This is a genomic window from Pseudomonas sp. GM79 (assembly GCF_000282495.1).
Classification (GTDB): domain Bacteria; phylum Pseudomonadota; class Gammaproteobacteria; order Pseudomonadales; family Pseudomonadaceae; genus Aquipseudomonas.
In genome coordinates this window covers 1-113,299 of the sequence record NZ_AKJE01000075.1, presented here as the reverse complement: position 1 = coordinate 113,299, position 113,299 = coordinate 1, and the positions used below count along the sequence as shown (strand labels likewise).

At 58.6% G+C, this 113,299-nt stretch carries 110 protein-coding genes and 2 pseudogenes (1 of these 112 cut by a window edge); 42 read left to right on the top strand and 70 right to left on the bottom strand.

Features of this window, described 5'->3' with window-relative positions:
* The 10 genes in view from PMI36_RS10460 to PMI36_RS10505 are tightly spaced (at most 32 nt apart) and all read right to left on the bottom strand, a layout consistent with a single transcriptional unit that may run on beyond the window.
* Nucleotides 1-261, bottom strand: partial view of a glycosyltransferase gene (locus tag PMI36_RS10460; protein WP_008073329.1) — the 5' end (the start) only. The gene continues 876 nt to the left of window position 1, outside the view; the window shows 261 of its 1,137 coding nt (coding positions 1-261); its start codon is at nt 259-261; the stop codon falls past the left edge of the window.
* Nucleotides 254-1,222 (bottom strand): glycosyltransferase, encoded by a 969-nt coding sequence (locus tag PMI36_RS10465; RefSeq protein ID WP_008073326.1) that lies wholly within the window; start codon nt 1,220-1,222, stop codon nt 254-256. Before PMI36_RS10465 ends, PMI36_RS10460 begins: the two co-directional genes overlap by 8 nt.
* Nucleotides 1,219-2,586, bottom strand: coding sequence for an O-antigen ligase family protein (locus PMI36_RS10470; RefSeq protein WP_008073325.1), 1,368 nt, complete (start codon nt 2,584-2,586; stop codon nt 1,219-1,221). The genes PMI36_RS10465 and PMI36_RS10470 overlap by 4 nt, the downstream gene beginning before the upstream one ends.
* A complete protein-coding gene (locus PMI36_RS10475; RefSeq protein ID WP_443216706.1) occupies nt 2,583-3,638 on the bottom strand; it encodes a glycosyltransferase family 4 protein in 1,056 nt (351 codons plus the stop codon). Before PMI36_RS10475 ends, PMI36_RS10470 begins: the two co-directional genes overlap by 4 nt.
* A 32-nt stretch (nt 3,639-3,670) precedes the next feature.
* A complete protein-coding gene (locus PMI36_RS10480; protein WP_008073323.1) occupies nt 3,671-5,266 on the bottom strand; it encodes a GumC family protein in 1,596 nt (531 codons plus the stop codon).
* Between the two features lie 17 nt (nt 5,267-5,283).
* The gene (locus PMI36_RS10485; protein ID WP_008073322.1) at nt 5,284-6,306 is read right to left on the bottom strand and encodes a polysaccharide biosynthesis/export family protein; all 1,023 of its coding nucleotides are present in this window, start codon (nt 6,304-6,306) and stop codon (nt 5,284-5,286) included.
* Nucleotides 6,307-6,328: 22 nt separating this feature from the next.
* Entirely contained in the window at nt 6,329-6,973 is a 645-nt protein-coding gene (locus PMI36_RS10490; protein ID WP_008073319.1) for a CpsD/CapB family tyrosine-protein kinase, read from the bottom strand.
* Complete coding sequence (locus tag PMI36_RS10495; RefSeq protein WP_008073318.1) at nt 6,974-7,720, bottom strand: sugar transferase; 747 nt, start codon at nt 7,718-7,720, stop codon at nt 6,974-6,976.
* On the bottom strand, nt 7,717-8,775 hold the full coding sequence (locus PMI36_RS10500) for an NAD-dependent epimerase (protein ID WP_008073317.1): 1,059 nt from the start codon (nt 8,773-8,775) through the stop codon (nt 7,717-7,719). The genes PMI36_RS10495 and PMI36_RS10500 overlap by 4 nt, the downstream gene beginning before the upstream one ends.
* A complete protein-coding gene (locus PMI36_RS10505; protein WP_008073316.1) occupies nt 8,772-10,124 on the bottom strand; it encodes a UDP-glucose dehydrogenase family protein in 1,353 nt (450 codons plus the stop codon). The genes PMI36_RS10500 and PMI36_RS10505 overlap by 4 nt, the downstream gene beginning before the upstream one ends.
* 380 nt (nt 10,125-10,504) lie before the next feature.
* On the opposite strand from PMI36_RS10505, the gene PMI36_RS10510 reads away from it, so the two are divergent.
* From PMI36_RS10510 to PMI36_RS10535, 7 genes are all read left to right on the top strand, one after another.
* The gene (locus PMI36_RS10510) at nt 10,505-12,202 is read left to right on the top strand and encodes a sulfatase-like hydrolase/transferase (RefSeq protein ID WP_008073315.1); all 1,698 of its coding nucleotides are present in this window, start codon (nt 10,505-10,507) and stop codon (nt 12,200-12,202) included.
* Between the two features lie 183 nt (nt 12,203-12,385).
* Nucleotides 12,386-13,054, top strand: a complete 669-nt coding sequence (locus tag PMI36_RS10515) for an ABC transporter ATP-binding protein (protein WP_008013141.1) — start codon at nt 12,386-12,388, stop codon at nt 13,052-13,054.
* A gap of 1 nt (nt 13,055) precedes the next feature.
* Entirely contained in the window at nt 13,056-15,527 is a 2,472-nt protein-coding gene (locus PMI36_RS10520; protein ID WP_008073314.1) for an ABC transporter permease, read from the top strand.
* The gene (locus PMI36_RS10525; RefSeq protein ID WP_008073313.1) at nt 15,517-16,590 is read left to right on the top strand and encodes a lipocalin-like domain-containing protein; all 1,074 of its coding nucleotides are present in this window, start codon (nt 15,517-15,519) and stop codon (nt 16,588-16,590) included. Before PMI36_RS10520 ends, PMI36_RS10525 begins: the two co-directional genes overlap by 11 nt.
* 166 nt (nt 16,591-16,756) lie before the next feature.
* Complete coding sequence (locus PMI36_RS10530; RefSeq protein ID WP_008073312.1) at nt 16,757-16,999, top strand: hypothetical protein; 243 nt, start codon at nt 16,757-16,759, stop codon at nt 16,997-16,999.
* Between the two features lie 10 nt (nt 17,000-17,009).
* Entirely contained in the window at nt 17,010-17,183 is a 174-nt protein-coding gene (locus PMI36_RS31730; protein WP_008073311.1) for a hypothetical protein, read from the top strand.
* Between the two features lie 86 nt (nt 17,184-17,269).
* The gene (locus tag PMI36_RS10535) at nt 17,270-17,854 is read left to right on the top strand and encodes a hypothetical protein (protein WP_008073309.1); all 585 of its coding nucleotides are present in this window, start codon (nt 17,270-17,272) and stop codon (nt 17,852-17,854) included.
* A 332-nt stretch (nt 17,855-18,186) separates the two neighbouring features.
* On the opposite strand, the gene PMI36_RS10540 is transcribed toward PMI36_RS10535, so the two are convergent.
* The 14 genes and pseudogenes from PMI36_RS10540 to PMI36_RS31500 all read right to left on the bottom strand — a co-directional run bounded on the left by PMI36_RS10540 (nt 18,187) and on the right by PMI36_RS31500 (nt 32,650).
* Nucleotides 18,187-18,453 (bottom strand): hypothetical protein, encoded by a 267-nt coding sequence (locus tag PMI36_RS10540; RefSeq protein ID WP_008073306.1) that lies wholly within the window; start codon nt 18,451-18,453, stop codon nt 18,187-18,189.
* Nucleotides 18,450-18,797: a DUF6124 family protein gene (locus PMI36_RS10545; RefSeq protein ID WP_008073299.1), complete on the bottom strand. Its 348-nt coding sequence runs from the start codon at nt 18,795-18,797 to the stop codon at nt 18,450-18,452. The genes PMI36_RS10540 and PMI36_RS10545 overlap by 4 nt, the downstream gene beginning before the upstream one ends.
* A gap of 307 nt (nt 18,798-19,104) precedes the next feature.
* Nucleotides 19,105-19,515: pseudogene (locus tag PMI36_RS30800) on the bottom strand (DUF2247 family protein); the annotation flags it as partial.
* 155 nt (nt 19,516-19,670) lie between these two features.
* The gene (locus PMI36_RS10550; protein ID WP_008073297.1) at nt 19,671-20,057 is read right to left on the bottom strand and encodes a hypothetical protein; all 387 of its coding nucleotides are present in this window, start codon (nt 20,055-20,057) and stop codon (nt 19,671-19,673) included.
* A gap of 853 nt (nt 20,058-20,910) precedes the next feature.
* Nucleotides 20,911-21,207, bottom strand: coding sequence for a hypothetical protein (locus PMI36_RS10555; RefSeq protein ID WP_008073289.1), 297 nt, complete (start codon nt 21,205-21,207; stop codon nt 20,911-20,913).
* 187 nt (nt 21,208-21,394) lie between these two features.
* Nucleotides 21,395-21,682: a barstar family protein gene (locus PMI36_RS10560; protein ID WP_008073288.1), complete on the bottom strand. Its 288-nt coding sequence runs from the start codon at nt 21,680-21,682 to the stop codon at nt 21,395-21,397.
* 144 nt (nt 21,683-21,826) lie between these two features.
* Nucleotides 21,827-22,216 carry a hypothetical protein gene (locus PMI36_RS10565; RefSeq protein WP_008073287.1) on the bottom strand — a complete coding sequence of 130 codons (390 nt, stop codon included), beginning with the start codon at nt 22,214-22,216 and terminating at the stop codon, nt 21,827-21,829.
* 297 nt (nt 22,217-22,513) lie between these two features.
* A complete protein-coding gene (locus tag PMI36_RS10570; RefSeq protein WP_008073286.1) occupies nt 22,514-22,945 on the bottom strand; it encodes a hypothetical protein in 432 nt (143 codons plus the stop codon).
* On the bottom strand, nt 22,942-27,729 hold the full coding sequence (locus PMI36_RS10575) for an RHS repeat-associated core domain-containing protein (protein WP_008073283.1): 4,788 nt from the start codon (nt 27,727-27,729) through the stop codon (nt 22,942-22,944). The genes PMI36_RS10570 and PMI36_RS10575 overlap by 4 nt, the downstream gene beginning before the upstream one ends.
* A complete protein-coding gene (locus tag PMI36_RS10580; RefSeq protein WP_008073281.1) occupies nt 27,729-28,466 on the bottom strand; it encodes a DUF4123 domain-containing protein in 738 nt (245 codons plus the stop codon). The genes PMI36_RS10575 and PMI36_RS10580 overlap by 1 nt, the downstream gene beginning before the upstream one ends.
* A gap of 24 nt (nt 28,467-28,490) precedes the next feature.
* Nucleotides 28,491-28,853 carry a protein regulator of cytokinesis family protein gene (locus PMI36_RS10585; RefSeq protein ID WP_238543582.1) on the bottom strand — a complete coding sequence of 121 codons (363 nt, stop codon included), beginning with the start codon at nt 28,851-28,853 and terminating at the stop codon, nt 28,491-28,493.
* A gap of 544 nt (nt 28,854-29,397) precedes the next feature.
* On the bottom strand, nt 29,398-31,704 hold the full coding sequence (gene tssI, locus PMI36_RS10590; RefSeq protein ID WP_008073274.1) for a type VI secretion system Vgr family protein: 2,307 nt from the start codon (nt 31,702-31,704) through the stop codon (nt 29,398-29,400).
* A 130-nt stretch (nt 31,705-31,834) separates the two neighbouring features.
* Entirely contained in the window at nt 31,835-32,350 is a 516-nt protein-coding gene (locus PMI36_RS10595) for an Hcp family type VI secretion system effector (protein ID WP_007900657.1), read from the bottom strand.
* Nucleotides 32,351-32,455: 105 nt separating this feature from the next.
* The gene (locus tag PMI36_RS31500; protein WP_157214962.1) at nt 32,456-32,650 is read right to left on the bottom strand and encodes a hypothetical protein; all 195 of its coding nucleotides are present in this window, start codon (nt 32,648-32,650) and stop codon (nt 32,456-32,458) included.
* A 101-nt stretch (nt 32,651-32,751) separates the two neighbouring features.
* On the opposite strand from PMI36_RS31500, the gene PMI36_RS10600 reads away from it, so the two are divergent.
* Nucleotides 32,752-33,429 (top strand): type 1 glutamine amidotransferase domain-containing protein, encoded by a 678-nt coding sequence (locus PMI36_RS10600; protein ID WP_008073273.1) that lies wholly within the window; start codon nt 32,752-32,754, stop codon nt 33,427-33,429.
* 407 nt (nt 33,430-33,836) lie between these two features.
* On the opposite strand, the gene hglS is transcribed toward PMI36_RS10600, so the two are convergent.
* From hglS to PMI36_RS10625, 5 genes are all read right to left on the bottom strand, one after another.
* Complete coding sequence (gene hglS, locus PMI36_RS10605; protein ID WP_008073271.1) at nt 33,837-35,228, bottom strand: 2-oxoadipate dioxygenase/decarboxylase HglS; 1,392 nt, start codon at nt 35,226-35,228, stop codon at nt 33,837-33,839.
* 129 nt (nt 35,229-35,357) lie between these two features.
* A complete protein-coding gene (gene glcF, locus PMI36_RS10610) occupies nt 35,358-36,575 on the bottom strand; it encodes a glycolate oxidase subunit GlcF (RefSeq protein WP_008073265.1) in 1,218 nt (405 codons plus the stop codon).
* A 1-nt stretch (nt 36,576) separates the two neighbouring features.
* Nucleotides 36,577-37,626 carry a glycolate oxidase subunit GlcE gene (gene glcE / locus PMI36_RS10615; RefSeq protein WP_008073264.1) on the bottom strand — a complete coding sequence of 350 codons (1,050 nt, stop codon included), beginning with the start codon at nt 37,624-37,626 and terminating at the stop codon, nt 36,577-36,579.
* Nucleotides 37,626-39,125 (bottom strand): glycolate oxidase subunit GlcD, encoded by a 1,500-nt coding sequence (glcD, locus tag PMI36_RS10620; RefSeq protein WP_008073263.1) that lies wholly within the window; start codon nt 39,123-39,125, stop codon nt 37,626-37,628. Before glcD ends, glcE begins: the two co-directional genes overlap by 1 nt.
* A gap of 52 nt (nt 39,126-39,177) precedes the next feature.
* Nucleotides 39,178-40,104 carry an alpha/beta fold hydrolase gene (locus tag PMI36_RS10625; RefSeq protein WP_008073262.1) on the bottom strand — a complete coding sequence of 309 codons (927 nt, stop codon included), beginning with the start codon at nt 40,102-40,104 and terminating at the stop codon, nt 39,178-39,180.
* 453 nt (nt 40,105-40,557) lie between these two features.
* Here PMI36_RS10625 and PMI36_RS10630 point away from each other — a divergent pair, with 453 nt between their 5' ends.
* Entirely contained in the window at nt 40,558-41,631 is a 1,074-nt protein-coding gene (locus PMI36_RS10630) for a diguanylate cyclase (protein ID WP_008073261.1), read from the top strand.
* A gap of 215 nt (nt 41,632-41,846) precedes the next feature.
* Nucleotides 41,847-43,088 (top strand): M20/M25/M40 family metallo-hydrolase, encoded by a 1,242-nt coding sequence (locus PMI36_RS10635; protein WP_008073260.1) that lies wholly within the window; start codon nt 41,847-41,849, stop codon nt 43,086-43,088.
* A gap of 230 nt (nt 43,089-43,318) precedes the next feature.
* Here PMI36_RS10635 and PMI36_RS10640 read toward each other — a convergent pair whose 3' ends face one another.
* The 8 genes from PMI36_RS10640 to PMI36_RS10675 form a co-directional block, all read right to left on the bottom strand.
* Nucleotides 43,319-44,188, bottom strand: coding sequence for an isocitrate lyase/PEP mutase family protein (locus PMI36_RS10640; protein ID WP_008073259.1), 870 nt, complete (start codon nt 44,186-44,188; stop codon nt 43,319-43,321).
* 227 nt (nt 44,189-44,415) lie between these two features.
* Nucleotides 44,416-45,450, bottom strand: coding sequence for an arginine N-succinyltransferase (gene astA / locus PMI36_RS10645; protein ID WP_008073258.1), 1,035 nt, complete (start codon nt 45,448-45,450; stop codon nt 44,416-44,418).
* A 61-nt stretch (nt 45,451-45,511) separates the two neighbouring features.
* Nucleotides 45,512-46,543 carry an arginine N-succinyltransferase gene (locus PMI36_RS10650; protein ID WP_008073257.1) on the bottom strand — a complete coding sequence of 344 codons (1,032 nt, stop codon included), beginning with the start codon at nt 46,541-46,543 and terminating at the stop codon, nt 45,512-45,514.
* Nucleotides 46,544-46,662: 119 nt separating this feature from the next.
* The gene (locus PMI36_RS10655; RefSeq protein WP_008073256.1) at nt 46,663-48,024 is read right to left on the bottom strand and encodes an APC family permease; all 1,362 of its coding nucleotides are present in this window, start codon (nt 48,022-48,024) and stop codon (nt 46,663-46,665) included.
* A 57-nt stretch (nt 48,025-48,081) separates the two neighbouring features.
* A complete protein-coding gene (locus PMI36_RS10660; RefSeq protein WP_008073255.1) occupies nt 48,082-48,834 on the bottom strand; it encodes an N-formylglutamate amidohydrolase in 753 nt (250 codons plus the stop codon).
* Nucleotides 48,818-50,149, bottom strand: a complete 1,332-nt coding sequence (locus PMI36_RS10665) for a glutamine synthetase family protein (protein ID WP_008073254.1) — start codon at nt 50,147-50,149, stop codon at nt 48,818-48,820. Before PMI36_RS10665 ends, PMI36_RS10660 begins: the two co-directional genes overlap by 17 nt.
* Entirely contained in the window at nt 50,146-50,790 is a 645-nt protein-coding gene (locus PMI36_RS10670) for an isochorismatase family cysteine hydrolase (protein WP_008073253.1), read from the bottom strand. Before PMI36_RS10670 ends, PMI36_RS10665 begins: the two co-directional genes overlap by 4 nt.
* A gap of 2 nt (nt 50,791-50,792) precedes the next feature.
* Nucleotides 50,793-51,647, bottom strand: a complete 855-nt coding sequence (locus PMI36_RS10675; protein ID WP_008073252.1) for a MurR/RpiR family transcriptional regulator — start codon at nt 51,645-51,647, stop codon at nt 50,793-50,795.
* A 502-nt stretch (nt 51,648-52,149) separates the two neighbouring features.
* On the opposite strand from PMI36_RS10675, the gene PMI36_RS10680 reads away from it, so the two are divergent.
* Nucleotides 52,150-52,722 carry a histidine phosphatase family protein gene (locus PMI36_RS10680; protein WP_008073251.1) on the top strand — a complete coding sequence of 191 codons (573 nt, stop codon included), beginning with the start codon at nt 52,150-52,152 and terminating at the stop codon, nt 52,720-52,722.
* Nucleotides 52,722-53,477 (top strand): precorrin-6A synthase (deacetylating), encoded by a 756-nt coding sequence (gene cobF / locus PMI36_RS10685; protein WP_008073250.1) that lies wholly within the window; start codon nt 52,722-52,724, stop codon nt 53,475-53,477. Before PMI36_RS10680 ends, cobF begins: the two co-directional genes overlap by 1 nt.
* A 136-nt stretch (nt 53,478-53,613) precedes the next feature.
* On the opposite strand, the gene ftrA is transcribed toward cobF, so the two are convergent.
* Nucleotides 53,614-54,588, bottom strand: coding sequence for a transcriptional regulator FtrA (gene ftrA, locus PMI36_RS10690; RefSeq protein ID WP_008073249.1), 975 nt, complete (start codon nt 54,586-54,588; stop codon nt 53,614-53,616).
* Between the two features lie 101 nt (nt 54,589-54,689).
* On the opposite strand from ftrA, the gene PMI36_RS10695 reads away from it, so the two are divergent.
* On the top strand, nt 54,690-55,124 hold the full coding sequence (locus tag PMI36_RS10695) for a rhodanese-like domain-containing protein (RefSeq protein WP_008073247.1): 435 nt from the start codon (nt 54,690-54,692) through the stop codon (nt 55,122-55,124).
* Nucleotides 55,125-55,240: 116 nt separating this feature from the next.
* Here the strand turns inward: PMI36_RS10695 and PMI36_RS10700 are convergent, their stop codons facing one another.
* Nucleotides 55,241-55,882: a type 1 glutamine amidotransferase gene (locus PMI36_RS10700; protein ID WP_008073246.1), complete on the bottom strand. Its 642-nt coding sequence runs from the start codon at nt 55,880-55,882 to the stop codon at nt 55,241-55,243.
* 322 nt (nt 55,883-56,204) lie between these two features.
* On the opposite strand from PMI36_RS10700, the gene PMI36_RS10705 reads away from it, so the two are divergent.
* Together PMI36_RS10705 and PMI36_RS10710 are read left to right on the top strand one after the other, a co-directional pair.
* Entirely contained in the window at nt 56,205-56,984 is a 780-nt protein-coding gene (locus PMI36_RS10705) for an ABC transporter substrate-binding protein (RefSeq protein ID WP_008073245.1), read from the top strand.
* A 334-nt stretch (nt 56,985-57,318) separates the two neighbouring features.
* Nucleotides 57,319-58,035: an alpha/beta hydrolase gene (locus tag PMI36_RS10710; RefSeq protein ID WP_008073244.1), complete on the top strand. Its 717-nt coding sequence runs from the start codon at nt 57,319-57,321 to the stop codon at nt 58,033-58,035.
* Nucleotides 58,036-58,046: 11 nt separating this feature from the next.
* On the opposite strand, the gene PMI36_RS10715 is transcribed toward PMI36_RS10710, so the two are convergent.
* The 6 genes from PMI36_RS10715 to PMI36_RS10740 form a co-directional block, all read right to left on the bottom strand.
* Nucleotides 58,047-58,634 (bottom strand): hypothetical protein, encoded by a 588-nt coding sequence (locus PMI36_RS10715; RefSeq protein WP_008073243.1) that lies wholly within the window; start codon nt 58,632-58,634, stop codon nt 58,047-58,049.
* Between the two features lie 137 nt (nt 58,635-58,771).
* The gene (locus PMI36_RS10720) at nt 58,772-60,574 is read right to left on the bottom strand and encodes a B12-binding domain-containing radical SAM protein (RefSeq protein WP_008073242.1); all 1,803 of its coding nucleotides are present in this window, start codon (nt 60,572-60,574) and stop codon (nt 58,772-58,774) included.
* A gap of 27 nt (nt 60,575-60,601) precedes the next feature.
* Nucleotides 60,602-61,516: an aromatic amino acid exporter YddG gene (gene yddG, locus PMI36_RS10725; RefSeq protein ID WP_008073241.1), complete on the bottom strand. Its 915-nt coding sequence runs from the start codon at nt 61,514-61,516 to the stop codon at nt 60,602-60,604.
* 103 nt (nt 61,517-61,619) lie between these two features.
* On the bottom strand, nt 61,620-62,396 hold the full coding sequence (locus PMI36_RS10730; protein WP_008073238.1) for a helix-turn-helix domain-containing protein: 777 nt from the start codon (nt 62,394-62,396) through the stop codon (nt 61,620-61,622).
* A 170-nt stretch (nt 62,397-62,566) separates the two neighbouring features.
* A complete protein-coding gene (locus tag PMI36_RS10735; protein ID WP_008073232.1) occupies nt 62,567-63,364 on the bottom strand; it encodes a hypothetical protein in 798 nt (265 codons plus the stop codon).
* Between the two features lie 201 nt (nt 63,365-63,565).
* Complete coding sequence (locus PMI36_RS10740) at nt 63,566-64,468, bottom strand: LysR family transcriptional regulator (RefSeq protein WP_008073230.1); 903 nt, start codon at nt 64,466-64,468, stop codon at nt 63,566-63,568.
* Between the two features lie 110 nt (nt 64,469-64,578).
* Here PMI36_RS10740 and PMI36_RS10745 point away from each other — a divergent pair, with 110 nt between their 5' ends.
* Nucleotides 64,579-65,181, top strand: coding sequence for an NADPH-dependent F420 reductase (locus PMI36_RS10745; RefSeq protein WP_008073229.1), 603 nt, complete (start codon nt 64,579-64,581; stop codon nt 65,179-65,181).
* A gap of 230 nt (nt 65,182-65,411) precedes the next feature.
* Here PMI36_RS10745 and PMI36_RS10750 read toward each other — a convergent pair whose 3' ends face one another.
* From PMI36_RS10750 to PMI36_RS10760, 3 genes are read right to left on the bottom strand one after another with little or no spacing between them, the layout of a single operon-like run.
* Nucleotides 65,412-66,593 carry an acetyl-CoA C-acetyltransferase gene (locus PMI36_RS10750; RefSeq protein ID WP_008073228.1) on the bottom strand — a complete coding sequence of 394 codons (1,182 nt, stop codon included), beginning with the start codon at nt 66,591-66,593 and terminating at the stop codon, nt 65,412-65,414.
* A gap of 11 nt (nt 66,594-66,604) precedes the next feature.
* Entirely contained in the window at nt 66,605-67,270 is a 666-nt protein-coding gene (locus tag PMI36_RS10755; RefSeq protein ID WP_007896015.1) for a CoA transferase subunit B, read from the bottom strand.
* Nucleotides 67,271-67,306: 36 nt separating this feature from the next.
* A complete protein-coding gene (locus PMI36_RS10760; protein WP_007896014.1) occupies nt 67,307-68,005 on the bottom strand; it encodes a CoA transferase subunit A in 699 nt (232 codons plus the stop codon).
* Nucleotides 68,006-68,248: 243 nt separating this feature from the next.
* On the opposite strand from PMI36_RS10760, the gene PMI36_RS10765 reads away from it, so the two are divergent.
* On the top strand, nt 68,249-69,148 hold the full coding sequence (locus PMI36_RS10765) for a LysR family transcriptional regulator (RefSeq protein WP_008073227.1): 900 nt from the start codon (nt 68,249-68,251) through the stop codon (nt 69,146-69,148).
* A 139-nt stretch (nt 69,149-69,287) separates the two neighbouring features.
* Here PMI36_RS10765 and PMI36_RS10770 read toward each other — a convergent pair whose 3' ends face one another.
* Nucleotides 69,288-70,334, bottom strand: a complete 1,047-nt coding sequence (locus PMI36_RS10770) for a class I SAM-dependent methyltransferase (RefSeq protein ID WP_032830528.1) — start codon at nt 70,332-70,334, stop codon at nt 69,288-69,290.
* A gap of 297 nt (nt 70,335-70,631) precedes the next feature.
* On the opposite strand from PMI36_RS10770, the gene PMI36_RS10775 reads away from it, so the two are divergent.
* Nucleotides 70,632-71,459: an HvfB family MNIO-type RiPP peptide maturase gene (locus PMI36_RS10775; RefSeq protein ID WP_008073218.1), complete on the top strand. Its 828-nt coding sequence runs from the start codon at nt 70,632-70,634 to the stop codon at nt 71,457-71,459.
* 3 nt (nt 71,460-71,462) lie between these two features.
* Complete coding sequence (locus tag PMI36_RS10780) at nt 71,463-72,221, top strand: HvfC family RiPP maturation protein (protein WP_008073217.1); 759 nt, start codon at nt 71,463-71,465, stop codon at nt 72,219-72,221.
* 138 nt (nt 72,222-72,359) lie between these two features.
* On the opposite strand, the gene PMI36_RS10785 is transcribed toward PMI36_RS10780, so the two are convergent.
* Nucleotides 72,360-73,670, bottom strand: a complete 1,311-nt coding sequence (locus PMI36_RS10785; protein ID WP_008073216.1) for an ATP-binding protein — start codon at nt 73,668-73,670, stop codon at nt 72,360-72,362.
* Nucleotides 73,667-74,407 (bottom strand): response regulator, encoded by a 741-nt coding sequence (locus PMI36_RS10790; RefSeq protein WP_008011892.1) that lies wholly within the window; start codon nt 74,405-74,407, stop codon nt 73,667-73,669. The genes PMI36_RS10785 and PMI36_RS10790 overlap by 4 nt, the downstream gene beginning before the upstream one ends.
* Before the next feature lie 487 nt (nt 74,408-74,894).
* Here PMI36_RS10790 and PMI36_RS10795 point away from each other — a divergent pair, with 487 nt between their 5' ends.
* From PMI36_RS10795 to PMI36_RS10815, 5 genes are all read left to right on the top strand, one after another.
* Nucleotides 74,895-75,158: a DUF2790 domain-containing protein gene (locus PMI36_RS10795; protein WP_008073215.1), complete on the top strand. Its 264-nt coding sequence runs from the start codon at nt 74,895-74,897 to the stop codon at nt 75,156-75,158.
* A gap of 48 nt (nt 75,159-75,206) precedes the next feature.
* Nucleotides 75,207-75,428, top strand: coding sequence for a hypothetical protein (locus PMI36_RS10800; RefSeq protein ID WP_008073214.1), 222 nt, complete (start codon nt 75,207-75,209; stop codon nt 75,426-75,428).
* Between the two features lie 170 nt (nt 75,429-75,598).
* Entirely contained in the window at nt 75,599-76,810 is a 1,212-nt protein-coding gene (locus tag PMI36_RS10805; protein WP_008073213.1) for a cytochrome c biogenesis protein DipZ, read from the top strand.
* A 188-nt stretch (nt 76,811-76,998) separates the two neighbouring features.
* Nucleotides 76,999-77,271 carry a DUF4242 domain-containing protein gene (locus PMI36_RS10810; protein WP_007896003.1) on the top strand — a complete coding sequence of 91 codons (273 nt, stop codon included), beginning with the start codon at nt 76,999-77,001 and terminating at the stop codon, nt 77,269-77,271.
* A gap of 37 nt (nt 77,272-77,308) precedes the next feature.
* Nucleotides 77,309-78,121, top strand: coding sequence for a class I SAM-dependent methyltransferase (locus PMI36_RS10815; RefSeq protein WP_008073212.1), 813 nt, complete (start codon nt 77,309-77,311; stop codon nt 78,119-78,121).
* A 145-nt stretch (nt 78,122-78,266) separates the two neighbouring features.
* Here PMI36_RS10815 and PMI36_RS10820 read toward each other — a convergent pair whose 3' ends face one another.
* The 4 genes from PMI36_RS10820 to PMI36_RS10835 all read right to left on the bottom strand — a co-directional run bounded on the left by PMI36_RS10820 (nt 78,267) and on the right by PMI36_RS10835 (nt 81,224).
* On the bottom strand, nt 78,267-79,193 hold the full coding sequence (locus tag PMI36_RS10820; RefSeq protein ID WP_008073210.1) for a universal stress protein: 927 nt from the start codon (nt 79,191-79,193) through the stop codon (nt 78,267-78,269).
* A 324-nt stretch (nt 79,194-79,517) separates the two neighbouring features.
* A complete protein-coding gene (locus tag PMI36_RS10825; RefSeq protein ID WP_008073208.1) occupies nt 79,518-79,904 on the bottom strand; it encodes a DUF488 domain-containing protein in 387 nt (128 codons plus the stop codon).
* A 10-nt stretch (nt 79,905-79,914) separates the two neighbouring features.
* Complete coding sequence (gene pcsA, locus PMI36_RS10830; protein ID WP_032830527.1) at nt 79,915-80,637, bottom strand: phosphatidylcholine synthase; 723 nt, start codon at nt 80,635-80,637, stop codon at nt 79,915-79,917.
* Nucleotides 80,638-80,852: 215 nt separating this feature from the next.
* On the bottom strand, nt 80,853-81,224 hold the full coding sequence (locus PMI36_RS10835) for a VOC family protein (protein WP_008073204.1): 372 nt from the start codon (nt 81,222-81,224) through the stop codon (nt 80,853-80,855).
* Between the two features lie 113 nt (nt 81,225-81,337).
* On the opposite strand from PMI36_RS10835, the gene PMI36_RS10840 reads away from it, so the two are divergent.
* Entirely contained in the window at nt 81,338-82,117 is a 780-nt protein-coding gene (locus PMI36_RS10840; RefSeq protein ID WP_032830524.1) for a tellurite resistance TerB family protein, read from the top strand.
* Between the two features lie 161 nt (nt 82,118-82,278).
* Here the strand turns inward: PMI36_RS10840 and PMI36_RS10845 are convergent, their stop codons facing one another.
* Nucleotides 82,279-82,728: a cupin domain-containing protein gene (locus PMI36_RS10845; RefSeq protein WP_008073201.1), complete on the bottom strand. Its 450-nt coding sequence runs from the start codon at nt 82,726-82,728 to the stop codon at nt 82,279-82,281.
* Nucleotides 82,729-82,908: 180 nt separating this feature from the next.
* Here PMI36_RS10845 and ligD point away from each other — a divergent pair, with 180 nt between their 5' ends.
* Nucleotides 82,909-85,533, top strand: coding sequence for a DNA ligase D (ligD, locus tag PMI36_RS10850; RefSeq protein WP_008073199.1), 2,625 nt, complete (start codon nt 82,909-82,911; stop codon nt 85,531-85,533).
* Nucleotides 85,534-85,576: 43 nt separating this feature from the next.
* Here the strand turns inward: ligD and PMI36_RS10855 are convergent, their stop codons facing one another.
* Together PMI36_RS10855 and PMI36_RS10860 are read right to left on the bottom strand one after the other, a co-directional pair.
* Nucleotides 85,577-85,858, bottom strand: coding sequence for a DUF3303 domain-containing protein (locus tag PMI36_RS10855; protein ID WP_008073197.1), 282 nt, complete (start codon nt 85,856-85,858; stop codon nt 85,577-85,579).
* A 212-nt stretch (nt 85,859-86,070) separates the two neighbouring features.
* Nucleotides 86,071-86,472 carry a hypothetical protein gene (locus tag PMI36_RS10860; protein WP_008073195.1) on the bottom strand — a complete coding sequence of 134 codons (402 nt, stop codon included), beginning with the start codon at nt 86,470-86,472 and terminating at the stop codon, nt 86,071-86,073.
* A gap of 313 nt (nt 86,473-86,785) precedes the next feature.
* Between PMI36_RS10860 and PMI36_RS10865 the strand changes: the two genes are divergently transcribed.
* Complete coding sequence (locus tag PMI36_RS10865; protein ID WP_008073192.1) at nt 86,786-87,658, top strand: DNA/RNA non-specific endonuclease; 873 nt, start codon at nt 86,786-86,788, stop codon at nt 87,656-87,658.
* A gap of 223 nt (nt 87,659-87,881) precedes the next feature.
* Here the strand turns inward: PMI36_RS10865 and PMI36_RS10870 are convergent, their stop codons facing one another.
* From PMI36_RS10870 to PMI36_RS10895, 6 genes are all read right to left on the bottom strand, one after another.
* Nucleotides 87,882-89,243: a hypothetical protein gene (locus PMI36_RS10870; RefSeq protein WP_008073191.1), complete on the bottom strand. Its 1,362-nt coding sequence runs from the start codon at nt 89,241-89,243 to the stop codon at nt 87,882-87,884.
* Nucleotides 89,244-89,817: 574 nt separating this feature from the next.
* Nucleotides 89,818-90,585, bottom strand: coding sequence for a phosphonate ABC transporter, permease protein PhnE (gene phnE, locus PMI36_RS10875; protein WP_008073190.1), 768 nt, complete (start codon nt 90,583-90,585; stop codon nt 89,818-89,820).
* Entirely contained in the window at nt 90,582-91,409 is an 828-nt protein-coding gene (gene phnE, locus PMI36_RS10880) for a phosphonate ABC transporter, permease protein PhnE (RefSeq protein WP_008073189.1), read from the bottom strand. The genes phnE (PMI36_RS10875) and phnE (PMI36_RS10880) overlap by 4 nt, the downstream gene beginning before the upstream one ends.
* A complete protein-coding gene (locus PMI36_RS10885; protein WP_008073187.1) occupies nt 91,403-92,200 on the bottom strand; it encodes a phosphonate ABC transporter ATP-binding protein in 798 nt (265 codons plus the stop codon). The genes phnE (PMI36_RS10880) and PMI36_RS10885 overlap by 7 nt, the downstream gene beginning before the upstream one ends.
* Nucleotides 92,197-93,048 carry a putative selenate ABC transporter substrate-binding protein gene (locus PMI36_RS10890; RefSeq protein WP_008073185.1) on the bottom strand — a complete coding sequence of 284 codons (852 nt, stop codon included), beginning with the start codon at nt 93,046-93,048 and terminating at the stop codon, nt 92,197-92,199. Before PMI36_RS10890 ends, PMI36_RS10885 begins: the two co-directional genes overlap by 4 nt.
* 301 nt (nt 93,049-93,349) lie before the next feature.
* Nucleotides 93,350-94,216 (bottom strand): LysR substrate-binding domain-containing protein, encoded by an 867-nt coding sequence (locus PMI36_RS10895; protein ID WP_008073183.1) that lies wholly within the window; start codon nt 94,214-94,216, stop codon nt 93,350-93,352.
* A gap of 134 nt (nt 94,217-94,350) precedes the next feature.
* On the opposite strand from PMI36_RS10895, the gene PMI36_RS10900 reads away from it, so the two are divergent.
* The 4 genes from PMI36_RS10900 to PMI36_RS10915 are packed head-to-tail and all read left to right on the top strand — an operon-like array spanning nt 94,351 to nt 98,572.
* The gene (locus PMI36_RS10900; protein WP_008073182.1) at nt 94,351-95,403 is read left to right on the top strand and encodes an agmatine deiminase family protein; all 1,053 of its coding nucleotides are present in this window, start codon (nt 94,351-94,353) and stop codon (nt 95,401-95,403) included.
* A gap of 4 nt (nt 95,404-95,407) precedes the next feature.
* Nucleotides 95,408-96,316 carry an N-carbamoylputrescine amidase gene (aguB, locus tag PMI36_RS10905; protein WP_007895956.1) on the top strand — a complete coding sequence of 303 codons (909 nt, stop codon included), beginning with the start codon at nt 95,408-95,410 and terminating at the stop codon, nt 96,314-96,316.
* 1 nt (nt 96,317) lies between these two features.
* Nucleotides 96,318-97,421, top strand: coding sequence for an extracellular solute-binding protein (locus PMI36_RS10910; protein WP_008073181.1), 1,104 nt, complete (start codon nt 96,318-96,320; stop codon nt 97,419-97,421).
* Between the two features lie 26 nt (nt 97,422-97,447).
* The gene (locus PMI36_RS10915) at nt 97,448-98,572 is read left to right on the top strand and encodes an agmatine deiminase family protein (RefSeq protein ID WP_008073180.1); all 1,125 of its coding nucleotides are present in this window, start codon (nt 97,448-97,450) and stop codon (nt 98,570-98,572) included.
* A 44-nt stretch (nt 98,573-98,616) separates the two neighbouring features.
* Here PMI36_RS10915 and PMI36_RS32085 read toward each other — a convergent pair.
* The 4 genes and pseudogenes from PMI36_RS32085 to PMI36_RS10930 form a co-directional block, all read right to left on the bottom strand.
* Nucleotides 98,617-98,724 (bottom strand): annotated as a pseudogene (locus PMI36_RS32085) (VOC family protein); the annotation flags it as partial.
* 115 nt (nt 98,725-98,839) lie between these two features.
* Nucleotides 98,840-99,325, bottom strand: coding sequence for a MaoC family dehydratase (locus PMI36_RS10920; protein WP_008073178.1), 486 nt, complete (start codon nt 99,323-99,325; stop codon nt 98,840-98,842).
* A 21-nt stretch (nt 99,326-99,346) separates the two neighbouring features.
* Nucleotides 99,347-100,189 (bottom strand): 3-methyl-2-oxobutanoate hydroxymethyltransferase, encoded by an 843-nt coding sequence (gene panB / locus PMI36_RS10925; RefSeq protein ID WP_008073176.1) that lies wholly within the window; start codon nt 100,187-100,189, stop codon nt 99,347-99,349.
* Between the two features lie 28 nt (nt 100,190-100,217).
* On the bottom strand, nt 100,218-100,835 hold the full coding sequence (locus tag PMI36_RS10930; protein ID WP_008073174.1) for a LysE family translocator: 618 nt from the start codon (nt 100,833-100,835) through the stop codon (nt 100,218-100,220).
* A gap of 188 nt (nt 100,836-101,023) precedes the next feature.
* Between PMI36_RS10930 and PMI36_RS10935 the strand changes: the two genes are divergently transcribed.
* On the top strand, nt 101,024-101,476 hold the full coding sequence (locus PMI36_RS10935; protein WP_008073172.1) for an Lrp/AsnC family transcriptional regulator: 453 nt from the start codon (nt 101,024-101,026) through the stop codon (nt 101,474-101,476).
* 50 nt (nt 101,477-101,526) lie between these two features.
* Here the strand turns inward: PMI36_RS10935 and PMI36_RS10940 are convergent, their stop codons facing one another.
* Nucleotides 101,527-101,748: a hypothetical protein gene (locus PMI36_RS10940; RefSeq protein ID WP_008073170.1), complete on the bottom strand. Its 222-nt coding sequence runs from the start codon at nt 101,746-101,748 to the stop codon at nt 101,527-101,529.
* A gap of 450 nt (nt 101,749-102,198) precedes the next feature.
* On the opposite strand from PMI36_RS10940, the gene PMI36_RS10945 reads away from it, so the two are divergent.
* The 10 genes from PMI36_RS10945 (at nt 102,199) to PMI36_RS10990 (ending at nt 112,617) form a co-directional block, all read left to right on the top strand.
* On the top strand, nt 102,199-102,912 hold the full coding sequence (locus PMI36_RS10945) for a GntR family transcriptional regulator (RefSeq protein ID WP_007895940.1): 714 nt from the start codon (nt 102,199-102,201) through the stop codon (nt 102,910-102,912).
* The gene (locus PMI36_RS10950) at nt 102,909-103,820 is read left to right on the top strand and encodes a dihydrodipicolinate synthase family protein (RefSeq protein ID WP_008011804.1); all 912 of its coding nucleotides are present in this window, start codon (nt 102,909-102,911) and stop codon (nt 103,818-103,820) included. Before PMI36_RS10945 ends, PMI36_RS10950 begins: the two co-directional genes overlap by 4 nt.
* A complete protein-coding gene (locus tag PMI36_RS10955; RefSeq protein ID WP_008073168.1) occupies nt 103,813-105,330 on the top strand; it encodes an aldehyde dehydrogenase in 1,518 nt (505 codons plus the stop codon). Before PMI36_RS10950 ends, PMI36_RS10955 begins: the two co-directional genes overlap by 8 nt.
* Entirely contained in the window at nt 105,327-106,673 is a 1,347-nt protein-coding gene (locus PMI36_RS10960; protein WP_008073166.1) for an NAD(P)/FAD-dependent oxidoreductase, read from the top strand. Before PMI36_RS10955 ends, PMI36_RS10960 begins: the two co-directional genes overlap by 4 nt.
* A gap of 72 nt (nt 106,674-106,745) precedes the next feature.
* Entirely contained in the window at nt 106,746-107,594 is an 849-nt protein-coding gene (locus tag PMI36_RS10965; protein ID WP_008073164.1) for a glycine betaine ABC transporter substrate-binding protein, read from the top strand.
* Between the two features lie 79 nt (nt 107,595-107,673).
* A complete protein-coding gene (locus PMI36_RS10970) occupies nt 107,674-108,792 on the top strand; it encodes a quaternary amine ABC transporter ATP-binding protein (RefSeq protein WP_008073159.1) in 1,119 nt (372 codons plus the stop codon).
* Complete coding sequence (locus tag PMI36_RS10975; protein ID WP_008073157.1) at nt 108,789-109,637, top strand: ABC transporter permease; 849 nt, start codon at nt 108,789-108,791, stop codon at nt 109,635-109,637. Before PMI36_RS10970 ends, PMI36_RS10975 begins: the two co-directional genes overlap by 4 nt.
* The gene (locus PMI36_RS10980) at nt 109,634-110,485 is read left to right on the top strand and encodes an ABC transporter permease (RefSeq protein ID WP_008073156.1); all 852 of its coding nucleotides are present in this window, start codon (nt 109,634-109,636) and stop codon (nt 110,483-110,485) included. The genes PMI36_RS10975 and PMI36_RS10980 overlap by 4 nt, the downstream gene beginning before the upstream one ends.
* A gap of 13 nt (nt 110,486-110,498) precedes the next feature.
* Nucleotides 110,499-111,497, top strand: a complete 999-nt coding sequence (locus PMI36_RS10985) for a 4-hydroxyproline epimerase (protein ID WP_008073155.1) — start codon at nt 110,499-110,501, stop codon at nt 111,495-111,497.
* Nucleotides 111,498-111,603: 106 nt separating this feature from the next.
* On the top strand, nt 111,604-112,617 hold the full coding sequence (locus PMI36_RS10990; protein WP_177319495.1) for a GlxA family transcriptional regulator: 1,014 nt from the start codon (nt 111,604-111,606) through the stop codon (nt 112,615-112,617).
* Nucleotides 112,618-112,726: 109 nt separating this feature from the next.
* Here PMI36_RS10990 and PMI36_RS10995 read toward each other — a convergent pair whose 3' ends face one another.
* Nucleotides 112,727-113,107, bottom strand: coding sequence for a RidA family protein (locus tag PMI36_RS10995; RefSeq protein ID WP_008073153.1), 381 nt, complete (start codon nt 113,105-113,107; stop codon nt 112,727-112,729).
* Nucleotides 113,108-113,299: the final 192 nt, after the last annotated feature.

Below are 113,299 nucleotides of genomic sequence, written 5' to 3'. Positions count from 1 at the left end.
GGTGTCGTCGGTGGAGCCGTCGCTGGCCAAAATGATGTGTAGCGAGCGCGCCTGATAATCCTGGGCGAGCAGGATGCGCAATTTCTCTTCGATATGCCGGGCTTCGTTGTGCGCGGCGATGATGATGCTCACGTTCATCGGTGGGGCTGGCGCATGACGCCGTGCGCGGAACAACGGCGCAATCAGCGTCAGCAGCAGCGGGTAGCCCAGCCAGGCATACACCGGCAATAGCAGGCACAGCCAGAAAATGAACTCAGCCACGGGCCGGCCTCCTGGCATTCCAGTGACACAGGCTCAAAATGAGCGCGGCACCGGCCAGGTGCAGGCGCACCCAGTGCAGCCCCCACAGTTGCAGCATCAGGCCTATGTCATGGTGTTTCAGGCTTTGGCGCAGGCTCAGCACCAGCGCTGGCAGGCTGGTGATGAGTACGATGAACAACGCCGCTTTGGGAAAACCATTGAGCAGGGCAGACAGAGCGATGAAATCCAGTGCCCAGACGCCCATTGAAAAGGCCGGGAATCGCAGCAAGCGCAGGCTCATCCCCTGGGTGCGCAGCAGTTGCAGGTGACTGCCCTGGCGCCACAACTCCTTGCCCATCCATTCGCGCCAACTGCCTTCGTAACCCCAATGCAAGGCGACGCTTTGATTGACCGCGAGCAATCGTGCACCGGCTTCACTCAGGCGCAAGGTGAACGCCTTGTCTTCGCCGGTGCGCAGGGTTTCGTCGAAGCCGCTGACCTTATCGAACCAGGTGCGGCGCATCAGCAGGTTGGCGCTAGGCAGCCATTGCACCGGGTGCAAGGCGTGAGTGGTCGGGCGGGCCATGCGGCGCTGCCAGGCCGTGGCAAACCACGGCGCCTCGACAGGAGTGTGCAAGTCCAGGGCAAGCACATCGGCCTGACCGCCGGACTCCAGTTCGAACAAGAGCGTCAGCCAGTCCCCGGGCATCTCGATATCGGCATCGATAAAGCCCAGCCATTCACCTGTCGCCACCGCCGCCCCGCGATTGCGCAGGGCGCCGATCAGCAAGCCGGGCAGCACCAGCACCTGCGCACCGAACTGGCGAGCGATGTGCGGTCCCTGATCGTCGGAGCCGTTATCGACCACAATCAACTCGCATTCCAGCCTGGCAGCCTCGACGGCTTTTTTCGCGGCGAGCAACGTACGGCCGATGTGTCGGGCTTCGTTGTACATCGGGATGACGAGGCTGATGCGGCTCATGCGCTGGCCTCCGTCGGCGGACGTTCTTCAGCCTTGAGGCGCAACACGAACGTCAGCGCGAGCATGATCCACAGGTATTTGTGATTCGGTGCGCTGAGGAACATCAAAAACAGCAGCAACGACACATAGCTCATGCTCAGGTGCGTGATCAGGTCGGCCTGTTCCCAATTTCGTCGCAGCATCCAGGCGTGACGGGCGCGGACCAGGTTGTACATCCCCAGGCCCAGCATGCCGACGAACAACAGGCCGGCGGGAATCCCCACTTCGCTGAAGATTTCCAGGTAAGTATTGTGCGCGCGGCGGTACAGGTCGCCGGGCTTGCGGTTGGCGGAAAACACTTTGGCGTAACCGGTGGTGGCGTAGTGCAGCGGGAAGGTGCCGGGGCCGGAACCGAGTAACGGGTGCTCTTGGATGATCTGGCTGCCGACCAGGATGTACGACGCGCGACGGCCCAGGGATTCGTCCTGGCTCTTGGCCCCGGCTTTCAAGATGCTCAAGGACTGGATGCGCGCGATGTAACCGGCCGGCATTGAATAAATGGCCAGCGGGATCACGATCGCAAGGCCAAGCATGGCAAAACCCAAGTGACGCGGACGGATGCGTGGCAACTGCGCGCGGTAGTGCCAGGCGCCGATCATCAAGCTGAGAAAAAGCACCACCAGCCCGGAACGGGAATCGGTCTTGGTCATGCCGCCCAGCAGCAAAATGCAGCAGCCGCCCCAGAACAATCGGTGCAACAGGTTCGGGCCGCGGATCACCAGCAGCAGCGCCAATGGCACAGCGAAGGCAATCAGCAGGGCAAACGAGTTCGGGTCTTCCAGCAGTCCTGCAGCGCGGCCCTGGTCCTGATACTTGGTGGAGAACATGGCCAGCGCGCTGGTCGCGCTGACGCTGAGGGTCACCAGCCGGGCGAACATATCGAGGTTCAACTCACGGCCAATCAGCAAGGTGATCACAAACAGCACCAGGCCGACGCTCAGGTCCCGCAGATGGCTCTGGGACATGTCCAGGTTATCGGTATTGATCATGCTCAACAGGTACAACACCATGAACCAGATCAGGAGGCGCCAGATGTTGCTGCGCAGGCGCTCGGACGGAATCTGGTGGATAGCCAGTTGCAACATCACGATCAGCGCCAGTGACGCACCGATGAATTTGGTACCCGATAGCGCGCTGCCCTTGAAGAAACCTTCGAACGGCACCAGCGCCGCGATGCCCAACAAACCCCAGGCAGGTTTTCGGTACAGCACCGCGACAGCCACCAGGCCCAGTACTGCGCCTGGCGCCAGATACGGATAAGGGCTGGCCAGCAAACCAAGGCAGACCAGGGCGAGCAGACTGACGATCGAGAGCGGAAAGATCACGCGCGTGCCTCCCGTGCAGTACGGATATAAAGCTGCGACCAGCGTTCGGCCAAGGCCTTCAGGTCGTAACGGTCCAATTGCGTACGTCTTGCGTTGTCGATCAATTCGCGAGCCAGGGCCGGCTCATTCAGCAGCATATCGATCTGCCGGGCGAGAGCGGTGGTGTCGGTGGGTGTCGCCAGCAGGCCGTTGTGCCGGTCCTCCAGCACATCGGGAATCCCGCCGACGCTGAACGCCACCACCGGCACTCCGGCCTGCATGGCCTCCAGCAAAATCATTGGCGTGCCCTCGGTACGCGAACTGATCACCAGCGCATCGAGTTGCTGCCACCACCGGTTCATGTCGGTTTGATAACCCGGCAAGGTGATGCGTTTGTGCAAGCCGGCAGCGGCAATCCGCGCCAGCAAGGTTTTCTGTTCCGGGCCGTCGCCGAGCATCACGGCGTCCAGTTGCGGGTGTTGCTGACAGAGCGGAATCAGGGCATCGAGAAACAGGTCCGGGCCTTTTTCATTGCTCAGCCGACCGACGTAACCCGCGAGCCAGCGCGGGTGTGTGGCAGTGTGAGGTAGCAGGCCGTTGGCCTTTGGCAGACCATTGGGAATCACTTGCAGTTTCTCCGTCCGGACACTGGCCTTGCGGTGCAGCACGGCGATGCTTTCGGCCACGCAAACCACGCGGTGCACCGACGCCGTGCGGCACAATTGCAAACTCAGCCAGCCATAAACGCGTTGCTTGCGACTGCGCGGGGTGAAACCGTGTTGGGTAATCACCAACGGCAAGTCCAACAACGTGGCGGCCACCCAGCCAAATAACAGACCCTTGAAATTGTGCGTGTTGATCAGCGGCTGTTCAGCCCGCCGCTGACGTAAATGACGCAGCAATTCCCTCAAGCCCGTGAAGCTGCGGCAGTCGACCCCAGCCCCACGAAATCGCGCGATCAGCGCTGGTGGCGCATCGAGAAACAGCACTTGGTGCCGCCCCGGCGTCGCCAGGCAATGATCCAGCAGCATCCGCTCAGCCCCATAGAAGCCGCCGCTGCTGATCAAATGCATGATCGGCAGAGCGCTGGCGCTGAGCGGCCCGTTCAATGGCGCACCCAATGCACGAAGCTATCCACGGTCCAGTTTTTGTGCGGATTGTTCGGCACGACGTCTTGCTCGTTAATCACCAACAACACCGGCAAGCCCAGTTCATGGGTGATTTGCGCTGGGTGTTTGAAGCGGTGATCGAAGAACTCACGCACGTAGACGAAGGCAATCGCCAGCAGTAGACCGGTCAGCATCCCGAACGGAATGATCAGCAGCGGTTTGGGGAACGCTGCATCGGTCGGTTCATACGGCGGGCTGAGTACCCGGGCGTTGGACATATCGTTGTCCAGCAAGCCGGCGGAGCTGCTTTCGGCAAAGCGTTGGGCATAGGTGGAGAACGCCGCGTGCAGGGCATTGATCTCGGTGTCCATTTGCGCCAGTTTGCTTTGAGCCACTTGCAACTGATGGATGCGCTCCTTGAAGTCGGCGATGCGCGCGGTTTTCTGCTTGATCACCGAGGTGACAATCGCCAGGTCGTTGGTGCGCTCCTGAATCCGGTTGCTGACGATTTTCAGGAACTGCTGACGGGTGCGGGAAATCTGCTCACGGGTCAACAGCATGGGTTCACTGCCCGGCTGGAAGATCGCCAGGTCGTTCATGTAGCGGCTGACCTGAGTGGTCAGTTGCTCACCGAGCTGCCTGATCTCCCGGTCTTCGAAGGCAATGTTGTCCACCGTGGTGGTGAAGGTGAAGGGGAAGGTGTAGTCGCTGAGCCGGGACGTATTGGTGGCAGACGTCAGGGCGGTTTTCAGGTAATCGAGCCAGCGCTGGCTTTGCAACAGGCGATCCTGATACAGGTTCAGGGCCTGTTCCTCGGTGTTGATGGCATTGAGGCGGAAGGTGATTTCTTCCTTCGGATCGGATGAAGCCACGCCTTCGAGCAACGCCAGCCGCGTGCCCTCCAGGCCATCGAGACGCACCTGATACTGCTTCTTCTTGGTTTCGTAGAAGCTCTGCGGCAGGTCGATCGATTGCAGTTCCTGACGGCTGGCCAGGTAGTTTTGCAGCAGCGCCGCGACAAACCGGGTGCCCTGGGCGGGATCGCCAAAGCTGTAGACAATTGAGATCACGTTGGAACCCGGCAGGGTTTCGATTTTCAGGTTATCGACGGCCTCTTGGGTGTAGGTATCCAGGGCGGTGTCCCGAACCGGATCGGTCTCAAGCCCGAATGCATCGCGCACCGGATTGACCACGTATTCACGCAAGGGGGTGGTCACAAAACGCTTGATCGGTTCGGTCACCAGTTTGCTGAAGATCCCGGGGTTGGGCGCGTACTCGCCTTTGGCCCGCAGGTCGCTGATGGTCTGACGGATCAGGGCCGGGGAACGCAGGATATTGCTCTCGGTTTCCATGTCCGCCAGTGACGGTGGAATGAACGAGGCATCACTTTGGGTCAGGGACGTGGTGGCGTCTCCCTGGGAGAGTTTTTTGGATTGCACGATCACCTGCGCGGTGATGTCGAAGCTCTGTTTGAGCATCAGCGGCAAGATCAGGGCGATCACTGCAAAGATCAGGAAGACTCGTTTCACCAACTGCTTGTTGGCGAAGAAAATCCTGAAGAACTCATGCAGGTAGTTTTCCTTTGGGTTCATGGTCGGTCACCTGAGCGTTAGTTGTCGCTGTCTTTGTTATCGACGCGGTAGCCGAAGGTGAAGCCCACCCCCTGGAACAACACCACGTCCGCCAGTTGCCGTGCGAGCTCACCGGCGCTGGCCAGTTTGGTCTTGGGCACGTAGAGCATGTCGTCCGGTTGCAGGTAAGCAATCTGTGACGCGTCACCGGACAAGGCTTTTTCCACGTCGTAGTGCACGGCCTGCACCTGGTTGCCGTTGCGGCGCATGATCACCACCGAATCGAGCCGCGCCTTGACGCTAGTGCCACGTGCCAGGGTCAGCGCTTCAAGTACCGAGACCGGCCGGCGAATCGGGTAGGAGCCCGGTTGCGCGACTTCACCCAGCACATAGATTTCGTTGCCCGAGGTGGATTTGAGCATGACGTCGACTGTCATCCGCCCCGGCAATTGCGCATAGCGTTGATTGAGGAACGTTTCCAGTTGGTTGACCGTCATGCCTTGCAGCGGCACGGAGCCGATTTCCGGGAAACTCGCATAGCCGTCGTTGCCCACAACGATCTCCCGGCTCAAGCCGGTAGCGGGGTGGTTCAGGGAGCTCCTGAGGTTCTGCTCGTTGCTCAGCGGGCTGGTGACCAGCACGGTCAGCTGGTTGCGGTTGGGCTGAAACAGGGCTTTACGGTTATAGACACGCTGGATTTCCTCCCGGGCTTGGACCGACGTCAGCCCGCCGATTTTCACCGCGGTGTTGGCTCCTGGCAGTTCGATGGTGCCATCGGGCAGCACCAGTTGCGTGCCGTTGAGCTGGCTGGCCGCGGTGAAGTTCAGGGCGACCTGGTCACCGGGTTGAATCCGATAAGCCTGCGAGCCGCTGGTGCTGATGTGAAAGATCACATCCAGCACATCCTTGGGCCGCAGGGTCTGTTCGACCTTGGGCATGTCGGTGGCTTGGGCATTGGCCGGCTCGGCCGTGAGGATCTGCACCGGCATATGCTGGGTTTCACTGGTGCTGGAGCAACCTGCAAGCGGCAGCAACAGCAGGAGAAGCATTTTGGCGTTCATGGCGACATCCTTTCTGCGGTGGCTACAGGTTTTTGTAGAGCCATTTGGGCATGTAGTACTTGCGCCGGTTGAAGACGCTGCCCACCAGTTTTGCGCCGGCCTGGGTCAGGCGCTGGACCGCGGCCTGGGACACTTCCCAGCGCGTGTCTTCGGCGCGCACCACCATGATCACGCCGTCCGCCAAGGTGCTGATGACCAGGGTGTCGGCGGCCGAATACACCGCGTCGCCGTCGATCACCACGAAGCGATAGCGATCGCCCAACTGGTTGAGCAACGGGGCCAGCTGTTCGGTCGTCAGGTGCTCGGCGCCGCGGATGTGCCGCCCGTTCGGCAGGATGTGGAAGGGCAGGCTGGAAACATTCACCAGGCAGTCCTGCAGCAGCGGCGGTGAGTCGTTGAACAGCAGGTCTCGAAAGCCGCGTTCTTTGGTCAGCCCCAGCTGTTGCGTGAGGTTGCCCTCCGACTGGCTGGCGTCGACCAGCAGCACTTGGCCGCTGCTCATTGACGCCAGTTGGCTGGCCAGCGCCAGGGCGCTGGTGGTGGTGCCGGCGCCTGGATTGGCAGCGGTCAGGAAGAGGATCCGCAGATCCAGGTCGAGCACGGTCGAGGTCAGGTTGGACTCGCTCGGGCTGGCGATGGTCAGGCTTTTGTTCGATGAACCGTCCATTTAACTCGCTCCGTGGCCGCTGAATACTTTGAAGGGGGTTTTCAACAGGATCTTCAGATCAAGCAAGAGGCTCTGCTCGGCGATGTAGCTGAGGTCCAACTCAACGCGCTGGTCGAAGTCGATATTGCTGCGCCCGGATATCTGCCACAGGCCGGTCATGCCGGGGTAGATGCTCAGGCGTGCAAGGTGGCTGTCCTTGTAGCGATAAGCGTTGAACGAGGTCGGTCGGGGACCAACCAAACGCATGTCGCCGCTGACCACATTGATCAGGTTGGGCAACTCATCAAGGCTGCTGCGCCGCAGGAAGCTACCGATAGGGGTAATCCGCGGATCGTTGTCGATCTTGAAATCGATGGCATCGGCGCCGTGCTTGTTCAGATGCCGCAAGGATTCCTTGAGCTCTTCGGCATTGGTCACCATGGTGCGGAACTTGTACATGCCGAACAGGCGGCCGCGGTAACCGGTGCGCTTCTGCACGAACATCACCGGCCCCGGGCTGCTGAACTTGATCACCAGCGCCAGGCCCAGCAGCACAGGGGACAGCAGCAGCAGAATCACCAGCGCGCCAAGGCATGCAACCACTCGGTTGGTGCGCGACAGCGTCCAGGGCCGACCACCGTCACGGCCGGTCATCCAGCCGCGGCCCTGCATGTGGATCGCCGTGTCCAGGCGCATTCGGTGTTCGGGGTCCAGGCGTTTGTCACGCAGCATGTGATTGAGCAACACGCCTTTTTCATGTCCAGTCATAGAGTCCTCCGCTGAAGCCCTGGCGCGAGTGGCGAGTGGGCGTTGCGCAGTGGGTAGTAGTCACGGAACCAGGCGATGAATCGTCCGAGTCCTTCATCCAGCTCGATCCGTGGCTGGAAACCGGTGGCCTGGGCCAGATCGCTGGCATCGGCGCAGGTGTTGAGCACGTCGCCCGGCTGCAGGGGCAGCAACTCGACGAGGGCTTTTTGTCCGAGGTGTTTTTCCAGCAGCGCCAGGTAGTCCTTGAGCTCCACTGGCTGTTGTCCGCCAATGTTGTAAATGCGCCATGGCGCCATGCTGCTGGCCGGGTCCGGTTGTTCGCGGTTCCAGTCCGGTGCTGGTTGGGGGGCGCGCTCGATCAGACGGGCGATGCTCTCGATGATGTCGTCGATGTAGGTGAAATCACGCTGGTGCTGGCCGTAGTTGAACAGCTTCAGCGGCTGCCCTTCGGCAATCGCCCGGGCGAACTGGATCGGCGACATGTCTGGCCGGCCCCAAGGCCCGTAAACGGTGAAAAAACGCAAACCGGTGCAGGGAATGCCGAACAGATGGCTGTAGCTATGAGCCATCAGTTCGTTGGCTTTTTTGGTCGCGGCGTACAGCGACAACGGGTGGTCAACGCCGTCCTTGACCGAGTAAGGCGTGTGCTGGTTGGCGCCATACACCGAACTGGACGAGGCATAGATCAAATGTTTGACCGGGTGGTGGCGACAGCTTTCGAGAATGTTCAGGAACCCGCTCAGATTGCTGTCGACGTAGGCCCGGGGATTTTCCAGGGAGTAACGCACCCCGGCCTGGGCCGCGAGGTGAATCACCACCTCCGGTTGTTCAGCGACAAACAGTGCGTCGAGGGCCGTGGCGTCGGCCACATCGACTTTCGCGAGCTGGAAATCGCCGACTTGCTTGCGCACCCAATCCACGCGGTCGTGTTTGAGTTGCGGGTCGTAGAAGTCGTTGAAATTATCCAGGCCGCATACCTCATGCCCGTCGCGCAACAGCCGCAACAGGCAATGGGCGCCAATGAAACCGGCCGCTCCGGTGACGAGTATTTTCATGGCCGTGGCGCCTCGGGAACGATGTGCCGAAGCCCGATACCGCTGTAGTGCAAACCGGCCGCCGCTACGTGCTCCGGGTTGTAAAGATTGCGCCCGTCGACAATCACCCGCGCGCGCAATTTACTCGCCAGCAGATCGAAGTCGACCACGCGGAAGTTCTTCCACTCGGTGCAGATCACCAGCGCGTCGGCATCTTCCAGGGTGTCGTCGCGGGTGGCGCACAGGTGCAGGTCATTGCGGTAGCCGTAAATGCGCCGGCACTCGGACATGGCTTCCGGGTCGTAAGCCTGCACGCTCGCACCTTCGGCCCACAGCGCCTCCATCAGATAACGGCTGGGCGCTTCGCGCATGTCATCGGTATTGGGCTTGAAGGCCAGGCCCCAAATCGCGATGGACTTGCCGACCAGGCCATCGGGAAACAGCGCCTGCAGTTTGCTGAAGAGGATGTGCCGTTGGCTGTCATTCACATCGGTGACGCTACGCAGCAGGCGCAATGACATGCCGTGATGTTCGGCGGTGTGCAGCAGAGCTCGCAGGTCTTTAGGAAAGCACGAGCCGCCGAAACCGCAGCCGGGGTAGATGAAGTGGTAACCGATGCGCGGGTCCGAGCCGATGCCTTTGCGCACCGCTTCAATGTCGGCCCCCAGCAACTCGGTGAGGTTGGCCAGTTCGTTCATGAAACTGATGCGGGTGGCGAGCATTGCGTTAGCGGCGTACTTGGTCAGCTCGGCGCTGCGGTTGTCCATGAACATGAGCTTTTCGCGGTTGCGGCAGAACGGTGCATAGAGTTCGCTCAACTGGTTGCGCGCTTCATCGTCATTGGTGCCGACAATGATCCGGTCCGGGCGCATGCAATCGGCCAGGGCGCTGCCTTCCTTGAGAAACTCCGGGTTGGACACCACCCGTACGTTCAACGCTTGTTTGCCACGGCGTTGCAGTTCTTCGTCGGCAGCGCTCGCCACTTGGTCCGCGGTGCCCACCGGAACGGTGGACTTGATGATCAGGGTGCGATCGGACTCCATGAAACTGGCGATTTGCCGAGCGACATTCAGCACATGGCTGAGGTCGGCGGAACCGTCTTCATCGGCGGGAGTGCCCACCGCGATGAAAATCAGCTCCGCGTGTTCGACCGCGTCACTGGCCTGGGTGGAGAAGAGCAGGCGACCGGCCTTGATGTTGTCTTCCAGTGTGCTGGACAGTCCCGGTTCGCTGATCGGGGGCACGGCTTGTTGCAGTTGCTTGATCTTGTTGAGGTCAATGTCGACGCACAGCACACGATGTCCGACGTCGGCCAATGCCGCGGCTTGTATCAGACCGACGTAACCCGTACCAAATACGCTCACGTCCATATTGGCGTGCCTCGTAAAACGGTGGATGTAACTGAAGTGAGACTGTCAAAAGGGGTATAGCCTAGCCATGGGAAAGCGAGTCAGCAAAATGACGGGTAGCGCGACCGGGAAAACCCCGGTTTCACGGGCTTTTTGCCATCAAGTGCTTGCCGCTGCTGGATTTACTGCGGTTTTGAGGGGTTTCTGAGGGTTTTGACAAAACGATAAACGGTCGTAGGGCTTGAAACACAAGGGTTACAGACGCTTGAGTGTGTCAGATTCGAGGCAACGTTTTTTTGACGCTTTGGGGAAAAAACCGGTATTTCTTGCGCTTCGAAGGCTCGGTGCTAGTGTCAGAAAATGGCCGACCATCCATTGGCCACGGAGGTGCTGTAATCACCATGATCCGTTACCTCAAGGAACTGTTGCTGGTTCTGTATTTACTCAAGAATTACGACTACTACCTCGATCGCCTTGACGCGCTGGGCATCGGTTTTCCTATGCTGCTGTATGGCGCAATGTTCGTCGTGCTGACAGTGGCATTGTTCATGACCGCGTACATCCGTCAGACGCTGATCCGTCATCTGTTCGCGTTGGTGATGTCTGGCTCGGCGGTGTTCTTCGACGTCTATACGCAAGTGACTGCCGGTTACATGACCTACAGCAGTTTTGTGTCGCTGGTGTATTCCGGTGGGTTCATTCAAGAGGCCGCGTACCAGTACCGCGATGCAATCATCAGCGCGATGTTCAGTGGTTTGTTGCTGCTGTTCGGTCTCGGGCTCAAGCCGCGTCGACGGGCGCCATTACCGGGTGCACTGTTGGTGGCGGCGCCAGTGTTCGGGGTACTGATGCTCAGCACCGTGCTGTTCATGCGGGCCGGCGAGGGTGCCCGTGGCTTGCCGATCATGTACACACCCTTGGCCTATCTGAATCTGTTCACTTATGAAGCGCTGCACAACACCGTCGGCCCGCGTGAGCCAGTGAGCCTGCCGCGCATCGATCAGCCGGTGGGGCATGACATTGTGCTGATCATCGACGAGAGCATTTCCGGCAACTACCTGGACATCAACACGCCGTTCGGTGTGCACAGCAATCTCAAGGAGCCGCGCCCGGGCGTGGACATCTTCAATTATGGCTACGCGGCGTCCATCGCCAATTGCAGCGCCGACACCAATGTCACCCTGCGCTACGGTGGCACCCGCGCCGACTACATGCGGATCAACAGCACATTGCCGTCGATCTGGCAGTACGCCAAAAAAGCCGGGCTGCGCACCGTTTACATCGACTCCCAGCGCACCGGCGGCAACTTGCAGAACCTGATGAACGCTGCCGAGCAAAAGGACATCGACGAGTTCGTGCAATTCGACCGCACCAGCGTGCGTGACCGCGACATGGCAGCGGCGGCCAAGCTGATCGAGCTGCTCAACGACGGTAAGCCGCAGCTGGTAGTGATCAACAAGGTCGGTGCGCATTTTCCGGTACACGACAAGTACCCGGATGCGTTTATGGCTTACCGCCCGACATTGCCCCGTGGGCAGTTTGTCGAGGTGGCGGACACGGGCACACGCGATGGTTTCAACGGTCAGCCGGATGATTGGTTGCTGTACCGCAACGCCTATAAAAATACCGTGCTGTGGAATGTCGGCGAGTTCTTCGCACGGGTGTTTGCTCAGGCGGATCTGAGCCATGCGCTGCTGATCTACACCTCTGATCACGGGCAGGATCTCCACGAGCGCGGTAACCCGGGGCTCAATACGCACTGCGGTGATGATCCGGTGGAGGAGGAAGGGTTGGTGCCGTTGGTGGTGATTTCGGGCAGCGGTTTGCAGACCCTGGACTGGCAGGCGCAATTGCCGGCCAACAAGGATCGCTCCAGTCACTACAACATCTTCCCGACGTTACTGCAGGTGATGGGTTATGACCTGGCGGGGATTGAGGCGGTGTATGGCAAACCGCTAAGTGTGCAGACGGGGGACGATTTCACCTTTAACTATCGTTTCAATGCACGGTTGGGGGCCAAGCCGGAGTGGAAGCACATTGATCTGAACAGCATTGTGACGCCGGGGCGGGTGGTGCCGAGTGTGGCGGTGGGGCAGTGAGGTGGTTTGTTGGCTGAGCGGGCCCCTTCGCGAGCAAGCCCGCTCCCACATTTGACCGATGTGCCCACAGATTCTGCGTACACCGACGATCCCTGTGGGAGCGGGCTTGCTCGCGAAGAACGATAACGCGGTCCTGCTGCCGTCCGCTATCCTAGGCCCACTGCCTTCAATGAGTCTCCCCCCATGCTTTCGGTCCAGGGCGTCTTCAAAAGCTACGCCACCCCCCAAGGCCCGCTGCCGGTATTGCAAGGCGTCGACCTCACGTTGAAACCCGGCAGCAGCCTGGCGCTGATGGGTGAGTCGGGCAGTGGCAAGAGCACCTTGCTGCACCTGATCGCCGGGCTGGACAAGGTCGACCGCGGCAGCATCCGCAGCGGCGAACATCGGCTGGAGCAGATGAACGAAAGCCAATTGGCGAACTGGCGGCGGACCGAAATCGGTCTGGTGTTCCAGCAGTTCAACCTGATCGGCAGTTTGCGCGTTGAAGACAATCTGGCGTTTCAGGCGCGGCTGGCCGGGCGCCACGATCCACGTTGGCAGGCGCATCTGGTGCAACGTCTTGGGTTGGGAGATTTGCTGCGGCGCTATCCGGAGCAACTGTCTGGTGGGCAACAGCAACGGGTCGCCTTAGGTCGCGCCCTGGCATCGCAACCCAAACTGCTGCTGGCCGACGAGCCCACCGGCAGCCTTGATGAAGCCACCAGCGATGAGGTGTTGAAGTTGTTGCTGGAACTGCTCGACGACAGCCCGACAACTTTGTTGATGGTCACTCACAGCCCACGGGTCGCCGCGCGGCTGGCAGACAAAGTGGTGCTGCACGGTGGCCGTCTGGCTGGCGCGGACGAGCGCTGAAGTGCGGGTTTTTCGTGAGACGCTGCGGGCGCTGCTTAGCCATTGGCGACAGCACCCGGTGCAATTTTTCAGTGTGCTGACCGGGCTCTGGCTCGCCACCAGCCTGCTGACTGGCGTGCAAGCGCTGAACAGCCAGGCGCGAGAAAGCTACGCCCGGGCCAGTCAACTGATCGGCGGCGAACCGCAAGCCAGTCTCACGGCACTCGGCGGTGGGGTGTTTTCCCAGCAAGTGTTTGTCGATCTGCGTCGTGCGGGTTGGCCGGTATCACCCGTATTGCAAGGCCGGGTGACGCTCAATGGCCATGAAGACCAGCGCTTGCAGTTAATGGGCATTGAGCCGGTGTCGCTGCCGGCTGGTTCCGCAGTGGCCGGGCGGTCGTTGCCGATCGAGCAGATCGTCGAGTTTTTCACCCCGCCGGGCAGCACCTGGATTTCACCGCAGACTTTACAGGCGTTGGGCTTGCGCGAAGGTGAAACCCCGGTAGCCCAGAGTGGAGTCACCTTGCCGCCGCTGCGTGCCCAGACCGACATGGCGCCCGGTGTGTTGCTGGTGGACATCGGCTTCGCCCAACAGATTCTGCAATTGCCCGATCAATTGTCACGGCTGCTGCTGCCCAAGGATTTCACCGCGACCCTGCCTGATGAGCTCAAGGGCCAACTCCAGTTCAAAAGCAGCGGCGAAGAAAACAACCTCGCGCGCCTGACCGAGAGCTTCCACCTGAACCTCGATGCCTTGGGTTTTCTGTCGTTCGTGGTCGGCCTGTTCATCGTTCACGCGGCGATCGGCCTGGCGCTGGAGCAACGCCGAAGCTTGCTCAGAACCCTGCGCGCCTGCGGGGTCAGTGCCCGCATGTTGATTGCCTGCCTTGCCGTCGAGCTGGGTGCTCTGGCGCTGATTGGTGGTATCGCCGGCGTCGTCAGCGGCTACCTGCTGGCCGGCGTGCTGTTGCCGGATGTGGCCGCCAGCCTGCGCGGTTTGTACGGCGCCGAAGTGCCGGGGCAGCTGAACCTCAGTCCGCTGTGGTGGTTCAGCGGTATCGGCCTGAGCCTGTTCGGCGCTTTGCTGGCCGGCGCCAACAGTTTGCTACGGGCGGCGCGGTTACCGTTGTTGGCGCTGGCCAATCCGCAAGCCTGGCATCAGGCCCACGCGCGCTGGTTGCGGCGCCAAGGTTGGGTCGCCGCCATGGCTGCGGTGATCGCGTTATTGGCATTAAGCTTCGGCGACAGCCTGAGCAGTGGCTTCGTGTTGATGGCCGCGTTGTTGATCGGCGCCGCACTGGCCTTGCCGGTGGTGTTGAACAGCGTGCTCAACTGGGTGCTTGGGCGCAGTCGTTCGGTGCTCGGCCAATGGTTTCTCGCCGACTGCCGCCAGCAACTGCCGGCCCTGAGCCTGGCCTTGATGGCGCTGTTGTTGGCGCTGGCGGCAAACATCGGCGCCGGCAGCATGACCGCCGGTTTCCGTCAGACCTTCAGCAACTGGCTCGAACAACGGTTGACCGCCGAGCTGTACCTCAATCCGCAAAATCCCGCCCAGGCTCGAGAACTGCACACCTGGCTCAAACAACAACCCCAAGTCACCGCAGTGCTACCGAACTGGCAGGTATCGATCCAGTTACAGGGCTGGCCGGCGGACGTCTTTGGCGTGATCGAGCACCCGACTTATCGTCAGCACTGGCCGCTGCTGGAAGCCTTGGGTGACAACCCTTGGGAGCGACTGGCCAAGGACGACGCGCTGATGCTCAGCGAACAATTGGCCCGACGGTTGAAGGTACGGCTCGGTGATCATCTGACGATCGCCACGCCGAATGGTCCATGGTCGCCGCGGATCGTCGGGATCTACGCCGACTACGGCAATCCCAAGGGGCATCTGCTGGTCAACATTAATCATCTGCTGCGCGGCTGGCCGCAGTTGACGCCTAACCGTTTCAACCTGCGCATCGAACCGGCATCGATCCCTGGGTTCCTGACCGCGCTGCAAGCACGCTTCGCCCTGGACGACAGCCGTATCGTCGATCAGGTCCGGCTCAAGGGCTGGTCCACGCAAGTGTTCGAACGCACCTTCGCCGCCACCGCCGCGCTCAACAGCCTGACGCTGTGCGTCGCGGGCGTGGCGCTGTTCATCAGCCTGCTGACCCAGAGCCAAAGCCGCCTTGGGCAACTTGCACCGCTGTGGGCGTTGGGCGTAACCCGTCGACAACTGATGCTGCTGAATCTCGGGCAAACCTGGTTGCTGGCGGTACTGACGCTGGTGCTGGCGTTGCCCTTGGGTATCGCATTGGCGTGGTGCCTGGACACGGTGATCAACGTTCAGGCCTTCGGCTGGCGTTTGCCGTTGCGGGTATTTCCGTTGCAACTGTTGCAGTTGATGGGCCTGGCATTGCTCGCCACGTTGCTCGCATCCGCATGGCCGTTGTACTCGCTGTATCGCACGCAACCGGCGGATCTGCTGAGGACGTTTGCTCATGAAGATTAAGGTCGGCGTGTTGCTACTGGCCGCGCTGCTGAATGGATGCGACAACACACCTGCGCCGGAAAAAGGCTTCGCCGGCCTTGGCCATCAGGCCGCCGCATTTACCCCGGTGGTGCCCGGCCGGGTATTCAGCTTCCCGGCGGATCACGGCCCCCACGATGGTTTTCGCATCGAATGGTGGTACGTCACCGCCAACCTCAAGGACGATCAGGGCCAGGAATTCGGCGCGCAATGGACGCTGTTTCGCAGTGCCTTGAAAGCGACCCCCGAGCAACCCGGCTGGAGCAATCAGACCATCTGGCTGGGCCATGCGGCCGTGACTTCCGCCACGGTGCACCATGCCGCCGAACGCTACGCCCGAGGCGGCGTCGGCCAGGCTGGCGTGAGCCTGACGCCGTTCAAGGCATGGATCGACGATTGGCATTTCAGCAGTCAGGCTTCCGATGAAAACCCGCTGGCGGACCTGCAACTCAGCGCTCGCGACAAGGCTTTCAGCTACCAATTGCGACTGACCTCCACACGCCCACTGGTGCTTCAGGGCGACAAAGGCTTCAGCCAGAAATCCGAACAAGGCCAGGCTTCGTATTACTACAGCCAACCGTTTTTCCAGGCCAGTGGCACATTGGAAATCGATGGCAAAACCTACACGGTCAGCGGCCCGGCCTGGCTCGACCGCGAGTGGAGCAGCCAACCCCTGACCGCCAACCAGACCGGCTGGGACTGGTTCTCCCTGCACCTGGACAGCGGCGAACAGGTCATGCTCTATCGCATGCGGCAAAAGGAAGGCGCGCCATACCTCACCGGCACCTGGATCGACGCTCAAGGGCAGACGCAGTTATTGCACGCCGACGACATCAGCCTCACCCCTCAGGAGAAGACCAATGTCGCTGGCCGCTCGATGCCTGTGAGCTGGTCGATCAAGATACCCGCCAAGCACCTCGAAATCACCATCAACGCCCTCAACCCCAAGGCCTGGATGGACTTGCGCATTCCCTATTGGGAAGGACCGGTGCGGTTGAGCGGCAGCCATCGCGGGCAGGGCTATCTGGAGATGACCGGGTATTAAGATCAAAAGAGGGTTATGCGTATGCCGCAATGACGCGGGTGTACTCGGTCGGTGTAGGAGCTGCCGAAGGCTGCGATCTTTTGATCCTGCTCCTAATGCGTCCAATCCACAGGAACTCCCAGAGACCTCCATCTCTCTACCGTAATAATACCGGCAGGAGCCCGCCATGAGCGACGACCTCAAACCGCCCACCCTTGCCACATGGCAGCGGCTGTTCGACGACAAAGCCTACTGGCAGCAATCCCCCGACGCGCATTACAGCGAATTGCTGCGCATCGCCGACGATCTGCTGGGGCAGGGCGCCATCGACCTCGCTCAATGGCAGATCCTCAAGACCAAGGCCGATCAATCCCACAAAGACTCGCCCGCCGTGAACGTCGCCCATGAAGTCGACGATCCTGAAGCCTGAGGACATCCCCATGAATCGCAAACCGACCAGTCCCTCGGAAAACCCCGACGAACCCCGGCCACCAGGCGAAGTCGAGCGCGACAACGACGCCCTGCGTCCCACCGACCCGACCCGGCGCAAGGAAAGCGGCAAGGGCACAGACAGCGGAGAATCCACCGCGCAAGAAACAGCGGAAACTCCCTGATCAGCGTCTATGCTCATCGGCACAGACGGCGCCGAACCTGGATAGAGAGCTGTCTGCTGCCATCCATCACAGGGAAAGTATCGCTTATGAAGCTCAACGCACTGACAAAAGCCATCACCCTCGCCACGCTCCTGTCCACCGCCAGCCTCAGCGCCATTGCCGCAGACATCCCGCTGTCCGCCGTCATGGAAGCTGATCAGGTCGTCACCAAAGTCCTGGCGGTCGACGCCGCCAAACACCAGGTCGTCCTTGAAGGCGCGGAAGGTCGGCAGGTCCATGTACAACTCAGCGACAAGGCGAAAAACCTCGGCAAACTGAAAGTCGGTGACCAGGTCAACGTCGAAGTCATCCGCTCGATCGCGGCCTACCTCGACACCGACATCGACAAAGGCTTGCCAGGCTCCATCGAACATACCGGCGAAATCCGCGCCACCAAAGACAACCCCAACCCCGGCGGCGAAGCCTTCCGTCAGGTACAGGTCCAACTGAAAATCACCCACATCGACCTGAAGAAAAACCAGGTCACCTTCCAGAACCCGGCCGGCCAATCAAAAACCGTCAACGTCGAAAGGCCTGAAGTCCAGGCGAAATTGAAAGATCTGAAAGTTGGGCAGAGCGTTGTGGTGACCTATACCGATGTGCTGAAAGTCACCAGCCAGCATCCAAGCTGATCATTACTTGTACCTATTGATTGTTCTTGTATAGAAAGTTGTATAAGAACAATCAGTTTTAATGGTCGAACTGGTGAGTTTTAAAAGTTTGTATCTGGTTTTTTAGCAAAAACTTGAGAAATATTACGTGCATAAATTTCATGTTTATACCGAGGACATATCCGCCAAATTCTATTAAAATCCTTCCCGTTCGCCCGGTGTCAGGGCTCTTTACCGGTGCATGGATTGCCAGGCCATTACACTGGGCGAACACCTCCTCTGGAACGCAATGTTTAAAAGTTTCGGACATAAAAAATGGGCGACCTTGAAGTCGCCCATTTTTATTGGCTGGGTTAAAGCTGCGCCCGCAACCGTCGCCCGATAACATCCAACAGATCACAACCGTCCCGCAACGGGATTACCGACACCCGCGCAAACTCTCGCAACAACGCAGCATCACCACCAAACGCCTCGCTCAGGGACAGCGCTTCCAACAGTTGAGTGACACTGTGAATGCGATATGCCGCCGTGTCATGCAACACGTCAATAGGCGCTTCGGTGTCGATCAGCAGGGAAGGGATCGTGCAGTCGATGCCGGTAATCGGCATGTATCGAGTCATGGTTGAACCTCCTGAGCATCGGACGCCCCACCCGGTGGATCGAGGTTGTCCAGCGCCCGGTTTACCAACAATTCACCCAGCACGGCCAATTGCTGAATCGATAACGCCAGGCTGCGGTGCGAGCCTTCGAGCTCGCAGGCAAAGTCGGTCGTCAGCACGTTGAGCGAGGCGAGGGTTTCGCAGGCGTGGCTTAGCAGGGTTTCGGTGTCGATGTTGGGGAGGAGGGTGAAAACGTGGCTGATGGGGTCGGGATTTTTTGGGTCGCGGAGGCGGGCACTGATGGTGCGTTGGGTTGCTTGGCTGAGTTGATTGGGGTCGAAGAAGTCGGGTGGAAATTTTTTCATCGTGAAGCTCCTGAATTAATGGAGCCGCAAAGCGGCATTTGCATGCCTTGATCGTGTTCGGCCTGTCAAAACCGGTCGCTGAGGTTGCAGCGGCTGGGGGAGGTTATCTGGGGAGGGAGGGGGTGTACAAGTTCATGGGGGGCGATGGGGGTTGTGGGAAATGTCCGATGCTTTTGTCAGGCGTCCCGATGGGCTGAAAAATTGAGTCAGATTTGGTTTTAAGTGAACTCGGGTTTTTTATCGTTCATATAAACTGAGGGTCCACAAAGTAGTGGAGATTTAAGAGCAAAAGGGGACACCCATTGTCCTAAATGGATCTATTCTGTTGTTCGAAAGAGTCTTTATAAGCTGATAATACAGTTTTCCAATTTTCAAATAGCCGTCCTTCGGATCCTTCTGGGAGAGGCATGTATCTAACTAAAGAAGCAATTTCTTCTGGATAATTGAAGTCTGCGTACAGTTCTTCCGCTATTTCAAGCGGATCGTCATGGTTTTCTTGATGCTCAAATAAAAAAGAGAGTAATAAAAAGATCCAAGGTTTGGTGGTGTCTGTTGCTGGTGAGAGGTCCTTGTTTGCCAGTGAATGGAGTAAGTCGTTTGCCAAATAATTTTCTTGAGGTAGCAAGGAGGCGAGTTCAATGGCTTCTTGTGAAGATTTTTCTGTTAGGGTTTTACAAGCGTATTCCGATACGCCTTTTTCATCTATAAAGCCATGCTCAAATCCATATAGAAGCTCTTTTCAATTTAACCACGGAGTTTTTTTGTATATAAAATAGCCGTCAAACGAAAGATTTTTCATTTTTGTATCTACTTGCAAAAAAAAGGGGCGGATTTATTTTCATGTGCATAGAAAATAAATCTGTCCACTTTTCTCTAAATATGTGTAGGGTGTAGGGAGGTTTCTTTTGCACTTATGTCAACAAACATTGGTAATGGATAGTGTGCTTGATTTAATGAGATTAGAGCTATTGAGTCGCCGATTCTCAATGCCCCACAGCCATCGTCTTCGCTAGAAATCAGCTCGGCCGTAATGTGAAGCTTCCCGGAGTGAAAGTAGATCGATGGTGCATGCTTAATTGATGGGGCTATATTTTCATTCCAAAAAAAATCGTCATCAATGTTTATCTCTACATCATATGTCAGACCTTCTTTGATTTCAGGGGCGGCAAAAAGTGATGAGCCGACTCCATAAGGTGTAGAGAACTCCACGTAGGTGCCGAGAGCAGTGGAGTCGATGATGCGTAGTATAGTTACCTTCATCTACTTAGTTCCTAGCGGAACGCGGACGACGGTATTGTCGACATTCATGACATTATTTATTAAATCGAGTGTCCAGGTTTCTTCATGGTAATGATGCTTGTTTGGCTTGCTGTTCATTTCATGAGCTCCGTACCGAATACTTCTTTTTCCGTCAGCAGAAACCAACCGATCATTATCGGGAAGCCCCGTACGTGGATGGATATTAGTATATGGACCCTCACCCAAGAAATCATGCCACTTCCCAGCGGCATCCTGTGGTTTTACTGGTTTGCTCGTGCAAAAAAGGGGACAGATTTATTTTCATGTGCATAGAAAATAAATCTGTCCCCTTTTCTCTTCTTTTGTACTGTTGTCAGGTATTTGATCCACAATATTATTGGTGTCGGGGACAGACCACATTTTCTTGCGAAGCTCTAGGAAAGGGAAAAGGTTGAACGCCTAGAGACTAAATTCGTCCCGTTATATTTTTTTGTCAAGCCATTGGTCTGAGTGCGCTGTGTGCACACAATCATGATCATCCATGTATATTAAAAAACTCAGTCTTGTATCGGTTATCCAGAAAGGAAAGCCTGTGGTTTCGGAAAATAGGGTTTTTAGGTCTTTCGATGTTTCTAACTCCCAAGCGTGGGGGGGCATCATGAACAATAAGTATTGGTTTCTCTAATCGCCCAAAAAAGGGACAGATTTATTTTCATGTGTATAGAAAATAAATCTGTCCCCTTTTCTCTAATTTTTCCATTAGGGATGAATCTTTGATGAGTTATTTCTAATTTTGAATTTACAATCCATTCAAATCTGTCTCCTTTTTATTTGTTCTTTTTATTTCTTTTTATACGGTCGGAGACAAGAGGGATTATTGCTCGGGTTTCCAATAAGCCAAATTTTTCACGTGGCGTTCTACGTCACCCATATCATCTTCACCGAGAGTTGAGTCGACATGCTCGCATATTATTCGCCGTACCTTTGCTAGGCGCTGTGTAACTTTGAAGTCGTCTATGAAATCTGTGGTAGCTCGCCGATAGTCTTCCACTGGTCTGTCGATGTAATAAGTTCCAATTTTTCGTAGAGAAACTAAAATAAATTCAATTTCTGCTAGGGCTTCTAAAGCTTTTTCGCCGGGGATGACTATTTTTTTGTTTGAGCTCAACATGTTTATTTCCTACGTGTGAATGTTGAATCGAAAAGGTGACAAATTTATTTTCATGAGCGCTTGGGGAAAGGTGACTAGAAAATAAATTTGTCACCTTTTCTCACTGAACCCAAAGGGGGCAAGTTTATTTTCAGGTGCGTAGAAAGTAAATCTTCCCCCTTTTTGTCGCACGTGACAGTTGAGTAATTTATTCTAGTATATATGTAAATTTTTCATCCCAGCCAAAGCTCTCATCTTGAACTTTCACTCGGTTAAGAATGCTCACTATTTTTTCGAAAGTGTCACCCATGCTGTTTCTTGAGTTGTTGGAGTTTCTCCAGATTAGCTCTATAGGACGTTCTGTGTTTGCACTAAGCAAGTCCCATAAAGCATTGAGGTTGTTTCCATAGGATTCACCAGCTTTTAAAGCTGATGCGAGTTGCTTGTGGAATTCAATTTCTGACTTGATAGTGGAGCCGTCGAGTTCGATTGTCATAGTTTTACTCTTCACTTCCATGTTCCTATTGAGCTAACCGTGTTGTAGTGGTTGCTGAACAAAAAAGGGAATAGATTTGTTATTCATGGAAAATAAATCTGTCCCCTTTTGTGCTGCCTTTTGTGCTGATAGTTGTATGTAAGTTTACAGGGGGTAGTCACATCGCCACGGCGGTGTGAAAAGTTCCGGTGCAATATTGCTTTTTTCTAGAAGGAGATTTATTTCTTCTTCCGAGTTCGTTGTTTCGAGTTTTATTATTGTGATGTCTCGGTCATCAATGCCGTCGCTTGTTTTTATTGTTTCAATTGGTATTGAGAATTCTATTACTGCATAGCGTGAATTTTTTGATGAGCTTATGAAGTCATAATATTGAAAAGGGTCATCTAGCGAAAATTCAAATTTGTAAATTGCATATATGGCAATCCATTTGCGCAGTAATGGATCTTCAGACTTAAGTTCTTGTGCGATTTTGTCATAACCTGTACCTTCGAGTCCGTACCAAACACTTCGTGGGATCATTTTTTGGTCGTTCATTTTTGCCCCTCAAATTGATTTGGCCAATAGATACGAATTACTTTTCCGTCTTTTGGGTTGTAGTTGCAAATTCGGTAGTGCTGAGTGAGCACAAAAAAGGGGACAGGTTTATTTTCATGAGCGCTTAGAGAAAGGTGACTAGAAAAATAAATCTGTCACCTTTTCTTTTGCGAGTTCTTCGTCCCAAACTCAGCGATCTTGCTTGGTTAGCTGACTGTGCATTCGTATGTTTGGTTGCATCGACCTTCCGCTTGTTGTGCGTTATAGATATAAAGTAGACAGATTTGTATAGTTTTTTTACATGTTTAGGTATGGGAATGTCTCGCCGTTGATGACTAAGTTACTGTCTATTATTTTTATGTTTTTTATGTTGTTGATAACTATTTTTAGGTTTTTTGAAGTTGGAAATAACGAATCTAGCAGGTCAAAATATAGATAGTCCTTGATTAGTGACGCTGCTAAGTCGGGCGCGTTTTTAATTAGGTTAGAAAAATTCGGGTAGCAGAGCTCTTTCAGCCCTTGAATGTCAGCATAGCCTTGTTGTTCATCATCGATTTTGCATTGAGCAATGAAAGAGTCCGCTCTTCTAAAAAAATCCATTGCTAGTTCTTGTGTGTTTGTGGTCAGCTCAAACTCCACGGTTTCAAACGTCGTGTCTTCTCCAAAGCCAAGGCTTCGGTAACCTACAATAGATGGATTGATAGCCTGTCCTGCGGATTTGAAAATCATGGCTCTGTCCTTGGTGGTAATAGTGTAATAGTGCCGTCTTTTTCTAAGGTGATAGAGCCTGAAGGCTTGTACTCTTGTCCTGCTTTTGGATCTAGGCCCGAACGCGTGCCTGATCGTTGGAAGAACTCTTCTGGTGATTTTATTTCTTCAATGTTAGATGTTTTGTTCCCAGGTACGATTCGGGTTTTTTCAAGTGATAAAAAGCCATCTTTACCTTCGAACTTGCTCTCAAGGGATTTAACATGCTTGCCTGCTTGGTTTGCGTTCAAATGTCCGAAGCCGACATCCAAATCGCTACCAGGAAGATTGTCGCCTCTGACCCTACTTCCTCCGATCACAACCGAGGTTCCTTTTTTATAAGACTCGTCGAGAATCATCTTTGCTTGCTCTTTCGGTAAACCCGGTAGGTACTCGTGCAAAAATGCTGCTTGTTCTTCAGGTCCCGAAGTTTTTATGACCGTTTTTTCTGGGTATTTATTGAAGACCGATTTTTCTGTCCATTTTTTTGGTGGCTCGGTATCGGGGCATTCACCAGGTTTACACATCAACCCCAACGGATCCACCCACCCCGTAGGGTTAGGCACGTACTGGTAGTTGTTCAACCCACCCGCCAGCTTGATCGGATCCGGCGTCAAAAACCGTCCAGTGCCCGGATTGTAGTAGCGATGCCGGTTGTAATGTAAGCCTGTCTCGGCATCGAAGTACTGACCCTGGAAACGTAGAGGGTTGTCGATTTCTGCAACGTCCAGGGTTGCAACGTTGCCATAGGCGCGGTACTTGGCCGACCACATGATCTCGCCGCTGTAATCGGTGAGTTCCTGCGGGGTGCCGAGGTGGTCGAGTTGGTAGTAGAACGGCGCGGCCTTCAGCGGGCCTTCGCCGTCGAGCATCGCCAGTGGGCGGAAAGTCCCCGGCTCGTAGATGTAACTGCGATAACGGTTGTCGCCGCTTTCGGCGATGAGGCGTTCGCCTTGCCACAGGAATTCGGTGGTGTGGCCATCGACGGTCTTTTCGATGCGTCGGCCGAAGGCGTCGTATTTGTAGGATGCGACGCTGCCACCCGGCAGGCTGACGCCGATCAGGCGATGCTGGCAGTCGTAACGGTATTCGGTGACGAGTTTCTGCCCGGCGCCTCGGCGTTCGCGGATCAGGTTGCCGTAGGCGTCGTAGTCGTAATGACGGTCGCCCTGCATCAGCAGGCGGTTGCCCTTGACGTTGGCCAGGTTCGCGGTCGGCTCGTTGTTTTGGCCGAGGAGGTTGCCCGCCGGGTCGTGGGCGAAGCTTTCAGGCGTAGCGCCGCGTACATTGATCAGGCGGTCAAGCGGATCATAGTGATAGCTGCGGTGGCCTTTGCGGCTGTCGTCGATGCCGGCGAGGTTGCCATTGGCGTCGTAGGTGTAGCGGCGCTGGAACAGATTCTTTTCGCGCTGGCTGACGCTGTGTGCTTGCAACCGACCCTGTTCGTCGTACTGGTATTGGCTGAGCAGCAGCCCTTGTTGGCGCTGTTGTTCGCGGCCGGCGTTGAACTGGTGGCTGGTCAGGCGCGAGCCGTTGAGGTCGATGCTGCTCAGCTGGCCGCCAGGCTGGTGGCGGTAATCGAGCTTGCTGCCGTCCGGGAGGCGGCAGTGTTTCAGTTGGCCGACGTTGTCGTACTCGTAGCGCAGAGTGCCCCAGCCCTGGTGTTCGGTGATCAGGCGATCTTGCAGATCGTATTCGTAGGCGAGGGGCCAGTGGCTATCGTCGACGTTGACAAGGCGCCCGAGGGCGTCATAGCTGTAGTGAATTTCTTCACCGTCAGCCAGGGTTTTCACCAGCAGACGGCCAGCAGCGTCGCGCTGGTACTCGGTTCTCAGCTCGCTGCCGTCGTCGCCGAATTCGGTTTTCTTCAGCAGTTGGCCATTGAGATCGTACTCGTAGGCGGTACGGCGACCGTCGAAACCGGTTTCCTGCTGGATCAGGCCGTTCGGGTAATAGTCGAGGTGGTAGTGCTCGCCACGTTCGTTTTCGATCTCGGTGAGCAGCAGGCGCGAGTTGTCGTAGCGGTAGCGCAGCTGGCTGCCGTCGGGGTTGATGCGGCGGCTCACTAGGTGCAGGTTGTCTGCGTATTCGTAGCGGGTGATGCGCCCGAGTTCATCCCGTTCGGCGGTGACGCGACCATACGGGTTATAGGTGAAGGCACGGGTGGCGCCGCCGGGGAGGATGATTTGTGTCAGGCGATCAACGGCGTCCCATTGGTAATGAGTGATGGCGCCGGTTTCTTCCTGACGGGTGATCTGCCGGCCCAAGGCGTCGTAACGGTACTTGCGCTGGCCGCCGTCGGGCAGGTGCTCTTCCAGCAGTTGGCCGAGGTTGTTCCAGCCCAGTTGATGGCGACTGCCATCGGGATGACGGATTTCCAGCAGACGGCCCTGACGGTCATAGCTGTAGAGGGTGGCATTCCCGTCCGGGTCGATCTGCTGAGTGATGTCGCCCTGGATGTTGCGTTGATACTTCCAGGTCGTCTTGCCGCGACTTACTTTGCTTACGAATCCATTGCTGTATTCGTAGGCGGTAGGTTCGTCTTCCGGTGGAACAACCGCCACCATGCGACCGGCTTCGTTGTAGTGGTACTCCGTGATTGCGCCGAGCGGATCCTGTTCTGCGATCAAACGGCCCTTGTCGTCGTAAGCCTTGAGGTTCTCGGCTCCATCCGGGTCAATTTTGGCGATCAGTCGAGCCTGGTCGTCGTGGGCGTAGATCTCTTCGCTGCCGTCCGCATTGGTGACGGTGACACTGCCCTTGTCATCCCAGGCGTAGTACGCGTCCATCTGCGAGAAGCTTGCCCAGTGATGGATGCAGCGTGCCGATTTGCCTTCTTTTTCCCATTCCCAGTAGAAACTGGCGCCACCGGCCAGTCGGCGCTCAAGAATGACGTTCTGCTCATTGTAGGCGTAGCGCTCGGCTTCGCCCGCCGCGTTTTTGGCTTCGATCAGGCGGTGCTGAGCGTCATAGCTATAGGTGACCAAGGTCTGGATGGTGCTCCAGGCATCTTCCAGATTGTCTGCCGGACTGAACTGCTGGTAATCGACGGCGACGACGTGTTTGCGGTCATAACGCAGGAGCAGGGCGCGACCGGCGCCATTGTCGACACGTTTGATCCGGCCGTGTATGTCGCGGGTGATGTGCAGGCGGTTGTTGTAGGCGTCGCTAATGGCGATCAGCGTCGCGCCTTTGCTGTTGTAGCGGAAATGATAGAACTGGGAACGGTCGTCAGCTTGAGTGAGGATCAGTTCGGAAGGATCGTCGCCGATGAAAATCGCCGCTTCGGACAAACTGTTGGTAATCGCCGGTCGTTGCATACTCGGCAATGGGAAGGTCGTAATGCGGTTTTCGTGGTCGGTCCAGACCACCTCATCACCGTTGATTTCCACCCTTTGCGCCAGAGCGTGACTCCACCCGTAGCCGAGGCCGCAATCGATTTCCGCGGCGCTGGTGCGATAGAGGCGGGTCCAGCTGAATGGTAGTAGCCCTCCGAGTTCACCATCGGTCAGGGTCAACAGTTCCTCACCCGTCACCATCGAAACCGGACAGCCATTGGTGCAGGTGCTTTTGGCGCAGTTAGCACTTTTTTCGTCAGGAGTCTTGGACTGAGCGGGTACATCGTGGTGGACTTTCGGCGTTTCTATGGTAGTCACTCGCTTCCCGTCAAAACGAACCTGTGCAACCCCTTTCTTCACCTGAGCCGTCACACCACGAGCCGCCACCGCGGTGTATTTCGCGACGTACTCCATGAAGCCTTTGATGATCTTGAATACCGACTCCACAAAACCGGTCACGGCCTTGATGATGATTTCGCCGTACTTTTTCAAGCGCGCGGCGAGGTAGATGACACCGGTACCCTCTGCAGCAACAGTCAGAACGATCGAAATCACGATGTCGATCGCGATGCCGACGACCGCCGCCGTGGTCATTCTTGCGGCGTCACCGGCCATCTTCATCGGTGGCAGGCCGGCCAACCAGATCACGGCACTGCGTACCATCAGGAACAGAGCGGCCTCGTCGCTGGCCAGCAGCATGGCCTTTTTCATCACGTCTGGCGTTTCTTTTGCCAGCGCTATCAGCTTTTGGGTACCTGCACCGAGGTCTTTCGCAAACTTGCTCGGGTCTTGCAGGATGTCGAGCACCAGGCTGATGCCGTCCCAGACCCCTTTGATCGCTTCCCAGCCGCCTTCAAGGATGCCGTTGCCAATCGCCGACGCCGTTCCCAAGGCGGACATGTTCGACCATTGCGGTTTGAAGCCGGCCCATTCCTTGCGCAGGAAGCCTTCCAGTTGCCCGGTCAGGCCGTCATAGGATTTGAACAGGGTGTCGATTTGCGCCGGCGTTACTTCGTTGTGAACGCGGATCTTGTAGAACTTACCCGGAATACCGCCCGTCCAGCTGGCTTTGCCTTGGGCGTCGAGTTTGACTTTGCTGACCGCGCCGCCTTCTACCGCAACGATTTCGACTTCGATGTCACCCAACGGGATGTCATACACCGATTCGAATTTGCTCTCGATCAGCAGCGGCCCCTTGAGTGGGCACTGGGCAACGTTCGAGGCGAAATCGCCGTCGGTCATGCTTACCGATTTGCTGGTGTTACCGACCTTGATGACGCGCTCCATGCCCAGCAGGGAGGGCAGGTCTGTTGCTCGACTGCCTTTGTCGGCGGCTTTTGCGTACCAGGTTTTGGTCTGTTCTTGATACAGCTTCAAGCTGTCCTTGAACGTGCTCAGTTGGTTGTCAACGTAGGCAACGCGATCCATCAGCCTTGCTCCAGAATCAGGTGGTTTAACAGTGCTTCATTAAGGTTTTTCGGAGCATCCGGGCGGCGCACGAAACGTGCGACTTTCAGCTTCAGATTGCTTTCGGGGTAAGCGGCGTAGATGTCTGGACGTTCCTCTTCCAGCCATTGCATCAGGTTGCCGATCAGGGTCGACGGGTTTTGCTTGGCGAGGCTGTCGAGCAGCTTCTTCGGCACCTCCCACCAAGGCCAATCCTTCGCCGGTGGCACCACCCTCGGTCCCACCTCCAGGCTCTTGCCATTAATCAGATACCGATCAAACGCCGGCAGCACCTCACCAGCGGCATCGCCGAGGCCTTCCAGAATCGGGTAGATATGCCGCCCATCCCAGAACCGGAAAAACACTTCAGTCCCGTCCGGCATCCGAACCTGAGTGAGGCTACGCAGGTGTTCGAACACCACGTTCGGTTCGCTGCGGGAAACGGCCAGCCACCCCCAATCGAGGGCATCCGTTTCGGCAATCCATGGCAGGAAGCTTGAGTTGGGTTTCAACTCGGTGAGGTAGGGCATCACCGGCTGCCAGGCCGCGTAGGGGGTGCCGCCCCAGATCGGGATCGCCTGGGTTGTGGGTTCATTTTGGTAAAGCGTCTTGAGCGCTTCGGCATCGCTGGCGGCGCTGACGATCAGGTAGAGGCGTTCACCCGGTAGCAGCGGGGTTTTGGATAACCAGACCTGTGGATTGATGTATTCAGATGTCACAACAGCCGTCCTTGATGAGTGAATCTAAAAACTCATATCCGCTTCAATATTTTCTTCGTAAGTCGAGAGCAACTTCACAATGCTTTCGTTTCCAGAGTATTTCTCTTTCAACTGCTTCAGTTTTTGATCTGTGCCCTTGCAGTATTTATTGATATCGCTGATGACACGGCTGAGGTTGTCCGGGTCGGCGGGGTCCGGCTCAGGAATATCTCCGCGCAGAGAGTCACAGTTGTCTCTGCTTGTTATGTAATCGGAGACGTCGCCAGGCACTGAGCCATCGCTTTCGGCTGCACAAGAAAGCAGTGGGAGGGCGAATGCGATGAGCAAGAAATAGCGCGCGATTGTGTACATTTTAATGCCCATCGTTTGACCAGTGAGGTTTGTCACTATTTCCACCAATAAATTTGATCACGCCATAAGTGGCCCCTACGGTATGAAGTTCACTGTTCATCCCGGTTTTGGGATCTGAGCTTATAGTGACCGCCGTTCCTGAGGCATTATTTATTGTTAATGTCCCGGACCAGCTGATATTCATGTCGATCGCCTGTTTCTGGGTGTGCCGTGAGTTAAGCGCCGGGGCGACGTTCAAGCCGCTGATTCCGTAGCCATTCACCATGGTACGGAGGCCTGTTGATCGAACGCGCCAGACTCGGAAATATGTGCCCATTGGATTTTTATAACGTCACCTGGATAGCTAGGAACCTGTTGTGGGTCGTAGCCGGTTTTAACGATTTTCCACGACCAGTGCATTAAATAAGCTCTTTCCGGAGGCCGATATGTCGCAGAAATATGTACAGTCCCGCCGGCAGCTCTTACTGCATCGAGAAACTTTGTCACGGCTTCACGAAATGGAGACGCAAGTGACGTGACATTAGCGCTGCCCAGGAACCTTGCCACCCACTGAGCACCACTCGGTTCATCCGCTGAAACACTAACAGCTACAGGCGTCGGATCCGCAGTCGGAGTGAGTGTCGCTTGTAGTGTCGCCATAGTAGGGGGTCTCGATGGTGGCTTTTTCTGGTTTGTTGGATGAAACTTTTTGGGTCAAACCTTTACTGTCGGTAACACCCTTAACAATAAGTCCAGACTCAAGCTTGATTTGGTAAGGAGTATTCGGCTTGGGTTTGCCCGTTTTTTCGTCATTCACGACGAACACTAAATCGTGGGTGATTTTTTCAGTATCGTGGTTGGGTTTTTCTATATCGCATACACCTGCCCTGCACTTCTCGCACTCTTCACAGAACGGCGCGTTGCGCTTGAGGGTGTTGATCTGCGCCGGACTCAGAACCGCGCCAGCCTTATCCGCATCCGCCTGTTTCAACGCCCCAGGCATCAACGGCGCCGCCCCGGTTCCGCTGCCCGGGCTACCCCCGGAGTTCATGTTGATCACCGGGCCGCTTAGCGTCACGCCGCTGGCGTCGATCTTGATGAAGCTGCCGCCGCCTTTGAGGGTGAGTTCGCTGCCGGCTTCGAGCACGACTTTCATGCCGCTGCTCAGGTGGATTTCCTGGCCGGCTTCGATGAACTGGCCGGTTCCGACCTTGATGTGCTGGTTCACGCCCACGGTCAGGTGGTCATTGGCGCGGGCTTCGACTTTGCGGTCGGCATAGACGGTGTGGTGTTCTTCGGCCTTGAATTCGCTGTAGCTGTTTTGCTCGACGGTGTCGTGGCGTTCGTTGCCGACGCGGATTTTCTGGTCGTGTTCGACGTTTTCGTCCCAGTCGCGCTGGGCGTGCAGGAAGATTTGTTCCTGGCCTTTCTTGTCTTCGATACGCAGTTCGTTGAATCCGCCGCCGCCCGGAGAACTCAGGGTTTTGAAGGTGCTGCGGGTTTTGTTCGCCGGCAGGGCGTACGGGACGACGTTTTCCTTGTGGTACAGGCAGCCGCTGATCAGCGGTTGGTCGGGGTCGCCTTCGAGGAAGCTGACCAGCACTTCCATGCCGATGCGCGGGATGGCGATGCCGCCGTAATGGGCGCCGGCCCAGGCGGAGGAGACGCGCAGCCAGCAGCTGGTTTTGTCGTCGGCCTGACCTTCGCGGTCCCAGTGGAATTGCACTTTGACGCGGCCGTACTGGTCGCAGTGGATCTCTTCACCTTTGGGCCCGGTGACCACGGCGCTTTGGCTGCCGAGGATCCGAGGTTTGGGGTGGTTCAGCGGCGGGCGGTTTGGCACGTCCCAGGGGGTGGCCTGGAAGCGGTTGCGGTAGCCCTGGTGGAAATCGTCCTTGAGGTTAGTCGTGCTGCTGGTGACCGACTCTTCCAGCACTTGCGGCTGTTTGCCTTCGTGGAGGATTTCGGTCAGCAGCCACAGATCGTTCCACTTGGCTTTCGGGTGTTGGGTCAGGGCCAGGAAGTGGCCGCTGACCAGCAACGGCTGATCGCTTTTGCCTTCGACGAGCTGGAAGTCGCTGCGGTGACGCTCGAGGGCGCGTTTGGCCAGGTGCTTGCCGCGTTCGCGATCGATGAAGCGACCGGGGTAGTCGTAGTCTTCGAGGTCGGGCAGGGCGTCGCCACTGTGTTCGCTTTCCAGGGTCAGGCGCGGTTTTTCGAAGTCGTAGTCGCGGCGGGTGGTACGGCTGGTGCGGGTTTCCAGGCGCAGGTCGAAGCGCTTGATCACCGGGTCGTTGGCGACCATGCCGGAGTCTTGCTGGTAGGCCACGGGCGCGAGTTTCGGGAACACCGTCTGGTCATCGCCGAACACCAGTTTGTGGGCCGTGGCGCTGTGCTGGAAGTGGTAATGGATACCTTCTTCCTCGCACAGGCGCTGGATGAACTGCAGGTCCGATTCATCGTACTGAACGCAGTAAATGCGCTCGGGATAAATCGCCCCGACTTTGAATTGGTAGGCATTGCTCTGGATGCCGTGCTCTTCGAGGACCATGCCGATGATTTTCGGCACGCTAAGGTTCTGGAAGATGCGTTGGTTGATGCGGTGCGCCAGGTAAGACAGCTGCGGGCGCAGCGTCACGGCATAGCGGGTCAGGCGTTTGCCCGAATCGCCTTGGGCGGCGCGGTAGATCTGGCCATGAATGCCGCTGCCGTCGGACGAGAGCTGCAAAAAGGCCGGTTTGTGCAATAGCGTTTCGAGGTCCAGGGACGGCTGTTCACTGACCAGCTCCACCTCAAACACAAAAGGCTGGCTGATGGCTTCCCGACCTTGCAGGGAAAGGACCTGGAGATCGTTTTCCAGACCTTCGACAGTCAGGGCAAAGTGAGTCTGATTGGCCGGCGCGAACATCCCTTGTTCCTCGTGCTGTGCTGCGGCGCACGCCGGCACCCAAACGGGCGCTGCGGACGCGAAAATTCCTGGAAGGCGCAAATGACATCGACCAGCAGAGCTGGCCGATGTTTGGAACCGTCAGCCGCGATTAAGCGACTGGAACGCGCCAGTCATCGGAACCCGAAGTACCGGATACTTCGTGGGTCCAGGTGATTTTGCGGTAGGTGAATTGCACTTCTTCCAGGTGCGTGAAGTGCGAGTTCGACGGATCCTGGCAGTTGTGCATTTTGTTGTTGATGGCGACGATGATCGCGTCTTCCAGTTTGGTGGTGTAGTAGTGCTCTTGGGTACCTTGAGCCGAAGTGCGGTACCACTGGATAACGATTTCGCTCATGCGCTCGCCGGAGGTCAGCGCCGCTTGCAGCAGTGGCGAGGACTTGTCGTAGACCTTGGTGATCACGACTGGCTTGTGTACACGCTGACCGGTCGGTTGGCCCGACTGTGGGTCACGCGGGATGATCACGTCGTGGCTGAAAGCCTGAACCATGACCTGGTCTTCGTGGCCTTCCTGGTAGGTGTTGCCAACGGAGTCGGCGGTGAATGCGCCGGCAGTGATCAGGCCTTGTTTCTCGCCGGTAACGGACATGTACGCTGGTGTAGCCATGGATGTGCTCCTTGCTAAAAGTTAGGGTGCCCGGGAGGCGATATCGCCCGGTGGGTGCCTGACTGTTATCAAGGTCCGTGCCAGAAATGATTAATGCTATATAAATCAGGTGGTTGAGGTGGTTTTTCCAACGCCGGAGAGGTTTTCGGCAAGGATCCGCTGAAAAAGTGCGCAAGAAGTTGCGCACCACTGCGCAACTTCTTGCGCACTTGGCTGGAGAGCTTGATAAACCTGATGTCCAGCCTCGCTAGAGGACTTTTCACCGACACAGTTGCGCAACTTCTTGCGCATCAAGGCCATGAGCCGTCACCCCCGACAATGGGCGCAACGAACAGCGCTGTCCGATGGTCAAACCCAGCGCCGAGATAATTGAATAACCCGGACATCGACTGGAGAACGACATGAAAATCCTGATGGTTTTAACGTCCCACGATCAATTGGGTAATACCGGTAAGAAAACCGGCTTCTGGCTCGAAGAATTCGCCGCGCCGTATTACACCTTCAAGGATGCTGGCGCGCAGCTGACCCTGGTTTCACCCAAGGGCGGCCAGCCACCGCTGGACCCTAAAAGTGATGAGCCAGACGCGCAGACTGCGGCCACCGATCGCTTTCACAAGGATTCCGCTGCCCAGTCCGCATTAGCGTCTACCGGATTGCTGAATACCGTGAGGGCCGAAGACTACGACGCTGTTTTCTATCCAGGCGGGCATGGCCCGTTGTGGGATCTGGCTGAAGACCCCTTTTCAATTGCGCTGATCGAATCGTTTTACAAGGCGGGCAAACCGGTGGCGGCGGTCTGTCATGCGCCGGGGGTGTTGCGCCACGTCAAGGATGCGGATGGCCAGCCGTTGATCAAAGGCAAGCGGGTGACGGGCTTCACCAACTCCGAAGAAGCCGCTGTGCAGCTGACGGATGTGGTGCCGTTTTTGGTGGAGGACATGCTCAAGGCCAACGGTGGCCTTTACTCCAAGGCCGATGACTGGGCGAGTTACGTGATCGCGGATGGTCTGTTGCTGACCGGTCAGAACCCGGCGTCTTCTGAAGAGACCGCCAAGGCGTTGTTGGCGAAGCTGCAATAAGATCAAAAGATCGCAGCCTGCGGCAGCTCCTACCTCGATCGCGTGCAACCGCGATGCAACGGGTGCCCCCACCCCCCGTAGGAGCTGGCGGAGCCTGCGATCTTTTGATCTTGATTTGGGTGATGGTCCGAACCCAGCCAAAAGATCGCAGCCTGCGGCAGCTCCTACCTCGATCGCGTGAAACCGCAATGCAACGGGTGCCCCCAACCCCCGTAGGAGCTGGCGGAGCCTGCGATCTTTTGATCTTGATCTTGATCTTGATCTTGATTTTGGTGATGGCGAACCCAGCCAAAAGATCGCAGCCTGCGGCAGCTCCTACCTCGACCGCGTGCAACCGCGATGCAACGGGTGCACCCAACCCCCGTAGGAGCTGGCGAAGCCTGCGATCTTTTTTGCGGCCATCACGCCTATTCGGAAACGTTCAAACCCAGTGCTGCAAAACACTCCTCGATCGACCGCCGCTGCGTCTCGGCATACAGCCCCAACTCATCAATCGTCGACCTTCCCAGGGCCTTTTCGAACGCTTGCTGGTTCGAATGCACGCCATAGTGGGTTTGCGCCGCATCCCCCAGGTTCGACTGAAAAATCCCCGCCGCGCTGACCGGCAAAAAGTCTTCGTACACCAGCGGTTCAACCCGCACATAGCCGTCGCGAAGCAAATCCTCCAGCGACACACCATTCAGCCCCTTCGCCGCCAAGCCTTTTTCCGTCACGAAGTAGCGAAAATACGCCAGTTCCTGTTGGCGCATGTCCTCGACGGTGTCAGGGAACTCGCCGAAGTGCTGCGTCATTAGCGCGTTGTAGCGTGCAGCATTGGCTTCGTTGGGGAAATCCTTGAGTTCATCCCGGGCAGCGTTCAGCAAGCGGTCGTAAAGCGCCCGGCCTTTGGGGGTGAGCGCCGCGCCGCGTTGCTCGATTTCACCGAAACGGGCGCTGTGGCTGCCACGGGTTTGGGCTTGATCGGTGAAGGTGATGGGCTCGTCCAGCGCCTTGAAGCTGGTTTGACGCAGCAGGATCGGGCATTGCCGGCGAGGTGGGCCTTCGATCACCGCTTTGGGGGTGATGCCATGGGCGGGCATTTGCGCCTGCACGATGTCGATGTCCAGGGTGCGTGGCGTCAGATGGTTAATGTGTGGGCCTTTGAACGCCACCACGTCGGCGATCAGTCGATGCTGGGCGCTGAGTTGTTGGTATTGCTCGGCGGTGACGGTGGCGCTGTGGTGCCAGCGGAAGGTTTCCAGGGCTTGTGCGACGAAATCCTGCGCCTCGTCTTCGCTCAAGCCGCCCCGGGTTTCAGCGCGTTCGATGAGGGCCAATGCTGCCGGAGTGAAGATCGAGCGCGTGTCCAGCACCGACTGGGCAAAGGCTCGCAGTTCGGCGTCTTCGATCAGTTCCAGGCGCAGCAGCGAGGTGAACACTCGAAACGGGCTGACCTGCAATGCTGCCTCATGCACGGCGCGGAACGCAGTGGAATGCACCGGAACGCCGGCGGGGGTCAGGTCGTAATAGCCCACCGGCTGCATGCCCATCACCGCAAACAGGCGGGCGAGGGTCGACAGTTCAGCGGCAGTGCCGACCCGGATCGCGCCGTGGCGTTCCAGGTCCAGGCGCTGGATTTCACCGGTGCTGTGCAGCTGTCGGGCGATTTGCGGGTCGCTGTCCAGCACGTGGCGGTTGGTCTGTTCCACCAGTTCCATCAGCGCGCCGTACAGCGGCACTTCTTCGCGGTACATGTCGGACATCGCTTTGGAGAAGCGTTGGCGGATCAGGTCAGGGCTGATGAAGTTCGGATGGCTCATGAAAAGTTTCCTGGCGCAGTGACGTAACGGATGCCGGAAAAGATCGCAGCCTTCGGCGGCGCCGACAAACGAAGTTTCTGACGAACTTCATTCTGCCAAGGACTGTTCTTGCGACACTGCCCCATTCGTTCAGCGCAGCACTTGGTCCACCAATTCGATCCAGTGCCTGACCGGCGTACGTCCGGCGCTGTTGAGGTGGCTCTGACAGCCGATGTTGGCGGTGGCGATGACTTCAGGGTGGCCGCTTTCCAGAGCGTTGAGCTTGTTGTCGCGCAGTTGCCGGGCCAGTACGGGTTGGGTAATCGAATAGGTGCCCGCCGAGCCGCAACACAAATGACTGTCGGGCACTGCCGTGAGATTGAAGCCCAACCGCGTCAGCACGGCTTCTACCGCACCGCCGAGTTTTTGGGCGTGCTGCAAGGTACAAGGGCAGTGGAAGGCGATCCGCTGGTCAGTAGCAGTGCAGACCCGTACCAACGGTTCCTCGGCCAGCACTTGCACCAGGTCCAGGGCCAATTCGCTGACCCGCTGGGCTTTAGCCGCATAGACCGGATCGCGCTCCAGCAGATGCCCATAATCCTTGATGAATGCGCCGCAGCCGCTGGCGGTTTGCACGATGGCTTCGGCGCCGTTTTCCAGGTGCGGCCACCAGGCGTCGATGTTGCGTCGGGCGCGGTCCAGGCCCATGGCTTGGGCGTCGAGGTGATAGTCCAGCGCACCGCAGCACCCAGCTTCGGGCGCCGGGATCACGCTGATCCCCAGCCGATCCAGCACCCGCGCCGTCGCGGCATTGGTGTTCGGCGACAGACCGGGCTGCACGCAACCCTCGAGCATCAGCACCCGGCGAGCATGCCGAGGGGCAGGGCGCTCGCCTGCGGCGGGGAGGTCGTGGGGCAGCTTCGCCTCGATGCCCCGTGGCAGCAATGGCCTGAATGTGGCGCCGATTTGCAGCAAAGTCTTGAACAGATTCGGATTCGGCGCCAGCGCCCGCAACCCCTGACGCAACAACCGCTGACTGGCCGGGCGCGGCACCGCTTGATCGATCACCGCGCGGCCAATGTCCAGCAGGTTGTGATAATCCACCCCGGACGGGCAGGTGGTTTCGCAGTTGCGGCAGGTCAGGCAGCGATCCAGGTGCAACTGGGCTTTGGCCGTGGCGGGGGCGCCTTCGAGCACTTGCTTGATCAGGTAGATGCGCCCGCGCGGCCCGTCCAGTTCGTCGCCCAGCAGTTGATACGTCGGGCACGTGGCGTTGCAGAACCCGCAATGCACGCAAGTGCGCAGAATCTTGTCCGCTTCTTCGGCGCGGGGCAGTAGTTTGGACTGTTCGCTGAGGTTGGTTTGCATGCTAAAGGTCCGCGTACATCCGGCCGGGGTTGAACAGCCCTTGCGGGTCCAGTTGCGCCTTGAGTTGCCGGTGATAGCGCAGCAGTGCAGGGGCCAGCGGCTGGAACGGCGTTTCGCTGACGCCGTGGCTGAAACAGGTGGCGTGACCGCCGAGTTCAAGGGCTCGCGACTGAATGTTGTCGGCGCCGGACTTCAACCAGCGTTGCGCGCCGCCCCAGTCGATCAGTTGCTCACCGGGCAAGTCCAGAGGCCCCAGGTTATTGGGCAATGACAAGCGCCACAGCGGCAGGCCCTCATTGAAAAAGTCTAGTCGTTGTTCGTTCAGGTCAGCCCAATAATCGGAGTCCAATGGTTCGCCGCCGAGCCGTTGATGGGCGGCCGTGACCGAACCTTCGCCGCCTTCCAGCCGCAGATACAGACGCTGACCGTCGTGGCAGGCGGCGCTGATGGGCAGTGGCTGCTGGCCCCATTGCGCCAGATTTTCCAAGGCGCGGGCGCAGTCGATGTCCAGGCTGATGCTCAAGCATTGCCGGGGTTTGGGCAGCACTTTGAGCGAGACTTCGGTCAGCACCCCGAGGCAGCCATAACTGCCGACCATCAGGCGCGAGAGGTCGTAGCCGGCGACGTTTTTCATCACTTCACCGCCGAAGCGCAGGTGGGTGCCGAGGCCACTGATCACCCGCGTGCCGAGGACAAAATCGCGCACCGAACCGGACCACGGGCGCCGAGGTCCAGACAGCCCCGCCGCGATCATCCCGCCGACAGTGGCGCCTTCGCCGAACGACGGCGGCTCGCAGGGCAGCATTTGCCCAGCTGCATCCAGTGCGGCAAACAGTTCGCTGAGCGGCGTGCCGGCGCGAACGCTGATCACCAGCTCCGTCGGGTCGTAGCTGACGATGCCGCGATGGGCGCGGGTATCGAGTATTTCTCCGGCCACTTCACGGCCGAGAAACGCCTTGGTGTTACCGCCCTGAATGCGCAGCGGCGTGGCGTTCTCGCGCGCCTGTTTGACCTGCTCCAGCAGGGCTCCACTGGCATCGAAGTCCGGCATCAGAAACGCTCCAACTCAGGGAAGGGCAGTTGCCCGGCGTGGATGTGCATCGCGCCGAATTCCGCGCAGCGGTGCAGGGTCGGGATGTTCTTGCCGGGATTGAGCAGGCCCTTTGGGTCGAACGCGGCTTTCACGGCGTGAAACAGGGTCAATTCATCACTGTTGAACTGCGCGCACATCTGATTGATTTTCTCCCGGCCGACGCCATGCTCGCCGGTGATGCTGCCGCCGACTTTCACGCACAGTTCGAGGATCTTGCCGCCGAGGGCTTCAGCCCGTTCCAGTTCACCGGGCTGGTTGGCGTCGAACAGGATCAGCGGGTGCATATTGCCGTCGCCAGCGTGGAAAACGTTGGCCACGCGCAGGCCGTACTCTTGCGCCAGGCTGGCGATGCCCTTGAGCACACCGGGCAGTTCGCGGCGGGGGATGGTGCCGTCCATGCAGTAGTAATCCGGCGAGAGACGGCCGATCGCCGGGAAGGCGTTTTTGCGTCCGGCCCAGAACCGCACACGTTCGGCTTCGTCCCGAGCCTGGCGCACGTCGCTGGCACCGGCCTGTTGCAGCACCTCGCGGACCCGCTCGCAATCGTCGTGGACATCGGCTTCGACGCCGTCCAGTTCGCACAGCAGGATTGCCTCGGCGTCCACCGGGTAACCAGCATGAATGAAGTCTTCGGCAGCGCGGATCGCCAGGTTGTCCATCATCTCCAGGCCTCCCGGGATGATCCCGGCCGCGATGATCTCGGCCACCGCGCGGCCGGCCTTTTCCACGGAATCGAAACTCGCCAGCAGGACTTTGGCGACCTGGGGTTTGGGCAGCAGTTTGACCGTGACTTCGGTGATGATCCCCAGCAAGCCTTCGGAGCCGGTGAACAGGGCCAGCAAGTCGAAGCCCGGCGCGTCCAGCGAATCGGCGCCGAGGGTCAGGTGTTCGCCTTCAAGGGTCAGCACCTCGAGTTTCAGCAGGTTGTGCACGGTCAGGCCGTATTTGAGGCAATGCACGCCACCGGCGTTTTCTGCGACGTTGCCGCCGATGGAGCAGGCGATTTGCGAGGACGGGTCCGGCGCGTAATACAAACCGAAGGGCGCCGCTGCCTGGGATATCGCCAGGTTACGCACTCCCGGCTGGACTCGTGCGGTGCGGGCAGCAGGGTCGATGTGCAGAATGTTGTTGAACCGTACCATCACCAGCAGCACGCCTTTGTCCAACGGCAGTGCACCGCCGGACAACCCGGTGCCGGCCCCGCGCGCCACCACCGGCACGTTGCGGGCATGACAGAGCTTGAGCAGCGCTTGCACCTGTTCCAGCTGCCGGGGCAGGGCGACCAGCATCGGCGTGGTGCGATAGGCCGAGAGGCCGTCGCATTCGTAGGGTTTGAGTTCTTCTTCGCGCCAGAGAATGTCCAGGTCCGGCACCTCCTGCTGCAAAGCCTTGAGTAACGCAGCCTTGTCGACATTCGGTAGAGCACCGTCGATGCGTTCGTCGTAAAGAATGTTCATCGTTCACCACCCAGAGCAAAGGGGCTTGCCCCCTTTGTCACAAGGGATCTCATCAGGTTTTCCTTCCCAAAAACTCCCGATACAGCCGCGCTGTCTTGGCGGGTTGCTCAACCATCGGCATATGGCCGACACCGTCCCAGATTTCCACTTGCAGATCGGCGATGCCCTTGCTCCAGACCGGTACGCTGCTGACGTCGATCAAGCGGTCCTTGCGCCCCCACAGCAGCAGCGCCGGGCATTTGATGTCGGGCAGTTTTGGCTCCATCGGCGGGCTGGCGTGGAAGTCCCTGAAGATTTCTTCCAGCTCGTCGCGCTGCTGTTCATAACGCTGGGCGACGGCGTCCAGCACGATTCCCGGCACCCATGGCGGCGAGACCATGGTCATGGCGTAGAAATACTGGAATTCCTCCCGGGAATGAATCAAAAACGGGTTGTGGCCGCGGGCCAGGTGTCGCTCCATGTCGCTGGGCTCCGGGGCGGTGACGCCGGCCGGGTCGAGCAGCGCCAGCGAGATAATGCGTTCCGGGTAGTTGGCCGCCAGCCACGCCGCGATGTAGCCGCCCATGGAGTTGCCGATCACGTGTACCTTTTCGACCCCGCAGATATCGAGCAACTGGATCAATCGTTTGGCCTGGACTGGAATGTCATAGCCCCCACCGGCCTTGAAGCCGGTTTCGCCGTGCCCCGCGAGGTCAGGAATAATCACCCGGTAGTCGTCGACAAAGTGCCGGGCGAAGCGCAGCCAGATGTTCTTGTCGGCGCTGTAGCCGTGCAACATCAGCACACTGCTGGCGGCTTCGTAAGGGCCGCCTTGCCAGGTCGAAACGGTCATTTCGGGGATTGGCACGACGATCTTGTGCAACCGGTACAGCCGGGCCTCCAGCGCCATGTTCAAGTCATAGAGCCAGTAACCGATGGCCGGATAGCTCAACCAGCTCCAGGCCACGAAGACGGCGATAGTGACAACCAACAAAAGCATCAGGCTATTCCTTTGCAGTGAGGTCGGCGGGTTTGAGCGCTCGGATCGATGTGTGTTAACTGAAATCCAATTGCGCCGCGACACACTCTTTGTAGCAGCTGGCGAAGCCTGCGTTCGGCTGCGAAGCAGTCGTGAATCCGGCTGATGCGGTTTGCCTGTTGCATCGCGAGTTCAGGTTTTGACGACTGCTTCGCAGCCGAACGCAGCCTCGCAGGCCCGGCAGCTGCTACAGCCGAACGCAGGCTTCGGCAAGTTGCTACAAAGGCCTCCTCTTTATCGTTGTTATCGATCCCTCCCTTCATGTATAGACCAAACATTGGGTATTCAGCTCATGGGAGGTGATGCTATTCAGACCGCCAACCGGTGATGGCTATTTGCCGTTGCCCTGATAGACTTCAAACACACTTTCAACCCGTGTGTTGTCAGGCTCCGTTCAGCAGTACAGAGGCCTCTATGGAAAAAAAGGGAGGAAAGGGACTTTCACTGGCCAGGAGGCTTTATGGGTCGCGAATCCTGGGGCTGGCCCTTGGATTATTGTGCGTTGGCGCAGGGATGTACCCACTCGACCCGGCGCCATGGGTCTGGGGGGTAATGCTGTTCAACGGGCTGCTCTGGCCGCATGTGGCCTATCAATGGGCGCGCCGGGCAGAAATTCCTTTTCGTGCCGAACACCGCAATATCCTGGTGGACGCGTTTCTCGGCGGTTTCTGGGTGGCCGCCATGCAGTTCAATCCGCTGCCCAGCGCGGCGACCCTTTCGATGATGGCGATGCACAACGTGGCCATCGGCGGTGTGCGTTTTCTGTTGGTGGGCGCCGTCGCGCAGGTGCTTGGGATAGGCCTCGGGCTGCTGGTGTTCATGCCGGCTTTTGTCCCGCTAACCAGTCCGTTTCAGCTGTACGCCTGCCTGCCTTTGCTGTCGATTTATCCGCTGTCCCTGGGCTGGATCTGCTTCCGTCAGGCCGACACCCTCGGCCGGCACAAGCGCGAACTGCTGGCCCTGAGCCGCACCGACAGCCTGACTGGCCTGCTGAATCACGGTGCCTGGAAAGATCAGCTGGAAATCGAGTTTCAGCGCTGCCAACGCCAACAGCAGGGCGGGGCGATTGCGCTGATCGACATCGACCATTTCAAAACCATCAACGATACCTACGGCCATGTCGCCGGGGACATCGTCCTGCGTCAGCTGAGCAAGATGCTAAAGCAGAACCTGCGCGCAGCGGATCTCGCCGGACGCTATGGCGGCGACGAATTCTGTGTGCTGCTGCCGGACCTGCCGCTGGACCGCGCGGCCGTGGCGATGGATGCGCTGCGTGATCGTTTCGCCACATTGGGGTATGAGCAAAACCCGGCGCTGAAGGTCAGTTTGAGCATCGGCCTGGCAGCCTTCAACCCGGCCCACGACGACGCGACCCTATGGCTCAACGACGCCGACCAGGCGCTCTATGAAGCCAAGACCACCGGCCGCAACCGCGTCATTTGCCACAGTGATGGCAAGCCGCATAAGGCGTTGTTCGATTCGGTCTGACCGATCACCCCAAATCCCTTGTGGGAGCGGGCTTGCTCGCGAAGACGGCGTGTCAGTCGACATCATCGTTGCCTGATACACCGCTTTCGCGAGCAAGCCCGCTCCCACAGGGGGTGTGTGGTCATTCAGGTTTGTAGGTGTCGCATCCGGTGTAGAGCCTTGCGTCGTAGTCAGGTAGGGTATTTTCGACCCCGACACGAAACAAGGATCGATTCATGACGTTCAAACGCTCTCGCTCCCTCCTGGCCACCAGCCTTGGCCTGACCCTCGCCCTCGGCGCCTTCACCCCCGCAGCTTTCGCCGAACCTCACAAACAAGTCCTCGCCGATGCCGAACAGTACAAAGGTGAAGCCCTGAAACTGCTGGAACGGTTGGTGAACATTGACTCCGGCTCCGGTTATGAGCCGGGCCTGACCCAAGTGAGCGACATCGCCATCGAAGAGTTGAAGAAACTCGGTGCCACTATCGAACTCGTGCCCAACACTCCGGACAAGAGCAACCATGTGCTGGCCACGCTTAAAGGCACCGGCACGGCGAAAATCCTGCTGATGGCGCACATGGACACCGTGTTCAAGGAAGGCTCCGCCGCCGCGCGCCCGTTCCACATCAAGGACGGCCGCGCCTACGGGCCGGGCGTGATGGACGACAAGGGCGGCATCGTCGCCGGGATCTATGCACTGAAGGTCCTGAAAAACCTGGATTTCAAGGATTATGCGCAGATCACCTTCCTGCTCGATGCCAGCGAAGAAACCGGCTCGGACGTCGCCACCAACCTGATCAAGAAAACCGCCAAGGCCCACGACGTAACACTCAACCTCGAACCGGGCCGCCCGGCGGATGGTTTGGTGGTATGGCGCAAAGGCAGCGCCACCGCTGTGGTGGAGGTCAAGGGCAAGGCCTCTCACGCTGGCGTTGCGCCGGAACTGGGGCGTAACGCGGCCATGGAAGCGGCGCACCAGATCCTGCAACTCGGCAAACTGGGCGATGCGCAGAAGAAAACCACCATCAACTTTACCGTGCTCAATGCTGGCGATCGCACCAACGTGATTCCGGATCAGGCCACCGCCAAGGCTGACGTGCGGGCAGCGGTGCCGGAAGAGTTCGACCGGATCGAAAAAGACCTGGCACGAGTCTCCAAGGACAAGCTGATTCCCGAGACTGAAGTCACCACTACCCTTAAACGCGGCTTGCCACCGATGCCGCAAACGGCGGAGTCGGATCGCTTGATGGCCATGGCCCAGGGGATTTACGGCGAAATTGGCCGCAAGCTGACGGAAGAAGGTAGCGGCGGGGCGGCGGATGCCAGCCTCTCGGCCGGGGTGGGTACGCCGACGCTGGATGGGTTCGGGATTGTCGGCGGGAATATTCATACACCCGAGGAATACGCCGAGGTCGAGAGCGTGGCGCCACGGATTTATCTGCTGTCGCGGATGATTATGGAGTTGACCAAGAAGTAATCGGCCAGATCATTCCTTGATGTGGGGCAGGTTCTGTTGTGAGGGGGGGAGTTGGCGAAGGCGGTGTGTCAGTCAATGATGATGTCGACTGATATGCCGCCTTCGCGAGCAAGCCCGCTCCCACATTTGATTGCGGGCGTGCACAAATAATGTGTCCACAGAAAATCCAGTGTGGGAGCGGGCTTGCTCGCGAAGGGGCCAGATGTCACACCATCATTTCAGCTGAACCCTCACTCCTTGACGCTCATATATTCCTTCGCCCAAACGATGTATTCCTCAGGTTGCGTGTACGTATGCGTCAGTTCAGTCGCGCTCAGATCCGATGCCTGGGTGAAGATCTGGCGTTGTTCGCGCAGGCTGTCATAAGTCGCCTTGATCGCCGCGAAGTACGCACCATGCCCGTCGATGGTGACGCGCACACCCAGTTCGGCCAGGCGATTGTCGTCGCGCAGCAACGGGTTGCCATAGGTGACTAGCATCAGCGGTACGCTCAGGTGCTCGGCGATTTGTTCGAGGTGGTCGAAGTCCCGCACGCCCACCATGCAAATCCCGTCCGCCCCGGCCTGTTGGTATTGCTTGGTGCGGCTGATGATCTCCTGAACCGGCAGGATCCCGGCATTGGTCCGCGCAATGATCGCCATTTCCGAGTCGACCCGGGCTTCGAGCGCCGCGCGAATCTTGCCGACACCTTCGGCAACCGTGATCAGGTCAGTGGACTTGCGGCCGAATTGCGCCGGCAACAGGGTGTCTTCAATGGTCAGCGCGGCCACGCCGGCGCGTTCGAGTTCGACGATGGTGCGCATGACGTTGAGCGCGTTGCCATAGCCGTGGTCGGCGTCGGCGATCACCGGCAATTGGGCCACGCGGCCGATGCGGGTGGCCTGCTCGGCGAACTCGCTCAGGGTGATCAAGGCAAAGTCGGGGGCGCCCAGCACCTGCAACGACGCGACCGAACCACCGAGGATCCCCACTTCAAAACCCAGATCAGCGGCAATGCGTGCCGACATGGGGTCGAAGACCGACGCGGTGTGATAGCAGGCGTTGGAAGCGAACAGTTGGCGGAAATTACGGCGCAAATCTTGATGAGACAGCCTGGGCATATGAGTTCCACCAATACAAAGGAATGGAAGGGCTTGAGCAAAAGTGTCAACGCCGAAGGAACAAAAGGCTATCACGGGGAAGGGTAAAGAATGATGACGAATTTGCCGGCCAAGGGATGCAAGATCAAAAGATCGCAGCCTGCGGCAGCTCCTACAGGATGTTCAACGATTGATGCAGACGGGTAAAGAATGATGTAGGAGCTGTCGAAGGCTGAGATCTTTTCCGATCACGCCGCCACCGCCTGCTGCTGTCGGTTGCGCAGTGGCACGGCACGCACCGAGTTGCCGGGTTGCAGTTGCAGGCGTTTGGCAGTGAGTCGGTCGACGATCAGGCTGTTGCCGACCAGCCGCGCCTGGGCGGTGGTGATGCGGCAGTTTTCCAGGCGGCGGTTGTGGATCAGCCATATTGGCGCCTGGTCGTCGGGCGTGCCGATGGCCAGCTCCAAGCGTTGGCTGTCACGCACCGTGCGGATTTTCGACACTGGGGCTTCGATTACCGGGCCGGCGTCGAAGATGTCGATGTACCCCTTATGGGAAAACCCCTCGGCGGTGAGGATCTTCAGTGCAGGTTCGGTGTTCGGGTGCGGCTTGCCGATCACTGCCTGCGCCTGTTCGGTGAGCAGGCAGGTGTAGAGCGGCTGGCGCGGCATCAGTTCGGCGATGAATGCTTTGCTGCCAAGCCCCGACAAGTGATCGGCATGGCTGAAATCCATCTTGAAAAAGTGCCGACCCAGGCTGTCCCAGAACGGTGAGCAGCCTTGTTCATCGGCACTGCCGCGCAGTTCGGCGATAAGCTTGTCGCCGAACAGATGGGGGAACTCGGCAACGAACAGCAGGCGCCCCAGCGATAGCAGTCGACCATTATTGCCATGACGTTGATCGTGTCGCAGAAACAGCGAACAGATTTCCGATTGGCCGGTCATTTCGTTGTTCAGGAACAACGTAGGGATCTGGCGCGCAATACCCAGGTCCGGCGAGGAGCTGACCGTGAGCCCCACCCGGTAGTTGTACCAGGGCTCCCGCAGGCCGACAGCCCCCACCAGGGCACTGACGCCGACCACTTGTTGATCGTCGTCTTCAAGCACGAACAGGTAATCGGCGTCCGCACGCTCGACCTGTTCGGCAAAGGTGCGCTGGGCCCAGCGTACACGGTGGGTCAGGCGCTCTTCACTGGCCGGCAGGGTGGTGAACCCGGGGCCGGCCCGTTGCACCAGATCAAGCAAGGCGGGCAGGTCGGTGACTTGAACCGGGCGGACAATCATGATGCAGCTCCTTCTTCGCGCATGTACGGGCGCTGTCGTTGGGCACGGGGCCGGCGGCGGCTCACAGGGCGATCAACCGGATAGCGCTGGCGTCGGTCACATTCAGGGCTGCGCACATCTCGGCGCTCAAGGCCACGGGTTGCCCGGCGTGGTAGTCCAGCTCGGCAACAATTGCGCGGTAGTCCTTCAACGAATCGTTGCTCACCAGATAGTTGCTCACCAAGGAACTGCCGCGCGCATCGGTGGCTGAGTCAGGATGCACCGTGCCGGTCTGGCTCTGGGCGATGGAGCGAATGTTCGAGGTGCGTGCGTACAGCGTCGGGCCAGCGTCGAACAGGTCGATGTAGCTGTTGGTCTCGAAGCCTTCGCGTTCAAGAATGTCGAAGGCCTCTTGACCGTCAGGATGAATCCGGCCGATACAGGCCTGTGCCGCCGGCGGCAGCATCGGCACGTAAATCGGGTATTGCGGCATCAGTTCGGCGAGAAACGTCCGGCTCTGCAGACCGCAAAGTCGCTCGGCCTCGACGTAAGGCAGGTCAAAAAAATGTTTGCCCAGCGCATCCCAAAAGGGTGACTGCCCCTGTTCGTCGCTGTAGCCAACGATTTCGGTGATCACCGCTTCGGCAAAGCGCGCCGTGTGGGCGGCGATGAACAGCAGCCGCGCCCGGGACAGTAATTCGGAAAACCGCGTGCGTTCCAGTGTCGCGTCGATATGGAAACCGCGCAGCAACGTATGGCCACTGAGGTCGTGGCACAACGACAGTGCCGGCACCCCGTGCTCAATGTTCAGCTCCCGTGAGGCGCTGGTGAAATGGCGGTTGCGCAAACTGTAGAACGGCTCGTTGAACCCTGCGGTGGCGAGGATTTCCGAGCAGCCGACAAGATGGCGAGTCGTGAGATTTTCCAGCACGAAGAAATAGTTCTCCGGGCCATGACCCTGGACGTCTTTTTCGAACGAAGCGCAGGAGGCGAGAATCTTCTCGCGCAGGCGTTCGGTGTCGTCCGGCAAGGACGTGACCCCCACCAGACTGTCGCGCGCCAGTTGCTGCAACTGGGGCAGGTCGGTTAACTCCACCGGGCGTAAGACCAGCATGGATGTACTCCTGTATCAAAGGGTTCGGCGATTTGCACCGAACCTGACTATCACTGTCGGTTTCCACGCTTGAAATCGGCAGTCGCCTGAATTCATGTCAGACGCTGCCCTTTTTCTTGTCAGCCATTGCTTGGGTCGGTGCTCGGATCAGGCAGCGCCGTGCTGGCACCCAGTTTGTTGAGGAAGAATAGATAGACCAGCCCCAGGGCAATCCAGATCAGGCCGAGTTTCTGTGCATCGACGCCCATGTTGTACATGATGGCCGCGACGATGATGAAGCCGATTACCGGGCAGATCAGGTGACGGATCACCTGGCCGGACTTCTGCCGACGCCAGTAATAGTTGATGACGGTCAGGTGCAGCAACATGAAGCCGCTCAGGGCGCCGAAGTTCACCAGGGAGGTGAGGGTGTCCACCGAGTTGATGAACAGGTAGCAGATCACCAGCGACAGCACCGCCACCAGATAGATGCTCAAGTACGGCGTGTTGTGTTTCGGATGCACCTTGGCCAGCACTTTCGGCAGTTTGCCGTCCCGGGCCATGCCGAACAGCAGGCGCGAAACCGCCGCTTGCGAGGTGATCGCGACGGCGACGCCCCAAGCCAGGGCGGTGGCCACGGCGGTCAAGGTTGCCAGCCAGCTGCCGGCGGCGATTTCGGCAATTTCATAGAACGCAGTGTCGGCGCTCTTGAAGCCCAGGCCGGCGGCCAGATCCGTGGCAATCCAGGTCTGCACGACGAAGATCACGCCCATCACCAGCAATGTGATCAGCGCAGCTTTGCCGACGCTGCGGCCAGGGTCGCCCTTGATTTCTTCGGCGAGGGTGGAAATCGCATCGAAACCGAGGAACGACAGCACGGCAATCGACACCGCTTGCATCAGCAGGGCGAAGTTGAAGGTCTCGGGGTTGTACAGCGGCGCCAGGGTCAGTTGACCGTTACCGCCGCCGCTGTGCAGGGCATTCCAGGCGTAGAACAGGAAGATCCCCAGCACCACCAGTTGCGCCAGTAGAAAGACGATGTTCATCCGCGCGGTGAAGGTAATGCCCCGCAGGTTGACGAAGGTGGCGCTGACCAGAAAGGCCAGGATGAAGCCGACTTTCGGGATATCCGGGTACAAATGATTCAGCGCCATCGCTGCGTAGACGTAGAGCAGCGGTGGAATCAGCAAATAATCGAGCAGCATCAGCCAACCGGCGATAAACCCGACATGCGGGTTGAGGCCGCGTTGTGCGTAGGAATACACGGAGCCCGCAATCGGAAAGGCCCGGGCCATGCTGCCGTAACTGAGGGCGGTGAACAGCATCGCCACCATGCCGATGATGTAGGCCAGCGGCACCATCCCCGGGGCTTCGGCGTTGACGTAACCATAGACGCCGAACGGGGCGATGGGGATCATGAAGATCATCCCGTACACCACCAGATCCGTCAGCGACAGGCTACGTTTCAACTCTTGCTTGTAGCCGAATTCTTCTATTTCCATGAAGCCCTTCTCCTTGACTTGAAAGCAGCTGCACGCTGCGAGTGTGAAACTATTGCTCTACAGCAGTGGCGCCAGATAGTCGGTCCAGCGGCCGATGTTTTCGGGCGTGCGCAGCAGATCGTTGCGCACCTCGATCAACACCGACTCCAGCCCTCGTGCATCGCCGTGAACCGGCACGGTCATGTCGCCCAGCGGATCGACTTTGTAAGGCTGATTGCCGGCGACTTTCAAGGGATGCCGACTCAATCCGTCGATCACTCGCTGGGCGTACTCCTCGGCCTGTCCATACAACACACCGACTTCCAGCACGCGTGGCTGACCGTGATATATCGGCGTGAAACTGTGAATCCCCACCACGCGAACCGGTCGACCTTGAGCCACACGGGCGTCGATCAAGGTTTGCAGGCGTGCATGAAACGGCGTGAACAGGCAGTGCCGGCGGTATTCACGTGTGGCCTCGTCCAGATCCCGATTACCCGGCACCTGATAAATTTCGCTCTGCAAAGGAATGCTGTCCGCGGCATGGCGTGGGCGGTTGAGGTCGACCAACAGCCGTGAATAATTGGCCGCCAACAGGGTGGCGCCCAGTGTTTGGGACAATCCCTCGGCCAGCGTCAGGGCGCCGATGTCCCAGGCGATGTGTTCGCGGGCGGCTTCATGGCTCAATCCCAGGTCATTCAACCCGGCCGGGATAAAACGACTGGCATGTTCACAGACCAGAATCAGCGGGTGCTGGGAGGCTTCCCGGCTCAGGGTATACGCGGGCTGGGTATAGAGGCCCAGTTCGGCGGATTCAGTACAGGCGCGCATAGTGCTCACAAAGTTCGGCGGGCGAGAGCTGTTCCGTCAGCCTCAGTTCCTCGGTTTTAAGGGCGAAGTAGGTGTCCAGCAAGGCGTTCGGCAGGGCTTCGATCAGCGCCTCGCTGTTGCGCAGGCATTCCAGGGCCTGGGACAGGGACGCGGGCAGGGCGACGATGCCGCGCGCCTGGCGTTGCTCTTCGTTCAGCGAGTCGGGGACTTCATCAGTGATCGCGTTCAGGGCCAGGCGCTGCTCGATGCCCAGGCGCCCGGCGATCAGCAACGCGGCCATGGCCAGATGCGGCGAGGCGGTGGCGTCCATGGCGCGAAATTCCAGGTTGTACTGCGCCGCCACGGCTTTGCCGCCCAGGCTCACGGTCGGGCAAATCCGCAGCGCCGCTTCGCGGTTGCGTTGGCCGAGGCAGGCGTAGGAAGCGCTCCAGTGATGAGGCTGCAAGCGTTCGTAGGAAACCGGTGTCGGCGCGGTAAAGGCGCAGAGCGCCGGCAAATAATGCAGAACGCCGGCGGCCCAATGCTGGCCGAGGGTCGACAGGCCGTTGCTGGTGCCGGCGTCGTACATCACCGGGTGGCCGGTCAGATCCTGCAGACTCACGTGCAAATGCACGCCATTGCACACCGCCTGCTCGGAGGTCTTGGGCGCGAAACTCAAGTCCAGGCCCATTTGCCGGGCGATCTCACGGGTGATCTCGCGCACGTTCACCGCGCGGTCGGCGGCGGCGACGCCGAGGGCGGGGCGGCAGGTGATTTCGTATTGGTGCTTGCCATATTCCGGCAGGAACATCTCCGGCTCCACACCGCCGGCACGCAGTGCGCTGAGCAGCCAGCCGCCGAATTCGGCGCCCTGGCGCTGCGCCTCAAGAGAGAACGCCAGATGCTCAGCCGCGCCGCTGCCGAGGTTGAATTCATGTTCGAACGCGGCGTTGATCTGCAGTCCCAATTCGCTGCGATAACGCTCCACCTCGTTGCGCAACAGCGTGCGCGGGCAAGCGCCCCACGGGCGGCCATCGGTTTCGCGAATATCGCCGTGAATGAAGTCCAGCGCCGGGGCGTTGGCGTCCGGGCCGTTGTTGACGGTCACGCGGCTGCTCAAGTCGGGGATCAGCCGCAAGTCGCCATAAGCGCCCCATGGATTGGCGGAAGCGATGATGTCTTGCGGGGTCAGGGCGCTGTTGGCCGGCACCCAGCCGCAGCCCGCCACTTGATAGGCCTCGAGTTCGTCGGTGGGAAAGGAACGGCCGCGTGTCACACCGATCAGGTCGGTGGTGACGATCGTGGTCATGGGTAATGGCGACAGGCGTTCGCTCATGGCTGCATCTCCTGCAACCGGCCGAGTACGGTCCGGGTGTCGGTGATCCAGCAGTAGCCCTTGATGGCATTCAGGCAGGCGTAATGCCGTTGTTCGGTGTAAGTGGCGCAGGCATCTTCGACCAGCGTCACCAAGTAACCGCGGTCGGCGGCGTCACGCACGGCCATGTCGACGCACTGGTCGGTGACGATGCCGGCGATGATCAGGTGTCGGGTTTCAAGATTGCGCAGCACGTAATCGATGTTGGTGGAATTGAAGACCCCGGAAGAGGTCTTGGGCAACACGATTTCATTTTCGATCGGCGTCAGGTCATCGATGATTCGCGCTTGCGGGCTGCCCTTGGGCAGGTGCATGTCCGAGAGTTTGTGATCCAGCGAACGATCGCGACCATCGGCGGTGAGGCTTTCGATGAGCGTGTGCAGCACGTTTTGTCGTGCATTACGAAAGGCACTGAGCAGCCGGCGTTGATTGGGCACCACTTGCATGTGGGCGCGGGTCAGAAAGTATTCGGCATCCGGCCCGTTGAGGTGCGCGTCGAACTGCGGCTCAAGCCAGGCACGCTGCATGTCCACCAGCAACAGCGCGGTGTGGTCGGTGGCAAACGGCAAATCCCGGGGCGAGTGGTGGGGGAGCGTGAACATCCTTATTTATCCTCCAGCAGGTGAGTGTCGAAGTCGTTCCGCAGGGCATCGATGCCTTCCAGGCGATCGGCCAGATCGGGGCTGCGCAGTGACAGGCAGGCAACCAGTGCTTCAACCTGAGCCAGCGCCGGAACCATCGAGTCGAAGGCCGACGCCGATTCCACCGGGGCACTGATGATCAGGTCGGCCATTTCTCGTAGCGGTGACGCGTAGATGTCGGTGAACAGCACGACCCGCGCATGTCGGCTCTTCGCGGCATTGGCGACCCGCAGAGCCTGGGACTGGTAGCGGCGATAATCGAACACCAGCACCACGTCCTGACGCTGCACGTCGAACAGCCGGTCCGGCAATTGCGCGTTGTCTTCCAGGGCAAAACAGCCGGGCCGCAGCAGGCGCAGATGGTTGAGCAAATAGTTGGCGAGGAAGCTGCTGAAGCGCCCGCCATAGCAATGGATCTGATGGCGGGTGTCGAGCAGCCATTCGATGAGAATTCGTACATCTTCGGGTTGGGTCAGCGCCTGGGTCTCGACCAATGCCCGATGGCTGTTCGCCAGATAATGACCCCAAGGGTCATCTTTATTGAGATGGGCGCGGGGTTGCAACAGGGTACTGGGAGAGCGCAAGCGGTCATCCATGTCGCTGAGCAAGGCTTCCTGAAAGTCAGCATAGCCGCTGAAACCAAGCTTCTTTACCAGCCGCACGATGGTCGGATCGCTGACACCGGCATGTTCGGCCAGACGTGACATCGGGCCCAGCCCGTTACGCGGGTACTGATCCAGCAAGGCACGTATGACTTTGCGTTCCGACGGCGTAAGTTCCAGGCCGGGATCGGTGATCAGGTCTCTGAGAGAGGGCATCCGGGCTCCTGCTGGATGGGTGTGTCGGTTTCGTTTCATAAATTGCTAAAACAGTATTTGTGTAACGTGTGCTACATGTCTAGCGAATTTTTCCGAGGATTTTCCAAGCCCCGGAATGGGGCGAAACCCCGTGCGTCGGGGGCTACGCGGATGTCGACTGGCTTTGTAGGACATCGCTCATGGATGTGTGAGATATCGCCATTTTTTGGGGGAAATTGGAGACTGTAGGAGCTGTCGAGCCTGCGAGGCTGCGATCGGCTGCGAAGCAGTCGTGAATCGGCTGACGCGGTCTGCCTGACACACCGCGACTTCTGGTTTTACGACTGCTTCGCAGCCGATCGCAGCCTCGCAGGCTCGACAGCTCCTACAGGGCCGAACGCAGCCACGCGAGTTCGGCAGCTGCTACGAGGAATGCGTTCAGAGTGCGCGCTTCTTGCGGCACAATGATCCGATTGTTCGCGGCGTCGTGCCGTTTTCCATCCTATCGACAGAGTGATCTTCCGTGCAGGCGACCCGCTTGACCCTGATGTGCCACGCTCGAACCGTCGCACAAAAATTGGCGTGTTTTCCTACGAACGAACCGTTGGAAATGGATTGGCAATCGGCGAAGGGGTCGCGTTGCCGCCAGTTCAAGGGCACCCCCCGTTTGCTCTGTGGTCCGGAACTGCGGACCCGCCAAACCGCTGAGTTGTTTGGCGACGGTGTGGAGATTGTCGCGGCACTGGCAGATTGCGATTTCGGACGCTGGAAAGGCGCGTCGCTCGACGACCTGCAAACCTCCGAACCCGAGATGCTCCAGGCCTGGCTCAATGACCCGACCTCGGCATCCCACGGTGGAGAATCGGTGGCACAACTCGGTGAGCGGGTGGCTGCGTGGTTGAATACCCTTGAGGCGACGCCGGGGCATATCGTTGCCATCACCCATCCTTTTGTCATCCGCGCCGCACTGATGCAGGTGCTGCAGGGCGCGGCGTTCAACCAGATCGACGTCGAACCGTTGTCGGCCATCGAATTGCGGTTCAACGGTCGCTGGCGACTACGCTTGATGGGCACGGACCCTGAGGGAACACATTGATGAAAAAACTTCTGGTCATCGGTGTCGGCGCCGGCAACCCCGACTACATCACGATGCAGGCGGTGAAGGCGTTGAACCACGTCGATGTGTTTTTCCTCATGGACAAGGGCCAGAGCAAAGACCAACTGATCGACCTGCGCCGCGAGCTCTGTGAGCGCTACATTACCGATCGCGACTACCGCTTCGTTGAAGCCCACAGCCCGGAGCGGGAGCGCGGGGATGTGGACTACAAGGCCAGCGTCGAAGATCTGAACCGCGCCAAGCAGCAGACCTTCGAGCGGCTGATCAACGAGGAAATGACCGACGATCAGTGCGGCGGTTTTCTGGTGTGGGGCGATCCTGCGTTGTACGACAGTACCATCCGGATCCTCCAGGCGATTCTGGCGTCAGGCCGGTGTGTGTTCGAGTTCGAAGTCATCCCCGGGATCACCAGCGTGCAGGCGTTGGCGGCGCAACATAAGGTGCCGCTGAATTGCATCGGGCGCTCGATTGAAATCACCACCGGCCGGCGGTTGGCGGCGGGGCAGGTGAGTGACGCCGACAGCCTGGTGGTGATGCTGGATGCGCAAGATGCCTACCATCACGTGGCCGATCAGGAGACGGAGATTTACTGGGGGGCTTACCTGGGGACGCCGGATGAAATCCTGATCAGCGGCAAGCTCAAGGATGTCGCGGATGAGATTGAACGGGTGCGTAAGGCGGCGCGGCTGGCGCATGGGTGGATTATGGATACCTATCTGTTGCGCAAGCCTTGAGGGTTTCGGTGGTTGGGCTGGCGCCTTCGCGAGCAAGCCCGCTCCCACACTGAATCTCTATTGAGCACAACATCTGTGTACGACGCAGACTAAATGTGGGAGCGGGCTTGCTCGCGAAGAGGCCCTCAATAACACCTCAACAAATCGCCTTTACCTCACGCCCAAACCGCTCCCGATACACCGACGGCGGCACGCCGACCACACTGCGAAACGCCACCCTGAAACTCTCCACCGAACGATAACCGCAGTGCTGGGCAATCTGCTCGGTGTTCTGGCGGGTGCTCTCCAACAATTCGCGGGCCCGGGCCAGGCGCTCATGCTGCAACCATGCCTTGGGCGGCAGGCCACTGGCTTCGGTGAACCGCCGCAGGAACGTGCGCTCACTCATGGCCGCTTCGCTGGCCAGGTCGCGAACTTCCAGCGGTTCGTGCAGACGCTCCCGCGCCCACTGCATGACCCGCGACAGATCGCTGCGTGGCGTGGGGCTGACCGGTGACGGAATGAACTGCGCCTGACCGCCGGTGCGTTGCGGCGACATCACCAAGCGCCGCGCCACCGAGTTGGCCACCTGAGTGCCGAAATCCCGCGCGACCAGGTGCAGGCAGGCATCGATGCCTGCGGCGCTGCCGGCCGAGGTGATCAACTGGCCCGAATCGACATACAGCACGTCCGGGTCCACCTGTATGTCCGGAAAACGCTCGGCCAGTTCAGCGGTGTAGCGCCAATGCGTCGTGGCGCCGTGACCGTCCAGCAAGCCGGTGGCCGCCAGTACAAATACCCCGGAACAGATCGACAGCAATCGCGCGCCCCGGGCATGGGCCTGGCGCAGGGCGGCGAGCAAGGGTTCAGGCACCGCCGCGCTGCGGTCGCGCCAGCCGGGGATGATGATAGTCCGCGCCTCTTCCAGCAGTTCCATCCCGCCGTCGGCCAGCACCTGGATGCCGCCCATGGCACGCATCGGCCCTTGGTCGACGGCAACGATTCGATGCTCATACCAAGGGAAATCGAACTCCGGTCGCGCCAGGCCGAAGATCTCCACGGCAATACCGAATTCGAAAGTGCATAGGCCGTCATAGGCCAGAATCGCGACCAATCCAGGGGTGGGCTGCATTTGGCGGAAAATTCCCGGTGAGTGTCTTGTGCGCCACTGTAGCGACAAGCGTAGGGCAGATAAAGTCTTCCCACACCCACCGAGACTTTGGAGTACAGCCCATGCCCAGCCTGGTTCGCGAAATTCCCGCCGCCCCATCTGCCATCGCCCTGATGCATTTCAGCAACCGTCTGACCTTCGAGACCGATTGTTCCGACGTCTATGGTAGCCAACAGGCCGGCGAGGTGGATTTTGTCCTGGTCGACGTGCGCGGACCGTTGGCGTTCGAGCGCGGACATGTGCCGGGCGCGATCAACATTCCGGGTCGGCTGATCACGGCTGACGGGCTGGCGGCTTATTCGAAGTCCACGCTGTTTGTGGTTTATTGCGCAGGGCCCCACTGCAACGGCGCCAACAAGGCCGCGGTGAAACTGGCGGCGCTGGGTTACCCGGTCAAGGAAATGATTGGCGGGGTTATCGGGTGGCTGGATGAGGGGTTTGAATTGAGTGTTGTGGTGCAACGGCCGGTCAGTACCGTGATCGGCTGCGAATGTTGATGTAGCCGAAAAGATCGCAGGCTTCGCCAGCTCCTACATTGATCGAGTACCGGTGAAATTACGGCTGTACGTCCCCCTGTAGGAGCTGCCGAAGGCTGCGATCTTTTGATCTTGATTCAAACCGCTGTCCGCACCGCCCACCACTCATCCAGCGTCACCTGCAACCAGCCAAATACGGCTGCATAGGCGGCGCTGTCCTGTGGCCCCCGAGGCAACGGCGACTCTTCGGCAAAGTACTCATTGAGAATTGCCACCGATTCAGCATCCCACTCCGGGTGGAACTGCAACCCCACCCGAGTCGCCCCGACGCGGTACATCTGCTGCTCACACACGTCACTGCTGGCCAGCAACTGCGCACCTGGCGGTAGATCGATTGCATCTTCGTGCCATTCCAACACCTTCAGCGTCTGGCCATCCGCAAAGGTCACAGTCGTCCAGCCAGTTTCGGTGCGAGCCATGCGTCGCACATTCCCACCCAGGCTCAACGCCAGCAATTGCGCGCCCAGACAAATCGCAAACACCGCCGCGCCCTGAGCCAGACTCCCCGCCAGCCACTGACGCTCCGCTTCCAGCCACGTCGGCCCGGCGTTGGATTCATAAGGCCCGCCCAACAGGATCGCGGGTGCCGCGCTCACCGGCGGCAACTGGCTGAGGTCGGCGCGAAACACGTTCAGCGTAATGCCACGGGCCCGAGCCCATTCGGCAATGGCGCCAGGACCTTCGGCAGGATGGTGCTGGATCAGGTTCAATGCGGGCATCACGCTTCTCTTTCGGGGATGGGGTGGCGGGATCAATGTGCCGCAAAAAAAGCTTCATCACCAGCGCGACTGTTCAATCGGATCACGCCCGAAACCTTGTAGGTTTTGTCTGAAACAAGGGATTGTCCTACAGCCCTTGCACCACCGTGGCGCACGCTTCAAGTGCCTTGAATCCCGCGGCTTTTTTTCTATAAGTATTTGTCGCTTAAACACAATTTGCCCTCCTGAAGCCGCTCTAGACTGCCGGCCACTTCGGTCTTCACTAACCGAAAGTTGCCAATCGAAAGCTGCCAATAAAAGCCTCCGCACACAGGAGTTATAAATGAAGAAGCGAGTGATGTTCGGTGCCCTGGCACTGTCGATGTTGTCCCTGACCGCCATGGCCGATGACGCCAAGCCGATTCGCCTCGGTATCGAAGCCGGCTACCCGCCATTCTCGATGAAAACCCCGGACGGCAAACTCACCGGTTTCGACGTGGACATCGGCGATGCGTTGTGTGAGCAGATGAAAGTGAAGTGCACCTGGGTCGAACAAGAGTTCGATGGTTTGATCCCGGCCCTGAAGGTCAAGAAAATCGACGCGATCCTGTCGTCCATGACCATCACCGACGATCGCAAGAAGAACGTCGACTTCACCATCAAGTACTACCACACCCCGGCTCGGTTCGTGATGAAGGAAGGCACCGACGTCAAGGATCCGCTGACCGAGCTCAAAGGCAAGAAAGTCGGTGTGTTGCGCGCCAGCACCCACGACCGTTTCGCCACGGAAGTGCTGGTGCCGGCCGGCATCAACCTGGTGCGTTACGGTTCCCAGCAGGAAGCCAACCTGGACATGGTCGCCGGTCGCCTCGACGCGATGCTGGCCGACTCGGTCAACCTGGACGACGGTTTCCTGAAAACCGACGCCGGTAAAGGCTTCGCCTTCGTAGGCCCGACCTATGAAGACGCCAAGTACTTCGGCGGCGGTGCCGGCATCGCCGTGCGCAAGGGTGATAAAGAGCTGGCGGACAAATTCAACACCGCCATCACCGAAATCCGCGCCAACGGCAAGTACAAGCAAGTGCAGGACAAGTACTTCAACTTTGACGTTTACGGTCATTAATAGGCTGTAGAAAAAAGTGGCCACTGTTGACGCGGTGGCCACTTTTTTATGCTCTCTAATCAGGCCGCGATTTAATGTGGGAGCGGGCTTGCTCGCGAAAGCGTTGTGTCAGGCAACATCAATGTTGAATGTGCAGACGCCTTCGCGAGCAAGCCCGCTCCCACATTGGAACTGTGTCGATCACAAAATTTGTGATCAGCCCCGATCAACTGTGGGAGCGGGCTTGCTCGCGAAGACGGCTTCAGAAGCGGCGAAGATGCCTGGGTCATCATCGACATCCCGCCTCACAGTGTTAGGCTTTGCCCCGAATCCTGCGCGCTGTGAAGGAAGGTTTATGTTGAAGTTACTCGCTCTGCTCACGCTCCTGGCGTCCACCGCCGTCCACGCTCAAACCCCGCTGCACACCGATCTGCCGCTCAAGTACCTGGAGCAGGCCAACGCCGAATCCCGCAACCAACCTTTGGTGATTTTCCTGCACGGTTACGGCAGTAACGAGCAGGACCTGTTCGACATCAAGGATCAATTGCCGCCCCAGTACAACTACCTGTCGGTGCGGGCGCCGATGACGATGGAAGAGGGCAGTTACCAGTGGTTTCGCCAGAAGGGCGAGGGCGCCTATGACGGTGAGACGGACGACCTGAAGGCCAGCGGCCAGGTGTTGAGGGATTTTGTCGCACAAGCGGCGAAGAAATATCACACCGAAGCGGACAAGGTATTCCTGGTGGGTTTCAGCCAGGGCGCGATGATGTCCTACGAGGTCGCGTTGCGTCATCCCGACGCAGTGGGTGGAATTGCGGCACTGAGCGGGCGAATTCTGCCGGTACTCAAGTCCGAGCTCAAACCGGATGAAAAACGCCAGCAACTGGCGATTTTCATTGGTCATGGCACCGCCGACAAACGCCTGCCCTATAACGACGGTACAGAGGCCGACAGCCTGTTGCAGCGCCTGTCACTCAAGCCCCAGTTTCATGCTTATCCGGGTGTCGGTCACAGCATCAGCGCCACCGAGATGCAGGATTTGAGCGCCTGGTTGCAGCGCCTCAATCCCTGAATCGGTCGGGTTTATTTGCCGCTGACGATTTGTTTCACCAGCGTTTCGTGGCCGGTTTTGTCGTTGGGGCGGGAAATGATCTGAACGATGGCCATGCGCGTGCCGGAAGCAGCCATCAACGTGCTGTCCAGCGTCATGCCGCCGCCCTGGGTGGCGGTGCTGTCGAGCTGCCGAAGGCCCAGGCCCGTGCCTTTCTGAGTCAGGCTTTTTTCGCTGGTTTTGTTGAAATCCGGCAAGGCGTTGCGTTGCTCGGTGGCGAACGCGGACACGGTGTTGTCGAGGAATTCACCGTCGTTGTCCTTGACGTTGACGCCGCCGGGGATGGTGTTTTCAGCGGCGATCACCACGGTTTTGGTGGTCTGGTTGGTGTACATCGTACCCGTCGCCCCAGCAGTGCCGGTGGCCGCATCGCCGGCTGGCAGCGGGTTGGCGATGAAACCCTTGGGCAGGGTGAAGGTGAACTTGCCGCCGAGCATCGAGACCTTCTGGGCCGGCGCTTTGTCGCCGGCAGTGGCCTTGGCCGCCTGCACATTCAAGGCACCCAGGCTGGTAGCCGCCATCAGCAGCAGAACAACGGCTTTTTTACTCAACAATGACATTCAAACTCTCCAGGGGATGATCCGCGCTTTGACGGCGATCATCCCATGGAGGTCAGGAAGCACTCCAGCGCGAATGTGCTGACTGGTTACGCAGTACTGGCGAATGAGTTGGTTGTGGCGAGGGGGCAAGCGCTCTCTCAAGCATCCACCGGCCACGTCCCACGCCGCACCATCTCCCTGACCCGATCGGCACCGTTGGCGCGCACCAGCAGTTCCATGCGGGCTTTTTCGATGTCTTCGGCGCTCCACTTCTCCGTGGCCATGGTGGCTTTTTCATGAGACCAGCCGTTGTCGTAGTGGCGGACTACGTATTGCTGCTGGTATTCCCACATTTCAGTGCCCGGAATCGGCGTGACGATAAAGGGATTGGCATAAGCCATACCTGCGCCCATCAGGTTGACGGCGTAGTCGATGGTATTGCTGATCTGCCCCAGGCTTTCAATGAACGGTTGCTCACCGGCCGAAGCAGGCGGGTTGACGAAACCGAGCATGAACCCACCGGTGACCTGAATCCCGCATTCGGTAAACATCTGAATGATTTCGAAGGTTGCCTGCTGGATGGCGTTGAAGCGTGACTTGTTGGAGTTCACCAGGCTTTCTTCGTTGGCACTCTCCACTGCCAGATAAATGTTGTAGCAGCCGTTCTCGGCGATTGACCGGATGAATGCCTTTGCCGTTAGCCCGCCGCGAATGGCCGCGATGACATTGCGGTAATGGGGGCTTTTGAGTTCCTGTTCGTCGAGTTCGGCTAGAAATTGCTCGCCCTTGTGCAACAGCACCAGATTGAACAAGCTCAGACCACCTTCCTCGACCCAGGGCAGGTTGTGTTTCTTCAATAATTTGCCGACTTCCATGGCGTACAGCGGGTCGTGCATCAGGTGATCGTCTTCGATCAGCACTTCAGTCACGCCCTGTTTGACCAGGTCGGCCAGGTGCAGGTCAAACCAGTCCAGCCCAAGTGCCCGCCAGGGGCCGTTGATCTTGGGGATGTAGCAAAAGTTGCAATTGACGTTGCAGCCGATGGTGGAAAAGATCTGTGCCCAGGCCCCGTTCTTGCGCACCCTGGCCCCGGAGGAGTGATAAGGCTGCAGATAGTTGTTCATATCGAGGAAACTGAAGTCCGGCAGCGGCATCACGCCCAGACGCTCTTCCAGATCCTGCCGGGCCGGGACAATGCTCAAGTAGCTGGATTTGCGTGTCGGGCGAACCAACTGGCCGCTGTAGTTGCGGTAGGCAATACCCGGTACAGCGTCAACATTGCCGGCGTCATGGGTGAGGGCGTCGAGCAACAGGGTGAAGGCACGATCGGCTTCGTTGATCAGCGTGAAATCGAAGGGCGAGTCGAGCAAGACGTTCTGCCAGTCGCCGCTCGAATGCGCGCCACCGGTGACCAGCAGCAAGTCGGGGTCGATGGATTTCACCAGATCGGCCAGCGCCCGTGCGTTGCCCCACTGCACGGTGTAGTTGCACTGGATGCCGACGATGTCCGGCTGGGCGTCTTCGATGATCTTGCGCATCTGCGCGTCGGTGAGGCCATAGCGGATCAAGTGGCCCTGATCGACTGCCACCAGTGTCTGTTCCTGAGACCAGCCGGCGAACGGCGCATCGACAATTTGCACGTCGTAACCGGCACGCCTGGCCACCGTGGCGATGCGCAACAGGCCGATGGGCGTACCCGCGCGCTTCATGACTTCGAACGTGTCGATGCCGATATCGGCAAACGCGCTGCCCAGCGGCACCGGTTCGATCAACCGTGTGTAGGGTGGCACGAATAGCAGCACTCGCGGGGCTTCGCCGTTGGCACGACGGCGAATGCCGCTGCGGCTCGATTTCAGTGAAGGCAGCCCCAGGTGCTGGAGTGCAGGTCGATTGGGGGCCACGCTAAAACGTGGCAGGTCGCGTTCAATCCTTACTGTTCCTTCAGAGGCAATCAGGTCCATCTCCACAGCTCCTTTACAACATTGATGTCAGGCTTTGGGCTGACCTGTTCGCGAGGTTGCGATAACGGCGCCGACGATAATCAGCAGGGCGGGAATAATCAGGAACGGGCTGGCATGGCTTTGCCCGATGGCCACCAACAGCAGGGTCGAGATCAGTGGCGCGAGGTACGACAGTGCGCCGAGCATCGACAGGCTGCCGTGCTTGGTCGCGTGATCCCAGGCAAAAAACGCCAGCCCCACTGGCCCCAGGCCGAGGCCGACGATGGCCGCCCATTGGCCGGAGTCGGGGGTGACCGAGGTCTCAAACGCCAGATGACAGACCAGACCTGCCACCGCGACCAGGCCGCAGATGCCGCCGATGATGCTGCTTGGCACTTCGTTGAAGCGCCGGTTGATGACCGAGTAGGACGACCAGACCAACGCGCAGGCGAACGCGGCCAGGTAGCCGGCCACCGGCATGTCGGCGACTTCCGCCGAAGCACGCTGCTGCATGATGAATGCGGTCCCGGCCAGCCCCAGCAGCGCACCGAGCAGTTGGCGTTTGCGTAGCTGTTCACCGGCGGTGAAGGCCGAGAACAGCACAATCAGCAGCGGCCACAAGTAGGCGATCAGGCTGGCCTCGGCGGCTGGAGCGGCTTTGAGGGCGAAAAAATACAGCGCGTGGTAGGCGAAGATCCCGAGAAAACCGACCGCCCAGACCGACCAGGGCTGGTTCCAGCTGCGAAACCCTGCCACACCGCGTCGCCCGAGAATGCACAGACTCGCCACAAACGCGACGCCGAAGCTCAGGGTCAGCAACTGAAAGGGGGGAATGCCTTCAGTAAGGGTGGTCAATAACGCCAGGCAGGACCATAGAAACACTGCGATCACACCGACGGCAGTGGCGGATGTCGCGGTCTTGGCGGACCCAAGTGTTTTGGTTGTCTGCGTCGCTTCGCTCATCTGTGCCTCGTCTGATTCTTCATGTCAGTGAGGCGATGATAGAAAGGTCTGGTGGGGAGGGTATTGACGGAAACTGCTGAAGATTTGTTCAGGCCTGCCGGATTCACGCCAAGCGTGAACTTCTGCGGACGGCGGCCGGGGTGAGGTCACGGTGCTTTTTCAGCGCATGGGTGAGGGCACTCTGATCGGCATAGCCGACCCGATGAGCGATTTCGGTGATCGACAGCGCGGTCTCGCAAAGCAGCTCGATGGCTCTGTTCAGGCGCAAGCTCGCAATGTGCGCGAAAGGTGTGGTCTTCAAGTGCTGATCGAACAACACGTAGAGGCGCCGTTCGCTGGTTCCGGCCACCCGCGCGATGTCCGTGGCGGTGAGCGCGCTGTCCAGGTTGCTTTCGATACAGGCCAGGGCCCGGGCGAGCGTGAACTGGCTGTGATCGGGGATGTTTCTGGAGGGCAGCGTCAGAGAGGACAACAGCAACGTGCTCCAGGATTCGGCCACCTGAGGCGAGCTGATCAGCATCGGCGCGCTACGGGCGGCGTAATCGAGCAAATGGCGGATTTCCGGGCGCACCGGGAAGAAGAGTTTGTCGACCAGCAGTCTGCTCGACAAATCGATATTCTGCTGCTCGCCGAAAGGCGCCGCTGGCACGTCGAGCACCAAAAAGGTATTAGCCTTCTGCGCCAGAAACGCATGACGCGCACCGGCGGGAATCACCACTCCCTGGCTCCAGTCGACTTTGCCGCCCTGGCCGTCAACCTCGATGTCCATGGCGCCGGACTGCGGTAGCACGACTTGATGGAAGTCGTGATCATGCAGCTCGACCTGACCCGTATACGAACGCAGGGCCAGTGAAACCGATGGGCTATCGTTGCTGCTCATTACGCCTCTCCGTTGGCTGAAGTTCGCATCATGCCTGAGTCACCGAACTCTGTGCCACCCTCGCAATCGTTCAAGAAAAACGGCCTCTTCATGGGGAAAGGACGGGACGCATCATGCCGTAATGCCTGCGGTTTTTGCCGGCGTGATGTCTAACCGCTGAAAAGCCAAGGCTATCCATTCATCTTGCGCAGCTTTCGTGTTCCTGGTGCATTGTTTCCAGATCGCAAAAGCAAGCGTTTCGTGATCAACAACATTCCCATCGATACTCCCACGCCCAAAACAAACCCCTGCCACCCAAACTGCGGCAGCGCAAGCGCCAACACCAGACAAAACGCCGCAAACGAATACATCCCCGTCGCCGTCGCCCTGAGCAACACCGCAGTAAAAGCAGGCCCGCGAGTCTGCTGGGAAAACACCGCCATCACACTGCCTAGCACCGGGAATACCGCGAGCAACCCGCTCCAGCGTTCGCCGACGGTGCTGGCCAGCAACGTCACAGCCAATGTGAGCAGGGCGCCGGCCATCATGCGCAGCAGCAGTTTGTCGGACTTCGGCGTCGGGCCTGAAACGATAGGTTGCACCGAGGGAAACAGGTACGGAGCGGCCAGTAATGCGGTGGCGGCCGCGATTACCGAGAACACCAGAGACGGCGGGATCAGCGACAGCACACCGGCAGCCAATCCCCAGACCAGCAATGAAATCATCAGTGCCCACGGCCAGCTCAAGCGTTGTGCAACCTGGGCGTAGGTCACGCAGAAGGCAATCATGGCGAACATTGCCGATAACGCTGCCGTCGCCGCCTGAGCGGCGAACATCACGCCTTGCTCGATGGCGAGAAAAAACAGAATTGGCCCGACCACCACCGGCAACCCCGACAGCCAACCGGCCACACTTGGGCCCCAGCGTTTACCGGCCAGGGAAATCATCAACAGAAATCCCGGAATCACCAGCAGTTTGAGCATCAGCACGCACGCGTCTCCATTCGGTGTGAGCCGGCCACGTTAGCATTGCGGGCGATGGATTGCTCAGGACGGTTTCTGAGTCGGGAGGTGTGTTGTCTGGCCGGGCCTCTTCGCGAGCAAGCCCGCTCCCACATTGGAACTGTGCCGATCACAAAATGTATGATCAACCCCGATCAATGTGGGAGCGGGCTTGCTCGCGAAGAACGATTACGCGGTCTCCCGCCCAAACGCCTCGACCAGATAATCGATAAACACCCGGGTCTTGGCCGGCATCAACGTGCGGCTCGGGTAATACAGCGAAATCGGCCCCGCGTCGGCATGCCAGTCCGGTAGCAAGCGCACCAGTTCGCCACGCTCAATATGAGCGGCGACATCCGGCAACACCAGCAGCGTCACACCGAGGCCGAGCAGGGCCGCTTCGCGCATGGCGGCCGGGTCATTGAGCACGATGTTTTCACTCAGCTCGGCGCTTGCTTCATTGCCCGTGCCATCCTGCATGACCCAATGACGCAGCCGCCCAGTGCGCACGCCGCGCATCACAATCCCGTTGTATCGCGCCAGGTCCGCCGGGCTGTCGGGCGATGTGCGTCCGGCCATGTAGGCCGGTGAGACCACTGCCACCACATGCGCCGCTGCCAACGTCCGCGAGACGACCCCGGGCGTCAATTCGAAACCGCCGCCGATGGCCGCGTCATACCCTTCGGCGATCAGGTCCACCTGGCGATTTTCGAAGTGCCATTCGGGGCGAATCAGCGGGTAACGCGCTAGAAATGCCGGTAACAACGGCAATACATGGCCGATGCCAAAAGTCGGCGCCAGGCTGACTTTGAGTATGCCCGCCGGCTCCCCGCGATCACTGGACACCGCACTGATTGCCGCCTGCAACCCTTGCAGATTGCCGCTGATACTCGCCAGAAAACGCTCCCCGGCTTCAGTCAGTGACAACTTGCGGGTCGAACGCTGGAATAGCCGCACACCGATGTTGCGTTCGAGCATCGCCACGTTGCGGCTGACAGCGGCAGGTGTCAGTGCGAGCAGCCGCGCGGCGGCGGAGAAGCTGCCGGTTTCGGCGCTGCGCACGAAAGATTCAAGGTTGGCGAGGGTTTCCATCTCAGACACCTGATAGTAATGCTTGAAGATAATTCAAGTTATTACCGTCTAATCAAGTCGTAATGGCAAGTGCAGTATTCACTCCATCAACCCACCACGGAGTGAACACCATGAGCACAATCGGAATCATCGGCGCCGGCGCCATCGGCACAGCCTTCGCCAAAGCGTTATCCCGTCAGGGCATTGAAATCGTTATCGCCAACAGCCGTGGCCCGCAAACCCTGGCCTCACTGGTAGCAGAACTCGGGCCGACAGCGCGGGCCGGCACCCGTGAAGAAGCGGCTGCACAGCCGATTGTTTTGGTGGCGGTGAATTGGTCGAAGTTACCGACGGCACTGGCCGGGCTGCCAGATTTCGGCGGGCGGATTGTGATCGATGCGAACAATTCGATTGAGGCGCCATCGTTCAAAGCGGTGGATTTGCAGGGACGTCCGTCCAGCGAAGTGTTTGCCGAATGGGTGCCCGGTGCGCGGGTGGTCAAGGCGTTCAATCACCTACAGGCGCATCTGCTTGAGAGCGATCCGAAAGCGGAGGGCGGTCGGCGGGTGCTGTTTCTCTCTGGTGACGATGCCGAGGCCAAGGCCCAGGTGGCTGCGTTGATCGAGCGGTTGGGGTTCTTTGGAATCGATCTGGGCGAACTGAGTGTCGGGGCGCGGCTGGTGCAGTTTCCGGGCGGACCGTTGCCTGCGTTGAATCTGGTGAAATTCGCCTGACACAACGACTATCCCCCTGTAGGAGCTGCCGAAGGCTGCGATCTTTTGATCTTGCTTTTGGGGTTTTTGAGGCCGCAGAAGATCAGGATCAAAAGATCGCAGCCTGCGGCAGCTCACAAGGTTTCACATGTTTCAGTGATGCGGAGGACCCGGTGCGATGTGAATCGCACCGGGTGTTTTGCCAGGCTGCGGCGGTTCTTCGTGGGCCCCCGTGCAGTCTGTTGAACGCTTTATGCCCGTTCGATCGCCAATGCCACGCCCTGACCACCACCGATGCACAGGGTGGCCAGGCCTTTCTTGGCATCACGCTTGATCATTTCATGCAGCAAGGTCACCAGCACCCGGCAACCCGATGCACCGATCGGGTGGCCCAAGGCAATCGCGCCGCCGTTGACGTTGACCTTGTTCAGGTCCCATTCCAGATCTTTGGCCACAGCGAGGGATTGCGCGGCGAAGGCTTCGTTGGCTTCGACCAGGTCCAGTTGACCGATGGACCAACCAGCCTTGTCCAGGCAACGGCGAGTGGCCGACACCGGGCCGATGCCCATGATCGCCGGGTCGACGCCCGCGTTGGCATAAGCGGCGATTTTCGCCAGCACTGGCAGCCCGAGGGCCTTGGCTTTTTCCGCACTCATCAGAATCACCGCCGCGGCGCCGTCGTTCAACGAAGAAGCGTTGCCGGCAGTCACCGAGCCGTCCTTCTTGAAGGCCGCTTTCAGTTTGCCCAGGGAGTCGGCGGTGGTGCCGGCCCGAGGTTGTTCATCGGTGGCGAAGGACAGCGGATCGCCCTTGCGCTGGGGGATCAGGATCGGTGTGATTTCATCGGCAAACCGCCCGGCCTCGATGGCGGCCACGGCTTTCTGCTGCGAGGCGGCAGCGAAGGCGTCCTGTTGCTCACGGGTCAGGTTGTACTTCTCGGCCAGATTCTCGGCGGTGATGCCCATGTGGTAATCGTTGAACGCATCCCACAAACCGTCGCTGATCATCGTGTCGACGATCTGTGCGTGCCCCATGCGCAAACCGGTGCGGGCGCCCGGCATGACGTAGTTGGCCAGGCTCATGTTTTCCTGGCCACCGGCGATGATCACATCGGCATCGCCGCAGCGAATGGCCTGAGCTGCCAGATGCAGCGCTTTCAGGCCCGAGCCGCAGACCTTGTTCAGGGTCATGGCCGGCACGGCGAAGGGCAGGCCGGCCTTGATCGCGGCCTGACGCGCAGGGTTCTGCCCGGCGCCGGCGGTCAATACCTGGCCCATGATCACTTCATCGACCTGCGCCGGGTCCAGACCGGTTTGCGCCAGCAGTTGACGGATCACCGCAGCACCGAGATCAACCGCGGACACATTCGCCAGCGAACCCTGGAAGCTGCCGATGGCAGTGCGGGTGGCGGCAACAATCACGACTTCTTGCATGGAAAAATTCCTCACTGGGCAGCGAACTGCATTTCCGGGACGTGGTCAGGCACGATCAGTTTACCAGCGGTCTTGGCGACGATTTCTTCGACGCTGACGCCCGGCGCGCGCTCTTTGAGAATGAACGCACCGTCCTTGATTTCCAGGTAGGCCAGGTCGGTCAGCACGCGTTTGATGCAACCGGCGCCGGTCAGCGGCAGGCTGCAACGCGACAGCAGTTTCGACTCGCCGTCCTTGGAGGCGTGGGTCATGGTGACAATGATGTTGTCTGCACCGGCCACCAGGTCCATCGCGCCGCCCATGCCCTTGACCAGTTTGCCGGGGATCATCCAGGAGGCGATGTTGCCTTCGACGTCCACTTCAAACGCGCCCAGCACGGTCAGGTCGATGTGGCCGCCGCGAATCATCGCGAACGATTCGGCGGACGAGAAAATCGACGCGCCGATGCGCGCGGTCACGGTTTGCTTGCCGGCGTTGATCATGTCGGCGTCGACTTCGGCGTCGGTCGGAAAGGCGCCCATGCCGAGCAGGCCGTTTTCCGATTGCAGCATGACTTCCATGCCTTCAGGGATGTAGTTGGCGACCAGGGTCGGGATGCCGATGCCGAGGTTCACGTAGTAGCCGTCCTGCATTTCGCGGGCGACGCGTTGAGCCATTTGTTCGCGGGAAAGTGCCATTGTTGTTATTCCTTCATTCGGTCCGGGGGCAGGGGATCACTTACGCACGGTGCGCTGTTCGATGCGCTTCTCGAACGTGCCGCAAATGACCCGGTCGACGTAGATGCCAGGGGTGTGGATCTGCGACGGGTCCAGCTCGCCGGGTTCGACGATTTCTTCGACTTCGACCACGGTGATCTTGCCGGCGGTGGCGGCCAGCGGGTTGAAGTTCTGGGCGGTGTGGCGATAGACCACGTTACCGAAATGGTCGGCTTTCCAGCCTTTGACGATGGCGAAGTCACCGGTGATGGACTCTTCCATCAGGTACTGGCGGCCCTTGAATTCGCGGACTTCCTTGCCGTCAGCCACCGGAGTGCCGACGCCAGTGGCGGTGAAGAACGCCGGGATGCCGGCACCGCCTGCGCGCATTTTCTCGGCGAGGGTGCCTTGAGGGGTCAGGACGACTTCGATTTCGCCGCTCAGCAGTTGCTTCTCGAACAGCGCGTTTTCGCCGACGTAGGAGGCCACTACCTTGCGGATCTGCCGGTCTACCAGCAGCACACCGAGGCCGAAACCGTCGACGCCGCAGTTGTTGGAGACCACGGTGAGATCACGCGTGCCGCGGTGCTGGATCTCGGCGATGAGGTTTTCCGGAATCCCGCACAGGCCGAAGCCACCGGAGATCACGGTCATGCCGTCTTCAAGACCTGCCATCGCTTCCTCGTAGGAATACACGCGCTTGTCGAACCCTGCCATATGCACCTCTTTTATTCTTTGTGGGCGGCTGGCTAGCCGGATGGGGAGGGAGTGTCTCGCTGGATGATTTATTTGTTAAGTTGATTTTTAAGGTTGATTGATAGATAAAACTCACTAATAGGCAGGAGCTGCCGCAGGCTGCGCTCTTTTGATTTTCGGCGCCCTTGAAGGTGCTGAAGATCAAAAGATCGCAGCCTGCGGCAGCTACTACATTGGATGTGCTTACCGTTGGAGACCGTGGCCATGACCGTCAAACAAATCCGCGCATTCCTGGCCGTGGCCCAGAGTTTGAGTTTTGCCGTGGCGTGCGAGCGGCTGCACCTGTCCCAGTCGGCGTTGAGCCTGACCATCAAGGCGCTGGAGGAGGGTTTGGGCGGGCGCCTGTTCACGCGCAATACCCGCAACGTCGCACTGACCGCCGAAGGCGAATCGCTGCTGCCACTGGCCCGTCGATTGATCGCGGACTGGGACAACGCCGAGGATGAACTGCGCCAACGCTTCACCCTCCAGCGCGGTCGCGTGACGCTGGCGGCGATGCCGTCGTTTGCTGGCAACCTGTTGCCGCCGATCCTCAAGACCTTTCGCGCGCGTTATCCCAAGGTCAATGTCACAGTGAATGACGTGATCAACGAGCAGGTGCTGGAAATGGTTCGCGACCGTCAGGTGGAATTAGGTGTGGCGTTTGAACCGACCCAGAGTTCGTCGCTGGAATTTACCCCGTTGTACATCGACCGGTTTGTGGCGGTGGTGCCCCTCGATTCACCGCTGGTGGAGCTGGCCGACATCGATTGGCAGACGTTGCTCAAGGAGCCGTTCATTACCTTGCAGCGACCATCGACGGTGCGGGTGATGCTCGAAGAGCACTTGCAGGCGCGGGGCATGAAGTTGCCGGTGGAATTTGAAAGCCATCAGTTGGCAACGGTCGGGCGGATGGTCGCCAGCGGATTGGGCGTCAGTGCGGTGCCGGCCTTGTGCGCCGGGCAGATGCACGAGCTGGGCGCCCGTTGCATAACCCTGCGCGACCCGGTGGTGGAACGGGCGATCGGGGTGCTGACGACAGGGCATGAACTGTCGGCGGCGGCGCAGGCGCTGTTCGATATTCTCAAAGCCGAAAACCTTGGCGAGCGCCTCTCTATGTACTGATCACAATCACTGTCGGAGCGGGCTTGCTCGCGAAGAGGCCAGCACAGTCAACATCGATGTCGCCTGGCACTACGCCTTCGCGAGCAAGCCCGCTCCCACAGGATCCGGTTTCGTCAGTTGCATCCGGGCAAACCGGCCCTTATTTACGCGCCTCCAGTATCAGGTTGAACGGCGTTTCCGTGGCCCGCCGGAACTGCGTGAACCCCGCTTCGGTGAAGACCTTGCGCAACCGTGCCTCACCCGCTTGGGCGCCGAGCCCGAGGCCGACTTCCTGGGACAGTGAGTTGGGTGTGCAGATAAAGGTCGAGGCGGCGTAGAACAGTCGTCCCACCGGAGTGGTGTTGGCATCGAGCGTGTCGTTGGCGAAAGGCTCTACCAGCAGCACCGAGCCGTCGGGTTTGAGCGATTCATAGGCATGTTTTGCGGCGCCGACCGGGTCACCCATATCGTGCAGGCAGTCGAAGTAGCAGACCAGGTCATAGTCGTCGCCCGGATAGCTTTTGGCGGTGCCCTGGAAGAACCGCGCCCGACCGGACACGCCACCTTCTTCGGCGCGCTGGGTGGCGACGGTGACCGAAGGCGCGTGGTAATCGAAACCGACGAACCGTGAATTCGGAAACGCCTGGGCCATGATCACGGTCGAGGCGCCGTGGCCGCAGCCGATGTCCGCTACCTTGGCGCCGGCTTCCAGTTTGGCGACCACGCCATCAAGAGCCGGCAGCCATTCGCTGACCAGGTGCGCCTTGTACCCAGGGCGGAAAAACCGTTCGGTGCCGCTGAACATGCACGGATGGTGGTCGCCCCAAGGCAGGGCGCCGTTACCGCGCATGGCATTGACCAGTTTGTCCTTGTCATGGAAAAACGATGCAACCACGCCGATACCGCCGGCCACATAGACCGGTGAATCTTCGATCGCCAGCGCCAGGGCTTGCTCTTCGGGCAGGCGGAACTGGCCGTCGCGGTGTTCCATGTAACCGGAAGCGGCGTGGGCGCTGAGCCATTCACGCAGCAGGCGGGTGTTGCAGCCGGTCTTTTCGGCGAGTGCTTCGGGGGTGACTGGCTGACTGTCGGCCATGGCCCGGTACAGGCCGAGCTCTTCGCCGAGGATGACGTTGGCGAGCATCGCCGCGCCACCCATGTCGTTTACCAGTTTGCCCATGAAATCATTGAGCCTGGCCTCGTCCATCATGTGTGCTCCTTCAGCAGGATCAGGGTCCAGAGGCATTGTTTGTCGAGGCATGCACCTTTGGGCGGTGATCGTGGGAATGAACAGGACGATAACGGCGTCCTGGCCCCCCGCGGGGGTAATCAACAAGTCTAGTTCGTGTATCCCACTGTATCTGACTGCCTGTCCGATACAGTGGCCTGAGAAGAGCGGCGTTGGTGAACACACACCCGACACACCGCGGCGCTTGACTGGGCCTGCCGGCCAGCACTGACTTTTCAGACGCTGGAGACCGGATCCCAGGATGAGATCGACACCATGCAGACTCCCCTCACATCAGCGAAGACGAGCGTCGGGCTAGGCTTGCGCCGCGGTTTAATGAAGGACCTTCAAGCAGCCCCGGTGGGCGCTTTCGACTTTCTGGAAGTCGCGCCGGAAAACTGGATCGGCATCGGTGGCGCTCATGGCGCGGCGTTTCGCGCCTTGGCCGAGCGCTATCCGTTGTCCTGTCACGGCTTGTCCTTGTCGTTGGGGGGGCCGGCACCGCTGGACGTCGGGTTTCTGCAGCAGGTGCGGGTTTTCCTCGATCACCACAAGGTGCCGTTGTACAGCGAACACCTGAGCTACTGCAGCGATGACGGGCATCTTTACGATCTGCTGCCGTTGCCGTTTACCGAAGAAGCGGTGCACCACGTCGCCGCCCGAATTCGCCAGTCACAGGACATTCTCGGTCGGCGCCTGGCGGTGGAAAACGTCTCCTACTACGCCGCGCCGCAACAGGACATGGACGAACTGACGTTCACCAACGCAGTGCTGCGCGAAGCCGATTGCGACCTGCTGCTGGACGTCAACAATGTCTACGTCAACTCGATCAATCACGGCTTCGATCCGCAGGCGTTTCTGGCCGGCATCGACGCGGGGAGGGTGGTTGCCATGCATGTGGCGGGGCACTTTGATGAGTCCGACACGCTGAAGATCGACACCCATGGCGCCTCGGTCAAACCGGTGGTCTGGTCGCTGCTGGCCGAGGCGTATGCGCGGTTCGGTGTGCAACCGACGCTGCTGGAACGGGATTTCAACTTTCCGGTGTTCTCTGAATTGGTGAGCGAATTACAGACCATTCGCCACTTGCAAGGTGAGGGGTGAACCGTGGATAAACCGACGCTGTATCAGCACCAAGAGACATTGACCCGCTACCTGCGCGACCCCGACCACTGTGCGCCGCCCGACGGGATGGACGTGGCACGGGCGCAGGTTTATCGCGACCTGGTGTTTTCGAATCTGTCGTCGTTGCTCAGCGGAACTTTTCCAGTGCTGGTGAAGGTGCTTGGCGATGATCATTGGCGTGCATTGGTGCGGATCTTCCTGAGGGACTATCGCGCTCAAACGCCAAAATTCGGCGAGATCGCCCAGGAGTTTGTCGAGTTTCTGGCCTCTGAGCCGCTGGCGCTGAGCGATGGACCGTGGCCGCCATTCATGGTTGAGCTGGCGCATTACGAGTGGGTCGAGATGGCGCTGCAACAATCCGACGCCGAGCCATTGCCGGCCAGCGATGCCGGGTTGCTGCTGGATCGACCGTTGCAGGTTTCGCCGCTGGCCTGGCCATTGGCGTATGCCTGGCCGGTGCAGTTGGTGGGGCCGGATTACCGGCCGGACTCGCCGCCGGCTCAGCCGACGTTGCTGTTGGTTCGTCGGGGCGAGGACTGGGGTGTACGGTTTTCCGAACTGAGCCCGTTGGCGTGGCGGTTGTTGCAGCGGATCGAAGCGTTTCCTCAGCTCAATGGCCGAGCGCAGCTGGAAGGATTGGCGGTGGAGGCGGAGATGGTTGGATCGCCGGAGTTTATCGACAGCGGATTGGCGTTGTTGCAGCAGATGCATGATGAAGGGGTGATCGGCATGGCGGCCTGACCGCACACAATCCCCCAAACACCACACATCCAATGTGGGAGCGGGCTTGCTCGCGAAGGCGGTGTGTCAGTCGACATAGATGCTGAATGGGATGGCCTCTTCGCGAGCAAGCCCGCTCCCACATTGGATGTGTGGTGTTTATTGGGGCTTTGGCAACTTGAGTTCCGCACACAAACCACCACCGTCACGATTGCTCAAGGTCAGCGAGCCGCCAATCGCGATGGCCAACTGCTGGGCAATCGCCAACCCCAAACCGGTCCCTCCCGTACTGCGATTGCGCGAATTCTCCACGCGGTAGAACGGTTCCATCACCTGTGCCAATTGCTCTTCGGCAATCCCCGGCCCACGGTCCATCACTTTCACCGACAAGCTGCCATCGGCCTGCGTTTCCACCCACAGCTCTGCGGTGCCGGCGAATTTCAGTGCGTTGTCTATCAGGTTCACCAGCACTCGTCGCAAGGCATGCGGCCGGGTGTTGATCACGGCTGCGCTTTTGCCGTCGAGCTGCACGTCTTTGCCCATGTCCTGATAGTCGAACACCAGGCTGTCGAGGAACGAATCCAGATCGGTGCGACGACTCTCCTCGGTGGCACCATGAATGCTGCGGGCATAGGCCACGCCTTCGCGCACCAGGTGTTCCATCTCGCCGAGGTCGTTCCACAGTTTGTCTTTCTCGCTGGAGTCATCCATGAACTCGGCGCGCAGTTTCATGCGGGTGATCGGGGTTTGCAGGTCGTGGGAAATCGCCGCCAACAGTTGCATGCGTTCCTTGAGATAAGCCGCAATGCGCGCCTGCATCGCATTGAAGGCCCGCGCAGCGTAGGCGACTTCGGTCGGGCCTTTTTCGTCCAGGTGTACGGCGTGGGTGTTGGGGTCGAGGGTTTCCACCGCTTGGGCGAGGTGGGTGAGCGGGCGAATGGCGATTCTCACGGCCAGCCAGGTGCAGGTAATCATCAGCGCCAGTTGCCCCAGCAACACCGCCGGTAACCACGGCGACAACGGCACCATCGACGGTCGCACGTCGATAGTGACAGGGCTGCCGTCCTTCAGTCTCAGGTGGGCCTGGAAGTGTTTTTTCGGGCCGGGGATGTCGGTGAAGGTCAGCGGGTAATCATGGCCGATGGCGTCCTGAATCGAGGTCGCTGCAATCGGCACTTCGCGGGCTGCCATCGGCGTGCCCGGCGAGCCTTCATTCAACAGATAGTTGTAGTTGGCGCGTTCCAGACGCGGTAGCCAGTTCGGGCGTTCGTCGGCGGGCAAACGGTCGAGGATGGCCAGGGAGGTCGAGACATCGGTTTCCAGATTGCCCAGCATCGTATTTTTCGCACTTTCGTAACGCTCGTAGTACTGAGCGCCAAAGGACAGCACCTGGGCGAGGATCAGGCCGATCAGGAAAATCAGCGACAGCCGCGAAGCCAGCGTGCGGGGCCAGTGCAGCGCAAGGTTCATGACGGCGCACCGAGCACTTCCACCGGCAGGGAAAACACATAGCCTTCACTGCGCACGGTCTTGATGTAGGCCGGTTCCCGGGCATCGTCCAGCAGACGCTGACGCAGGCGGCTCACCAGCAAGTCGATGGAGCGGTCAAACAGGTCGGCGTCGCGGCCCTGGGTCAGGTTGAGCAATTGGTCGCGATTGAGCACCCGCTGAGGATGATCGAGGAACACCCGCAGCAAGCGATATTCCGCGCCGCTGAGGGCGACCATGGTGCCGTCCTGATCCAGCAGATGCCGGGCCGAGGTGTCCAGGCGCCAGCGACCGAACGCCAGCAGGCGACCGCTTTCGGTGATCACCAGGTTCGGCGGCAGCATCCGCGTGCGTCGTAGCACGGCGTTGATGCGGGCGAGCAATTCACGAGCGGCGAACGGTTTGACCAGGTAATCGTCGGCGCCCATTTCCAGGCCGATGATGCGGTCGGTTTCATCGTTGCGAGCGGTGAGCATCAGCACCGGCGTGGCCTTGTGTTTGCCCGCGCGCAACTCGCGGCAGAGGACCAGGCCATCGTCGCCCGGCATCATGATGTCGAGCACGATCAGGTCCACCGGCGTGGACTCCAGAAACGAGCGCATCTGCCGTCCATCCGCCACCACGGTGGTGCGCAGGCCGTTCTTCTTCAGATAGTTGCCTACCAGTTCCCGGATCTCGCGGTCATCGTCCACGATGAGAATGTGATCGACGTGTTCCATGGTGACCAAGCCTCTTGAATGGGAGTTGTCGCGCAGTCTATCGAGCCTTGGCCCGCTCGCCTGCCGTCGATTGTATTGCAGTGTATCTGGCGTATCAGCAGATACACGGGGACGCAAAAACAGCCGGTTTCAGGGCAATGCTGTTCATTTAAGCGCGACTCTTCGTGGCGAGCGAGCTTGCTCGCGTCGGGCTGCGCAGCGGCCCCAAAAAATCTGACAACCCTTGCCGATTATTGTGAGTGCTACGCACTCAAGCGGGAGCAAGCTCCCTCGCCACAGGTTTCTCACGGACTCAAGACAGCATTGCAATTTCAGGGGGGTTGTATCGCTGTGTATCGCAAGCAGGCGCGGATACACAGCGATTTATCCGCGCCTGTTCTCGACACAGACGGGATACCTCGCGGGTTTCAAATAGGTTCCATCGAGGCAAACCCAACCGCCTCGGCTCAATCAACGATTGACCTATTGAAGCCTTGAGGAAATCACCATGAACACCAAAGCCGTGTACGCCGCCTGCCTGTTTGCCGCCCTGAACATCTGCACTTTGTCGGCCCGCGCCGAAGCCGATGTCACCCCTCAAACCTACACCTACGGCACGCACCTGGACATCCAGAAAGTACTGTCGATGAAACAGGACGCCACCCCTGCCTGCGGGATTGTGAATGCGCGGATGACCTACCTGGATTCCCAAGGAAAAACCCGGGTCCTGGATTACAGCAAACTCGCTGACGGCTGCAACGAAGGCAGCTGAATCCTTCGACGACCCATTGCCCATTCCCTTTGAAACAGGAAGAACATCATGAACAACATCACCCGCTTTTTCACCGCCATCGTTTTCTCCGTAGCTGGTGCCGCCGCCCATGCCAACGCTGCGGTAGAACAGAGCAGCTGTGGCAGCAGCACCTGCTTCCAACTGACTCCGCTGCTGACTGAGGATGGTTCCAGCCGCACACCGCAAGGGCAACTGGTTGCAGAGAACGGCTACAGCCGGACGCCACAGGGCCAGCAGCTAGAGGCCTGAAGCCCGCACAGTTCTGTCAATTTCCGCCGTTCCAGTATGGGAGCGGGCTTGCTCGCGAAGAGGCCAGTACATTCAACATTGATGTCGACTGACACTGCGCCTTCGCGAGCAAGCCCGCTCCCACATTGGAACGGCGGTGTATCCCCCTTCGTATTCTCAAGGTGATCCCCATGTTCCTCATCGCATTCCTGGGCGGTATTTTGACCGTCCTCAGCCCCTGCATCCTCCCGGTCGTGCCGTTTCTGTTTGCCGGGGTTAAACGCACGCGTTCTTCGATCCTGCTCACCCTCGGCGGCATGGCCCTGACCTTCGCACTGATCTCCAGCCTGGCCGTGGTCAGCAGCGATTGGGTAGTGCAAGCCAACAACACCGGCCGCCATGTGGCGCTGATTGTGATGGTTCTGTTTGCGCTGTCGCTGATCTCCGCCCGCATCGGTGGCTGGCTGGCGCGCCCGTTCGTGCTGTTGGGCAATCGCCTTGATCCCAACACTCGCAAAATGTCTGGCCCGTTAGGCTCGGTAATGATCGGCGTCGCCACGGGGCTGCTCTGGGCACCGTGTGCCGGGCCGATCCTCGGGGTGATCCTCACCGGCGCCATGCTGCAAGGCGCCAGCGCTCACACTAGTCTTTTGCTGGTGGCGTACGGCCTGGGCAGCGCGTTGTCCCTGGGCACTTTGATCTTCGCCGGTCGCGGCCTGGTCAATCGCTTGAAACCGTCGATTCCGCTCACCGGTTGGCTGCGTCGCGGCACGGGGGCTGCGGTGTTGGTTGCTGCAGCAGTCATCTCCACGGGGGCCGACAACAAATTGCTCGCCAGCACCTCATCCGAAGGCGTCACCACGGTTGAACAACACGTGCTGGAAACCGTACCGAAAGTGGTCGATTACTTCGTTAGCAAGGTCAAGGCCGACTCGACCGTGGACGCGGCCAAAGGCGCGATGCCGTCACTCTCTGGCGCGGTCGAGTGGCTCAACTCGCCAGCGCTGAGCAACGATTCCGTGCGCGGCAAAGTGGTGCTGGTGGACTTCTGGACCTACGACTGCATCAACTGCCAGCACACCTTGCCCTACGTGAAGGACTGGGCGAAGAAATACGAGAAGGACGGCCTGGTCGTGATCGGCGTGCACACCCCTGAATACGGTTACGAACGCATCATCGACAACGTCCGCGATCAGGTGAAAAAACTCGGCATCACCTACCCGGTGGCGATCGACAACAACTACGCGATCTGGCGCGCCTTCGACAACCAGTACTGGCCCGCTCACTACCTGATCGATGCCAAGGGCCAGGTGCGTTACACCCACTTCGGCGAGGGACGGTACGAGACTCAGGAACAGATGATTCGGCAATTGCTGGAAGAGGCCAAGACGCCTGCCGCTTAACCCGTTTTAGGCGACGCAAGCCAATCTGTTAATGGCGCGTTACAGATAGGCGACCATGCATCGGAGAATGCCCTGTTTCGTGAATTCTCCGGACGATCGGCAGGACGCCGGCGTATCCGGAAGCGATAGTTTGTGGACGACGGGATCATTGCCGACCCTGTCATCACCCACAAGAAAAGGAACTTGCCATGCCTAAATACATTATTGAACGCGAGCTTCCGGGTGCCGGCGGACTGCCGCAACAAGAACTCAAAGCGATCTCGCAAAAGTCCTGCGATGTGTTGCGCGAGATGGGGCCAGAGGTGCAGTGGCTGGAGAGTTACATCACTGGCGACAAGATTTACTGCGTGTACATCGCGCCGAACGAGGGACTCATCAGGGAGCACGCCCAAAAGGGTGAATTTCCCATTACCAGCGTTTCCCGGGTCATGAACATCATCGATCCCACCACGGCGGAGTGAGTCGGGACGCGTTCCAATCCGCAACGGAGCAGACTCCATGAGTACCCCCATTGACCTCACTGCCCTGAAAAATCGTCAAATGACCACATGGGCCAGCGGCGACTACGCCGTGATCGGTACCACCTTACAAATCGTCGGCGAACAACTGGCCGAAGCTTGCGACTTGCTCTGTGATGAGCAGGTACTGGACGTCGCCGCCGGCAACGGTAATGCAACGCTCGCCGCCGCGCGCCGGGGCTGCAAGGTCACGTCCACTGACTATGTGGCCAAGTTGCTTGAACGCGGCGAAGACCGCGCGCGGGCGGAACACCTGGACGTGACCTTTCAGGTGGCCGATGCCGAGGACTTGCCGTTCGAGGACGCCAGTTTCGATGCCGTGCTTTCGACCTTTGGTGTGATGTTTACGCCGGATCAAGCCAAGGCCGCCGCGGAACTGGCGCGGGTGTGTCGCCCGGGAGGCCGGATCGGCCTTGCCAACTGGACGCCTGAAGGCTTCATCGGCCAGATGTTCAAGACCCTGGGTCGCCACATGCCGCCACCGCCAGGCGCGCAACCGCCTTCGAACTGGGGCACCGAAGCCTGGTTGAACTCGCACTTCGACCAGCGCGATTTCCAGCTCCAGGTGACACGGCGGTTATTCAACTTTCGTTATCGCTCGGCCGCGCACTGGATCGACACCTTCCGAACCTGGTATGGCCCGGTTCACAAAGCCTTTGCGACCCTGCCACCCGAAGGGGGCATCGCCCTGGAAAACGACATGACCGAACTGCTCAATCGCCTGAACCGGGCGGGGGAGCGGTCGCTGGTGGTGCCCAGTGAATACCTGGAGGTGGTGATTACACGGCGTTGAAACGACAACATAAATCCCCTGTGGGAGCGGGCTTGCTCGCGAAGGCGGACATTCAGTCAACATCACTGTTGAATGTAAGGTCCTCTTCGCGAGCAAGCCCGCTCCCACAGGGGTATGTGCAGAATTGACTACCTGACCAGCCCGATCACTCATCCAGCCGCTCGGTGTACACAACCCACACACTGCACGGCATTTTGTACAGCAGATGCTCCACGGTGCTGCCGATCAACCGGCCCATGCCGCGATGGCCGACCCGGCCCATGACAATCACGTCGACGTCATAGGTATCGGCATAGCGGGTCAACACTTTGGTCGGGCTGCCCATGATCATGTGCCGTTGCTCCGGCGCGATGCCGTTGCGCGCGGCCAATTCGTTAAAGGCATCCTCCTGAAAGTCGAACAGGGTCTTGGCCTTGTCCGAAGCGAAAAAAGCCGAACCGTTCTCGAAGCTGAACTCGTCCGAACTGATAGACGAAAGGTCATAGGCGTAGACCACGTCGAGCTCGGCATTGCAGGCACTCGCCAGTTTTGACGCTTCGTGCAGAATCCGGTCATTGAAGCTTTTGTAGTGATCATCACGATGGAAGGGGTCCACCGCTGCAACGATCTTGCGCGGTAACGCATGCTTGGCATGGCTGACGAAGTGCAGCGGCACCGGGCATTCGCGCAGCAAATGCACGTCGAGGGGGGTAAACACCAGCCGCGACAGCCGCGATTGATGTTCCAGCGCCTTGATCAGCACGTCCATCGGCTGCTCTTTGAGGTGAGTCAGGATTTCCTCCAGCGGATTTTCGACCCAAGTCACCTCCGTGGTGACGTGCACACCGATCTTGCGCAAGGGGCGAGCCTGTTCCTCAAGCCACTGGCGGTGACGCTCGACATAGCCCAGACGCATCTGCTCCAGGGCCTTTTCGTTGACCAAGCCGGCGGTCGCCAGGCCCTCCAGATAGTCGAAAGCCACGATATGCAGGGCCGCATCTTCGGCTTTGGCCAGCGCTGCGGCCCGGTCGAAGGCCGGGCTGTGTTCCATCAGGGGCGAGGCGACCAGCATGAAACGAGCTTGACCAGACATGACAAACCTCCCGTGGGTAAACGAGCAGACGACGGTCCCCCTGGGCTGACATGGGAGAGCGACAGTGCGCTCGACGTGTGGTCATTCGATAGCCATTCAATCCTCTAAGTATTGACCATGATCAACCTCTCGTCCGCAAGCGCATCTGCGGAACGGAGCGATGAAAGGGATCCGCGGTGTGCATGCAATGGGTGTCACGCCGAAGTTCTAATGTGGGAGCGGGCTTGCTCGCGAAGACGGCCGTTCAGTCGATAAAGATGTCGCCTGACATTCCGCCTTCGCGAGCAAGCCCGCTCCCACAGGGATTTGTGGTGTTTTCTTTATCTAGACAACCTTCGCGCCCCGTACCTCCAGCAGCTCCCGTAACACGGAACGGTGGCAGTGGGCCTCGTCCTCGCAATAACACCCTACCGCCAGGGACGTTTGATGGGAGAGGGCGGCCAGCAGGTCGAGCAGTTGACTGGGCGCGGGATGGTTCATCTCGGCCTTGAACTTGCGCTTGAAAGCATCCCAGGCTTTGGCATCTTCCGCCGCTTTGGCTTCGGCCACCAACTCGGGGCTGGGGGACAGCAGCGGTTGCCACACGTCGTAAAAATCCCGGCTGGCAAATTCGGCCTTCGGTACACCACGGGGCGGGCGGCGTACCGTGCCCAGGCGCAGCCCTTCATTCGCGGTGCGGGGGGAGCCGAGTTGGACGATGTGGATGGGCATGATCGCGTGCCTATTTGAGCCGCGAGCTGTCGAACCACTCCAGCGCCGTGCGCCAGAAGCAGATGCCCAGAAAGTAGGCCGACATCAGCAGCCACAAACCCATCACCAGCGGATTGATGACCGGGTGGTTGACCACCAGCGACAAGCTGCACAGCAGCCAGATGGCCGTCACGGCAATATTGATCGGCATGAACCGGCGCACGCGGAACGGGTGCAGGAATTTCATTCGGGTCACGGTCAACAGCGCCAGGCCGATGACGGTGAGCAGGGTGATCCACGGCGATGGGTCGATGATGTACAGGCATAGCGCAACCACGTTCCACGCGGCGGGGAAGCCCTGGAAGTAGTTGTCTTTACTCTTCATGTTGACGTTGCAGAAACAAAACAGTGACGACACCAGAATCAGCGACACGGTCAGCAGCAGGGTGTAGTCCGGCAACGGGATGTAACGGTAGATGAACAGTGCCGGGATAAACACGTACGTCAGGTAGTCGATCACCAGGTCGAGGATCGATCCGTCGAAACTCGGTAGCACCGACTGCACATTGACCTTGCGTGCCAGCGCGCCGTCCAGACCGTCGACGATCAGCGCCACGCCCAGCCACAGCAGGCAATTGGTCGGCTGATTCTCCAACAAGGCGAGGGTCGCGAGGAAGGCTGTGACCACGCCAGTGGCGGTAAAACCATGGGCGCCCCATGCTTTTAGCCTGGCAATGTGTACAGTGGATATCACGGGGGCGTTCTCCAGAAAGTGAAGCAAGCCAGTTATCACCCTCTTGTTGAGGGCGTCGGCAAACCGGGTCGGGTTGCAGGTATCGACCGGATTTTCGGGAATAAGGTTCACCACCTATGAATCTTAGCCGCCGCGCAAAAAAATACCCCGGAAATATCCGGGGCAAGAATTAAAGCGCTGTACGCCTGTGCCCGACCGATGTCGGGACGGACACGTCAGCTCATCGAGGGGTGGAACACGCGCAGCCGATGGTTATCCGGGTCGAGCGCGACGAAGGTGCGACCGAAGTCGAGTTCTGTCGGCGGTTGGGCCATGGTCAGCCCGAGCGCGCTCCAATCGGCAAACAGTGCATCGACCTGCTCGGCGGACTCCACCGGGAACGCCAGCTCGGTCCCGCCGCCCGTCGCTTGGGCTGCCGGTTCGGCGGTATGCTGTGACCAGAGCCCCAGTTTGTAGCCGCCCTCCAGGACAAACAGCGCGAAGGTTGGCGACTCTTCCACGGGCTTGCGCTCCAGCAGAAACTCATAGAACCGCGCACTGACAGCGGGGTTTTCCACGAAAAGCAAAATAAAACGGGGAGTGATCATAGGGCTGCTCCATTCAAGGTGGGCGCAGCATAAAAGGAGGCAGTGTCAGTTTCTGTCAGGAGTGTGAAGGGCGAGGGCAGCACCCATGACGTCAGCCAGACGAAGTTGGCGGAATGTCGGGCGAGGACTATCGTTGCCTGACTGAGTTTCTGCCCATTAATGAGGACGTCGTCATGAACACCAGCGATTTGCTTGAGCAACTACTGCGGGCCGGCCGGGGCTCGCAGTCGCAACAAAGTGGTGGGGCGTCAGCTCAAGGAGGTTTGGGTGATCTTGGCGGGTTGCTGGGTGGTCTGTTAGGGCGTGGCGGGGGTGCTGGTGCGGGCGGCGCAGGTTTAGGTGGTTTGCTCGGTGGTCTGCTGGGCGGCGGATCACCCATGGGCGGTTCGACGCAAACGCGCTCGGGCGGCACCAACTACGCGGCGTTGGCTTCTTTGGGAATGATGGCGTTCCAGGCATATCAGGCCTGGCAACGGAGCCAGGCCTCGGCACCGCAACAGGCGCCGCGCACCGTTGATTTGTTGTCGGGCCCGGAAATCGAAGACCACAGCCACGCCATCCTTCGTGCCCTGATCGCCGCCGCCAAGGCCGATGGCCGCATCGATGATGCCGAGAAACAAATGATCAGCACCGAAATCGGCCGCCACACCGACGATCCGCAACTACAACAATGGCTCGATGACGAAGTCGCCCGGCCGCTGGATGCCGCCGATGTGGCGCAGTCCGCCCAGGACCCGGGCATGGCTGCCGAGATGTACCTGGCCAGCGTGATGTTGGTGGACGATCAGCAGGACGCCGAACGCAATTATCTGGATGAATTGGCTGCTGCGTTGAAGATCGATCCCGACTTGCAGGTACACCTGGAGCAGCAGGCCAAGGGCGGCGTGGCCTGAACATTTCCCGTGTAGGAGGTGGCGTACCTCAGAGGTGCATGCGGTCGGCGTAGGAGCTGGCGAAGCCTGCGATCTTTTGATTTTCAGCGACTTCGGAAAAGCCAAAGATCAAAAGATCGCAGCCTGCGGCAGCGCCTACGGAAATTGTGTGCATCCGTTAATCATGCGGTGGGGGATTTCGGCAGCAGAAACGTAACGCCGAAGCCTTCAGATATCTCCAGTATCCGAGGCAGGTCTTCAGGCACTTTGAGCTGATCCAGCGCCGCAAAGAACTGACCGCCACGCGGATCGGAAACCACGCCGATGATTTTTGCGGTGGGGCTGATGTTCTTGTAAGCATGGATCGACCCCGCGGGGATGTGCACGTAGCCTCCGGTCGAGAGCGTGGTGGATTGACCCGCGACGGTCACTTCGACCTGCCCGTCGATGACATAGAACGCTTCGTCCCAAGGGTGAAAGTGCAGCGGTGGCCCGCCACCCTGCACACCTTCCTGGATATGCACTTCAAAGGGTTTGGTCAGATCGCCGCCGGCAAGAATAGTGATTGTCTCTCCAACAACTTTGGCCGGCGCGGGCGTTTTCCCGGCTTCGATGACGTGAACCGTTCGCATGATTTGCTCTCCGAGGCATGAATCCCCCATCCGCTGAGTATATTCACTGCACCGCGAGCCAGTGCCGCAGCGCTGGCCCGTCTGTCCGGGCAATTCCAATGGTGATGGAATTTTCTACCGGGCCTGTCGCTCTGCTGATGTAGAACCTGCCCACTCAGCGTTCGGCAACGAGCATCAGCCATGAACAAGAACCTGGACGATTACAACCGCATGCGCGATTTCTCGGCGACCTCGGAACCGGCTGCCGTCAAACGCTCGGGCAAAAAAACGGCGAAGGACCATGCGTTGCAGTACTGCATTCAGAAGCATGACGCCTCGCACCTGCACTATGACTTTCGCCTGGAACTCGACGGCGCGCTGAAAAGTTGGGCCGTGCCCAAAGGGCCGTCGCTGGACCCCAAAATCAAGCGCCTGGCCATCCATGTCGAAGATCATCCGCTGGAATATGCCACGTTCGAGGGCACCATTCCCGAAGGGCATTACGGCGCCGGCGATGTGATCGTCTGGGATCGTGGGGTGTGGATTCCCCAAGACGATCCGGCCAAGGCGTACACCAAGGGCCGGCTGAAATTCGAGCTGAAAGGAGAAAAGCTCGGTGGCCTGTGGAACCTCGTGCGCACGCACATGCCGGGCAAACAGGAGCAGTGGTTTCTGATCAAGCATCAGGACAGCGCCGCCAGGCCCGACAGCGAATACGACGTGGTTGCCGCCGAGCCGGACAGCGTGCTCAGCGATCGCACCATTCTGGAAAAAAAGCACGGCGCTGAAAAAACCAAACCGATCAAAAACGCCCCGGCCAAGGCGCGTAAGGAAAAGTCGGCACAACTGACGGGCGCACGCAAAGCCAGGCTGCCGGAGCTGCTCAAACCCGAACTGGCAACGCTGGTCGAATCCGCGCCGAGCGGCGAATGGAGCTATGAGATCAAGTTCGACGGCTACCGGGTCATGGCGCGCATCGACCACGATGAGGTCAAACTCTTCACCCGCAATGGTCACGACTGGACCCATAAATTACCCGGGCAAGCCGAGGCACTGGCAGCGCTTGGCCTGGAATCGGCCTGGCTCGACGGCGAAATGGTGGTGGCCAACGAGCAGGGCGTTCCGGATTTCCAGGCACTGCAAAACGCGTTCGACTCCGGCAGTAGCGCCAGCATCGTTTACTACCTGTTCGATTTGCCCTACCTCAATGGCGTGGACCTGCGTGAAGTACCCGTCGAGGAGCGCAGGGCGGCACTGGCGACTGTACTCAAACTCAATGAAAACCCGCTCTTGCGATTCTCCGACGCCTTCGACGAATCCCCGGAGGCCTTGCTCAACAGTGCCTGCGAAATGCAGATGGAAGGGCTGATCGGCAAGCGCCTGGGGTCGCCTTACGTGTCCCGGCGCACCCGTGACTGGATCAAACTCAAGTGCAAGCACCGGCAGGAATTCGTCGTGGTCGGCTTCACCGACCCCAAAGGCGCGCGCAGTGCTTTTGGCGCGTTGTTGCTGGGGTTGCACGACCGCGACAGCGGTGAATTGCGTTATGCCGGCAAGGTTGGCACCGGGTTCAACGAGGCGACTCTCAAGCGCATTTACGAACAATTGAAACCGCTGCAGACGAAAAAGCCGTCGGTAGTCAATCCGCCCAGCGGTTTCGAAGCCAAAGGCGTGCATTGGCTCAAGCCCACACTGCTGGCGGAAGTGGCTTTCGCTGAAATGACCAAAGACGGCTCGGTGCGCCACGCCGTGTTCCATGGTTTGCGCGATGACAAGCCTGCCAAAGAAATCACCGAGGAGTTGCCGACAACCGTGAACACATCAGCCTCGAAAACTGCCGCAGCAAAATCCGCAGCGAAGAACAAATCCGCCGCCGAGAAACCTGACGCCGCCGACCCGAAAACTGCCCAGTCGACTGTCGCGCCGTCGCAGATTGGCCTGCCCAGCGGCAAGGTGCGCATCACGCACCCGGACCGGGTGATCGACGCCAGCAGTGGCACGACCAAGATGCAACTGGCGCAGTACTACGCCAGCGTCGCCGAATGGATACTGCCGCAACTCAAGGACCGGCCGGTGGCGCTGGTGCGCGCGCCGGACGGCATCGCCGGCGAACTGTTCTTTCAGAAGAACGCCGAACGCCTGGCCATTCCGGGGATTGTTACCCTGGACAAGGAACTGACGGGCCAACCGGTGATGATCATCAACAACGCCAAAGCGCTGATCGGCGCGGTGCAGATGAGCACGGTGGAACTGCACACGTGGAATGCCACGTCAGTCGATCTGGATAAACCCGATCGCTTCGTCCTCGATCTCGACCCGGATCCGGCGTTGCCCTGGAAAAGCATGATCGAAGCGACTCAGCTAACCCTCACGGTGCTGGATGAACTGGGGCTCAAGGCGTTTCTCAAAACCAGCGGCGGCAAGGGGATTCACCTGATCGTACCGCTGACCCGAAAACACGGCTGGGACGAGGTCAAGGACTTCAGCCACGCGATCGTCAGCCACATGGCCAAATTACTGCCGGACCGCTTTTCTGCGGTGTCCGGACCGAAAAACCGTATCGGGCGTATCTTCATCGACTACCTGCGCAACGGTCTGGGCGCCACCACCATTTGCGTGTACGCCGTGCGCACCCGTGAAGGGCTGCCGGTGTCGGTGCCGATCTTTCGCGAGGAGGTGGCCGAGCTCAAGGGTGGCAATCAATGGAACGTGCACAACGTGCATGAACGTCTGGCCGACATCGGTGACGAACCCTGGGCCGACCTGAAGAAAACCCGACAGACGATAACTGCCGACATGCGGCGGCGGGTCGGGATGAAAAAATAGTGAATCAGAAGGAAGGCGGCGAGGGCACTCGCCGCCTCGACGACTATTGCTTGCCGACTGCGGCAGCCAGCAGCGGCGCCGCCTGTTCATCGGTCAATGCGGCGTGGACTTCCATGCTCATGAGGTCGCTCCATTCCAGCACCCACTTCTGAATCGACACCGGATCACTGGCCTCTGCAATGCCAAAACCACTCGAGCCACCGACGGCATGCCAGCGCCCCAGCATCTTGACGTCTGCGGGTGGCGCGCCACCGGTCTTGAGAAAACGTTCGATTGCGCTGTTACGATTTTGCGGACTGATGGACCAACGGACGATGAATAACATCTGCCACCTCCTGCTACGGATTGGCACCTTTATCTTCGCGCACCTGGCTGGCGCCGGGGCCACGGCCACGTTTGTGTTTCCAGTTCCATCCTGGCTGGCCTGAAACGCTTGCTCCCATGTCAAGGCATAGCAGTGGCCCGCATTTCGCGTACGACCGCTGATCCTCTTTCAGGACATTTGAAACGAACATATCGAGATAACAGCGAGAACAATCAGGCATCACGCAACAAGTCGTTGGCATTGAGCAGCTCGTAGGCAATCTCCGGGCGCTTCTCCAGCCCTCGACGAATCGCCGCCGGAATCGACTGACGGGTTTTGCGGCACAGGCCCGGCAGTTCGCCGAGGGTGATGTTGATGCCGCGCATGGTGCGCACTTCATTGAAGCCCGGGACGATCTCGACGCGCAGACCCAATTGCTCGTACATCCGGCGTTGCAGACGCTCCAGATCGCCGAGGCTCTGGAGATTCTCCAGGCGCTCGACCAAGCGCTTTTCCTCCGATCGGGTCAGGCTCAGGATGCGCAGATCCGCGCCGGGGGTTTCCAGCAACGGCTCACGCTCGCAGATGCAGGCTCCGGGTGGGCAGGGTTGGCGGATCGGAAGAGAGGTCGTCATGGGGTTCAATCATAGAGCGCTATGATCGGGTTTGCCCATGGGGTTGTTGTGCCGTTGAGCGCGATGTCTACATTCCTCTGCCGATCGCTTCTTCGAAAAGCATCGACGAGTCGAATGTAAACGCTGCTCAGCACTAAAGTGACTTGTGATGGTCAATTAATCCCGCGCGAACCGACCGGATCCGCATCGACATTTTGATCAAGGACAGTGAAAGCATGCTCGCCGCACTATAATCACCAACCGCCTCCACCAGGTTCCGTGAATCGGGACTCGCCGTACGTTTACCCCTCAATCCAATTCGAAGATTTAAAGCATGCACCTACGCAAAATTGCAGTTGGGCTGTCGGCCCTTGTTTTGCTCTCGACCGGGGCGCAAGCCCGCAGTCTGCTGGATCTCATCAAGCCGCCCACCCAGCATCAGGAGCAAGTATCCCGCTCGGGCTCGATCAGCCAGAACGCGGCCCTGGGCCTCTATTCGAACAAACAGAAACAGGCATCGTTTGACGGCTGCGCAGAGCTGTTCCCGGCTGCGAAACCGATCAACACGGCCACTGTGCCTGCAACCATGAAACCCCTGGCCCTGTGTTCCGACAACTTTGCGGTGCTGTACTCGCAAACCAGCAAGACGCCGTTGGTAGTCGTCGAACGCCTTAATGCCGCGCAGCTGCAGGATGCCAAAGGCGAGGAGCGCACCAACCAGTTCTACCCGGACCCACGCATCCCCAAGAGTGGGCGGGCAGAGTTGAGCGACTACCGGAGCCAACATCCGGCCGTGGACCGCGGTCATCAAGCCCCGGCAGCCGATGCTCCGAATCCCAATGCAATGGCTCAATCCTTTGCACTGTCGAACATGGTGCCGCAGGACCCAACCAATAATCGGAAGATCTGGAGTAAGGTCGAGTCCGATGTCAGAAAGTTTGCCAAGCGAGCCGATGGCAATGTTTTTGTCTTTACCGGCCCGCTCTTTGATTCAGGCCACACCACTGTCGGCGACAACAAGGTCTGGGTGCCGACCCGCCTGTTCAAGCTGGTTTACGACGCATCGTCCAAGCGTGCCTGGGCCTACATACTGCCCAACGCTGAAACTCGTATCGAGCGACCGATGGACTATGACGCTTTCGTGAAGAGTACCGGGCTCAAATTGCTGGGGAATCTACCGGTCACAGGTTCCGTAGGGCGCTCTTGATGGCTTGATGAGTTGCACCCCAAAGGCTGGAGGCAACCGATGGGGTGTTTCATTCACGGATAAATAGCGGCGGTTCAAAAGTAGGTCCACTTGAGAGTACATTGTCAGGCTGCGTTCTCGCGATACGTGCCATCGGAATACCTGGCCCAAACAGACCTGTAGATTCCGCTGGTGTTTAAGATGCATAGCGTTGGCTGCGGAGTTTGCTTTATTGCCCTTTCGTTCATTCATCCATTGCTCTTTCTTGCTCTGCCTCTACCTTGTTTTGAGGTTGATAGAGTCGCGGTATGGTTGTGTACCCGGTATGTGAAGCGGCATTGCCAGTCGCTCCCTGTGACTTTGCTTTTTCCTCTTTCAACCATTCGTCCATTGCTCTTTCTTGCTCTTCCGATACCTTGATTTGAGGTTGATAGAGTCGTGGTATGGTTGTGTGCCCGGGAGGTGAAGCGGCATCGCGAGTCGCTCCCAGTAACTTTGCGTTTTCCTCCTTGATCCATGCATCCATTGCTTTTTCTTGTTCCGCCGATACCTCGTTTTGAGGTTGGTAGTGCCCCGGCGTGGCTATATATCCACTGCTGTCATAACTGGGTTCGTCGTTTTTAACGGTGCCATCCTTCAAGCGCTCCGATGAACCAGCAATGTCTCCTAAACTTCTATCGTCCTTTTTAGTTTCAGTCGCAACCTGGCTTGAGTTCTGATGGGCAGAGTTTTCACTCGATTTAGCCGTGTTTGCGGTGGGTGTATCACTAGCTGTGTTAGATTTCAGGGTGGGGGCAGCGGGAGCAGAGACGGCCTCTACTCTAACTTTTGATTTGTTTTTGTTCGCCAATTTATTTCTACTTTTTTGCACTTTCTTAGTCGTTGAAAAAGCAGAGTCCAGTTCCTTTTTATTCTTTCGAATAAGATTGTCAATTGGAGCGTAGCTGATAATTTGGTTGGATTTTCTTTTTATGTTCGAGTTGTAAAATTTCACTTGCTTCTGTGTTAGCTGAATATTAGCAATGGGTGGCAACCGAATGAGACCAATAATCGCCTCGCGAGCAACGGCGTATGTAAGTTGGTCAAGGCTGTAAACAACACTATTACTTGATTTTGGTAGGGTGGGGGAGAGTGTCATTACTTCAATGGCGCTATCATGCTTGGAGAGTGTTTTTCCTGCCACTAAATCTTTATATGTGTAAACAACGTTGCACTTCGATCGGACTCCACCCCAGGCGTTGCTTACAGATACTGAAGATACTTCTGTGCTTATTTCAATGCGCCCACTGTAATGTCCAAATTCGATAAAGCGATCACTGTTATGAATTTCTTTCTGGGTCGCATTCTTGATAGCAGTTCCCCAGTTTGAAATCTGTACTTTACCTGAAATGCTATTGTCGATATTTACATTTCCTTCGTTTTTTATTTCTGCGGGAAGCACAATAACGTCTACATTGTATGCAAGGTCATAATAGTCAATATCAGAAACAATGCTCTTGTCTCTTTCGCTTGAGATTTCTGAATAGTTTCTTATGTTGGCGCAACTTGTCACTCCGAAAAAGCTAAAAGCCAGCAAGAGTAAGGCCGTTCTTTTTTTTATCGACATGTTACTCTCCTGGCTTTGTCGCTAACGTATAACAGTGATTAGACCGGATTCGGCGATAACGAAATAATAGAAGTCTCTAGATAACTCTGCGTTACCGATTCCGACTTTTTTTAAAAGTCCCTATAAATCATGGGCCTATATTTCACGCCCAGCACCTCAGCGCCACTAGCCGATGACAGACCGCGATCAATAGGTGGTCGGGGAAACTGAGTGCACCCCTTGGTTTTGGGAGGCCGCGTTTGGCCCAGGCTGTCGTGACTGGCCGAAATCCCCCGGGCTGACGTTCAGGGAAAACGAATCCGTCGTCCTTTTCCCCGGCGTCAAACCAAGGTTTCGGTGAGAGCGGGGCCTATGTGTGTTCCGAATGGAATTGCGCGCAAAGGTGCAGTACTTTGTATTTGTAGCACCCTCGTGTCGCAGTCCTGTCCGTTGAGAGGTGGCCTTCATGAACAACATCATCTACATCGTCGGGGTCGTTGTGATCGTCGTGGTTATCCTGTCATTCCTCGGGTTTGCATAGCTTCGAAGACCCACTGAACGATTGCCGGGCACCTTGCAGATGCATCTGAAGCAGTCAAGCCTTGACCCACCGTTGACGGCTCCAGCTGCTCAATGTATCGACCGCGAATACCAGTAACAGCATGGCCAGAATAACCGTGCTGGCTTGCGCTTCCTGGAACAGGCTGAGGCTGACATAGAGCATTTGCCCCAAACCACCGGCGCCGACGAAGCCGAGCACACTGGCCATGCGGATATTGTTTTCCCAGCGGTACAGGACGTAGGCCAGTAGCTGTGGCAACAGGTTGGGCAGGGTGCCGTAACAGAAAGCCCATATGGCATTGCCGCCCTGCAAGCGGATGGCTTCGGCCGGTTCCGGTGGGGTGTTTTCCAGCGCTTCGGCGAACAGTCGGCCGAGCACGCCGGTGGTGTGCAGGGCTAGCGCCAGGGTACCGGCATTGGGGCCCAGACCAGCGGCAAGGACCATCAGTGCGGCCCACACCAGTTCCGGAACCGCGCGCAAGGCGTTGAGCACCAGGCGCGACGCGCTCTGCAATGACCAGCCGAAGCGCCCGGCCGCAGGCAAGGCCAATAGCAGACCGAATACCGCCGCGAGCAGGGTGCCCAGGGCAGACATGGCAATGGTTTCCAACGCGCCGTGGCCGATGGCTTGCAGATGCCCGGGGCTCAGGTCCGGGCTGAGAAAACGCTGCGCATAAGCGCCCATCTGCTTCAGATTGCCAGTGCCGCCCAGCTCGCCGAGGTCGATGCCCAGGTAGATGAACGAGGCGATCACTGCTGCGCCGATGCAGAGCAGCAGTGCCAGATTGATCAGGCGATTCATGCCAGCCTCCAGCGCAACAGGCGGCTGAGTTGATCGGCGAGCAGTACCAATACGAGGAACGTCAGTAACAAACTGGCCACTTCGCCGCCGGCGAACATGCGCAACGACAGATCTATTTGCTGGCCAAGACCGCCGGCACCAACGAAGCCCATCACCACTGAGGCGCGGATGGCGCATTCCCAGCGGTACACCGTGTACGACAGCAATTCCGCCGCGACATTGGGCAGGATCCCGTAGCAGAAGGCTGCGAGCCGACTGCTGCCCGATTGCAGTAGCGCGTGCGCCGGGCGCTGGTCGACCGACTCGAAAATTTCCGCGTAAACCTTACCCAACATGCCGCTGTAGGTAATGGCAATGGCCAGCACCCCGGCCGTCGGGCCGAGGCCGACGGCGCGCACGAACAGCAGGGCCCAGACGATTTCCGGCACGCTGCGCAGGAAGATCAGCAAACCGCGTATCGGCCAACGCAGCAGTTGGCCCCAATAGCTTGGGTGGCCGGCACGGGAAGCAGCAGACAGCGACAGAGCACGGCTGGCCAACAGGCTGGCGGGGACTGCCAACAGCAACGCCAGGGCCATGCCGGCCGTGGCGATGGCCAAGGTCTGCAGGGTGGCTTGCAACAACAGCTCAATGAACTCCTCGCCATGGGCCGGCGGCCAGAAAGCTGAGACAAACCGGCCCATCTCGCTCTGACTGTCACTCGCCACCAGTACGCTGAGGTCCAATTCGCTGAAGTGGATCCCTGGCCACAGCAAGACGAGGGCCAGCAAGATGAACAGCAGGCGGGGTCGGGTGGCCGGATCTCGGGTATCACGGGTCAGCATCGGGGAATCTGCACACTCAAGGGCGCCGGAGCAATCGGTGGGGATAGCAGTTGTTCGTTGGCGTAAAGCTGGTCGAGCAACTCACGGTCGACTTCGCTGGCCTGAAGGTCGAACAGGATCTGTCCATCACGCAAGCCGATGATGCGCGAAAAATGCGCCAGGGCCAGCTCCACCGCATGCAGGCTGGCGACCAGGGTGACGTTGTGCTGCCGGGCATGGCTACAGAGCACCGAAAGCGTGTGCTGGGCCAACACGGGGTCCATGGCCGAAACCGGCTCATCGGCCAGCAACACCTCGGGCGCCTGGTACAACACGCGGGCAATGCCCACGCGCTGCAGCTGTCCACCGGACAATTGCTGGCATTGCGCGAACAACTTGTCACTCAGGTCCAGCCGGGCCAATGCCGCGCGTGCGCCCGGAATATCCAGTGGGTGCAGCAGGTTCAGCAGGCTCTTGCCTAGACCCCACTGCCCCAGCTTACCGGCCAAAACCGCGGTGACCACACGCTGGCGCGGTGGCAGGGGAGGCGACTGATGGATCAGGCCGATGCGTGCGCGCAGACGCTGACGCTGACGGGCAGAAAGCTGCCAGGCTCGCTCACCGAGCACCTGCAGCTCGCCGTTGCCCGGACGCAGGGCGGTGGCCAGCAGGTTGAGCAGGCTCGACTTGCCCGCGCCGGACGGGCCGATGATGGCGACCTGCTCGCTTGCACCGATGTGCAGGTCCACGCCACGCAGCGCCTGGACGCCATTGGCGTGGGTAAGGCTGATCTGGGTCAGACGCAATGTCATTTGAGCAGTTCGGCGGCGAGGGCGGCTTCCTCGATGCCCTTGTAGTTCTCAGGCTTGGTTTCGATGAATCGGCTGGCGGCCTGCAGATCCAGAATCTCCTTGTCCGCAGGCTTCGCCGGATCGAGGGCCAGGAAGGCTGCCTTAATCTTGGCCGCCAGCGCTGGATCGAGGGTCCCGCGCACCGTCCAGTTGTAGTCGAAGTAGGCCGGGGTGGTCGCAAACACTTTGACCTTGGTGGTGTCGACCTTACCGGCGGCGACCAGTTTTTCCCACACGCTGGCGTTCAGTACCCCGGCGTCCACCTTGCCGGCCTGGACCCAGGCAACAGTGGCGTCATGCGCGCCGGAGTAGCCGACTCGGCTGAAGTAAGTTTCAGGCTTGATGCCGTCCTTCAGCATGAAATAACGCGGCATGAGACTGCCCGACGTGGAGGACACCGAGCCAAAGGCAAAGGTCTTGCCCTTGAGATCGGCGAGGGACTTGACGGCAGGGTCGGCGGTGATGAATTTGCTGGTGAATTGGGCGTCCTGTTCGCGCTGTACCAGCGGAATGGCATTGCCGGTTTTCAGACGTGCCTGCACGAACGTGAAGCCGCCCAGCCAGGCCAGGTCGATGCGATCGGTAGCCAGCGCCTCGACCACGGCCGGATAGTCGCTCACGGGCACGAACTCGACTTTCATGCCCAACTGTTGTTCCAGATAGGCGCCAAGCGGCTTGAACTTGCGCAGCAATTCGGTAGGGGCTTCATCGGGAATCGCGCTGACTTTCAGCGTATCGGCGGCCTGCGCCAACAGGGTGCAAAAAGGCAGGATCAAGCTGACGGCCAATGCCAGGGTACGCTTGAGCATGAAAATCTCCGGTGTATGAACAAATGAATGTCGAGGCGCCAAGCATGCCTGGCGCTTTGTGAGGGTAGACGAAAGGAAGCGATATTGACTAATACCAGTCAGTTAAGCGCAATCCCTGTGGGAGCGGGCTTGCTCGCGAAGACGGCGGCACAGTCAATATTGATGTTGCCTGACACATCGCCTTCGCGAGCAAGCCCGCTCCCACAGGTTTCGCACCTGACTGGCTGGCATTGGCGATATTGACCGCTTTTGGCCCAATTGCAATCGTTCATGAATGGACAAAATATCTGGACCGGAATCGTTACGTTGTCGGGCTTGTTGCTTCCAGGTGACTGAGCAACCACTCGCTGAAGCTTCGTGCATTGCTCTCACTGTCCCGATGGGTCAGCAAGGCCCAGTTCGGGCCGCGAATGGTTTGCTCCACCAAGGGTTGCAACAAGCCGTTGGCGCGTGCCTGCTGACTCAGTAATTGGCTGACCAAGGCGATACCGAGCCCTGCACAAGCAGCGTCCAGTAGCAGGCCGGGGTCGGAGAAGTTCAGCCCCTGATCTTGCTGGCCTACATCGATGCCGGCTTCCACCGCCCAGTGACTCCAGTCCATTTCCCTCTCACCATGAAGGGTTGTGCGTTGTTCGCGTGGCAGCGCCAACAGGGTTGGGTGACAAGCCGGGTAGAGGCGGTCTGCGTGCAGCACCTTGAAGCTGCATTCGGCTTGAGAGCTGATGTCATCGCGCACAGCGAGGTCGATAGTCTGGCTGGCCATGTCCGGGACTTCATCGGTACTGAAAATCCACAGATCGACTTCCGGATGCTGACGGCGAAAATCCCCCAGGCGCGGCAGCAGCCAGTGACGGGCGAACGCCGGGGTGGTGTTGAGTACCAGTTGGTTGGGTTTCTGATACTGCCCAAGCCGGCGAATGCCGACGGCCAGTTGTTGCAGCAGCGTCTGGGTGGTGCTGAGCAGGTCGTGACCCGCATCGGTCAGGCTGACGCTGCGTCCACTGCGAAAGAACAAGGGCTGTTCAAGGTACGCCTCAAGGCTGCGAATCTGCTGACTGATGGCGGACTGAGTCAGGTGCAACTCGTCGGCGGCCTTGTGGAAACTGCCCAGCCGGGCAGCGGCTTCAAAGCCGCGGAGGGTGCCGAGCGGTGGCCAGTGCTTGAGCATATCGATAAGTTCTCCTAATCAGTTTTCCGCAAAATCCATCGTTTGTTTGCCCTTTTTTACAGCCGTAGCATGCATGCCAAGACCGCCAGTGCAATTTTCGTTGAACACAATGGCTTAACTTAAAGGTGCTTGTCATGCAGCAGAATGAAATTCGAAACAGTGGTTGGGTGATGCCGGCAGAGTGGGTCAGGCACACCGCGACCTGGATGGTTTGGCCACATAACCAGGCGCTCTGGGAATCGGGTTGGGGCGTCACGCTGGCGCTGGTCCAAGAGGACTTCGCCCGCGTGGCCAACGCCATTGCCCGTTTCGAACCGGTGAAGATGGTCGTCGACCCCTCTGCAGTCTCCAGTGCCCACGCGCTGTGCGGACCCAACATCGAATTGATCGAGCTGGCGGTGAATGACAGCTGGTGCCGGGACTCCGGCCCAAGCTTCGTTTGCCACCCGCAACAAGGCCTGGCCGGTGTGAGCTGGCGCTTCAATGCGTGGGGCGGAAAGTCGGCGCACGACCTGGACGAAAGCCTGGCGCGCCGCGCACTCAATCACCTGGGCGTGCAGTGTTTTGGTACACCGCTGAGTAACGAAGGCGGCGCCATCCATGTCGACGGCGAAGGCACGCTGATCACTACCGAGTCAGTGCTGCTCAATCCCAATCGCAACCCGGGCATGAACAAGGCCGAGATGGAAGAAATCTTCACCCGTTTGCTGGGTGTGAAGAAGACCATCTGGCTGCCGGGCGATCCGGACCATGTAACCGGCGACATGACTGACGGCCACGTCGATGGCGTGTGCGCATTCGCGCGTCCTGGCGTGTTGCTGGTGGACGCCACTCACGACAAGCACTCGGTGTATGCCGAAGTGATTCGGGAAAACCGTCGCGCTTTGGAGCTGGCAACAGATGCCCAAGGCCGCCAATTCGAGCTGATCGAGTTGTATGAAGCGAGCGATGCCGTGGACGCCGACGCTGAAGTGTTCTGTGCCTCCTACACCAACTTCTACATCGCCAACAACGCCATCATCATGCCGGCCTATGGCATCGATGCCGACCATGCGGCTGCGAAAGTGTTGGCTCAAGCCTTCCCCGAGCACGAAGTGGTACCGGTGCGGATCAATCATCTGGCGCATGGCGGCGGCGGGGTGCATTGCATCACCCAGCAACAACCCGCCTGGCCATTGGAGGGTTGATGCCATGACCCTGTTGACGATTGCCACCACCCAGATGCCCTGCACCTGGGACTTGCAACACAACCTCGATCAGGCTGAGCGCTTGGTGCGTGAGGCAGCTGCCAAAGGCGCCCAGGTCATCCTGTTGCAGGAGCTGTTTGCCACACCGTATTTCTGCATTGAGCAAAGCCATAAACACTTGGCGCTGGCCGAAGAATATCGAGACAGCCCTGTACTCAAGCGCTTTGCCGCTTTGGCCAAAGAGTTGGGGGTGGTGCTGCCGCTGAGCTGGTTCGAGAAGGCAGGCAATGCCTACTTCAATTCGTTGAGCGTGGCCGATGCCGACGGGCGCCTGCTGGGTGTGTATCGCAAGACCCATATTCCCAACGCCATCGGTTATCAGGAGAAGGAGTACTTCAGCCCCGGCGATACGGGCTTCCGTGTCTGGGACACGGCTTTTGGGCGCATCGGTGTAGGGATCTGCTGGGATCAGTGGTTCCCCGAGACCGCGCGTTGCCTGGCGTTGATGGGGGCCGAAGTCTTGCTGTTTCCCACCGCCATTGGCTCTGAACCTGGTTGCGCAGCGCTGGACTCACGTGACCACTGGCAAATGACCATGCGCGGCCATGCGGCTGCCAACATCCTTCCGGTCGTGGCGGCCAATCGCGTCGGCCCAGAGGTGGCGACCACCGATCCGACCCTGCAGATGAACTTCTACGGCTCGTCCTTTATCTGCAACCACAAGGGCAAGCTGCTCGCCGAAGCCGACCGAGACAGTACCGGCGTGCTGGTTCACAGCCTGGATTTGACCGCCATGCGTGAAGAGCGCCTGAGCTGGGGCATTTACCGCGACCGTCGTCCGGAGATGTACGGGGCGCTGTTAAGCCAGGATGGTCGTCACCTCAATGCACGCTGGAACACTCAAGGGGTTTGATATGCGCATGTCCAACAAGCTGTTGATCGGCGCGCTGGGATTGGCGCTTGGCGGTGCCTTGCCGTCGCTGCACGCGCAGGAGAAAACCCTCAGGCTGTACAACTGGGCCGACTATTTTGCCGAGGACACCCTGAGCCGATTCACCGCCGAAACCGGGATCAAAGTGATCTACGACGTCATGGATGGCAGTGAGACGCTGGAAGCCAAGATGCTGGCTGGCGGCAGTGGTTATGACCTGATCTTCCCGGGCGACACTGTGGCCGAGCGCTTGATGCGCGCCGGCAGCCTGCTGCCGCTGGACCGGTCAAAACTCATGGCCCTGGATGACATCGAACCCGGTTTGCAGAAACTGCGCACGCATTATGTGCATTCGAACCAGGCCACTGTCCCTTACACCTGGGGCACCATCGGCCTGACCTACAATGCCGAGCAGATCAAACAGCGCATGCCGGATGCCCCGGTCAACAGCCTGGACATGCTGTTCAAACCTGAACTGGCCGCCCGGTTTGCCGACTGCGGTATTTCGATGATCGATTCGCCGGACGAAGTGCTGGCGGTGGCGCTCAATTACCTCGGTCGTGAGCCACGCAGTGCAAAGCCTGAAGACCTGGCGGCGGCGAGTGAACTGTTGCTCAAACTACGGCCGTACATACGCAAGTTCCAGTCGCAGCCGGTGACCGATCTGGTGAACGGCAACCTGTGCCTGTCGCTCGGTTACAGCGGGGATATGACGCAGGCGCAACGGACGGCGGACACCGCCGGCAAGCAGACCACGTTCCAGTACCGGATTCCCCGTGAGGGCACCACGGTGTGGATGGATACCATGGCGATTCCCGTCGACGCCAGACATCCGGAGTACGCCTATGCATTCATCAACTTCGTCATGCGCCCGCAAAACATGGCCGCGATCAGTAACTTCACCGGTTATCCCACCTCCAATGCCAAGGCACGTCCGAGCGTCGATGCGACCATGCGCAACAACCCGGATATTTACCTCGACGAGGCCACTTACGAACGGCTGATTCCTGGCAAGGACATTCCCCAGCCCGACATGCGGGCGCGCATGCGAACCTGGACCAAGTTCAAGACAGCCACCACGAAATGACTTCAGACAAACATTCAGGAATCATCATGTCGACTCGTCGAGAGTTCATCAAACACGTATCGGTAGTGGCTGGTTTGGGCGTTGCCGTGTCCATCGGACTTGGCCTGACGCCCTTGAACGCACGAGCGGCCACACAAGGTGTCTGGCGCATGCCGGATGAGGGCGACAAACACCGGCGAGCCTTCGTCGCGTTTGGCGCGCAGGAGGCCATCTGGGAGGATTTCACCCCTGATGTGCAAGAGGCCATTGGCCTGATTGCTCGCACCATCGCCCACTATGAGCCGGTGACCGTGTTCTGTCGCAGTAACGAGCGGGGACTGGCCGAAGAACATTGCGGCACGACTGACATCACTTACGTCACCACCGAACTCGACGATGTCTGGATGCGTGATATCGGGGCCAACTTTGTCATCGATGGGGCAGGCGGGCTCGGCGCCGTGGATTTCAACTTCAACGGCTGGGGCAACAAGCAACAGTACAGTAAGGATGCGCAGGTGGCCGCTTTGGTTGCCGACACCGTGGATGCCAGTCACATCCGAAGCGAATTGGTGGGCGAGGGCGGTGGTATTGAAGTCGATGGTCATGGCACGGCGATCATGACCGAAAGCAGCTGGATCAATAGCAACCGCAATCCCGACTGGAGCAAGGCCGAGGTCGAGCAAGAGCTGAAAGCCCGCCTGGGCTTGCGCAAAATCATCTGGCTGCCGGGCATCAAAGGCAAGGACATCACCGACGCCCACGTCGACTTCTACGCCCGCTTCGTCAAGCCAGGCGTGGTGATCGCCAACCTCGACAACGACCCTGAGTCCTACGACCGGAAAGTGACACTGGCCCACCTGGAGATTCTCAAACAGGCCACGGATGCCGACGGCCGCAAACTGCAGGTGCATACCGTGTCGCCACCGCTCAATCCACGCAAGAGCAAGTTCAGCCGCAACAACCCGGACTTTGCCGCCGGCTACATCAACTACTTCGTCATCAACGGGGCAATCATTGCGCCGGAGTTTGGTGACAAGGCGGCAGATACCAGAGCCTTTGATCTGTTGTCTGAGCTCTACCCGGACCGTGAGGTGGTACAGCTCAACATCGACGCGATCGCCGCCGGTGGTGGCGGTATCCACTGTGTGACCAGTCACCAACCGCAGGCGTAGTCTGGACCAGCGCGTCGGTATGGCCTTGCATCCGCGGGCGCGGGTTAACCCTCCAGAGCCGCTTCGATCGCAGCGATGTCGATCTTGCCCATCCCCATCATGGCGTCGAACGCGCGCTTGGCCGCCGCTTGATCAGGATTGGCTATCGCGGCGTGATGGAACGGCCGTTATGGATCGGCTCTGTAGAAGAGACTGAATCCGAACGCTGACTTTTCAGAATCGGCCGAAACACCCGGTTTAGTAAGGGCAGCTCTCAACCCATGGCGATCATCTATCAGAACGCGACACCTCATTCGTGGGATCACCCTCGGCCAGCATCTGCCTCATGATTTCCCGCTCCTGCGGGCCAGGCAAAACGCCGCTGGTTTCTCCTTCCAGCACGGTAATGCCGTCCTCGTTGGTCATCGTGATAACCGCCGTCGCACGACCTTTTTCATCCATGTCCTTGATGAGCCAATGACAGGTGACGGTATCCCCTGGATAAACGGGGCGCTTGAAGTGGAAAGTCATCGCTGAGGCCAGCCAGCCAATCTGGCCGCCGATTTCAGTCATCAGGCTCGCCGTCAGCAGGCCATGAGAAACCGGCGCTTTAAGGCGTCGGGCTTCGGCGAAACGCGCATCGAAATGCACCGGATTGTAGTCGCGGGAGATCTGCGCGAAGTGCTGGATATCTTCCGCCGAGAAGCAGCGGGAGAGGGTGAAGCTATCACCCGTTTGAAGCCCTTCGGCTGCACGCTGTCTGAAGCTTTTCATTGAAGTCCCTTGTCCTGTCGACTAGAAGGAATGCTCGTCCCCTGGAAAGTCGCCCGCTTGCACATCGCCGGCGAAGTCGCGCGCGGCCCCGAGCAACACGCCCCGCATGTCGGCGTATTGTTTGACAAACCTGGGCAGAGGCCCGGTACGCAGCCCCGCCATGTCCTGCCAAACCAATACTTGGGCGTCGCAACCGTTGCCGGCGCCAATGCCGACGGTAGGAATGGAAACGGCGGCAGTGATGCGTGCAGCGACTTCAGCAGGCACCATTTCAATGAGCAGCGCGAAGGCGCCGGCGGCCTCGAAGGCGCGGGCACTCTCGATCAGTCGCTGCGCATTGTCACCTCGTCCCTGAACACGATAGCCACCCAATTGATGCTCGGATTGCGGGGTAAAACCAATGTGAGCCATTACCGGAATCCCCGAGCGGGTGAGTTTCTCGACCTGCGGCAGCATCTCAATGTCACCCTCGATTTTCACCGCATGGGCGCCACCTTCCTTCATGAAACGGACAGCGGTATGAAAACATTGCTCGGCAGAGGCCTGGTAGGAGCCGAAGGGCAGGTCGGCAATCACCAATGGTCTGCGGGTTGATCGGGTGACGGCCCGTACCAGTGGAATCAGCTCGTCAACCGTGACGGGAAGCGTGGATTCATGACCGTAGACATTGTTGGATGCCGAGTCGCCCACCAGCAGAACAGGAATGCCGGCTTCTTCGAAAATCGTGGCCGTGTACATGTCGTAGGCCGTCAGCATCGCCCACGTCTGGCCTTGCACTTTCATCTGTTGCAGATGAGGAATCCGGATACGTGATTTCACATTCGACACTTCGTTGTTGCCGTAAGGCGAGAACGTGTCACTCATTATCTTTTCCTCCGAGATGAATAATCGCTCAGTGCAAGATCTGCTCGATCAGCAACAGCACCGCGATAATGATCATGATCGCCCCCGAAAGCCGACTGACCACTTGAGCCGCAACGGGACGTGCCTGCAACACGATTCGAGAGCCGAACCCCACCAGCAGATAAATCACGCCGCAACTGAACGCATGGAGCAGGCCTAGCGCGATAATTTGCATCGGCACTGGCCAGGAAGCGGTCGGGTCGGTGAATTGAGGCAGTAGCGCCAGGAACAGCAGGAAGACCTTGGGGTTGAGGCCGCTCACGCAAAGCCCTTTAAAGGTCCAGCGCGCCCAGGAGGCGGATTCCTGGACTTGTCCCGCGCGAGGAACCGAGGGATGCACAAGCATGTTGATGCCCAGCCATAGCAGATACCCAGCCCCACCCACGGTGAGCACCGAAAGGGCAACGGGGTTGCTCGCAACAAGTCCGCCGACACCGGCCGCCACGACCAACGTTGCGACTAAATGCCCGATCAACAGCCCGGCCACGGCGGGCATCACGACACGCCCAAACAACCCCGCCGAGATCGCGTACGCCCAATCCGCCCCCGGTGTAATCACAAACAAAAACGACACAGCCCAGAATGCGGCGAGAACACTAAGGGTCATATTCGCCACCTTCTTATTTCAACGGGTACTTGCATGTTTCTATCTCGCAGACATTGAGAGTCGGTCCGACTTGTTTCGAAAAGTACGGACGATCAGCCATAAAGTTCACGGAAAGAATAATTGAAACCGGCTAGAATATTTTCTCTATTATTCCAGTCTGGATATCGCGTTGAGGGAGATTCTTCTATATGGACAGGATTGATCTGAAAATTCTTGCCGAGCTTCAGGCGGACGGGCGCCTGTCGGTGACTGAGCTGGCAGAGCGGGTCGGTCTTAGCCTGTCCCCATGCCATCGTCGGGTGCGTGCCCTGGAGGAATCAGGCGTGATTCTGGGTTATCGCGCACAGCTCGCTCCCGCCGCGCTCGGCCTTAACTTTTCGGCAATGGTGTTTGCGACGCTTCGCGAGGGCGATCGCCGGGCGGTTGAAGCATTCGAGGTGGCGCTTCAGGCGATCCCCCAGATAGTGGAGGCTCAAAGGCTTTTTGGAGAGCCAGATTACCTTCTCCATGTCGTCACCGGAGACCTGCCAGCGTTCCAGCAGCTTTACGATGAGCGCCTTTCCACGTTGCCTAACGTTCAGCGCCTGACTTCCACCCTGGTGATGAAACGAGTCATTCAAGACCGTTCGCTTCCTCTGTGACTTGAGCAAGTTTCATCGTCGACAGGCGATCCGAAGGCCTCGCCCCTTCGCTAATTACCGTCCGCCACCTTGCGTTCTATCTCCGCTATTTTTCGCCTGAGCTCTTCAGCCTCCAGCTCCCGGGCATGAGTTTGATTTACACCTTCGTTGTCACTGTCGCTGTCCTCAAGCTCTCTTTCGACCACATCGACAGGTTTGCCAGACGTATCGGCAGGCGGGACGTTCGAGGTCGTTTCTGATTTTTCGTCTTTAACACGGTCATCATTGTTCATTTCGCTCACCTCCATTGGCCTACACATTGGATTCAGCGGTATGGAGGGAGTTCGGGTTTTTCAGCCTTTATGACGCGGCTCAATACTTTCCGTTTTCAGTAACGCCTCTCCCTTGCCTTAATGGCATGTCGCAAACGCTCTCTCGCGTGTCGTCCCCGGCCAACCGCGCCAAACACAGGTGCGCTTGGTAATAAGCTTTATTAGGGAATGATCTAGGCAATAGCATTCCAAAAGCGACCCGATTCTTTTCTGTAAGCGACTACGTCGTTTTTTTAATAAATGAATAACCATCTGAATCTAAAGGGAAAATACTAAAAGCTCGGTGAATTTTTATTGTGTTTTCTATGTATACACAAGAAATACAATCTATTGACCACCCCAAAAACCCGTGCGAGTCTGGACTCATCAGTCAGGCGCAACTGACGGCAAAACCACCTCTGGAGGTCGTTTGTGAAAAACGGCAAAACTTGTCTCTACGAAGACTTGAAACGTCAAATTTTGACGATGGAACTCGATCCTGACGAAGCGCTGGATGAAGTCATTCTCAGCGAGCGTTATGGCCTGTCACGCACTCCCGTTCGAGAAGTTTTTCGCCGCCTGGCCGGTGAAGGTTATATCGACATTCGCGAAAATCGCGGTGCTCGAGTTATTCCGATGAATCACTCGACACTGCGAAACTTTTTCCTGGTTGCGCCGATGATGTACGCGGCCATCGGCCGTCTGGCCGTTCAAAACTTCAAGCCACGTCAACTGATCGATTTAAAAGACACGCAATACCGCTTCCGCCATGCCACCACTTCAAGGGATGCGCTGGCGATGGTGGTCGAGAACAATCGCTTCCACGCGATTATGGGTGAGATGGCGGGTAACCAATACCTGCAACCCAGCCTGGAAAGACTGCTTATCGATCACGCTCGAATCGGTAATACCTTTTTCCGGCCTCAGAACGAGGATATGGAACAACGCCTTGATCTGTCCGCCTGCCACCACGATTCATTTATCGAGGCCATTGAGCGTCGCGATGAAGGTGCAGTGGTTGATCTTGTGTTTGAACATTGGGAGCTGTCCCGAGAAAACATGGAAATCTTTATCGCGCCCCAAGGCATCAAGGCGGACGCGCTCGTTGATCTTCCACGTCATTCATCTTCGGAGAAATCGTCTTGAAATTTGAAGGTATTTATACGCCAGCAGTGACTCCGCATAAACCTGATGGGGAGATCGACTGGAGTGTGTACTCGGAAGTTTTGGAGTCGCTGATTGAGGCGAAGGTACACGGCATTATTATCGGCGGCTCGACCGGCGAATATTATGCGCAGACTTCAGAAGAGCGTACTGAGCTTGCCGCGTATGCCAAGGATGTCATCGGTACGCGGGTTCAACTGATCGTCAGTACCGGGGCCATTCGCACTGAAGATGCCGTTCAGTACGCCAAGGATGCCAAAGCGATCAAGGCGGACGCCATTCTCGTCACCAGCCCACCTTACGCGCTGCCGACCTCTCGGGAAAACGCGATCCACGCCCTGACCATCGATCGCGCCGCCAACCTGCCGATCATGCTTTACAACTACCCGGGTCGCATGTGCGTTTCGATGGATGAGGAATACCTCACCCGAGTGAGCGAATCGAAAAACGTCATTGCCATCAAGGAAAGTTCCGGCGACATGGGGCGTGTACATCTGCTCGCTCGCGAGTTTCCGAATATCGCACTGTCATGCGGTTGGGACGACCAAGCGCTCGAGTTTTTTGCCTGGGGCGCCAGGAGTTGGGTCTGTGCAGGGTCCAACTTCCTGCCAAAGGAACACGTAGCGCTTTATGAAGCTTGCGTGATCGAAAAGAACTTCGATAAAGGCCGTCAAATCATGTCGGCGATGATGCCGCTGATGAATGCGTTGGACGGTGGCAAGTTTGTGCAGTCGATCAAATACGGTTGCGAGGTTGCCGGGCTGAAAGTAGGGGATGTGCGGTTACCGCTTCAGCCTCTGGATCCTGAAGAAAAGCAAAGCCTTGAATCCGTCATCGCCGAACTGAAACGCAACGTAGCAAGCATTACTTCGGGAGCCAGCCATGGGTGATCTTCTGAGCAAGGCCGAATATGCCGCGATTGCCAAAGACATTTCGTTGCCATCCAACGCTTTCATCAATGGCGCGTTCAAGCCCGCGATCTCTGGCAAAACGTTTGCCACGAACAATCCGGCGACGGGTGAGTTTTTGACTAACGTCGCTGCCTGTTCGTCCGGGGATGTCGACTTTGCGGTGGCTAATGCCAAAGAGGCTTTTGAGGACGGGCGCTGGAGATCGATTTCTCCCAGGGAGCGCAAAGCTGTTCTGCTGAAGTTCGCGAATTTGCTTGAAACCCATCAACATGAACTGGCAGTTCTCGAGAGCCTCGACAGCGGCAAGCCCGTTAGTGAGTGTCAGTTGGTTGATGTGCCGGACACTATTCACACACTGCGCTGGCACGCGGAACTGATCGACAAGATTTATGACAACACCGCCCCAGTGGGCAGTGACGCGCTGACCATGGTTGTCCGTGAGCCGATTGGCGTGGTGGGCTGCGTATTGCCCTGGAACTTCCCCCTGCTGATGCTGGCCTGGAAAATCGGCCCGGCGCTCGCCGCAGGATGCTCGGTCATCGTCAAACCCGCCGAGCAAACCACGCTGACCACATTGCGAGTCGCGGAGCTGGCGTTTGAAGCCGGTGTGCCCGCCGGTGTACTCAACATCGTGACCGGCACCGGCAAAGAAGTCGGCGAGCCGATTGGCTTGCACAACGACGTCGACATGGTGAGCTTCACTGGCTCTACCGCGACCGGTCGCCGCTTTCTTCACTACGCAGCCGATTCGAACCTGAAACGCATCGTGCTCGAGTGCGGCGGAAAAAACCCTGCTGTGGTGATGGACGATGCCGAAGACCTGGATCTTGTTGCCCAGCATGTCGTCAACGGCGCGTTCTGGAACATGGGCGAAAACTGCTCCGCGACTTCGCGCCTGATCGTCCACGAGTCGGTCAAAGATGAACTGCTGCAGCGCATGGGCGCCTACATCCGCGAATGGAAGATGGGCGACCCGCTGGATCCTCAAAATCGCGTGGGGTCGCTGGTCAGCCCAGAGCATTTCGAAAAAGTGAAGTCGTACCTTGAGCACGCCACCGCCGCAAAGCTTGACGTCGTGTACGGCGGCGCTACCAAAGACGGTGCCTTCGTAGAGCCGACAGTGATTGACGGTGTCGGTCGAGACAGTCGGCTGTTCCAGGAAGAGATCTTCGGCCCGATTCTCTCGGTCACCACCTTCAACACGATCTCTGAAGCCATTGCCTTGGCCAATGACACGGTATACGGCCTGGCCGCCTCTGTTTATACCGGCAGCCTGCGACGGGCAATCAAGTTGTCGCGGGAAATTCGCGCCGGCATCGTCACCGTCAACTGCTTTGGCGAAGGTGATGCCTCGACGCCTTTCGGCGGCTACAAAGAGTCGGGCTTCGGTGGTCGGGACAAATCCATTTTTGCTCACGATCAGTACACCGAAATCAAAACCATCTGGATCGATGTGTCTGATCGGTCGGTTGATGAGACCGAAAAATGAGCACCCATACCATCAAGCGCCTACCGGTCGACACCGGGGTTTCAGGTTGGGAGGCGATTTCCATACGCACGGCTCCTGTCCGCCTGCTTGATGGGAACGTGACGGCGGACTGGCTGATTATCGGTGCAGGCTTTGCCGGTCTCTCCGCCGCTCGCAGGCTATCCCAACTGCACCCAGGCGATAGCATTGCGATCGTTGACGCCCATGAAGTTGCGAAGGGGCCGGCAGGCAGAAACTCTGGCTTCATGATCGACGTGCCGCACAGTCTTTCATCGGGGGAATATTCGGTTGCCGGTGAGTCTGCAACGTCGCAGGAAATCGCCCAGAACCGCTTTGCTATCGCTTTTGCAGCTGAAGCCGCCCGCGAATACGGCATGTCTACCGAGACCTTTGATCCCTCGGGGAAGATAAACGCGGCTGCAACAGAGCGTGGAATGAAGCTCAATGCCAATTTTGCCAAGTCGCTTCAAAGCATTGGTGAACAGTACGAGTTGCTGGACGCCGCGCAGATGCAAGAGATCACCGGTTCCAGCTATTACCACAGCGGGCTGTATACGCCCGGCGCGGTGATGATTCAGCCGGCTCAATACATTAGAGATCTCGCCTTCGGACTGGATAAGAACGTCAGCCTTTATGAACGGTCGCCGATTATCGAGTTGTCCAGAACGGGAAATAGCTGGAAGGCGAAATCTTATCGTGGCGCTGTTAATGCGCCCAAGGTGATTCTCGCAGTCAACGGTCATGTCGAAGACTTCGGCCATTTTCAAGGTCGCCTGCTGCACGTGTTTACCTACGCGTCGATGACGGCTGCTTATAGTCATGATGAGTTTGAAAGAGCGGTGACAGGCAAGGCTCGATGGGCTTTGTTACCAGCGGATCCGATGGGCGCGACCGTTCGCAAAATTTCTTCAAACGGTCTCTCGCGAATCGTCATTCGGACCAAGTTCACCTATGACCCCAGTATTCAAGTGACGCTGAGACGGGTTGCTGCAGTCGCCGAAGAACAACGGCGTTCTCTGGATGCGCGCTTTCCCGAATTGAAATCGACTCCGTTCGAATTCAGTTGGGCTGGGCGCCTTTGCTTGAGCCATAACAGTGCCCCGGCGTTTGGAGAGATAGAAGAAAACCTGTATTCGGCGTGCTGTGAAAATGGGCTGGGAACGGTCAAGAGCACCTTGGCCGGCGTGATGGCAGCTGAGTTAGCCACAGGCTCTCATTCGAGGGTTTTAGAAAGTTTCAGTCGTACTCCAGGGCCGAGCAGGCTTCCGCCAAAGATATTGACGAAGCTGGGTGTCAACTCGGTTATTCGTTGGCAGGCACTGAGAGCAGGGCGAGAGGGCTGAATTGCTTCAAACAACCGGCTTTTATTCTATGAAGGCCTAATCTCTAGTTGTAAACGTAGATCGGAGTTCGCCATGAAACAGATTTGGAAGGCAATCTGCGCTGTCGCTGTGGCTGGCATGATGTGTTTGCCCGTTCACGCAGAAGAAAAAACAATCACCATGGGCACACTTTCATGGGAAGACTTGACGCCCATTACCGGTATAACAAAGAAGGTGCTTGAGGACTCCGGTTATAGCGTAAAAGTCATAGAGTTTTCCGAATGGGGTATTGCTTACGCCGCATTAAGTAAAGGTGATATCCAGGTACTTGCTTCGCAAACCGACTATGCGGCGAACGATTATTGGAACAAGAACAAAAACCGTCTGGAAAAACTCTCCCCGGTTTCTTACGGGCTCTACCAGGGTATTGCAGTACCCAAGTATGTGGATATCGATGCTGTCGAGCAGTTGAATGACAACGCTGAAAAGTTCGGCGGCAAAATCATCGGTATCGAGCCAGGTTCGGGTTTGATGAGCGATGCGACCAATGCGGTCAACGCCTACGGCATCAAGCTGAAATTGCTGGAAGGCAGTACCGCGGCCATGACCGCGGCGTTGAAGTCGGCTGTCGATCGTAAAGAGTGGGTGGCTGTCACCGTTTGGGAACCTTCATGGATGGCGCAAAAGTTTGACCTGAAGTTCCTCAAGGATCCAAAAGGTATTTTCCCTCCACCACAAGGTTATTACTGGATTGGCCACAAAGATTTCTCAAAAGCTTACCCACGCGCGCGTGAAGTTATGGCAAGCGTATATGTACCGATTGCCGATATCACCGCGATAAACGGCGAGGTCAAGGATGGCAAAACCATGGAGCAGGCAATTAAAGGCTGGACAGATAACCATGCCGAGCTTTTGAAACGCTGGGAAAATATAAAGAAATAACGAACGTACTTTTCTCCGCCACTGCCGCCCTTTGATTTAATTAGAGAAACCAGCAAAAACTGGTTCGACGGGTTACGAAATGACAACGGCCAAAATAGACACTAACGAAGTGCTGGTAGATTGCCAGTCAGTCTGGAAAATCTTCGGTAAAGCCGCACCTGCTGCGATGAATGCTGTCGTTCAGCAGGGGCTGACCAAGACCCAGATCCTGCAAAATTACAGCTGCGTAGTCGGGGTCTCCGACGTCAGTCTCCAGGTTCGCCGAGGAGAAATCTTTTGCATCATGGGATTGTCGGGCAGTGGCAAATCTACTCTGATCAGGCTTCTGAACAAACTCATCACACCCAGCGCCGGTAAGGTTCTGGTCAAAGGCAAAGACCTTTCATCCCTGACGCCCGCACAGCTGCGGGAGGTGAGGGCGCGGCATATCGGCATGGTCTTTCAGAGCGTCGCCTTGCTGCCTAACCGCACGGTTCTGGAGAACACGGCGTTCGGCCTGGAAGTGCAGGGCGTGGGCAAGGCCGAGCGTTACAAAGTGGCCGAACAGGCGTTGGCCAAGGTGGGTTTGAGCGATTGGATGTCGCGCTACCCAAGCGAGTTGTCCGGTGGCATGCAACAACGGGTGGGGCTGGCGCGGGCGATCACGGCGGATCCTGAAGTGATCTTGATGGATGAGCCGTTCAGTGCGCTTGACCCCTTGATTCGTCGGCAGTTGCAGGATGAGTTCCGCCAGCTGACCAAGGAGCTTGGCAAGTCCGCGGTATTCATTACTCACGACCTGGACGAGGCGATTCGTATTGGTGACCGCATCGCGATCATGAAAGATGGCGCGATCATTCAGGTGGGTACTGCCGAGGACATTGTCCTTAACCCGGCTGACGACTACGTAGCGGAATTTGTCGCAGGTATTTCCAGATTGCATCTGGTCAAAGCTCAATCGGTCATGACGCCCGTCGAGCCTTACAAGGTTGCGAACCCTGGCTGCGACATCTCCAAGCTGACCAAAACCTCGCCCGACACGGATATCAACGAGCTGATCGGATTGACGATGAAGTCCGACCGCGATGCACTCGCTGTCGTCGATAACGGCGCAGTGGTTGGCGTCATTACGCTGCGTGATCTGCTTCGTGGCGTTCAAGGTATTCCGAATGAGTTCGCGGCCTCGTCAGGCGCCACAGTTCTGGAGGCGTCAACATGAGCACGCCTGACTTTTCCAACCAATTCGATTCGGCCGTCGACTCGAGCCTGGAATGGCTGATGGATAACGGCGAGTTTGTGTTCGACACCGCTAATACGATGCTGAAGGGCGTTTACGAAAGCGTTTTGTGGTGTATTGCCTATCCCCCTTATTACGTCATCGCGATTGTCCTGGCCTTGATCGGCTGGCGGGCGGTTGGCGTTCGATTCGCGATTCTCACAGGCCTGGCGTTGATATTCTGCGACGTCATGGGCTTGTGGCCGGAGACGGTGAGTACCCTTGCCTTGGTACTGACCGCCACAGTGTTGGCACTGGTTGTTGCGATTCCATTGGGTGTGTTGGCCGGTCTTGCGCCGTCATTTGATCGAGTCGTGGATCCGGTTCTGGATCTGATCCAGACCATGCCACCTTACATCTATCTGTTGCCGGCAATTGCGTTGCTCGGCTACGGCCCGGCAACCGCACTGTTGGCGACCTTTATCGTTGCCGTGCCCCCGGCCATGCGGCTGACCTCTCTGGGGATTCGCATGACTCCACAGGAGTTCATCGAACTGGGGGATGCCAGCGGCGTCACCCGGTGGCAGATGTTTTTCAAGATCCGGTTACCGTTCGCCATGCCAAGCATCATGGCCGGTGTTAATCAAAGCCTGATGATGGCATTCGGCATGGTCGTGATCGCCGGCATTGTGGGTTCTGGCGGGTTGGGAGAATCCATCTATGGGGCGGTACGCACACTGGATATCGCCAAGTCGATCAACGCGGCCATTGCCATCGTCATTCTGACCATGATTCTGGATCGGTTGGCGCAGAGTGCTGCACGGTCTCGGATGGGAGAAGCGCAATGACTACAATGGACATCCAATTTTCTCCAGGCGAGTTTCTGGCGCCCGCTGTGGACTGGCTGAACGCTAATTTACACGGGTTGTTCAAGGGCATTAGCCAAGTCATCGAGGCGATACTCGGCTTCGTTGAAACGGCACTGCTTGCTCCCCATCCTTATTTATTCATTGGCCTTGTCGTTGTTGCGGCGTTCTTTTTCGCTAACAAGCGAGTCGCTGTTTTCGCTGCTTTGATGTTGGCTTTTTGCTTGTTCTCTGGCCTCTGGGTCGCTTCCATTCAGACGATTGCGCTGGTATCCGTGGCCGTTTTGATATCGGTCTCCATCGCTTTTCCGCTGGGTGTCCTGGCGGCCCGTGTGAAGCGTGTAGATGAAGCCTTTCTGCCGATTCTTAACATCATGCAGACGGTGCCGCCTTGGGTTTACCTGATCCCCGCGGTGATTCTCTTCAGCCTGGGGCGCGTACCGGCAATCATCGCGACGATTGTGTACGGCATTCCACCAATGCTCAGGTTGACGACCCTTGCCTTCAAGCAACTGCCTAAGGATCTGCTGGAGTTGGGCCAGGCGTCCGGTGCTTCACCAAGGGATATTCTGTTCAAGATAGAACTGCCGACTGCCGCACCCACGCTGTTAGTGGGGCTGAACCAATGCATCCTGATGTCCCTGGCGATGGTGGTGTTGGCAGGTCTGGTGGGGGCGGGTGGTCTTGGGGCTGAAGTGACCCGAGGTCTCTCCAGGATGGAGATGGGATTAGGGCTTCGAGCCGGCTTGGCGATTGTTGCTATTGCTCTGCTGCTGGATCGTCTGTCACGCGGCGCTTTGCAGCGTCATTCCCCAAGCAAACTTCTCTGAAAGGGTTTTCAGCATGCGACATAGCTTTTTCTGCATTGACTCCCATGCGTGCGGAAACCCGGTGCGGGTGGTGGCGGGCGGCGGGCCTTTGTTGCCGTCCGTTTCGATGGCCGAACGACGTGAGATTTTCGTTCGCGATCATGACTGGGTGCGAACCGCATTGATGTTCGAGCCCAGGGGCCACGACATCATGTCTGGTGTGATCATCTATCCGTCCACGCGTGATGATTGTGACTTTGGTGCCTTGTTCATTGAAGTCAGTGGCTGTCTGCCGATGTGTGGGGCAGGCACGATCGGGCTGTCGACCGTGGTCATTGAAGAAGGCCTGGTTACGCCTCGGGAACCCGGCAAACTGGCGATCGAAACGCCGGCCGGACGCGTAGATGTCGACTACACCATGAACGGTGAGTTCGTTGACTCTATTCGTCTGTTCAACGTCGCCAGTTATCTGCACAGCGCCGACGTGGTGGTGGACGTGCCCGGCGTCGGAGAGCTTATTGTGGACATTGCCTTTGGCGGTAATTTCTATGCGGTGGTCGAGCCGCAGGAGAACTGGGCTGGCTTGCAAGGGCTGACCACGGCAGACCTCGTTGGCCTGAGCCAGAAACTGCGCTCGGCGCTGGCAGAAGTCTGTGATCCCGTGCACCCCGAGAACAGCGGGATCAGCGGCGTCCACCATGTCATCTGGTGTGACGACCAACACAGCACCGCAGCCGATGGACGTGGTGCGGTGTTCTACGGCGACAAGGCGATTGATCGGTCTCCGGGTGGCACCGGCACCTCGGCGCGCATGGCCCAACTGTTTGCCAAGGGGCGGTTGCACGTAGGCGATACGTTGCGCAATGAAAGCCTGATAGGGACGATATTCGAAGGGAAAGTCGAAGCATCGGTAAAAGTCGGAACGTTTGACGGTATCAAGCCAAGTATCGGTGGCTGGGCGCAGATCACCGGCCACAACACCATTTTCGTCGATGATAAAGACCCGCTTCGTCACGGCTTTCAACTGGCCTGATCGGTCGCATAATGGTGCTAGGGCTTTTTGAGCTTCTGCAGGTAGCATGACGCTTTACAAGCGCACCAAATGACAGATTGGCTAACGTAACCGAGTGGGTCGAACATTGATCGAACGACGTCAATTCAGCGGAGGCATGAAAGGGAAAAACCTCCGCTATCTGAATGAAAACCCTGGCGAGCCTGCTCGAATGACTCGGGCAGGCTTTTTGCTGCTCGAGCATTTCTCGCTGCCCGCGTTCACGCAAGCGCTGGACACGATTGTCACCGCGAATCTGCTGCGCCCCGGGTTGTTCTCTTCCCGAACGTTCGGCTTGAATGAGGGGGAGGTCATCAGCGATCTGGGCCTGGTCATTCGGCCGGATGCACGTATCGATTCTTCAGCCATTCACAACCTGGACCTGCTGGTCATTTGCGGCGGCTACCGGACAGAACTGAAGGCGACTGATGAGTTCATCAGCCTGTTGCGAGCGGCGGCGGATCAGGGCGTCAGTCTGGCCGGGTTGTGGAATGGTGCATGGTTCCTGGGCAGCGCAGGCTTGCTCGATGGATACCGTTGCGCCATTCACCCCGAACATCGTCCCGCACTCGCGGAAATCTCCAAGTCGACGCATGTCACCAGTGAACCCTATGTGATTGATCGAGACCGGCTCACCGCGTCCAGTCCCTCTGGGGCATTTCATATGGCGTTGGACTGGATCAAGGAACTGCACGATAAAGCCCTGGTCGAGGGTATCGAGGACATTCTTGCTTTCGAGGAGTCTCGTTATCGGCGCATCAAACCGGCTGAAAATATCTGTGTGAGCGCGCCATTGCGAGAGGTGGTCAAGCTGATGGACGCCAACCTCGAAGAGCCTCTGGAGCTGGAGCAACTGGCAGTCTACGCGGGCCGTTCCCGGCGACAACTCGAACGCTTGTTCAAGGAGCAACTCGGGACCACGCCGCAGCGATATTACATGGAGCTGCGCATCACCGAAGCGCGTCGACTCCTTCAGCACACAGAGCTGTCCCAGGTAGACGTGCTGGTTGCCTGTGGCTTTGTGTCGCCCAGTCATTTCAGCAAGTGCTATAGCTCGTACTTCGGCTATAGGCCTTCCAAGGAAAAACGGCTGGTCAAATAGCCGCTTTTTGAGTCCCGGTGAGGATCGCCCGACGGCGCAAAAACTGCCGTCGGGAATGGCCCGGTGGTAGCCGCTCGCTGGAGCCGGGCCACCGGATCAGTCCGCAGATTCAGCGCTTGGCCGCCATCGCGGTAACTTCCACGCGCATACCTTCGACCGCCAGAGAGGCCACGCCAACGGCGGCGCGAACCGGCCAGGGCTTGGTGAAGAAGCGCTTGTAGACTTCGTTGAAAGCGGCGCGATCGGCCATGTCAGTGAGGTAGATGGTCAGATGCAGAATCCGGTCCATCGAACTGCCGGCAAGCTCCAACGCTACCTTGAGCGCTTGCAGAGTGCATTCACTCTGCTCGGTGATGCCACCCAGCTCCAGACTGCCGTCGGCGCGGGTGGGGATTTGAGTGGAGACCAACAGGCCGCCGAAACCGGCGACATCGGAGGAGATGGATTCCGGGTCTGGGTCGGGGAGAAAGGTGATGTCGCGATTTGCCATGAGGGTTCTCGTGCTTGAGGTGGTAAAGGGCGGTTGTGTATGGGGCGGCTGGCAGCAGGCCAGATTAGCCATGCGGCCAGTTTACAGCCCCATCGTCGTGACTCAATGCCAGTCAGTTAAAGCGCGAAACCTGTGGGAGCGGGCTTGCTCGCGAAGGCGATGTGTCAGGCAACATCAATGTTGACTGTGCCG

Coding starts and splice junctions, on each gene's coding strand:
- PMI36_RS10940 (WP_008073170.1), bottom strand. CDS start 101,748: ATGAACAATGATGACCGTGTTAAAGACGAAAAATCAGAAACGACCTCG.
- PMI36_RS10995 (WP_008073153.1), bottom strand. CDS start 113,107: ATGGCAAATCGCGACATCACCTTTCTCCCCGACCCAGACCCGGAATCC.
- PMI36_RS10900 (WP_008073182.1), top strand. CDS start 94,351: ATGCAGCAGAATGAAATTCGAAACAGTGGTTGGGTGATGCCGGCAGAG.
- PMI36_RS10835 (WP_008073204.1), bottom strand. CDS start 81,224: ATGATCACTCCCCGTTTTATTTTGCTTTTCGTGGAAAACCCCGCTGTC.
- aguB (WP_007895956.1), top strand. CDS start 95,408: ATGACCCTGTTGACGATTGCCACCACCCAGATGCCCTGCACCTGGGAC.
- PMI36_RS10510 (WP_008073315.1), top strand. CDS start 10,505: ATGATCCGTTACCTCAAGGAACTGTTGCTGGTTCTGTATTTACTCAAG.
- PMI36_RS10675 (WP_008073252.1), bottom strand. CDS start 51,647: ATGCCCTCTCTCAGAGACCTGATCACCGATCCCGGCCTGGAACTTACG.
- PMI36_RS10535 (WP_008073309.1), top strand. CDS start 17,270: ATGAAGCTCAACGCACTGACAAAAGCCATCACCCTCGCCACGCTCCTG.
- glcE (WP_008073264.1), bottom strand. CDS start 37,626: ATGCCGGACTTCGATGCCAGTGGAGCCCTGCTGGAGCAGGTCAAACAG.
- PMI36_RS10870 (WP_008073191.1), bottom strand. CDS start 89,243: ATGTCGATAAAAAAAAGAACGGCCTTACTCTTGCTGGCTTTTAGCTTT.
- PMI36_RS10980 (WP_008073156.1), top strand. CDS start 109,634: ATGACTACAATGGACATCCAATTTTCTCCAGGCGAGTTTCTGGCGCCC.
- PMI36_RS10635 (WP_008073260.1), top strand. CDS start 41,847: ATGACGTTCAAACGCTCTCGCTCCCTCCTGGCCACCAGCCTTGGCCTG.
- PMI36_RS10730 (WP_008073238.1), bottom strand. CDS start 62,396: ATGAGCAGCAACGATAGCCCATCGGTTTCACTGGCCCTGCGTTCGTAT.
- PMI36_RS10695 (WP_008073247.1), top strand. CDS start 54,690: ATGCCCAGCCTGGTTCGCGAAATTCCCGCCGCCCCATCTGCCATCGCC.
- PMI36_RS10985 (WP_008073155.1), top strand. CDS start 110,499: ATGCGACATAGCTTTTTCTGCATTGACTCCCATGCGTGCGGAAACCCG.
- PMI36_RS10710 (WP_008073244.1), top strand. CDS start 57,319: ATGTTGAAGTTACTCGCTCTGCTCACGCTCCTGGCGTCCACCGCCGTC.
- PMI36_RS10530 (WP_008073312.1), top strand. CDS start 16,757: ATGAGCGACGACCTCAAACCGCCCACCCTTGCCACATGGCAGCGGCTG.
- PMI36_RS10745 (WP_008073229.1), top strand. CDS start 64,579: ATGAGCACAATCGGAATCATCGGCGCCGGCGCCATCGGCACAGCCTTC.
- glcD (WP_008073263.1), bottom strand. CDS start 39,125: ATGAACATTCTTTACGACGAACGCATCGACGGTGCTCTACCGAATGTC.
- PMI36_RS10930 (WP_008073174.1), bottom strand. CDS start 100,835: ATGACCCTTAGTGTTCTCGCCGCATTCTGGGCTGTGTCGTTTTTGTTT.
- PMI36_RS10750 (WP_008073228.1), bottom strand. CDS start 66,593: ATGCAAGAAGTCGTGATTGTTGCCGCCACCCGCACTGCCATCGGCAGC.
- PMI36_RS10570 (WP_008073286.1), bottom strand. CDS start 22,945: ATGATTTTCAAATCCGCAGGACAGGCTATCAATCCATCTATTGTAGGT.
- PMI36_RS10910 (WP_008073181.1), top strand. CDS start 96,318: ATGCGCATGTCCAACAAGCTGTTGATCGGCGCGCTGGGATTGGCGCTT.
- PMI36_RS10720 (WP_008073242.1), bottom strand. CDS start 60,574: ATGGACCTGATTGCCTCTGAAGGAACAGTAAGGATTGAACGCGACCTG.
- phnE (WP_008073189.1), bottom strand. CDS start 91,409: ATGCTGACCCGTGATACCCGAGATCCGGCCACCCGACCCCGCCTGCTG.
- PMI36_RS10770 (WP_032830528.1), bottom strand. CDS start 70,334: ATGGACGAGGCCAGGCTCAATGATTTCATGGGCAAACTGGTAAACGAC.
- ligD (WP_008073199.1), top strand. CDS start 82,909: ATGAACAAGAACCTGGACGATTACAACCGCATGCGCGATTTCTCGGCG.
- PMI36_RS10575 (WP_008073283.1), bottom strand. CDS start 27,729: ATGGATCGCGTTGCCTACGTTGACAACCAACTGAGCACGTTCAAGGAC.
- PMI36_RS10885 (WP_008073187.1), bottom strand. CDS start 92,200: ATGACATTGCGTCTGACCCAGATCAGCCTTACCCACGCCAATGGCGTC.
- PMI36_RS10670 (WP_008073253.1), bottom strand. CDS start 50,790: ATGTTCACGCTCCCCCACCACTCGCCCCGGGATTTGCCGTTTGCCACC.
- PMI36_RS10490 (WP_008073319.1), bottom strand. CDS start 6,973: ATGGACGGTTCATCGAACAAAAGCCTGACCATCGCCAGCCCGAGCGAG.
- PMI36_RS31500 (WP_157214962.1), bottom strand. CDS start 32,650: ATGGCCTTGATGCGCAAGAAGTTGCGCAACTGTGTCGGTGAAAAGTCC.
- PMI36_RS10480 (WP_008073323.1), bottom strand. CDS start 5,266: ATGAACCCAAAGGAAAACTACCTGCATGAGTTCTTCAGGATTTTCTTC.
- astA (WP_008073258.1), bottom strand. CDS start 45,450: ATGATTGTCCGCCCGGTTCAAGTCACCGACCTGCCCGCCTTGCTTGAT.
- ftrA (WP_008073249.1), bottom strand. CDS start 54,588: ATGCAGCCCACCCCTGGATTGGTCGCGATTCTGGCCTATGACGGCCTA.
- PMI36_RS10955 (WP_008073168.1), top strand. CDS start 103,813: ATGGGTGATCTTCTGAGCAAGGCCGAATATGCCGCGATTGCCAAAGAC.
- PMI36_RS10630 (WP_008073261.1), top strand. CDS start 40,558: ATGGAAAAAAAGGGAGGAAAGGGACTTTCACTGGCCAGGAGGCTTTAT.
- PMI36_RS10550 (WP_008073297.1), bottom strand. CDS start 20,057: ATGAAGGTAACTATACTACGCATCATCGACTCCACTGCTCTCGGCACC.
- PMI36_RS10600 (WP_008073273.1), top strand. CDS start 32,752: ATGAAAATCCTGATGGTTTTAACGTCCCACGATCAATTGGGTAATACC.
- PMI36_RS10790 (WP_008011892.1), bottom strand. CDS start 74,407: ATGGAACACGTCGATCACATTCTCATCGTGGACGATGACCGCGAGATC.
- PMI36_RS10760 (WP_007896014.1), bottom strand. CDS start 68,005: ATGGCAGGGTTCGACAAGCGCGTGTATTCCTACGAGGAAGCGATGGCA.
- PMI36_RS10895 (WP_008073183.1), bottom strand. CDS start 94,216: ATGCTCAAGCACTGGCCACCGCTCGGCACCCTCCGCGGCTTTGAAGCC.
- PMI36_RS10665 (WP_008073254.1), bottom strand. CDS start 50,149: ATGAGCGAACGCCTGTCGCCATTACCCATGACCACGATCGTCACCACC.
- PMI36_RS10465 (WP_008073326.1), bottom strand. CDS start 1,222: ATGAGCCGCATCAGCCTCGTCATCCCGATGTACAACGAAGCCCGACAC.
- PMI36_RS10810 (WP_007896003.1), top strand. CDS start 76,999: ATGCCTAAATACATTATTGAACGCGAGCTTCCGGGTGCCGGCGGACTG.
- PMI36_RS10920 (WP_008073178.1), bottom strand. CDS start 99,325: ATGAAAAGCTTCAGACAGCGTGCAGCCGAAGGGCTTCAAACGGGTGAT.
- PMI36_RS10960 (WP_008073166.1), top strand. CDS start 105,327: ATGAGCACCCATACCATCAAGCGCCTACCGGTCGACACCGGGGTTTCA.
- PMI36_RS10800 (WP_008073214.1), top strand. CDS start 75,207: ATGAACAACATCACCCGCTTTTTCACCGCCATCGTTTTCTCCGTAGCT.
- hglS (WP_008073271.1), bottom strand. CDS start 35,228: ATGAGCCATCCGAACTTCATCAGCCCTGACCTGATCCGCCAACGCTTC.
- PMI36_RS10820 (WP_008073210.1), bottom strand. CDS start 79,193: ATGTCTGGTCAAGCTCGTTTCATGCTGGTCGCCTCGCCCCTGATGGAA.
- PMI36_RS10785 (WP_008073216.1), bottom strand. CDS start 73,670: ATGAACCTTGCGCTGCACTGGCCCCGCACGCTGGCTTCGCGGCTGTCG.
- panB (WP_008073176.1), bottom strand. CDS start 100,189: ATGAGTGACACGTTCTCGCCTTACGGCAACAACGAAGTGTCGAATGTG.
- cobF (WP_008073250.1), top strand. CDS start 52,722: ATGAAAAAACTTCTGGTCATCGGTGTCGGCGCCGGCAACCCCGACTAC.
- PMI36_RS10795 (WP_008073215.1), top strand. CDS start 74,895: ATGAACACCAAAGCCGTGTACGCCGCCTGCCTGTTTGCCGCCCTGAAC.
- tssI (WP_008073274.1), bottom strand. CDS start 31,704: ATGTTCGCGCCGGCCAATCAGACTCACTTTGCCCTGACTGTCGAAGGT.
- PMI36_RS10625 (WP_008073262.1), bottom strand. CDS start 40,104: ATGCTTTTGTTGGTTGTCACTATCGCCGTCTTCGTGGCCTGGAGCTGG.
- PMI36_RS10975 (WP_008073157.1), top strand. CDS start 108,789: ATGAGCACGCCTGACTTTTCCAACCAATTCGATTCGGCCGTCGACTCG.
- PMI36_RS10825 (WP_008073208.1), bottom strand. CDS start 79,904: ATGCCCATCCACATCGTCCAACTCGGCTCCCCCCGCACCGCGAATGAA.
- PMI36_RS10505 (WP_008073316.1), bottom strand. CDS start 10,124: ATGGACGTGAGCGTATTTGGTACGGGTTACGTCGGTCTGATACAAGCC.
- PMI36_RS31730 (WP_008073311.1), top strand. CDS start 17,010: ATGAATCGCAAACCGACCAGTCCCTCGGAAAACCCCGACGAACCCCGG.
- PMI36_RS10860 (WP_008073195.1), bottom strand. CDS start 86,472: ATGACGACCTCTCTTCCGATCCGCCAACCCTGCCCACCCGGAGCCTGC.
- PMI36_RS10515 (WP_008013141.1), top strand. CDS start 12,386: ATGCTTTCGGTCCAGGGCGTCTTCAAAAGCTACGCCACCCCCCAAGGC.
- PMI36_RS10765 (WP_008073227.1), top strand. CDS start 68,249: ATGACCGTCAAACAAATCCGCGCATTCCTGGCCGTGGCCCAGAGTTTG.
- PMI36_RS10845 (WP_008073201.1), bottom strand. CDS start 82,728: ATGCGAACGGTTCACGTCATCGAAGCCGGGAAAACGCCCGCGCCGGCC.
- PMI36_RS10740 (WP_008073230.1), bottom strand. CDS start 64,468: ATGGAAACCCTCGCCAACCTTGAATCTTTCGTGCGCAGCGCCGAAACC.
- PMI36_RS10805 (WP_008073213.1), top strand. CDS start 75,599: ATGTTCCTCATCGCATTCCTGGGCGGTATTTTGACCGTCCTCAGCCCC.
- PMI36_RS10705 (WP_008073245.1), top strand. CDS start 56,205: ATGAAGAAGCGAGTGATGTTCGGTGCCCTGGCACTGTCGATGTTGTCC.
- PMI36_RS10650 (WP_008073257.1), bottom strand. CDS start 46,543: ATGCTGGTCTTACGCCCGGTGGAGTTAACCGACCTGCCCCAGTTGCAG.
- PMI36_RS10595 (WP_007900657.1), bottom strand. CDS start 32,350: ATGGCTACACCAGCGTACATGTCCGTTACCGGCGAGAAACAAGGCCTG.
- PMI36_RS10560 (WP_008073288.1), bottom strand. CDS start 21,682: ATGACAATCGAACTCGACGGCTCCACTATCAAGTCAGAAATTGAATTC.
- PMI36_RS10840 (WP_032830524.1), top strand. CDS start 81,338: ATGTCGGGCGAGGACTATCGTTGCCTGACTGAGTTTCTGCCCATTAAT.
- PMI36_RS10915 (WP_008073180.1), top strand. CDS start 97,448: ATGTCGACTCGTCGAGAGTTCATCAAACACGTATCGGTAGTGGCTGGT.
- PMI36_RS10565 (WP_008073287.1), bottom strand. CDS start 22,216: ATGAACGACCAAAAAATGATCCCACGAAGTGTTTGGTACGGACTCGAA.
- PMI36_RS10855 (WP_008073197.1), bottom strand. CDS start 85,858: ATGTTATTCATCGTCCGTTGGTCCATCAGTCCGCAAAATCGTAACAGC.
- PMI36_RS10640 (WP_008073259.1), bottom strand. CDS start 44,188: ATGCCCAGGCTGTCTCATCAAGATTTGCGCCGTAATTTCCGCCAACTG.
- PMI36_RS10525 (WP_008073313.1), top strand. CDS start 15,517: ATGAAGATTAAGGTCGGCGTGTTGCTACTGGCCGCGCTGCTGAATGGA.
- PMI36_RS10660 (WP_008073255.1), bottom strand. CDS start 48,834: ATGCGCGCCTGTACTGAATCCGCCGAACTGGGCCTCTATACCCAGCCC.
- PMI36_RS10700 (WP_008073246.1), bottom strand. CDS start 55,882: ATGCCCGCATTGAACCTGATCCAGCACCATCCTGCCGAAGGTCCTGGC.
- PMI36_RS10545 (WP_008073299.1), bottom strand. CDS start 18,797: ATGAAAAAATTTCCACCCGACTTCTTCGACCCCAATCAACTCAGCCAA.
- PMI36_RS10815 (WP_008073212.1), top strand. CDS start 77,309: ATGAGTACCCCCATTGACCTCACTGCCCTGAAAAATCGTCAAATGACC.
- PMI36_RS10865 (WP_008073192.1), top strand. CDS start 86,786: ATGCACCTACGCAAAATTGCAGTTGGGCTGTCGGCCCTTGTTTTGCTC.
- PMI36_RS10935 (WP_008073172.1), top strand. CDS start 101,024: ATGGACAGGATTGATCTGAAAATTCTTGCCGAGCTTCAGGCGGACGGG.
- PMI36_RS10540 (WP_008073306.1), bottom strand. CDS start 18,453: ATGACTCGATACATGCCGATTACCGGCATCGACTGCACGATCCCTTCC.
- phnE (WP_008073190.1), bottom strand. CDS start 90,585: ATGAATCGCCTGATCAATCTGGCACTGCTGCTCTGCATCGGCGCAGCA.
- PMI36_RS10755 (WP_007896015.1), bottom strand. CDS start 67,270: ATGGCACTTTCCCGCGAACAAATGGCTCAACGCGTCGCCCGCGAAATG.
- PMI36_RS10475 (WP_443216706.1), bottom strand. CDS start 3,638: ATGCATTTGATCAGCAGCGGCGGCTTCTATGGGGCTGAGCGGATGCTG.
- PMI36_RS10485 (WP_008073322.1), bottom strand. CDS start 6,306: ATGAACGCCAAAATGCTTCTCCTGCTGTTGCTGCCGCTTGCAGGTTGC.
- PMI36_RS10500 (WP_008073317.1), bottom strand. CDS start 8,775: ATGAAAATACTCGTCACCGGAGCGGCCGGTTTCATTGGCGCCCATTGC.
- glcF (WP_008073265.1), bottom strand. CDS start 36,575: ATGCAAACCAACCTCAGCGAACAGTCCAAACTACTGCCCCGCGCCGAA.
- PMI36_RS10555 (WP_008073289.1), bottom strand. CDS start 21,207: ATGTTGAGCTCAAACAAAAAAATAGTCATCCCCGGCGAAAAAGCTTTA.
- yddG (WP_008073241.1), bottom strand. CDS start 61,516: ATGAGCGAAGCGACGCAGACAACCAAAACACTTGGGTCCGCCAAGACC.
- PMI36_RS10495 (WP_008073318.1), bottom strand. CDS start 7,720: ATGACTGGACATGAAAAAGGCGTGTTGCTCAATCACATGCTGCGTGAC.
- PMI36_RS10965 (WP_008073164.1), top strand. CDS start 106,746: ATGAAACAGATTTGGAAGGCAATCTGCGCTGTCGCTGTGGCTGGCATG.
- PMI36_RS10970 (WP_008073159.1), top strand. CDS start 107,674: ATGACAACGGCCAAAATAGACACTAACGAAGTGCTGGTAGATTGCCAG.
- PMI36_RS10890 (WP_008073185.1), bottom strand. CDS start 93,048: ATGCTCAAGCGTACCCTGGCATTGGCCGTCAGCTTGATCCTGCCTTTT.
- PMI36_RS10715 (WP_008073243.1), bottom strand. CDS start 58,634: ATGTCATTGTTGAGTAAAAAAGCCGTTGTTCTGCTGCTGATGGCGGCT.
- PMI36_RS10655 (WP_008073256.1), bottom strand. CDS start 48,024: ATGGAAATAGAAGAATTCGGCTACAAGCAAGAGTTGAAACGTAGCCTG.
- PMI36_RS10775 (WP_008073218.1), top strand. CDS start 70,632: ATGCAGACTCCCCTCACATCAGCGAAGACGAGCGTCGGGCTAGGCTTG.